This window comes from Herbiconiux dendrobii (assembly GCF_052048175.1).
In the GTDB taxonomy this organism is placed as follows: Bacteria; Actinomycetota; Actinomycetes; order Actinomycetales; family Microbacteriaceae; genus Herbiconiux.
This window is the reverse complement of the sequence record NZ_JBLZQV010000009.1, coordinates 1-110,858: the sequence shown is the minus strand read 5'-3', so window position 1 is coordinate 110,858 and position 110,858 is coordinate 1. Positions and strand designations below refer to the sequence as shown.

At 71.4% G+C, this 110,858-nt stretch carries 101 protein-coding genes and 2 pseudogenes; 60 read left to right on the top strand and 43 right to left on the bottom strand.

The annotated features are described in order from the left end of the window. Window positions 1-238 precede the first annotated feature (238 nt). Together ACN4JJ_RS19850 and ACN4JJ_RS19845 are read right to left on the bottom strand one after the other, a co-directional pair. A complete protein-coding gene (locus tag ACN4JJ_RS19850; protein WP_440711630.1) occupies window positions 239-478 on the bottom strand; it encodes a hypothetical protein in 240 nt (79 codons plus the stop codon). A 113-nt stretch (window positions 479-591) separates the two neighbouring features. Beyond that, window positions 592-1,122: a YchJ family protein gene (locus tag ACN4JJ_RS19845; RefSeq protein ID WP_440711629.1), complete on the bottom strand. Its 531-nt coding sequence runs from the start codon at window positions 1,120-1,122 to the stop codon at window positions 592-594. A gap of 78 nt (window positions 1,123-1,200) precedes the next feature. Between ACN4JJ_RS19845 and ACN4JJ_RS19840 the strand changes: the two genes are divergently transcribed. Further along, window positions 1,201-2,097 (top strand): alpha/beta fold hydrolase, encoded by an 897-nt coding sequence (locus ACN4JJ_RS19840; protein WP_440711628.1) that lies wholly within the window; start codon window positions 1,201-1,203, stop codon window positions 2,095-2,097. Window positions 2,098-2,266: 169 nt separating this feature from the next. Here ACN4JJ_RS19840 and ACN4JJ_RS19835 read toward each other — a convergent pair whose 3' ends face one another. Next, window positions 2,267-2,992, bottom strand: coding sequence for a GntR family transcriptional regulator (locus ACN4JJ_RS19835; RefSeq protein ID WP_440711627.1), 726 nt, complete (start codon window positions 2,990-2,992; stop codon window positions 2,267-2,269). Between the two features lie 123 nt (window positions 2,993-3,115). Here ACN4JJ_RS19835 and ACN4JJ_RS19830 point away from each other — a divergent pair, with 123 nt between their 5' ends. Next, window positions 3,116-4,396 carry an MFS transporter gene (locus ACN4JJ_RS19830; protein ID WP_440711632.1) on the top strand — a complete coding sequence of 427 codons (1,281 nt, stop codon included), beginning with the start codon at window positions 3,116-3,118 and terminating at the stop codon, window positions 4,394-4,396. Here the strand turns inward: ACN4JJ_RS19830 and ACN4JJ_RS19825 are convergent. Next, window positions 4,359-5,003: a TMEM175 family protein gene (locus ACN4JJ_RS19825; RefSeq protein WP_440711626.1), complete on the bottom strand. Its 645-nt coding sequence runs from the start codon at window positions 5,001-5,003 to the stop codon at window positions 4,359-4,361. The two genes, ACN4JJ_RS19830 and ACN4JJ_RS19825, sit on opposite strands and share 38 nt — an antisense overlap. A gap of 142 nt (window positions 5,004-5,145) precedes the next feature. Here ACN4JJ_RS19825 and ACN4JJ_RS19820 point away from each other — a divergent pair, with 142 nt between their 5' ends. Continuing rightward, window positions 5,146-6,699, top strand: a complete 1,554-nt coding sequence (locus ACN4JJ_RS19820; RefSeq protein WP_440711625.1) for an MFS transporter — start codon at window positions 5,146-5,148, stop codon at window positions 6,697-6,699. A 39-nt stretch (window positions 6,700-6,738) separates the two neighbouring features. Here ACN4JJ_RS19820 and ACN4JJ_RS19815 read toward each other — a convergent pair whose 3' ends face one another. Next, window positions 6,739-7,695: an aldose 1-epimerase family protein gene (locus tag ACN4JJ_RS19815; RefSeq protein WP_440711624.1), complete on the bottom strand. Its 957-nt coding sequence runs from the start codon at window positions 7,693-7,695 to the stop codon at window positions 6,739-6,741. Window positions 7,696-7,868: 173 nt separating this feature from the next. Between ACN4JJ_RS19815 and ACN4JJ_RS19810 the strand changes: the two genes are divergently transcribed. The 4 genes from ACN4JJ_RS19810 (at window position 7,869) to ACN4JJ_RS19795 (ending at window position 11,460) form a co-directional block, all read left to right on the top strand. After that, window positions 7,869-8,270, top strand: a complete 402-nt coding sequence (locus ACN4JJ_RS19810) for a DUF4190 domain-containing protein (RefSeq protein WP_440711623.1) — start codon at window positions 7,869-7,871, stop codon at window positions 8,268-8,270. A gap of 153 nt (window positions 8,271-8,423) precedes the next feature. Further along, window positions 8,424-9,362: a cysteine synthase A gene (gene cysK / locus ACN4JJ_RS19805; protein ID WP_440711622.1), complete on the top strand. Its 939-nt coding sequence runs from the start codon at window positions 8,424-8,426 to the stop codon at window positions 9,360-9,362. A 54-nt stretch (window positions 9,363-9,416) separates the two neighbouring features. Beyond that, complete coding sequence (gene epsC, locus ACN4JJ_RS19800; RefSeq protein WP_440711621.1) at window positions 9,417-10,079, top strand: serine O-acetyltransferase EpsC; 663 nt, start codon at window positions 9,417-9,419, stop codon at window positions 10,077-10,079. 55 nt (window positions 10,080-10,134) lie between these two features. Further along, the gene (locus ACN4JJ_RS19795; protein WP_440711620.1) at window positions 10,135-11,460 is read left to right on the top strand and encodes an MFS transporter; all 1,326 of its coding nucleotides are present in this window, start codon (window positions 10,135-10,137) and stop codon (window positions 11,458-11,460) included. A gap of 8 nt (window positions 11,461-11,468) precedes the next feature. On the opposite strand, the gene ACN4JJ_RS19790 is transcribed toward ACN4JJ_RS19795, so the two are convergent. Then, window positions 11,469-11,672 carry a hypothetical protein gene (locus ACN4JJ_RS19790; RefSeq protein ID WP_440711619.1) on the bottom strand — a complete coding sequence of 68 codons (204 nt, stop codon included), beginning with the start codon at window positions 11,670-11,672 and terminating at the stop codon, window positions 11,469-11,471. A gap of 147 nt (window positions 11,673-11,819) precedes the next feature. Here ACN4JJ_RS19790 and ACN4JJ_RS19785 point away from each other — a divergent pair, with 147 nt between their 5' ends. The 8 genes and pseudogenes from ACN4JJ_RS19785 (at window position 11,820) to ACN4JJ_RS19750 (ending at window position 20,272) form a co-directional block, all read left to right on the top strand. Then, on the top strand, window positions 11,820-13,388 hold the full coding sequence (locus ACN4JJ_RS19785; protein ID WP_440711618.1) for an FAD-dependent oxidoreductase: 1,569 nt from the start codon (window positions 11,820-11,822) through the stop codon (window positions 13,386-13,388). Window positions 13,389-13,443: 55 nt separating this feature from the next. Next, window positions 13,444-13,986 (top strand): annotated as a pseudogene (locus ACN4JJ_RS19780) (carboxylesterase family protein); the annotation flags it as partial. 28 nt (window positions 13,987-14,014) lie between these two features. Then, window positions 14,015-15,247 carry a carboxylesterase/lipase family protein gene (locus ACN4JJ_RS19775; protein WP_440711617.1) on the top strand — a complete coding sequence of 411 codons (1,233 nt, stop codon included), beginning with the start codon at window positions 14,015-14,017 and terminating at the stop codon, window positions 15,245-15,247. Between the two features lie 150 nt (window positions 15,248-15,397). Next, the gene (locus tag ACN4JJ_RS19770; protein WP_440711616.1) at window positions 15,398-16,333 is read left to right on the top strand and encodes an aminotransferase class IV; all 936 of its coding nucleotides are present in this window, start codon (window positions 15,398-15,400) and stop codon (window positions 16,331-16,333) included. A gap of 52 nt (window positions 16,334-16,385) precedes the next feature. Continuing rightward, complete coding sequence (locus tag ACN4JJ_RS19765; RefSeq protein ID WP_440711615.1) at window positions 16,386-17,108, top strand: trimeric intracellular cation channel family protein; 723 nt, start codon at window positions 16,386-16,388, stop codon at window positions 17,106-17,108. 214 nt (window positions 17,109-17,322) lie between these two features. Further along, window positions 17,323-17,829 carry an FMN-binding protein gene (locus tag ACN4JJ_RS19760; protein ID WP_440711614.1) on the top strand — a complete coding sequence of 169 codons (507 nt, stop codon included), beginning with the start codon at window positions 17,323-17,325 and terminating at the stop codon, window positions 17,827-17,829. Between the two features lie 8 nt (window positions 17,830-17,837). Continuing rightward, window positions 17,838-18,755 carry an FAD:protein FMN transferase gene (locus tag ACN4JJ_RS19755; protein ID WP_440711613.1) on the top strand — a complete coding sequence of 306 codons (918 nt, stop codon included), beginning with the start codon at window positions 17,838-17,840 and terminating at the stop codon, window positions 18,753-18,755. Beyond that, the gene (locus tag ACN4JJ_RS19750; RefSeq protein ID WP_440711612.1) at window positions 18,752-20,272 is read left to right on the top strand and encodes an FAD-dependent oxidoreductase; all 1,521 of its coding nucleotides are present in this window, start codon (window positions 18,752-18,754) and stop codon (window positions 20,270-20,272) included. The genes ACN4JJ_RS19755 and ACN4JJ_RS19750 overlap by 4 nt, the downstream gene beginning before the upstream one ends. 4 nt (window positions 20,273-20,276) lie before the next feature. On the opposite strand, the gene ACN4JJ_RS19745 is transcribed toward ACN4JJ_RS19750, so the two are convergent. From ACN4JJ_RS19745 to ACN4JJ_RS19735, 3 genes are all read right to left on the bottom strand, one after another. Next, complete coding sequence (locus ACN4JJ_RS19745) at window positions 20,277-21,668, bottom strand: cryptochrome/photolyase family protein (protein ID WP_440711611.1); 1,392 nt, start codon at window positions 21,666-21,668, stop codon at window positions 20,277-20,279. 78 nt (window positions 21,669-21,746) lie between these two features. Next, window positions 21,747-22,187, bottom strand: a complete 441-nt coding sequence (locus ACN4JJ_RS19740; RefSeq protein ID WP_440711610.1) for a MarR family winged helix-turn-helix transcriptional regulator — start codon at window positions 22,185-22,187, stop codon at window positions 21,747-21,749. Between the two features lie 99 nt (window positions 22,188-22,286). Then, a complete protein-coding gene (locus ACN4JJ_RS19735) occupies window positions 22,287-23,951 on the bottom strand; it encodes an amidohydrolase (RefSeq protein WP_440711609.1) in 1,665 nt (554 codons plus the stop codon). A gap of 65 nt (window positions 23,952-24,016) precedes the next feature. Between ACN4JJ_RS19735 and ACN4JJ_RS19730 the strand changes: the two genes are divergently transcribed. From ACN4JJ_RS19730 to ACN4JJ_RS19710, 5 genes are all read left to right on the top strand, one after another. Beyond that, the gene (locus tag ACN4JJ_RS19730; RefSeq protein ID WP_440711608.1) at window positions 24,017-25,618 is read left to right on the top strand and encodes a cell wall-binding repeat-containing protein; all 1,602 of its coding nucleotides are present in this window, start codon (window positions 24,017-24,019) and stop codon (window positions 25,616-25,618) included. 290 nt (window positions 25,619-25,908) lie between these two features. Beyond that, window positions 25,909-26,868, top strand: coding sequence for an arsenic resistance protein (locus ACN4JJ_RS19725; RefSeq protein ID WP_440711607.1), 960 nt, complete (start codon window positions 25,909-25,911; stop codon window positions 26,866-26,868). Between the two features lie 90 nt (window positions 26,869-26,958). Next, on the top strand, window positions 26,959-27,744 hold the full coding sequence (locus tag ACN4JJ_RS19720; protein WP_440711606.1) for a DeoR/GlpR family DNA-binding transcription regulator: 786 nt from the start codon (window positions 26,959-26,961) through the stop codon (window positions 27,742-27,744). Next, window positions 27,741-28,751: a 1-phosphofructokinase family hexose kinase gene (locus tag ACN4JJ_RS19715; RefSeq protein WP_440711605.1), complete on the top strand. Its 1,011-nt coding sequence runs from the start codon at window positions 27,741-27,743 to the stop codon at window positions 28,749-28,751. The genes ACN4JJ_RS19720 and ACN4JJ_RS19715 overlap by 4 nt, the downstream gene beginning before the upstream one ends. 17 nt (window positions 28,752-28,768) lie before the next feature. Then, complete coding sequence (locus ACN4JJ_RS19710; RefSeq protein ID WP_440711604.1) at window positions 28,769-30,976, top strand: PTS fructose transporter subunit IIABC; 2,208 nt, start codon at window positions 28,769-28,771, stop codon at window positions 30,974-30,976. Window positions 30,977-31,400: 424 nt separating this feature from the next. On the opposite strand, the gene ACN4JJ_RS19705 is transcribed toward ACN4JJ_RS19710, so the two are convergent. After that, the gene (locus ACN4JJ_RS19705) at window positions 31,401-32,099 is read right to left on the bottom strand and encodes a winged helix-turn-helix domain-containing protein (protein WP_440711603.1); all 699 of its coding nucleotides are present in this window, start codon (window positions 32,097-32,099) and stop codon (window positions 31,401-31,403) included. Window positions 32,100-32,464: 365 nt separating this feature from the next. Between ACN4JJ_RS19705 and ACN4JJ_RS19700 the strand changes: the two genes are divergently transcribed. Next, complete coding sequence (locus ACN4JJ_RS19700) at window positions 32,465-33,937, top strand: MFS transporter (RefSeq protein WP_440711602.1); 1,473 nt, start codon at window positions 32,465-32,467, stop codon at window positions 33,935-33,937. 488 nt (window positions 33,938-34,425) lie between these two features. On the opposite strand, the gene upp is transcribed toward ACN4JJ_RS19700, so the two are convergent. Beyond that, window positions 34,426-35,058, bottom strand: a complete 633-nt coding sequence (gene upp, locus ACN4JJ_RS19695; RefSeq protein WP_440711601.1) for a uracil phosphoribosyltransferase — start codon at window positions 35,056-35,058, stop codon at window positions 34,426-34,428. A 260-nt stretch (window positions 35,059-35,318) separates the two neighbouring features. Here upp and tadA point away from each other — a divergent pair, with 260 nt between their 5' ends. Then, on the top strand, window positions 35,319-35,840 hold the full coding sequence (tadA, locus tag ACN4JJ_RS19690; RefSeq protein ID WP_440711600.1) for a tRNA adenosine(34) deaminase TadA: 522 nt from the start codon (window positions 35,319-35,321) through the stop codon (window positions 35,838-35,840). Between the two features lie 131 nt (window positions 35,841-35,971). On the opposite strand, the pseudogene ACN4JJ_RS19685 reads toward tadA, so the two are convergent. Next, a pseudogene (locus tag ACN4JJ_RS19685) lies at window positions 35,972-36,487 on the bottom strand (glutamine amidotransferase-related protein); the annotation flags it as partial. Between the two features lie 62 nt (window positions 36,488-36,549). After that, window positions 36,550-37,512: a cation diffusion facilitator family transporter gene (locus ACN4JJ_RS19680; protein ID WP_440711599.1), complete on the bottom strand. Its 963-nt coding sequence runs from the start codon at window positions 37,510-37,512 to the stop codon at window positions 36,550-36,552. A gap of 87 nt (window positions 37,513-37,599) precedes the next feature. Here ACN4JJ_RS19680 and proC point away from each other — a divergent pair, with 87 nt between their 5' ends. Next, window positions 37,600-38,484, top strand: coding sequence for a pyrroline-5-carboxylate reductase (gene proC, locus ACN4JJ_RS19675; RefSeq protein ID WP_440711598.1), 885 nt, complete (start codon window positions 37,600-37,602; stop codon window positions 38,482-38,484). 124 nt (window positions 38,485-38,608) lie between these two features. Here proC and ACN4JJ_RS19670 read toward each other — a convergent pair whose 3' ends face one another. After that, the gene (locus tag ACN4JJ_RS19670; RefSeq protein ID WP_440711597.1) at window positions 38,609-39,280 is read right to left on the bottom strand and encodes a potassium channel family protein; all 672 of its coding nucleotides are present in this window, start codon (window positions 39,278-39,280) and stop codon (window positions 38,609-38,611) included. Further along, entirely contained in the window at window positions 39,273-40,757 is a 1,485-nt protein-coding gene (locus tag ACN4JJ_RS19665; RefSeq protein WP_440711596.1) for a TrkH family potassium uptake protein, read from the bottom strand. The genes ACN4JJ_RS19670 and ACN4JJ_RS19665 overlap by 8 nt, the downstream gene beginning before the upstream one ends. A gap of 158 nt (window positions 40,758-40,915) precedes the next feature. Here ACN4JJ_RS19665 and ACN4JJ_RS19660 point away from each other — a divergent pair, with 158 nt between their 5' ends. The 7 genes from ACN4JJ_RS19660 (at window position 40,916) to ACN4JJ_RS19630 (ending at window position 43,336) form a co-directional block, all read left to right on the top strand. After that, entirely contained in the window at window positions 40,916-41,377 is a 462-nt protein-coding gene (locus ACN4JJ_RS19660; protein WP_291050288.1) for an ArsR/SmtB family transcription factor, read from the top strand. Between the two features lie 36 nt (window positions 41,378-41,413). After that, window positions 41,414-41,608: a helix-turn-helix domain-containing protein gene (locus ACN4JJ_RS19655; RefSeq protein WP_291050286.1), complete on the top strand. Its 195-nt coding sequence runs from the start codon at window positions 41,414-41,416 to the stop codon at window positions 41,606-41,608. Between the two features lie 82 nt (window positions 41,609-41,690). Next, on the top strand, window positions 41,691-41,789 hold the full coding sequence (locus ACN4JJ_RS19650; RefSeq protein ID WP_003792170.1) for a 30S ribosomal protein bS22: 99 nt from the start codon (window positions 41,691-41,693) through the stop codon (window positions 41,787-41,789). Window positions 41,790-41,872: 83 nt separating this feature from the next. After that, window positions 41,873-42,214, top strand: coding sequence for a hypothetical protein (locus ACN4JJ_RS19645; protein WP_440711595.1), 342 nt, complete (start codon window positions 41,873-41,875; stop codon window positions 42,212-42,214). Between the two features lie 9 nt (window positions 42,215-42,223). Beyond that, window positions 42,224-42,484 carry a glutaredoxin family protein gene (locus tag ACN4JJ_RS19640; protein ID WP_440711594.1) on the top strand — a complete coding sequence of 87 codons (261 nt, stop codon included), beginning with the start codon at window positions 42,224-42,226 and terminating at the stop codon, window positions 42,482-42,484. Further along, entirely contained in the window at window positions 42,481-42,780 is a 300-nt protein-coding gene (locus ACN4JJ_RS19635; RefSeq protein ID WP_440711593.1) for a Dabb family protein, read from the top strand. The genes ACN4JJ_RS19640 and ACN4JJ_RS19635 overlap by 4 nt, the downstream gene beginning before the upstream one ends. A gap of 7 nt (window positions 42,781-42,787) precedes the next feature. Next, entirely contained in the window at window positions 42,788-43,336 is a 549-nt protein-coding gene (locus ACN4JJ_RS19630) for a GNAT family N-acetyltransferase (protein ID WP_440711592.1), read from the top strand. A gap of 57 nt (window positions 43,337-43,393) precedes the next feature. Here ACN4JJ_RS19630 and aspS read toward each other — a convergent pair whose 3' ends face one another. The 3 genes from aspS to ACN4JJ_RS19615 are packed head-to-tail and all read right to left on the bottom strand — an operon-like array spanning window position 43,394 to window position 46,479. Next, window positions 43,394-44,710 carry an aspartate--tRNA(Asn) ligase gene (gene aspS, locus ACN4JJ_RS19625; RefSeq protein ID WP_440711591.1) on the bottom strand — a complete coding sequence of 439 codons (1,317 nt, stop codon included), beginning with the start codon at window positions 44,708-44,710 and terminating at the stop codon, window positions 43,394-43,396. 22 nt (window positions 44,711-44,732) lie between these two features. Then, on the bottom strand, window positions 44,733-45,128 hold the full coding sequence (locus tag ACN4JJ_RS19620) for a cupin domain-containing protein (protein WP_440711590.1): 396 nt from the start codon (window positions 45,126-45,128) through the stop codon (window positions 44,733-44,735). Between the two features lie 43 nt (window positions 45,129-45,171). Continuing rightward, window positions 45,172-46,479, bottom strand: a complete 1,308-nt coding sequence (locus ACN4JJ_RS19615) for an aspartate aminotransferase family protein (RefSeq protein WP_440711589.1) — start codon at window positions 46,477-46,479, stop codon at window positions 45,172-45,174. 142 nt (window positions 46,480-46,621) lie between these two features. Between ACN4JJ_RS19615 and ACN4JJ_RS19610 the strand changes: the two genes are divergently transcribed. Continuing rightward, complete coding sequence (locus ACN4JJ_RS19610) at window positions 46,622-48,139, top strand: PucR family transcriptional regulator (protein WP_440711588.1); 1,518 nt, start codon at window positions 46,622-46,624, stop codon at window positions 48,137-48,139. A 41-nt stretch (window positions 48,140-48,180) separates the two neighbouring features. Here the strand turns inward: ACN4JJ_RS19610 and ACN4JJ_RS19605 are convergent, their stop codons facing one another. Further along, window positions 48,181-49,692 carry a CoA-acylating methylmalonate-semialdehyde dehydrogenase gene (locus ACN4JJ_RS19605; RefSeq protein WP_440711587.1) on the bottom strand — a complete coding sequence of 504 codons (1,512 nt, stop codon included), beginning with the start codon at window positions 49,690-49,692 and terminating at the stop codon, window positions 48,181-48,183. Window positions 49,693-50,101: 409 nt separating this feature from the next. Between ACN4JJ_RS19605 and ACN4JJ_RS19600 the strand changes: the two genes are divergently transcribed. Genes ACN4JJ_RS19600 through ccsB form a run of 5 tightly spaced genes read left to right on the top strand, consistent with a single transcriptional unit; the run spans window position 50,102 to window position 55,004 of the window. Beyond that, window positions 50,102-50,746 carry a histidine phosphatase family protein gene (locus ACN4JJ_RS19600; RefSeq protein WP_440711586.1) on the top strand — a complete coding sequence of 215 codons (645 nt, stop codon included), beginning with the start codon at window positions 50,102-50,104 and terminating at the stop codon, window positions 50,744-50,746. Continuing rightward, entirely contained in the window at window positions 50,743-51,375 is a 633-nt protein-coding gene (locus tag ACN4JJ_RS19595) for a TlpA family protein disulfide reductase (RefSeq protein ID WP_440711585.1), read from the top strand. Before ACN4JJ_RS19600 ends, ACN4JJ_RS19595 begins: the two co-directional genes overlap by 4 nt. A gap of 4 nt (window positions 51,376-51,379) precedes the next feature. Then, window positions 51,380-52,144, top strand: coding sequence for a cytochrome c biogenesis CcdA family protein (locus ACN4JJ_RS19590; protein WP_440711584.1), 765 nt, complete (start codon window positions 51,380-51,382; stop codon window positions 52,142-52,144). After that, complete coding sequence (gene resB, locus ACN4JJ_RS19585) at window positions 52,128-53,930, top strand: cytochrome c biogenesis protein ResB (protein ID WP_440711583.1); 1,803 nt, start codon at window positions 52,128-52,130, stop codon at window positions 53,928-53,930. Before ACN4JJ_RS19590 ends, resB begins: the two co-directional genes overlap by 17 nt. 9 nt (window positions 53,931-53,939) lie before the next feature. Further along, entirely contained in the window at window positions 53,940-55,004 is a 1,065-nt protein-coding gene (gene ccsB, locus ACN4JJ_RS19580) for a c-type cytochrome biogenesis protein CcsB (protein ID WP_440711582.1), read from the top strand. Between the two features lie 24 nt (window positions 55,005-55,028). Here the strand turns inward: ccsB and ACN4JJ_RS19575 are convergent, their stop codons facing one another. Then, on the bottom strand, window positions 55,029-56,030 hold the full coding sequence (locus ACN4JJ_RS19575) for an o-succinylbenzoate synthase (RefSeq protein WP_440711581.1): 1,002 nt from the start codon (window positions 56,028-56,030) through the stop codon (window positions 55,029-55,031). Between the two features lie 120 nt (window positions 56,031-56,150). On the opposite strand from ACN4JJ_RS19575, the gene ACN4JJ_RS19570 reads away from it, so the two are divergent. From ACN4JJ_RS19570 to ACN4JJ_RS19560, 3 genes are read left to right on the top strand one after another with little or no spacing between them, the layout of a single operon-like run. After that, entirely contained in the window at window positions 56,151-57,068 is a 918-nt protein-coding gene (locus ACN4JJ_RS19570; RefSeq protein WP_440711580.1) for a 1,4-dihydroxy-2-naphthoyl-CoA synthase, read from the top strand. 43 nt (window positions 57,069-57,111) lie between these two features. Beyond that, window positions 57,112-58,305 (top strand): AMP-binding protein, encoded by a 1,194-nt coding sequence (locus tag ACN4JJ_RS19565; protein WP_440711579.1) that lies wholly within the window; start codon window positions 57,112-57,114, stop codon window positions 58,303-58,305. Between the two features lie 43 nt (window positions 58,306-58,348). Next, window positions 58,349-59,323 carry a 1,4-dihydroxy-2-naphthoate polyprenyltransferase gene (locus tag ACN4JJ_RS19560; protein ID WP_440711578.1) on the top strand — a complete coding sequence of 325 codons (975 nt, stop codon included), beginning with the start codon at window positions 58,349-58,351 and terminating at the stop codon, window positions 59,321-59,323. Between the two features lie 34 nt (window positions 59,324-59,357). On the opposite strand, the gene ACN4JJ_RS19555 is transcribed toward ACN4JJ_RS19560, so the two are convergent. Beyond that, a complete protein-coding gene (locus ACN4JJ_RS19555) occupies window positions 59,358-59,678 on the bottom strand; it encodes a DUF4229 domain-containing protein (protein ID WP_440711577.1) in 321 nt (106 codons plus the stop codon). A gap of 171 nt (window positions 59,679-59,849) precedes the next feature. Here ACN4JJ_RS19555 and ACN4JJ_RS19550 point away from each other — a divergent pair, with 171 nt between their 5' ends. The 3 genes from ACN4JJ_RS19550 (at window position 59,850) to recQ (ending at window position 64,156) form a co-directional block, all read left to right on the top strand. After that, a complete protein-coding gene (locus ACN4JJ_RS19550; protein WP_440711576.1) occupies window positions 59,850-60,197 on the top strand; it encodes a PLDc N-terminal domain-containing protein in 348 nt (115 codons plus the stop codon). Further along, entirely contained in the window at window positions 60,194-61,939 is a 1,746-nt protein-coding gene (menD, locus tag ACN4JJ_RS19545; protein WP_440711575.1) for a 2-succinyl-5-enolpyruvyl-6-hydroxy-3-cyclohexene-1-carboxylic-acid synthase, read from the top strand. The genes ACN4JJ_RS19550 and menD overlap by 4 nt, the downstream gene beginning before the upstream one ends. 126 nt (window positions 61,940-62,065) lie before the next feature. Continuing rightward, window positions 62,066-64,156, top strand: coding sequence for a DNA helicase RecQ (gene recQ / locus ACN4JJ_RS19540; RefSeq protein ID WP_440711574.1), 2,091 nt, complete (start codon window positions 62,066-62,068; stop codon window positions 64,154-64,156). Window positions 64,157-64,235: 79 nt separating this feature from the next. On the opposite strand, the gene ACN4JJ_RS19535 is transcribed toward recQ, so the two are convergent. Then, a complete protein-coding gene (locus ACN4JJ_RS19535; RefSeq protein WP_440711573.1) occupies window positions 64,236-64,997 on the bottom strand; it encodes a DUF305 domain-containing protein in 762 nt (253 codons plus the stop codon). Beyond that, complete coding sequence (locus tag ACN4JJ_RS19530) at window positions 64,994-65,704, bottom strand: thioredoxin-like domain-containing protein (RefSeq protein WP_440711572.1); 711 nt, start codon at window positions 65,702-65,704, stop codon at window positions 64,994-64,996. The genes ACN4JJ_RS19535 and ACN4JJ_RS19530 overlap by 4 nt, the downstream gene beginning before the upstream one ends. A gap of 124 nt (window positions 65,705-65,828) precedes the next feature. On the opposite strand from ACN4JJ_RS19530, the gene ACN4JJ_RS19525 reads away from it, so the two are divergent. Next, complete coding sequence (locus tag ACN4JJ_RS19525) at window positions 65,829-66,539, top strand: lysophospholipid acyltransferase family protein (RefSeq protein WP_440711571.1); 711 nt, start codon at window positions 65,829-65,831, stop codon at window positions 66,537-66,539. Between the two features lie 137 nt (window positions 66,540-66,676). Here ACN4JJ_RS19525 and ACN4JJ_RS19520 read toward each other — a convergent pair whose 3' ends face one another. Continuing rightward, window positions 66,677-67,186 carry a winged helix-turn-helix transcriptional regulator gene (locus ACN4JJ_RS19520; RefSeq protein ID WP_440711570.1) on the bottom strand — a complete coding sequence of 170 codons (510 nt, stop codon included), beginning with the start codon at window positions 67,184-67,186 and terminating at the stop codon, window positions 66,677-66,679. Between the two features lie 64 nt (window positions 67,187-67,250). Here ACN4JJ_RS19520 and ACN4JJ_RS19515 point away from each other — a divergent pair, with 64 nt between their 5' ends. Both ACN4JJ_RS19515 and ACN4JJ_RS19510 read left to right on the top strand, forming a co-directional pair. Then, entirely contained in the window at window positions 67,251-68,570 is a 1,320-nt protein-coding gene (locus ACN4JJ_RS19515) for an MFS transporter (protein ID WP_440711569.1), read from the top strand. A gap of 393 nt (window positions 68,571-68,963) precedes the next feature. After that, window positions 68,964-71,162: an acyl-CoA dehydrogenase family protein gene (locus ACN4JJ_RS19510; protein WP_440711568.1), complete on the top strand. Its 2,199-nt coding sequence runs from the start codon at window positions 68,964-68,966 to the stop codon at window positions 71,160-71,162. Between the two features lie 40 nt (window positions 71,163-71,202). On the opposite strand, the gene ACN4JJ_RS19505 is transcribed toward ACN4JJ_RS19510, so the two are convergent. Then, a complete protein-coding gene (locus ACN4JJ_RS19505; protein WP_440711631.1) occupies window positions 71,203-72,441 on the bottom strand; it encodes an NAD(P)-binding domain-containing protein in 1,239 nt (412 codons plus the stop codon). A 199-nt stretch (window positions 72,442-72,640) separates the two neighbouring features. On the opposite strand from ACN4JJ_RS19505, the gene ACN4JJ_RS19500 reads away from it, so the two are divergent. From ACN4JJ_RS19500 to ACN4JJ_RS19470, 7 genes are all read left to right on the top strand, one after another. After that, entirely contained in the window at window positions 72,641-73,612 is a 972-nt protein-coding gene (locus ACN4JJ_RS19500; protein WP_440711567.1) for an ABC transporter ATP-binding protein, read from the top strand. Next, entirely contained in the window at window positions 73,609-74,424 is an 816-nt protein-coding gene (locus tag ACN4JJ_RS19495) for an ABC transporter permease (RefSeq protein ID WP_440711566.1), read from the top strand. Before ACN4JJ_RS19500 ends, ACN4JJ_RS19495 begins: the two co-directional genes overlap by 4 nt. Further along, entirely contained in the window at window positions 74,367-75,773 is a 1,407-nt protein-coding gene (locus ACN4JJ_RS19490; RefSeq protein ID WP_440711565.1) for a sensor histidine kinase, read from the top strand. Before ACN4JJ_RS19495 ends, ACN4JJ_RS19490 begins: the two co-directional genes overlap by 58 nt. Then, window positions 75,770-76,504 (top strand): response regulator, encoded by a 735-nt coding sequence (locus tag ACN4JJ_RS19485; protein WP_440711564.1) that lies wholly within the window; start codon window positions 75,770-75,772, stop codon window positions 76,502-76,504. The genes ACN4JJ_RS19490 and ACN4JJ_RS19485 overlap by 4 nt, the downstream gene beginning before the upstream one ends. A 22-nt stretch (window positions 76,505-76,526) precedes the next feature. Next, window positions 76,527-77,492, top strand: a complete 966-nt coding sequence (gene pip / locus ACN4JJ_RS19480) for a prolyl aminopeptidase (protein WP_440711563.1) — start codon at window positions 76,527-76,529, stop codon at window positions 77,490-77,492. Then, entirely contained in the window at window positions 77,489-78,415 is a 927-nt protein-coding gene (locus tag ACN4JJ_RS19475; protein ID WP_440711562.1) for an endo alpha-1,4 polygalactosaminidase, read from the top strand. Before pip ends, ACN4JJ_RS19475 begins: the two co-directional genes overlap by 4 nt. 168 nt (window positions 78,416-78,583) lie before the next feature. Further along, the gene (locus tag ACN4JJ_RS19470) at window positions 78,584-79,258 is read left to right on the top strand and encodes an HAD family hydrolase (protein ID WP_440711561.1); all 675 of its coding nucleotides are present in this window, start codon (window positions 78,584-78,586) and stop codon (window positions 79,256-79,258) included. Here ACN4JJ_RS19470 and ACN4JJ_RS19465 read toward each other — a convergent pair. Continuing rightward, on the bottom strand, window positions 79,243-80,160 hold the full coding sequence (locus ACN4JJ_RS19465; RefSeq protein WP_440711560.1) for a DUF2510 domain-containing protein: 918 nt from the start codon (window positions 80,158-80,160) through the stop codon (window positions 79,243-79,245). The two genes, ACN4JJ_RS19470 and ACN4JJ_RS19465, sit on opposite strands and share 16 nt — an antisense overlap. Before the next feature lie 80 nt (window positions 80,161-80,240). On the opposite strand from ACN4JJ_RS19465, the gene ACN4JJ_RS19460 reads away from it, so the two are divergent. Genes ACN4JJ_RS19460 through mtnB form a run of 4 tightly spaced genes read left to right on the top strand, consistent with a single transcriptional unit; the run spans window position 80,241 to window position 83,978 of the window. Beyond that, window positions 80,241-81,308 carry a translation initiation factor eIF-2B alpha/beta/delta subunit family protein gene (locus tag ACN4JJ_RS19460; protein ID WP_440711559.1) on the top strand — a complete coding sequence of 356 codons (1,068 nt, stop codon included), beginning with the start codon at window positions 80,241-80,243 and terminating at the stop codon, window positions 81,306-81,308. After that, window positions 81,305-82,462, top strand: a complete 1,158-nt coding sequence (locus ACN4JJ_RS19455; RefSeq protein WP_440711558.1) for a phosphotransferase — start codon at window positions 81,305-81,307, stop codon at window positions 82,460-82,462. The genes ACN4JJ_RS19460 and ACN4JJ_RS19455 overlap by 4 nt, the downstream gene beginning before the upstream one ends. Before the next feature lie 29 nt (window positions 82,463-82,491). After that, window positions 82,492-83,277 carry an acireductone synthase gene (gene mtnC / locus ACN4JJ_RS19450; protein ID WP_440711557.1) on the top strand — a complete coding sequence of 262 codons (786 nt, stop codon included), beginning with the start codon at window positions 82,492-82,494 and terminating at the stop codon, window positions 83,275-83,277. After that, window positions 83,277-83,978, top strand: a complete 702-nt coding sequence (mtnB, locus tag ACN4JJ_RS19445; RefSeq protein ID WP_440711556.1) for a methylthioribulose 1-phosphate dehydratase — start codon at window positions 83,277-83,279, stop codon at window positions 83,976-83,978. The genes mtnC and mtnB overlap by 1 nt, the downstream gene beginning before the upstream one ends. A gap of 37 nt (window positions 83,979-84,015) precedes the next feature. Here mtnB and ACN4JJ_RS19440 read toward each other — a convergent pair whose 3' ends face one another. From ACN4JJ_RS19440 to ACN4JJ_RS19415, 6 genes are read right to left on the bottom strand one after another with little or no spacing between them, the layout of a single operon-like run. Continuing rightward, complete coding sequence (locus tag ACN4JJ_RS19440; protein ID WP_440711555.1) at window positions 84,016-86,070, bottom strand: glycosyl hydrolase 2 galactose-binding domain-containing protein; 2,055 nt, start codon at window positions 86,068-86,070, stop codon at window positions 84,016-84,018. Then, window positions 86,063-87,139: a glycoside hydrolase family 130 protein gene (locus ACN4JJ_RS19435; protein WP_440711554.1), complete on the bottom strand. Its 1,077-nt coding sequence runs from the start codon at window positions 87,137-87,139 to the stop codon at window positions 86,063-86,065. The genes ACN4JJ_RS19440 and ACN4JJ_RS19435 overlap by 8 nt, the downstream gene beginning before the upstream one ends. 6 nt (window positions 87,140-87,145) lie before the next feature. Continuing rightward, window positions 87,146-88,042 carry a carbohydrate ABC transporter permease gene (locus ACN4JJ_RS19430; protein WP_440711553.1) on the bottom strand — a complete coding sequence of 299 codons (897 nt, stop codon included), beginning with the start codon at window positions 88,040-88,042 and terminating at the stop codon, window positions 87,146-87,148. After that, window positions 88,039-89,022, bottom strand: a complete 984-nt coding sequence (locus tag ACN4JJ_RS19425; protein WP_440711552.1) for a carbohydrate ABC transporter permease — start codon at window positions 89,020-89,022, stop codon at window positions 88,039-88,041. Before ACN4JJ_RS19425 ends, ACN4JJ_RS19430 begins: the two co-directional genes overlap by 4 nt. A 5-nt stretch (window positions 89,023-89,027) precedes the next feature. Further along, window positions 89,028-90,326 carry an extracellular solute-binding protein gene (locus tag ACN4JJ_RS19420; RefSeq protein WP_440711551.1) on the bottom strand — a complete coding sequence of 433 codons (1,299 nt, stop codon included), beginning with the start codon at window positions 90,324-90,326 and terminating at the stop codon, window positions 89,028-89,030. 9 nt (window positions 90,327-90,335) lie between these two features. Beyond that, the gene (locus tag ACN4JJ_RS19415) at window positions 90,336-91,406 is read right to left on the bottom strand and encodes a LacI family DNA-binding transcriptional regulator (RefSeq protein ID WP_440711550.1); all 1,071 of its coding nucleotides are present in this window, start codon (window positions 91,404-91,406) and stop codon (window positions 90,336-90,338) included. Window positions 91,407-91,629: 223 nt separating this feature from the next. Between ACN4JJ_RS19415 and ACN4JJ_RS19410 the strand changes: the two genes are divergently transcribed. Both ACN4JJ_RS19410 and ACN4JJ_RS19405 read left to right on the top strand, forming a co-directional pair. Continuing rightward, window positions 91,630-95,346, top strand: a complete 3,717-nt coding sequence (locus ACN4JJ_RS19410) for a hypothetical protein (protein ID WP_440711549.1) — start codon at window positions 91,630-91,632, stop codon at window positions 95,344-95,346. Next, window positions 95,343-97,322 carry a hypothetical protein gene (locus tag ACN4JJ_RS19405; protein ID WP_440711548.1) on the top strand — a complete coding sequence of 660 codons (1,980 nt, stop codon included), beginning with the start codon at window positions 95,343-95,345 and terminating at the stop codon, window positions 97,320-97,322. Before ACN4JJ_RS19410 ends, ACN4JJ_RS19405 begins: the two co-directional genes overlap by 4 nt. Window positions 97,323-97,343: 21 nt before the next feature. Here ACN4JJ_RS19405 and mtnK read toward each other — a convergent pair whose 3' ends face one another. From mtnK to ACN4JJ_RS19385, 4 genes are read right to left on the bottom strand one after another with little or no spacing between them, the layout of a single operon-like run. Continuing rightward, complete coding sequence (gene mtnK / locus ACN4JJ_RS19400) at window positions 97,344-98,594, bottom strand: S-methyl-5-thioribose kinase (RefSeq protein WP_440711547.1); 1,251 nt, start codon at window positions 98,592-98,594, stop codon at window positions 97,344-97,346. A gap of 36 nt (window positions 98,595-98,630) precedes the next feature. Continuing rightward, window positions 98,631-99,683, bottom strand: a complete 1,053-nt coding sequence (locus tag ACN4JJ_RS19395) for an ABC transporter permease (protein ID WP_291057377.1) — start codon at window positions 99,681-99,683, stop codon at window positions 98,631-98,633. Then, complete coding sequence (locus ACN4JJ_RS19390) at window positions 99,680-101,296, bottom strand: sugar ABC transporter ATP-binding protein (protein ID WP_440711546.1); 1,617 nt, start codon at window positions 101,294-101,296, stop codon at window positions 99,680-99,682. Before ACN4JJ_RS19390 ends, ACN4JJ_RS19395 begins: the two co-directional genes overlap by 4 nt. Continuing rightward, complete coding sequence (locus ACN4JJ_RS19385; RefSeq protein ID WP_440711545.1) at window positions 101,293-102,390, bottom strand: substrate-binding domain-containing protein; 1,098 nt, start codon at window positions 102,388-102,390, stop codon at window positions 101,293-101,295. Before ACN4JJ_RS19385 ends, ACN4JJ_RS19390 begins: the two co-directional genes overlap by 4 nt. A 153-nt stretch (window positions 102,391-102,543) precedes the next feature. On the opposite strand from ACN4JJ_RS19385, the gene ACN4JJ_RS19380 reads away from it, so the two are divergent. Continuing rightward, window positions 102,544-103,119, top strand: coding sequence for a 1,2-dihydroxy-3-keto-5-methylthiopentene dioxygenase (locus tag ACN4JJ_RS19380; protein WP_440711544.1), 576 nt, complete (start codon window positions 102,544-102,546; stop codon window positions 103,117-103,119). Between the two features lie 10 nt (window positions 103,120-103,129). On the opposite strand, the gene ACN4JJ_RS19375 is transcribed toward ACN4JJ_RS19380, so the two are convergent. The 3 genes from ACN4JJ_RS19375 to ACN4JJ_RS19365 are packed head-to-tail and all read right to left on the bottom strand — an operon-like array spanning window position 103,130 to window position 105,820. Then, entirely contained in the window at window positions 103,130-103,678 is a 549-nt protein-coding gene (locus ACN4JJ_RS19375) for a flavin reductase family protein (RefSeq protein WP_440711543.1), read from the bottom strand. Between the two features lies 1 nt (window position 103,679). After that, window positions 103,680-104,936, bottom strand: coding sequence for a styrene monooxygenase/indole monooxygenase family protein (locus ACN4JJ_RS19370; RefSeq protein ID WP_440711542.1), 1,257 nt, complete (start codon window positions 104,934-104,936; stop codon window positions 103,680-103,682). 26 nt (window positions 104,937-104,962) lie between these two features. After that, complete coding sequence (locus tag ACN4JJ_RS19365; protein ID WP_440711541.1) at window positions 104,963-105,820, bottom strand: SDR family oxidoreductase; 858 nt, start codon at window positions 105,818-105,820, stop codon at window positions 104,963-104,965. A gap of 150 nt (window positions 105,821-105,970) precedes the next feature. Here ACN4JJ_RS19365 and ACN4JJ_RS19360 point away from each other — a divergent pair, with 150 nt between their 5' ends. Further along, window positions 105,971-106,978: an AraC family transcriptional regulator gene (locus ACN4JJ_RS19360; protein ID WP_440711540.1), complete on the top strand. Its 1,008-nt coding sequence runs from the start codon at window positions 105,971-105,973 to the stop codon at window positions 106,976-106,978. 126 nt (window positions 106,979-107,104) lie between these two features. Here the strand turns inward: ACN4JJ_RS19360 and ACN4JJ_RS19355 are convergent, their stop codons facing one another. The 4 genes from ACN4JJ_RS19355 to ACN4JJ_RS19340 all read right to left on the bottom strand — a co-directional run. After that, entirely contained in the window at window positions 107,105-108,229 is a 1,125-nt protein-coding gene (locus ACN4JJ_RS19355) for a VIT1/CCC1 transporter family protein (RefSeq protein ID WP_440711539.1), read from the bottom strand. A 289-nt stretch (window positions 108,230-108,518) separates the two neighbouring features. Then, complete coding sequence (locus ACN4JJ_RS19350; RefSeq protein WP_440711538.1) at window positions 108,519-109,748, bottom strand: acyl-CoA dehydrogenase family protein; 1,230 nt, start codon at window positions 109,746-109,748, stop codon at window positions 108,519-108,521. Next, entirely contained in the window at window positions 109,745-110,422 is a 678-nt protein-coding gene (locus ACN4JJ_RS19345; RefSeq protein WP_440711537.1) for a histidine phosphatase family protein, read from the bottom strand. The genes ACN4JJ_RS19350 and ACN4JJ_RS19345 overlap by 4 nt, the downstream gene beginning before the upstream one ends. A gap of 181 nt (window positions 110,423-110,603) precedes the next feature. Further along, on the bottom strand, window positions 110,604-110,858 hold a 255-nt coding region (locus ACN4JJ_RS19340; protein ID WP_440711536.1), incomplete at its 5' end, for a superoxide dismutase.

The window sequence follows — 110,858 nt, the reverse complement described above, 5'->3', positions numbered from 1 at the left end:
AAGGCCAGGGGTTCGAATCCCTTAGGGCGCACAATATAAATCCCCCGCCACTCCATCGAGTGGCGGGGGATTTTTCGTTAACAGCTGTGTGCTCGAGAGCCCGGCGATCGGGTGTCGGCCCGGTGGCCAGGCCTCGGTGCGGTCACCAAGCTTCGGCGCGCTGGTGGACGTCGGCGCGCTGGTCAGGCTCGGGCGTGCTGGTCAGGCTCGGGCGCGCTGGTCAGGCTTGGGCGTGCTGTCAGGCGTCAGGCTGCTCGAGCTCATCGGGGCTGTCGGCTTCCGGCTGCTCGAGTTCGTCGGCGCCGTCGGCGTCGTCCGTTTCGGTAGCTACACGGGCATCGGAACCGTCCGCCGTCACGTCGCCGTCGGCGTCGGGGTGCGGGTTGTCGGGATGCTCGTCGGCACCGGTCCGCAGATCCCCGTCGTCGGGGTACTCGTACTCGTCGCGGTTGGGGTCCATGTCGCGGGGATGGGTCATGCGCGCCTCCGATCGTCGTGCGTCGTCGCTCCGACTCCCATCGTGCGCCCGATCGGCGCATCCGCAACCCCCGCGGCCCCGCATCCGCAACGCGCGTCCCGGGGAGCATCGCCTCAGATGGCGTCGAGGTAGTACCAGCGCCCGCCCTCGCGCACGAAGCGGCTGCGCTCGTGCTGCTGCCCGGCGGCCGGCGCGGGCTGCGCGGGGCCCACGCCATCCGCATCCGCTCCCGCTTGAGCCGGACTCGCAGCGGCAGCCGGGCGCGGCTTGTAGTGCGCGACGAACTCCACCTCCCCCTCGGTGTCGAGCACGCCGCCGCCCGAGCGGGCGACGATGTCGAGGCGGTACCAGCGGATGCCGTCGTCCAGCACGAAGTCGGCGGCGTCGGGCCGGGTCTGCGGATGCCACGTGGCGAGCAGGTAGGCCGGGTCGCCCACCGCGAAGGCCGAGTAACGCGAGCGCATCAGGCGTTCGGCCGTGGGGGCGTCGGCCTCGCCGCGGTGGTACGGGGCGCAGCACTCGGCGTAGGTCTCGCCGCTCAGGCAGGGGCAGCGCACCGGTGCGGCTGCGGCGGTTCCGGTAGAAGAGCGGGTGGCGCCGGCGGTCGGCGTGATGGTGGGTCCGGCCGCGTCGGGTGTGCTCATCCGACCATTATCGGTCGCCGCGGTCTCCGGCGACTCACGGCACGGGGCGGGCGCGCGGCGGCCGTCTAGGCTCGTGGCGTGAGTGAGGTCGAGTCCGGGGGCGTGCGGATCGCGTACGAGAGGTTCGGCGACGCCGCCGATCCGGCCGTGCTGCTCGTGCACGGCTTCGCCTCGAACCGCAGTGCGAACTGGATGCGTGCGCGCTGGGCGGGGCCGCTCACGGAGGCCGGCTTCTCGGGCGTGGCCCTCGACCTGCGCGGCCACGGCGAGAGCGCGCGGCCGCGCACGCTGGCCGCCTACACGCCGAGCCGCTTCCGCGACGACCTCGTCGCCGTGCTCGACGACGCCTCGATCGCGAGCGCGCACGTCATCGGCTACTCGCTCGGCGCGCGCCTCGCCTGGGATCTCGCACTGCGGCATCCGGAGCGCGTGCGCTCGCTCGTGCTGGGCGGCGCACCCGTGACGGGTTCGTTCGCCGGCTTCGACTTCGACCGGGCCCGCGCGCTGCTGACGACGCCGCAGGCCGAGTCGGCGCCCGAGCCGACTCCGGATGCGCGCCCGGTGACGGCCCAGGAGCGTGCCGCCGCGCCTGGCATAGCGCACCGGGCTCCGGATGCGCGCCCGCTGCCGAGTGGGGAGCGTGCTCCCGCCCCCCGAGCCCCGGATGCCACGGCGCGCTATGTGCGGATGGCGGCGGGCGTGCCGGGCAACGACCCGCACGCGCTGCTGCGCGTGGCCGCGGCGCAGCAGCGGCACGGGTTCCGGCCGCTCGCGCGCATCCCGTCGCAGCCGCTGCTCTTCGCGGCCGGCACCGACGACGAGCTCGCCGTGCCCATCGAGCAGCTCGCCTCCCGCATCGGGCATGCCTCCTTCGTGCCCCTGCCCGGCCGCGACCACATCACCGCGGTCACCTCCCGCGTCTTCAAAGACGAGGCCGTGGCCTTCCTCCGCGCCGTGGAGTCCTCCACCCGCTGACTCCGCACCCGCTGACTCCGCACCCGCTGACCCCGGACCCGCTGACCCTCATCCTTCCGACCCGCGCGCCGCAGCCCGGAGCATCCGTTCGGTCGCAAAAAAGTGCCTTCAGGGTCGAAGGAACGCACAAAATCGCGACCAAACGGGTCACGAAGAGGGGCGAGGATGCTCAGCTCGCGCGGGTGGGGCTCGTGGGGCGGGTGGGAGCGCCGTCGACGATCGTGAGGCCGTGACCGCGCAGGCGGCGGCGCTCGGCGGTGAGGAAGTGCACGAGGCGCTCGTTCGTGTCGCGGATGTGCGCCGCCACGAGGGCGGCGGCGCGGTCGGCATCGCGCGACCGGAGGGCGTCGACGATCGCCTGGTGCTCGTCGCGCGCCTGCGCCCGCGACGCGGCCGTGCGCACCTCGAGCCAGCGGGTGCGGGCCAGCCGGGTCATCGCCCCGCGCACCGCATCCGCCAGCAGCGGGTTGCCGGAGAGCATCGCCAGCTCCACGTGGAAGTCGCTGCCGGCACGCAGTCCCTCGTCTTCGTCGGCGGCCGGTCCACCCGCCGTCAGCAGCTCGGCCACGGCGTCGAGATCGGCATCCGCGGCCCGCTCCACGGCCAGCCGCACGGCCATCGACTCCACCGCCTCGCGCAGCTCGGCCAGCGACCGGATCTCGGCCACGTCGATCGGCGCCACCACCCACCCACGACCTGCGTGCCCCTCGCGCAGCACCAGCCCCTCGTTCTCGAGCCGCATCAGAGCGGCCCGCACCGGCGTGCGCGATCCCGCGAACGCGGCCTCCAGCCCGCGCTCGGTGAGGCGCTCGCCGGGCGCGAGCTCGAGGGTCAGGATGGCGGCCCTCATCCGTTCGAAGAGTCCGGATGCCTGTGACGGCACGGCGCTCGGCATCGCGACTCCCTCGGTTCGATTTGGGATACCAAATTGGTGTACCGTCATCGTACCGGAAGGAGGCGGCCCATGACCACCTCGACAACGCAGGCCCGCCGCGGCCCGAAGCCGCCGCGCGAGCCCATGCCGCACGCCGCCCGCGCCTGGACGGCGCTCGGCCTCGGCCTCGGCGCCCAGATCTCGGGCACGGTGTTCGTGAGCGCCCCCGCCTTCCTCATCCCCCTGCTGCACACGGAGCGCGGCCTGAGCCTCGCCGAGGCCGGCCTGCTGGCCTCCACGCCCACCATCGGCATGGTGCTGACCCTCATCGCCTGGGGCGCGCTCGCCGACCGCATCGGCGAGCGCTGGGTGATCGCCGGCGGGCTCGCGCTGACCGCCGCGGCCGCCCTCGCGGCCGTCCAGGCGCAGGGGTACGTGGCGCTGGGGCTGTTCTTCCTGCTCGGCGGCGCGGCCTCGGCCAGCACGAACGCGGCCAGCGGCCGGGTGGTGGTGGGCTGGTTCCCGAAAGACCGCCGGGGCCTTGCGATGGGCATCCGTCAGATGGCGCAGCCGCTCGGGGTGACGATCGCCGCGCTGTGCGTTCCGCAGCTCGCCTCCGGCGTCGGGGTCGGCGCCGCCCTGGCCGTGCCGGCCGGGCTCACGGCGGTGTTCGCGGTGGCCTGCGCGATCGGCATCCGCAACCCGCCGCGTGCTCCGCGGGCGTCGCGGGCGGCCACACCCGACGCGGCCCGTGCCGCCAATCCCTATCGGGCGAGCGGATTCCTCTGGCGCATCCACGCCGTCTCGGTGTTGCTGGTGGTGCCGCAGTTCACCCTGTCGACCTTCGGTCTGGTCTGGCTGATCGCCGAGATCGGCATGGACCCGCTGATCGCCGGCGTGCTGGTGGGTGTCGCCCAGTTCGTCGGGGCGATCGGCCGCATCGGCGTGGGCGTGCTGAGCGACCGCGTCGGCAGCCGGGTGCGCCCGCTCGCCTGGGTGGCGGTGGCGGCCGCCGCGGTGATGCTGCTGCTCGCCGGGCTCGATGCCGTTCTGCGGGCGACCGGCGCGGTTCCGGATGCGACGACGGGAGTGGTTCCGGATGCCGCGGCGCCGGCATCCGCAGGCCCCGCCCTCGCCGCCCTGATCGCCGCCGGCGTGCTGTTCGTGATCGCCACGAGCGTGGTGGTGGCCGACAACGGGCTCGCCTTCACCTCGGTGGCCGAGGTGGCCGGATCGGCGTGGGCCGGCCGCGCGCTCGGCGCCCAGAACACGGCTCAGTTCGTGGCGGCCTCGGCGGTGGGCCCGGTGGTCGGGGCGCTGATCGGGGTACTCGGCTTTCCGCTGGCCTTCGCGGCGGTGGCGCTGTGCCCGGTGGTGGCGGTTCCGCTCATTCCGCGGGCGTCGGCCGAGCACGATCGGCTCTGAGCGTGCGCCGCTTCTGCACCCGGTTGAGCACGGCCTGCACCGGGCCGGTGAGCAGGAGCAGCAGCAGCGGCATCAGACCCAGGTCGGGCAGCGCCAACGCCACGAGCAGCACGATGAGCATCATCACCGAGGTCGCGAGGCTGGGCAGCACGGTGAGCGTGCCGCGCACTTCCGGCGCCTGCAGCTCCGGGCTGCGCACGATCACCCACTGCTGGGCGGCGCTCGAGACGCTCGTGGCCAGCATCGTGCCGACATACAGCAGGGTGGTGGCGGAGTTGGCCGATCCGGTCGTCGCGATCAGCTCGGTGGGGAAGGGGAGGAAGACGATGGTGAGCAGCCAGAACAGGTTCACCCAGATCAGGGTCATGTTGTAGCTGACGATGCGCTCGTAGATGCGGTGGTGGGCCAGCCAGAACCGGCCGATCACCACGAAGCTGATCACGAACACCAGCAGCTTCTGGCCGTCTTTCGCGAACAGCTCCGAGAGGGTCATCCCGTCGAGCTCGGTGGCCGTGTCGACCAGCGGCAGGATCAGCAGCGTGATCGCGATCGCCACCACCGCGTCGCTGAAGTTGACCAGCCGATCGAATCCCCGCTCCGTGCGCATGCATTCATTATCGGGCCGATCGGAATAACCGCTCCGCTCGCCCGGTTGACACCCCGAGTAAAGTAGTTCACCAGGGGCAATTATTTTGCTGCCCCGCCGGGCCGCAGCGTCGCCTCCCGCATCGCTCCCCGAAGGGAATCCCGTGACCAGATTCGACGACCGCACCGACACCGGCGCCATCGCCGCACCCGGTGCGCCCGGCACGCCCGGCGACACCGGCGGATCCTGGCTGACGGATGCCGAGCGCGCCCGCCTGCAGCAGCCCGTGAATTCGCGGGCCGTCGTGTTCGCCCTCGCCTTCACCGGCCTCGTGGCCGCGTTCATGATGACCCTGCTCACCCCGCTGGTGCCCTCGCTGCCCGGCATCCTGGGCGTCACCCCCGAAGACTCGCAGTGGGCCGTGACGGTCACCCTGCTCGCCGCCTCGGTGGCGACGCCGATCACCGGGCGCCTCGGCGACCTCTACGGCAAGCGCCGCATCATGCTGATCGTCCTCGGGCTCGTGGTGCTCGGCTCGCTCGTCGCCCTGTTCGCGAACTCGCTGCTGCTCCTGATCGTGGGCCGGGCCCTGCAGGGCGTCGGCATCGGCGTGATCCCGCTGGGCATCAGCATCCTGCGCGACGTGCTGCACCGCGACCGTCTCGGCGGCGCGATCGCCCTGGTGAGCGCGACGCTCGGCGTCGGCGGTGCCGTGGGCCTGCCGCTGGCGGCCGTGATCTCGCAGTACCTCGACTGGCACTTCCTCTTCATCGTGTCGGGCCTGCTGGCCGTGGTCGCCCTGGTGCTGGTGTGGCGGCTGATCCCGGTGAGCACGCTGCGTAGCGAGGGCCGCTTCGACTTCCTCGGAGCGGCCGGTCTCGCGGTGGGGCTCACGGGCATCCTGCTGGCCGTCTCGAAGGGCGGAACCTGGGGCTGGGGCAGCCCGGTCACCCTCGGCGTGCTCGCCGCCGGCGTGGTGGTGCTGGTGCTGTGGGGCGTGTTCGAGCTGCGCACCGAGAGCCCGCTGGTCGACCTCCGGGTCGCCGCCCGGCGCACCGTCCTGCTCACGAACCTCGCCTCGGTGATGGTGGGCTTCGCGTTCTTCGCCAGCACCGTGGCGCTGCCGCAGTTGCTCGAGGCGCCCGTGGGAACCGGTGTCGGCCTCGGCCAGACCATGCTGGTCGCCAGTCTCTGCCTGATGCCCAGCGGCCTGGTGATGTGGGCGATGTCCCCGGTGGCCGCGCGCCTCATCCGGGCCAGAGGGGCTCGCGTGAGCCTGCTGCTCGGCCTCGCGATCATCGCCGTGGCGTACGTGGGTGGCCTGTTCTTCATGACCGAGATCTGGCACATGATCCTGGTGGCCACCGTGGTGGGCCTGGGCGTCGGATTCGCCTACTCCTCGATGCCGACGCTCATCATGGCGGCGGTGCCGGCCACCGAGACGGCCTCCTCCAACGGCCTCAACTCGGTGATGCGCTCGCTCGGATCGACCGTGGCCAGCGCCGTGCTCGGCGTGGTGCTCTCGGCCAGCCTGGTCACCTCGAACGGGGTCACCACCCCGAGCGCGGGCGGGTTCCAGATCACGTTCATCATCTCGGCTGCCGCCGCGGTGCTCGGCGCGCTGCTGACCGTGTTCATCCCGCGGCACCACCGGGCGTACCAGCGCGCGAGCCTCCCCGACGCCGACGACCTCGCGGCGGAGCGCCCGGCGGCCTGACGCCGGGCCGGCGGCCCTGCGGCCCTGCGGTACCGTCCTCTAGGCGGTCAGGGCCGCGATGCTCCAGGATGCCGTCGCCGAAACGCCCGGCTCGATCACCAGCAGGTCGGTGCCCGAGTTGAAGGCGTCCGGCGGGCAGGTCATCGGCTCGACCGCGAGTCCGCGGCGGTGCGCCTCGGCATCGAGCGGGGCGTCGGCGGTGCAGACCTGGATCCACGGGCACGACTGGCCGAAGCGCATGGCGACCCCGGATCCGTCGGCCGCGGTGAGCGTGACCGTGGCGACGCCCCCTCCGTCGCGCGCGATTCCGGTGAAGGCGTGATCGATCGCGGTCGTGCCGATCGCGCGGGCTTCGCGGAAGTCGAACGCCCCCGCCCGGCCGGCCGCCGCATCCGCGACGGCCTCGACCGACACGAGCTCCCGCGGGATCAGCCGATCCGGGGTCACCGTCAGAACCTCGGATGCGGGCAGCTCGAATACCCAGTCGTCGACGCGACCGGGGCCGCCCACGAGGTACGGATGCGGCCCGGTGCCGAAGGGGGCCGCGTCGTCGCCGGCGTTCGTGGCGGTGACGCTCTGGTGCAGTCCCTCGTCGTCGAGCCGGTAGGAGACCTCGAGGTCGAGGCGGTGCGGGTAGCCCGCCTGCGCCTGCACGGTGGCGGTGAGGGTCACCGCGTCGACGGTGCGCTCGGCGACGGTGAACGCGAGCCAGAGGGCGAGCCCGTGCAGGGCGTGCCCGCGAGCCGGTTCGCTGAGGGGCAGCTGCTGCTCGACGCCGGCGAAGCGGTAGCGGCCGTCGGTCACCCGGTTGGGCCAGGGGGCGAGGGTGGCGCCGCTGTAGGCGGGGCGCAGCTCGTTCACGCCGTAGGGCAGCACCAGATCGCGGCCCTCGAACTGCAGCACGCGCAGGCTGGCGCCCAGGCCCGCGATGGAGGCGCGGTACGACCCGTGCTCGAGGTCGATGCGGGTGCCGGAGAGCGGGCGGACAGCAGACACAGGGGGCTCCTAGCGGGTGGTCGGACCAGGCGAAGGGACCAGGCTACCGTGCCGACGTGTCTGCCCACCCGCCGCACAAACCCGAGCCGCCGCGGCTTCATCGCGGTACCCTTCGAAGCACCTTGGAGTATCCAGAGCGGATCGACAGACCCATAGCGAAAGGGAACAGCACCATGACCGACGAGAACCAGCCTCCCGTCCCTCCCCAGCAGCCCGTTCCGCCGGCCCCGGCCGCCCCGCAGTACCAGGCCGCCCCGCCGGTCAGCCCCGGTGGCTACAACGCCGCCCCGGCCTCGCAGCCGGGCAAGACCCTCGGCATCGTGGGCCTGATCCTCGCCATCATCGCGCCGCTGATCGGCCTCATCATCAGCATCGTGGCCAAGGTGCAGTCCAAGAAGGCGGGGGTGCCCAACGGCATCGCGACCGCCGGCATCATCGTGGGCGCGCTGCTGACGGTGGTCGGCATCATCATCACGATCGTCGCCGTCGCGGGCGTGCTCGCCCTGGCCGGTCAGTGCGCCGACCTGGGCCCGGGCATCCACGAGGTGAACGGCGTCACCTACACCTGCAGCTGATCCCCGGCGAGCAGCATCGACGCGGCGCCCGCGGAACCCCGAACAGAGGGTTCCCCGGGCGCTTCGTCATTTTCGGCGGGGCACCGGATGCGAGAACTAGAGTTGTGGGCGACGCTCCACGATCCCGTCCGCTCGCAGAAAGCAGCACCCACCATGCCCGCTCGCATCTACAACGACGTCACCGAACTCGTCGGGCGCACCCCGCTCGTGCGCATCAACCGCCTCGCCGAGGGCGTCGACGCCACCGTGCTCGGCAAGCTCGAGTTCTACAACCCCGCCAACAGCGTGAAAGACCGCATCGGCGTGGCCATCATCGACGCGGCCGAGAAGTCGGGCGCGCTGAAGCCCGGCGGAACCGTGGTCGAGGGCACCAGCGGCAACACCGGCATCGCGCTCGCCATGGTGGGCGCCGCCCGCGGCTACAAGGTCATCCTCACAATGCCCGAGACCGCCTCGGCCGAGCGCCGCGTCGTCATGCGCGCCTACGGCGCCGAGCTCGTGCTCACCCCCGGGCCCGAGGGCATCAAGGGCGCTCTCGCGAAGGCGCAGGAGATCGTCGACTCCACCCCGAACGCGATCCTGGCCCGCCAGTTCGAGAACGAGGCGAACCCGGCCGTCCACCGCGCCACCACGGCCGAGGAGATCTGGGCCGACACCGACGGCGCGGTCGACATCTTCGTGGCCGGCATCGGCACCGGCGGCACCATCACCGGTGTCGGCCAGGTGCTGAAGGAGCGGAAGCCGGGCGTGCAGATCGTCGGCGTCGAGCCGCTGGACTCGCCGCTGCTCACCCAGGGTGTGGCCGGGCCGCACAAGATCCAGGGCATCGGCGCCAACATCGTGCCGCCCATCCTCGACCGCGAGGTCTACGACGAGATCATCGACGTGACCCTCGACGACTCGCTCGATGTGGCGCGGGCACTGGCCAGCGAGGAGGGCATCATGGCGGGCATCTCGTCGGGCGCCATCATGTGGGCCGCCCTCGAGGTCGCCAAGCGCCCCGAGAACGCCGGCAAGACCGTGGTCGCCGTGGTCTGCGACCTGGGCGAGCGCTACATCTCCACGCCCCTCTGGGCCGGCCTCGCCGACTGAGCGGGCCGGTGCAGCATTCCCCGAGCCGTCAGTTCGTCCCGCTCAGAACGCGGAATGGCGGCACGAAGTGACGGGTCGACGGATGCGCGTAGCGCGAACGGTTCGCGCGTGAGCGTGCTCGCGCGGGTCGGGGCGCGCCTTCGGGAAGATGTGGCGGCCGCGCGGTCGCACGACCCGGCGGCGCGCAGTGCGCTCGAGGTGGTGCTCGGCTACCCCGGCGTGCACGCCGTGTGGGCGTACCGCGTGGCGCACCGGTGGTGGCGGAGCCCCGGGCTGCGGCTGCCGGCGCGACTGCTCTCGCAGTGGGCGCGATTTCTGACGGGCGTCGAGATCCACCCGGGGGCCCGGATCGGCCGCCGCCTCTTCATCGACCACGGGATGGGTGTGGTGATCGGTGAGACCGCCGTGATCGGCGACGACGTGATGCTCTACCACGGGGTCACCCTCGGCGGCCGCAGCACCAAACGCGAGAAGCGGCATCCTACGCTCGGCGACCGCGTCGTCGTGGGGGCGGGGGCCACCGTCCTCGGCCCGGTGCGGATCGGCGCCGACTCCAGCGTCGGTGCCGGCGCGGTGGTCGTGAAGGACGCCGCACCCGGCTCGGTGCTGGTCGGCATCCCGGCCCGCGACGTCTCCGCCGCCGCTCCCGGTGCCTCGGCCCCCGAGGCCTCCCTCACCGACCCCGCCTTCTACCTCGACCCCGCCATCTATATCTGAGCCCGGTCTCCCACCTCGACTGCCCGCTGTCGGGGGTCATGTGTACGCTGTTCACATGTCGGAGAGCGGGGTGACGGTGAGCGGGGCGTCGGCGGGCGCGCCCGCGCACTGGCGGCGGAACGTGGGGCTGTTCCTCGGCGGGCAGACGGTGTCGCTGTTCGGGTCGATGATCGTGCAGTACGCGGTGATGTGGTACGTCACCTTCGAGACCCGGTCGGGTCTCATGGTGGCGCTCTACGCCGTGGCCGCGTTCCTGCCGCAGGGGATCGTGTCGATCTTCGGCGGGGTGCTCGCCGACCGCATGAACCGGCGCGTGCTCGTGATGCTCTCCGACGGCACGATCGCCGCCGTCACGCTCGTGCTCGCCCTGCTGATGCTGAACGGCGTCACCGATCTGTGGATCATCCTGCTCGCCGTGGGCGTGCGCTCGGTCGGCGCGGGGTTCCAGACGCCGGCGGTGCAGGCGATGATCCCTCAGATCGCTCCGCCCGAGCAGCTGATGCGGGTGAACGGCATCTTCCAGAGCATCCAGTCGGCCATGGCGCTGCTCGCGCCCGCTGCGGCCGGGGTGGTGTTCGGCGCCTTCGGCATCGTGCCGGTGTTCTTCATCGACGTGGTGACGGCCGGCATCGGCATCCTGATGCTCGCCTTCGTCGCCGTGCCGACGCTCGCCCGCGTCGCGGAGAAGGCCACCAGCTATCGGCAAGACCTCGTGGAGGGCATGCGCTACATCGCCCGCCAGCAGGTGGTGCGCTGGCTGCTGCTCGTGTTCGCCATCCTGTTCCTGCTCACCGTGGCGCCTTCGTTCATCACACCGCTCATGGTGGCGCGCACCTTCGGGCCCGAGGTGTGGATGGTCACGGTGCTCGAGATCGCGTTCAGTGTGGGCATGCTGCTCGGCGGTGTGCTGGTGTCGACCGTGCTCGCCAAGCGCAGCCGCATCGGCCTCATCCTGGTGGCGAGCTTCGGTTTCGCGGTGTTCACCATCGGTCTCGGGCTCAGCACGAACCTGGTCGTGTTCTACGCCTTCATGTTCGCGTTCGGGATGCTCGTGCCGCTGTTCTCGGCGCCGTTCATGACGCTCGTGCAAGAGACGGTGCAGCCGGAGATGCAGGGGCGCGTGTTCAGCTACGTCAGCATCGTGATGGCGCTGGCCACGCCGGTGGGGATGCTCGTGTTCGGCCCGCTCGCCGACGTGGTGACGGTGCAGACCCTTCTCGTACTGGCCGGCATCGCGACCATCCTCGTGATCGTGGTGGCGGTGCTGCTGCCCTCCGGCCGTGCCGCGATCCGGGCGGCGCAGGAGGCACAGCGAGCCCAGGGCACCCAGGGCTCCGGCGGCGAGCCGGAGACACCGGGCGCCGCCCCTGTGGTTCCCTGAGCGGCCGCCTACTCCTCGTAGCCGAGGTTGTCGTGCAGCACCTCTTCGTCGTCGTCGAAGACGGGATCGACCTTCTCGTCGACGCCTTCCTCGTCTTCGAGCGCGTCGATGTCCTCGGCGCCCTCGGGGTCGACGGACTCGAGGTCGTCGGCCGTCCGGGCGAAGTCGTCCGCCTCGCCGGGCTCGTCGATCCGGTCGCTCAGCTCGCTCATGCTCGCCCTCTTTCTCGTTCGTGATGGGCCCATCCCGCATCAGGATGCCCGCCTCCTAACCGTAGGCACGATCCGGGGTGGATGGCGACCCGCAGGGCATCGAGGCGATCCCTGCCGCTCCGGCGTATCCGGGTGTCTACTGGGCCCATGTCCTCCCGCAGTTCCACCGGCCCGCTCCGCCCCACCGGCTCGCTCTGGCTCGACGGGCGCCCGTCCTTCATCACCCAGCCCTTCCTCGCCGATCGGCTCTACGACGTGGTGGTGGTCGGCGCCGGCATCACGGGCCTCAGCACCGCGCTGATGCTCGCCGAGACCGGCCACAAGGTCGTCGTGCTCGAGGCCCGCGGCATCGGTGCGCTCGCCAGCGGCAACACCACCGGCAAGATCTCCCTGCTGCAGGGCTCGCGGCTGTCGAGCATCCGTTCGCACCATTCCCGTCGGCTGCTGCGCGCCTACGTCGACTCGAATCGCGACGGGCAGGAGTGGCTGCTCGCGTTCTGCGAGCGCGCGGGCGTGCCGGTGCAGCGGCACACGGCTTACAGCTACGCGCAGCATCCGGATGCCGCTGCCGCCGTGGAAGAGGAGTACCGGGCCGCCCGCGACGCCGGGCTGCCGGTGACGCTCGTCGACGGGGACCAGGTCGACGTGCCGTTCCCGTTCGCGTTCGGGGTGGCGCTGGCCGAGCAGGCGCAGTTCGATCCGATGGACGCCCTGGATGCACTGGCCCGCGCCTTCCTCTCCGCCGGCGGGGTCATCCACACCGGGGCGCGGGTGACCGGGGTGAAGGCCTCGGACCCCGCTCGGGTGCGCACCGCCCTCGGAGAGGTTCGCGGGCACGCCGTCGTGCTCGCCACCGCCACGCCCATCCTCGACCGCGGGCTCACCTTCGCGAAGACCCATGCGATGCGGTCGTACGCGCTGTCGTTCGAGGTCCCGGATGCGACGCCGCTGCACGGCGGGATGTTCCTCTCCGTGGGCGACGGCGAGCACTCGCGATCGGTGCGCACCGCCCCGCGCGGCGACTCCGAGCTGCTCGTGGTGGGCGGCAACGGCCACGAGGTCGGCCGCGCGGGGGAGCGCTCGGAGCATCAGCGCGTGCGCGAGCTCGAGGAGTGGACGGATGCCCTGTACCCCGGGGCCACGCTCACCCACAGCTGGTCGGCTCAGGACTACGAGTCGCACAACCTCATCCCCTTCGTGGGTGCGATGCCGCGCGGGCGGGGGCGCGTCTACCTCGCCACCGGATTCGCCAAGTGGGGGCTCACCAACGGTGTGGCCGCGGCCATCCGGCTCACCTCGGAGATCTCGGGGGAGTCGCGGGCGGAGCGCCGCCGTTGGCACCAGGTGATCGGTACGCGCGTGACGATCCCGGCCGACATCGGCCGCGGGGCGCTCGCGGGAGCCGCCGTGGGGCGTGAAGCCGTCACGGGCTGGGCCGCCGCCGAGCGCACCGACGTGCCCGTGCCACGCCCCGCGGAGGGCTGCGGCGTCGTCGCCAACCGCGCCGGGGCGCCGGTCGGCATCTCGACGGTCGACGGGGAGACCCGAGCGGTCTCGGCGGTCTGCCCGCACCTCGGCGGGGTGCTGCGGTGGAACGACGACGCCCTGAGCTGGGACTGCCCTCTGCACGCCTCCCGCTTCGCCGCCGACGGCACCCGTCTCGAGGGCCCCGCGGTCACCGACCTCCCCACCCTCCCACGCACCTCGCGCGGCTGACCGTGCGGGGCGCGTGCTGGGCGAAGGTGCAGGATGCGCGAGTAGCATTTCGGGCATGACGACGGGTGGCGGGGCGGGATCCCTCATCCGCCAGACCAGCGCGGGGGCCGTGCGCGGTGCCCGCGAGGGCGCGGTGGTGAGCTGGAAGGGCGTGCCGTTCGCGGCGCCCCCGGTCGGGGAGCGGCGCTTCCGGCGCCCGGCTCGGGTCGAGCCGTGGCACGAGCTGCGCGACGCGACGCACTTCGGCCCGATGGCCCCGCAGCGCGTGCTGAAGTCGATGGAGGTCGTGCCCGGCGTCTCGATCGCCGAGGACTGCCTCACCCTCAACATCTGGGCACCGCGCGACACGACCCCGGGCCGCGGCAAGCCCGTGCTGGTCTGGATCCACGGCGGCGGCTACTTCCAGGGCTCCACCGCGCAGCGCTACTACGACGGCCGCCACCTGGCCGCGAACGGCGACGTGGTGGTCGTGACCGTGAACTACCGGCTCGGCGTGCTCGGCTTCGTCGACTTCTCGAGCCTCGCCGACGACGGCACCGCCACCGGAGCCGGCTTCAGCCACGGCTTCGACTCCAACCTCGGCCTCCGCGACCAGATCTTCGCCCTGCAGNAACTACCGGCTCGGCGTGCTCGGCTTCGTCGACTTCTCGAGCCTCGCCGACGACGGCACCGCCACCGGAGCCGGCTTCAGCCACGGCTTCGACTCCAACCTCGGCCTCCGCGACCAGATCTTCGCCCTGCAGTGGGTGCGCGAGAACATCGCGGCGTTCGGCGGCGACCCCGACGACGTGACGCTGTTCGGCGAGTCGGCGGGAGGAGCATCCGTCGTCGCCCTGATGGCCTCGCCGCTGCCCGAGGGGCTGTTCCACCGGGCGATCGCACAGAGCGCCCCGGTCACCTCCGTCTACGGGCGCCAGCGCGCGAAGGCCGTGGCCGAGCGCTTCCTCGAGATCGTGGGCATCGCCCCCGGCGAATCGCGCCGCCTGCGCGAGCTCGACGCCTTCGACCTGGTGGCCGCCGGTGCCGAGCTCGTGCACGAGGTCTCGGGCAAGGTGCCCGGAACCCTCGCCATGGCGCCGATGCAGGGCGACGACGTGCTGCCCGAGTACCCGCTGACGGTGTTCCGCGAGGGGCGGGCGCCGCGCATCCCGCTGATCATCGGCACCAACCACGACGAGTCGTCGTTCTTCAAGCTGATGCGCTCGCCGCTCTTGCCCATCACGGGCGAGAAGGTCGAGCAGATGTTCGCCGAGATCGCGGCCGACCGCCCCGAGTTCGAAGGGGCCGGCGCCCGCATCACCGGCGCCTACCCGGCCTATCCGCGCCGCCGCACGCCCGCCGAGGTGTCGCGCGACGCCGGCTTCCGGATGCCCTCCATCTGGCTCGCCGAGGCGCACAGCCGCTTCGCCCCCACCTGGATGTACCGCTTCGACCACGCCACCCCGCTGCTGCGCGTCTCGGGCATCGGCGCCACCCACGCGGCCGAGCTCGCCTACGTGTTCGGCTCGTTCGCACCCCGCGGCAAGGACATCGTGTTCGGTCTCGGGGGTCGTACCGAGGCGCTCCGGGTGTCGGAGCGCATGCAGGCGCGCTGGCTGGCCTTCGCGCGGTCGGGCGATCCGGATGCCACGCTGACGGCGGATGCGGCCGGCGTGCCCGATGCGGATGTCGTCCCGGATGCGGCGGGTCTGGATGCGGCGGGCACCCCGGCCTCGCCCCTTGCCGACGCCCCGTCCTGGCCCCGCTACGACGAGTCGAGCCGCAGCACCCTCATCATCGACCGCGACGACCGCATCGAGCACGACCCCGACGCCGACATCCGCGAGGCCTGGGGCCCCGAGATCCTCGCCTTCCGCTGAGGGCGCCGGCCGGGGTACGTCAGCGGATGCAGATATTTCGGTGACCGACCCTGAATAGGCCGCCACTCCCCGGAATCTCTGCATCCGCTGACCGCAATCGACGCGCGGCGCATGGCAGCCGGCGGCGCGGGAGCTTGGGATGATGGAGAGATGGACGCGCTGACCTACCTGTTCGACTACCCGACGCACGAGGCCGGGAGCCCGGCCGTCGGGATCTCGCCGACATCGGGGGCGGCGTCTGGCGGTGCAGCGCTGCGCTCGGTGCCCGTGGCCGACCCGGTCGTGTCGGCGCTGGACAGCTCGGCCGAGCGCGGCGACGGCGTGTTCGAGACCTTCGGCGTGATCGGCGGCCGTGCCCAGGCCCTGCGCCCGCACCTGGACCGGCTCGCCGGATCCCTCGCCCAGCTCGACATCGCGCCCGCCGACCTCGGCGCCCTCGCGCGGATCGTCACCGAGGTCGCCGCCCAGGCGCCGCACGACGGCGAGCACTTCCTGAAGCTCGTGGTCACGCGCGGCCGGGCGGCGGATGCGGGGCAGCCGCGATCCTGGATCGTGCTGTCGCCGAGCGCCGACGCCGAGGCGCTCCGCCGCGACGGGATGCGGCTCGCCACCCTCGATCGCGGCTTCTCGAGCACGGCGGCCCAGGATGCCCCGTGGCTGCTGCTCGGCGCCAAGACGCTGTCGTACGCCACCAACCTCGCCGCCGGTCGCGAGGCGCGACGGCGCGGGGCCGACGACGCGCTCTTCGTCACCAGCGACGGCTACGCGCTCGAGGGCACCACCTCGAACCTGATCGTGCGTCGGGGCGACACCCTCGTCACTCCGGATCCCGCGATCGGCATCCTGCACGGCACCACTCAGCGCGCCGTCTTCGACTTCGCGACCGGGGCGGGGGCGGGCACCCGCCGCTTCGAGACGCTCTACCGGCCGCTCACCCTCGACGAGGTGCGCGCCTCCGACGGCGCCTGGTTCGTCTCCAGCGTGCGCCTCGCGGTGGGCATCACGCACCTCGACGCGCATCCGCTGCCCTACGACCCCGCCCTCACCGCCGAGATCAACGCCTACCTCCTCTCCCGTCGCGACTGAACCCGCCGGCCGCGTGAGCGTGGCCCGCGGCCGCCGTGATAAGACTTGGTGCATGGTCGCCGAACAGTTCGTCACGCCGTTCTGGCTCGACCTCGCGGCGACCGGTCTCGGCAGCGTGCAGGGCGCCATGTTCGCGGCCCAGTTCAAGGATCGCCGGCTCGACCTGCTCGGCGTGGGCCTGATCGGCGTCGTCACCGGGCTGGGCGGCGGCATCCTGCGCGACGTGCTGCTGAACCAGGTGCCCGCCGCGCTGGAGACCAACTGGTTCATCCCGATCGCCATCGTCGCGGCCCTGCTCGGCATGCTGCTCGAGCGCCTGCTGAGCCGTCTGAACGTCACCATCACCGTGCTCGACGCCGTGAGCCTCGGCCTGTTCTGCGCCATCGGCGCGAGCAAGGCGCTCTCCCTCGGGCTCCCGGTGGTGCCGGCGGTGATGATCGGCATCGTCGCGGCCGTCGGCGGCGGCATGCTGCGCGACATCCTGCTCGGGATGCCGATCGGTGTGATGCACGTCGGCTCGCTCTACGCGGTGGCGGCCGGCGCCGGCGCGGTGTTCCTGGTGAGTGCGACGGCGGGCGGATCGACCATCACGGTCGCCGGCATCGGCTGCGTGATCGTCACCACGCTGATCCGGCTGCTCGCCGTGCGGTTCGGCTGGAGCCTGCCCGAGCAGCGCACCATCAGCACCCTGCGGCGACTGCGCCGGCAGCGCTCCTCGGGCCGCCCGGGCGGCCGCTCGGCGCACCACGAGAATCCGGATCGCGAATCGGATTGAACGTTTCGGCGCCCCGGCCCGTTGACCCCAGATGAGGCCACCGGGCCGCCGCGAGGCGCCTCGGCAAGGTCATAGGAAGCACACCGGCCGGTCATAGAGACCTGCCAGCGTCGATCAATACGGTGTCGATCGATACGACATCGATCACGGTGTTCGTATCAGTCGCCCCACCGCACACGATGCCCGCGGGACCACCACAACGACAGGGAAGATCATGATCACTCGCCAGAAGAAGCTCGCCCTCGCCACGATGACCGGTCTGTCGATCACGGTCGCGCTCGCCGGCTGCGCCAGCGACTCCGACGCGGCCACCACCGGCAGCACCGAGACCACGACCCCCAGCACGGCCGCCGGCACCCCGTCGGCGAGCAGCAGCGCCACCGCGACCGACGGCAGCGCGAGCGGCACCGACGACACCGCCGCCAGCACCTACACCGACGGCACCTACGACGCCACCGGCACCTACACCTCGCCCAACGGCAAGGAGGAGATCGACGTCTCCCTCACCCTCGAGGGCGACATCATCACGGCCGTCACCGTCACCCCCGAGGCCACCAACCCCAACTCGGTCAACTACCAGAACCAGTTCGCCGACGGCATCGCCGAGGTCGTCGTGGGCAAGGACATCGACGAGATCGAGGTCTCCCGGGTGGCCGGCTCGAGCCTCACCAGCGGTGGTTTCAACGAGGCCGTCGAGACGATCAAGTCCGAAGCGGCCTGAGGCCGGCCGTGACCGCGACGACGGTTCCGGATGCTCCGGTGCGCACCCCGCACCGCTTCGACTTCGAGGCGATCGGCACGCACTGGCAGATCGAGACCCCGGATGCGCTCGACCCGGCGATCCGCGACCGCGCGCTCGAGCGGATCGCCGCCTTCGACGCCGTCTACTCCCGCTTCCGCGCCGACTCCCTGGTGAGCCGGGTCGCCGAGCAGCCCGGGCGGCACACCTTCCCGGCCGACTCGCTCGCGCTCTTCGATCTCTACGACCGCCTGGTCGAGGCCACCGGCGGAGCGCTCGACCCGCTCGTCGGCCGCGAGCTCGAGCTGCTCGGCTACGACGCCTCGTACAGCCTGCAGCCGGTCGCTCCCGACGATCGCCGGGCGACGGATGCGCTCCCGCGGCCCTCCTGGCCGGCCGACGTGCGCCGTGACGGCCTCGAGATCGTCACCGAGCGTCCGCTCGTGATCGACGTCGGTGCCGCGGGCAAGGGCTACCTCGTCGACCTCGTCACGGGTGTGCTGCGCGAGCACGGCCTGAGTGAGTTCGTGGTGGACGCCAGTGGCGACCTCGCGCACCGGGGCGACGTTCCGATCCGCGTCGGCCTCGAGCATCCGCTGCGCCCCGGCCAGGCGATCGGGGTGGCGGAGTTCGCGAACGCCTCGCTCTGCGCCTCGGCGAGCAACCGCCGCGCCTGGGGTGACGGGCTGCACCACATCCTCGACCATCGCACGGGCAACCCCGCCCGCGAGGTGATCGCCACCTGGGTGGTGGCCGCCGACACGGCCCTCGCCGACGGGCTGGCCACCGCTCTGTTCTTCACCGGTGCGCACCGGCTCGCGAACACATTCCACTTCAGCTATGTACGCATGTACGCCGACGGCCGGGCCGAGCGCTCGCGCGACTTCCCCGGGGAGCTGTTCTCATGAAAGCACGATTGGACACCCTGATCGGCCGCATCACGATGTACAACCTGATGGTGATCGTGCTCGGCGTGATCGCCCTGGTGGCGATCGTCGCCGGCGCGGTCGGCCAGCTCTTCTACACGCCGCTGCAGCTGGTGCTGAGCCTCGCCGTCGCGCTCGTGGCCACGCTGGTCTCCAGCTGGGTGCTCGCGCTCGCCTTCCGCACGAGGGCGCACCTGCAGTCGGCCGCCATCACGGGGCTGCTGATCTTCTTCGTGTTCATCCCCACGGGAGACGCGGGGGGTCTTCTGCTGCTCGCGGTCGCGGGCATCGTGGCCTCGGCGTCGAAGTTCCTGCTGGCCGTCCGGGGGCGTCATCTGTTCAACCCGGTCGCCGTCGCGGCCGTGGTGATGTCGGTGACCGCGCTCTATCCCTCGGGCTGGTGGGTCGCCTCGCCGGTGCTGCTGCCCTTCGTGGCGGTCGGCGCGTTCCTCGTGCTCTACCGCACGCGCAAGCTGGCGCTCGGCCTCACCTTCGTGCTGCTCGCCACGGCCATCTCCACCGTGCGGATGATGACGATCGGCACCGGCTTCGGCGACGCCCTGTGGCTGGCCGTCGGCTCGTTCCCGATCGTCTTCCTCGCCGGCTTCATGTTGAGCGAGCCGCTCACGCTGCCGCCGCGGCGCTGGCAGCAGCTCGGGGTGGCCGCGCTCGTGGCCGTGCTGTTCTCCATCCCGTTCCAGATCGGGCCGGTGTACTCCTCGCCCGAGATCGCCCTCGTGGTGGGCAATGCCGTGGCCTTCGCCTTCGGGCAGCGGCGCAGCATCCGTCTGCGCTATCACGGGGTGCGCGATCTCACGCCCACGGCGGCGTCGTTCGACTTCGAGCCGCTCGCGCCGCTGCGCTTCCGGGCCGGCCAGTACCTCGAGCTGACGCTGCCGCACAAGGGCACCGACTCGCGCGGGAGCCGCCGCGTGTTCAGCATCGCCTCCTCGCCGGAGGAGGGCGCGCAGGCCGAGCGGGTGAGCGTGGGCATCAAGCTCTCGCAGCCCTCGAGCTCGTTCAAGACGGCGCTGGCCGGCCTCGAGCCCGGATCCGTGGTGCGCGCCACGGGCATCTCGGGCGACTTCCTGCTGCCGGCGGATGCCTCGGTGCCCCTCGTGCTGGCGGCGGGCGGCATCGGGGTCACGCCCTTCGTCTCGCAGCTGGCCGACCGCGCGCGCGGCGGCTCCCGCCCCGCCGACGTGGTGCTGGTCTACTCGGTCTCGGCCGCCGACGAGCTGGCGTACCAGTCCGAGCTTCTGGCCGCGGGCATCCGTGTCGTCGTCTCGGCCCCCACCGAACCGGCCGGCCTGCCGCCGGAGTGGGTGTATCTCGGCCCCGGCCGCCTGAGCTCGGATGCCCTGAAGGCCGCGATCCCCGATGTCGCCACCCGCCGCGCCTACGTCTCAGGCCCTCCCGGCTTCGTCGACCACGTCTCGGCCGAGTTCCGTCACGCCGGCGCCCGCCGCATCCACCGTGACGCCTTCGCGGGGTACTGACGAACTAGCGGATGGTGGCGTAGGCGTCGAGGGCCGCCTTGCGGGACTCCTTGAGGTCGACGAGGGGCTCAGGATAGGCCGAAGCATCATCCACCTCGGGCACCCAGTGCGCGATGTACTGGCGCTGCGGGTCGAACTTCGTGGCCTGCAACTCGGGGTTGAACACCCGGAAGTACGGCGCCGCATCCGGCCCCGACCCGGCCACCCACTGCCAGTTCAGCGCGTTCGACGCGGGGTCGGCATCCACCAGCGTGTCCCAGAACCAGGCCTCGCCCACCCGCCAGTCGACCCGCAGGTTCTTCACCAGGAACGAGGCCACCACCATCCGCACCCGGTTGTGCATCACGCCGGTGTGCCACAGCTCGCGCATGCCGGCATCCACGAGCGGGATGCCGGTACAACCCTGCTGCCAGGCCTCGAGCGTCGCCGGCGAGGGCTTCTCCCACGGAAAACGATCGAACTCGGACCGCATGTTCTCGGTGGTGATCGAGGGCAGGTGGTAGAGCAGGTGGTACGCGAACTCCCGCCACACCAGCTGGCGGAGGTACGCGGATGCTCCTTGCGCGTCCTGCGGCGCTCGCGAGCGGTGCCGCTCCACCGCGTGCCACACCTCGAAGGGGCTGATCTCGCCGAACCGCAGGTGCGGGGAGAGTCCGGAGGTGGCGTCTTCGGCCGGGAAGTCCTGCTCCTCGACATAGGCGCCGACGCCGGAGCGCAGGAACGAGTTCAGTCGATCGTGGGCGCCCTCCGAGCCGGGCTGCCACCGTTCGCGCAGGCCGGCGGCCCAGTCGGGGCGGGTGGGCAGCAGATCCCAGTCGGCGAGCTCGTCCGAGGCGACCTGCCGATGGTGCAGCCCGGCGGCGGCGGTCGGCGCCGGCACCGGATGCCGCGGCGTCGGCCGCGACGTCACCGCCCGCCAGAACGGCGTGAAGACCTTGTACCAGCCGCCCTGCCCGGTGAGGATCGTCCAGGGTTCGACCAGCACCGAGCCGTGGAAGCTCTCCACCTCGAGGCCGGCCTCGCGCAGCGACGACTTCAGCCCGGTGTCGACGGCACGCTCGGCCTCGCCGTAGCGCCGGTTCCACAGGGCGGCGGTGGCGTCGACCTCGGCGACGACCGCCGGCAGCACCTCGGCCGCCTTGCCGCGCCGCAGCGTGAGGTCGAGACCGACGGCCCGCAGCTCCGCGTCGAGGGCCTCGAGCGAGCCGTGCAGCCACCAGCGCGACGCGCCGCCGAGCGGCCGGATGCCCTCGGACTCGTCGTCGAGCACGTACAGGCAGACGATCGGATCGCCGCGCCGGACGGCGTCGTGCAGTGCGGGGTTGTCGCGGATCCGCAGATCGTCGCGGAACCAGACGAGGGTCGTGCCTGCGGGGGTCGTGCCGGAGTCGTTCACCCTCTCATCCAACTCGGGAGGCGTCGCATCCGCACCCCGCTGACGAGCATCCGTCACCCAGGCCACCCGGCCGAGCGGTCATCTGCCGGCGACTCCCGTGCGGAGCTTGTCGCAGAGCCGCGCCAGCTCGTTCAGTTCGGCGGGGGAGAGGTGCCCGGTCATGTGATCGGAGATGGACTCGGCGTGCAGCACGGCCGCCTTGCGGTAGGTCTGCACGCCCTGGTCGGTGAGGTGCACGAGGGTGCCGCGCCCGTCGGTGGGGTCGTCGCACTTCGCGAGGATGCCACGGGCCACCAGGCGGTCGACCAGGCGGCTGATGCTGGGCTGGGTGAGCAGCACCTTCTCGCCGAGATCGCGGATGCGCAGGGTCTTGTTCGGCTGGATGAAGAGGTTGAACATCACGTCGTACTCGTTCAGCGACACGATGTCGGTGGGGAACTCGGCGGTGAGCTGGCGCATCACCGTCACCTGCGCGCGGAAGAGCGATTCCCAGGCCGCCACGGGTGAGACCTCGGCCATGCCACCTCCAGGCGGTCGTCGGTTGAAACGTGAGCATCATTCTGACACGGGCGGGTGCCGGATGCGCTCTCAGGGAGCGTCGACCTGGTGCGCGTCGGCTCAGCGCGCGTCGACCTGCCGCTGGTAGACCCGCTCGCCCGCCAGCCAGGTCTGCTCGACCGTCAACGAGGGCAGCGCATCCGGGGTCACGGAGTACGGGTCGGCCGAGAGCACCACCAGATCGGCGAACTTGCCCACCTCCAGGCTCCCTACCTCGTGTTCGGAGAACAGCTGCCAGGCGGCATCCAGCGTCTGGGCGCGGATGGCCTCGTCGAGCGTGATGCCGTCGGCGCCCTCGATGTGCTGGCCGGCGCGCGTGGTGCGGGTCATCGCCACGCTCATGTTGCGCAGCGGTTCGGCGGGGGTGACGGTGCCGTCGTTGTGCAGCGAGATCCTCAGGCCCGCGTCGAGGGCCGCGCGCGCGTTCGCCCACGGGCCGCCGTGCTCCGGCCCGAACAGCTCGTCGACGAGCACCTCGCCCCAGTAGTACACGTGGTCGATCAGCAGGCTCGCGGTGACGCCCAGCCCGGCCGCGCGCTCGAACTGGGCGGGGGTCATGGCGCCGACGTGCTCCATCCGCAGCCGGTGGTCGGCGCGCGGATGCCGCTCGAGCAGGGCCTCCCAGGCGTCGAGCACGCGGTCGACCGCGAGATCGCCGTGCACGTGGCAGGCGAGCTGCCAGCCCTCGGGGAAGTACTGCTCCACCACGGTGTCGAGCTGGTCGCGACTGTAGTTCGCGGAGCCGTGCGACCCGGGCTCGACCCCGATCGAGCGCGTGCCCGCGGTGTCGAGGTAGGGGAAGGAGATCAGGATGTTGCCGACCCACGGCGATCCGTCGGCCCAGGTCTTCACCCCCACCTGCCGCACCAGCTCGTCGCCGCTGCCCGGCTCCACCGAGGCCTTCTTCCCGGGCGCGGACATCTCGTAGAGCCGCAGTCGCGCACTCAGGCCGCCGGCCACGCGCGCGGCGTCGAGGGCGGGCTGCTTGGCGTGATCCCAGCTCATGTCGCTGACGGTCGTGATGCCCACCGCGTTCAGCGTGCCGAGGTAGCCCGCCAGCAGCGTCGGCAGTTCGTGGGCCGCCGCGCCGAGCGTCGATCCCAGCAGGGCGAACACCGTGCCCACCTCGAAGCCCTTGCCGGTGAGCTCGCCGTCGGCGTCCTTCTCCCAGTGCGAGCCCACCGGATCGGGCGTGTGCTCGTCGATCCCCGCCTTCCGGGCCGCCTCCGTGTTGAAGTACACGACGTGCCCGGAGTTGTGCAGGATGACCAGCGGCGTGCTGCCGCCGATCTCGTCCAGCTGCCGGATGCCCGGGTCGCTCAGCCCGGTCTGCAGCAGGCCGTCCCACCCGTTGAAGTAGGCGCCCTCCGGGTGCGTCGCGATCCCCTCGCGGATGGCGTGCATCACCTCGTCGGCGGTCGCGAGCGTGACGGGCCTGATGTCGACCATGAAATGGCTGAGCACCACGGCGGTGTCGCTGGGATGCCCGTGCGCCTCCACGAACCCGGGCAGCAGCGCCCGCGCCCCCAGCTCCACGACCTCGAGCTCGTCGCCGGACGCCGTCACGGCGGCCCGAACCTCCTCCACCGTCCCCACGGCGGCGATCCGCCCCTCGCGCACCAGTAGCGCCTCGGCCCTCGGCCGCGCGGCATCCACCGTGATCACGTCCCCCACGAACAGCGTCTCTGTGCCCATGGTCACTGTGCCCACGGTCTCAATGCTCATGCGGCAACCGTAGCGGCGAGAGGCTAACTTACGCCCGGGAACCAAAAGTGAGTATAATTCGTCATATGACACATTCGCATACCATTGGCTCCTTCGCAAAGCGTAACCGGCGCGCTGTGCTGGTGCTTGCCATGGCCGCTATGACGCTGACGACGACGGTGGGCGCGCAGGCAGCCAATGCCGCAGGTTCTGCGATTGCCATCGATGACTCCCTCGCCACAGATTTTGGTAATCCGTTAGAAATCTCGACGAGCAGCCTGGCCGCAAACGATCAGAATGTGGGAGGTCTATATGTGTCGATCACGACGAGACCGGCCCACGGGCGACTGTCCATCAGCACGGCCCCCGGTCCCATGAGGTACACGTACAGTCCTCAGGACCCGACTTTTCGCGGGGGCGTGGACTCGTTCGAGTACTGCCTGGCCGCGCTCCCAGGTGACGTCTGTCTGTCGAATGCTGCGACCGTGACGATTGCGGTGGCTCCAGCGATAGCGCAAGACGATTACTACGCGACCCCAGAGGGTATCCCACTGGAGGTCATGGCACCCGGTGTGCTGGCGAACGATTCCAGTCACTCCCTCCTGTTTTGGGCAGGTACCTCCAATCCTGCTCACGGTGTGGTTACGCCTGGAAATGCGGGTGAATTCACCTACACGCCCGACACGACCTTCGTCGGGTCAGACGCGTTCACCTATTGCCTGACGATCTTCCCGGACATCGCATGCGCGTCCGATCCGGCGACGGTTCGGATTCGGGTGGGTGGGCCGAGTGCGTCGCGGATTGGTGGGGCGGATCGGTTCGAGGTTGCTGCGGGGGTGGCTGAGCAGACGCATCCGGCGGGGGCTTCGACGGTGTTCATCGCGTCGGGTGGGAACTATCCGGATGCGCTGAGCGCGGCTCCGGCCGCGAATCACGCGGGCGGCGCACTTCTGCTCACGACGGCGGATGCGATACCGGCCCCGACGCAGGCGGCTCTGACGCGGTTGGCGCCGAGCAAGGTGGTGATCGTGGGCGGGCCGAACACGATCTCCGAGGGGGTCGCTGCGGGGTTGAAAGCCTTGGTGCCGGGTGCGACGGTGTCGAGGATCGGTGGGGCGGATCGCTTCGCGGTGAGCCGCGCGGTCGCCACGACGGTGTTCGGTACCGCTGCTCAGGCGATCGTCGCCACCGGTGCGAACTATCCCGACGCCCTCTCGTCGGGTGGGGCCGCGGCCGTCGTCGACGAGCCGGTGGTGCTGGTGAACGGCGGACTGGGGGCGGCGGATGCGGAGACGCTGAGTGTTTTCGGCAGGCTCGGCACCACCACCCTCGTCATCTCCGGTGGGCCGAATTCGGTATCGACGGGTGTGGAGGCGTCGTTGCGCACGGTCGCTACGGTCACGCGGGTGGGTGGCGCCGATCGTTTCGAGGCGTCGGTGAACATCAACAAGGCATCGTTCGGCACGGCCACGACGGCCTACCTGGCGACCGGGCTCAATTACCCCGACGCTCTGGTCGGCGGCGTCATCTCAGGCAAGAACCGGAGCCCACTCTACGTCGTGCAGACCAACTGTGTGCCTCAGGCGACGCTCGACGACATCGCCCGGATCGGGGCGACAAAGGTCGTGCTGCTCGGCGGCCCCAACTCGCTGAGCGACCGGGTATTCAATCTCGTGCCCTGCGCCTAGCAGGCGAGATTCTCGGCGCCAATAGGTCAGCATCAGCGGGGCGGGTGCGCCCGGGTTAAATGATTGAGGGCCCGTCGTAGAGGCTAACGACGGGCCCTCTCCCTTGCACCAAGAGTGTCCTGCAATCACATTCCGTCTCCGTTGCCACAGCAAACAACTTCGACTCCTTGAATATATAACGGTCCGGTAACGGTGCGCTAGTTACCAAAACGTTATTTTCCTGGGAATCCGCTGTGTGCCTCATTCGGGGGGTGCGCGGGGCGGGTGCCGGATGTCTCTAACCTGAGGGGATGGGGCGGGCAGGCGTATGGAGGGAGCGGCATCAGGTGCCGCTGTATCTCGCGGCGATCGCGCTCGGCGGCCTGCTCGGCGTGCTCGCTCCGGATGCCGCCCCCGGGCTCGGGGCGGTCGTCACCCCGGCGCTGATGCTCCTGCTGGCCGCCACGTTCCTCGCGGTTCCGCTGATCGAGGTGCTGCGATCGTTCCGCGACCTGCGGTTCCTCGGCACGGTCGTCGTCGTCAACTTCGTGGTGGCGCCGCTGGTGGCGTTCGGGCTGACCCGCTTCGTGGCCGACGATGACGGGCTGCTGCTGGGAGCGCTGCTGGTGCTGCTCGCGCCCTGCATCGACTACGTGATCGTGTTCACCGGGCTGGCCGGCGGGGCGAAGGCTCGGCTGCTCGCCGCGACACCCCTGCTGATGCTGCTGCAGATCGTGCTGCTCCCCCTCTTCCTCCTGCTGTTCGGCGGCGGATCCCGGATGCTCGACCTGTTCGATCCCGCGCCATTCCTCAAGGCCTTCCTCCTGCTCATCGTCGTGCCGCTGGCCGCCGCCGCCCTGGTGCAGGCGATCGCCCGGCGGCATCCGCTCGGCCGCGCGATCGAGAACGGTGCGTTCGCCGCGATGGTGCCGCTGATGATGCTGACGCTGGCCGTGGTGGTCGGCTCGCAGCTCGCCGCCGTGGGCTCCGAGGCGGCGACGCTCCTCCGGCTCGTCCCCCTCTACGGGGCCTTCCTGGTGGTGATGACGGCGGTCGGGATCGGCGCCGGCCGCCTGGCGGGACTGGATGCTCCCGGCACCCGGGCCGTCACCCTCTCGGGCGTCACGCGCAACTCCCTCGTCGTGCTCCCGCTCGCCCTGGCGCTGCCCGAGTCGCTCGCGATCGTGCCGCTCGCGGTCGTGACACAGACGCTCGTCGAACTGCTCGGGCTGGTGATCCTCGTCCGCGTCCTTCCGCGGATCTGCGTTTGACGCTTGCATTCGAAGACAAACGGATCTAATCTCACACGAACGCAGAAATGCGCAGATTCAGAGCCGAGTCCTCGGGAAGGCCGAACCGACATGTACGCCGTCGAACGTCACGAACAGATCAGCGACCTCCTCGCCTCCAGCGGCCGGGTCACCGTCGCCGACCTGGCGGTGTCGCTCGGAGTCACCCCCGAGACGGTGCGCCGCGATCTCGACCTCCTCGAGAAGGAGGGCGTGCTGCGCCGCGTCCACGGCGGAGCGGTCGCGAGCACCAAGACGAGCATCGCCGAGCCGAGCGTCGCCGATCGAACGGATCGGGCGCGCGAGGCGAAGCTCGCCATCGCCGACGCCGCGCTCGCGCTGCTCGGCGAGGGCTTCAGCGGTTCCGTCCTGCTCGACGGCGGCACCACCACCGGTGCGCTCGCCGAGCGCCTGGCCGGCTGGACCTCGGCCGACGGCCGTCAGCTGATCGTCATCACGAACTCCGTGCCGATCGCCGCCCTGCTGCACCTCAACCCCGCGATCGACCTGCACCTGCTCGGCGGCAGCGTCCGCGGCGTCACGAGCGCGGCCGTCGGCGCCGCCGCCATCGACCAGCTCGCCCATCTGCGGCCCGACATCGCGTTCCTCGGCGCCAACGGCGTCAGCGCCTCGTTCGGCCTCAGCACCCCGGAGGAGCGCGAGGCCTCGGTGAAAGCGGCGATGATCCGCAGCGCCCGGCGCACGGTCGCCCTGGTCGACTCGAGCAAGCTCGGCGACGAGGCGCTCTACCGCTTCGCCGAGCTGCGGGACCTCGACACCCTCATCTCCGACGCCGACCCGGCCGGAACCCTCTCCGCCGCGCTCGACGCCGACGGGGTCGAGGTGATCGTCGCGTGATCGTCACCGTCACGGTCAACCCCTCCTTCGACCGCACCATCGACCTCACCGCCCCGCTGCAGCGCGGCCAGGTGCAGCGCGCGGCCCGCTCCACCCAGGAGCCGGGCGGCAAGGGCGTCAACGTCTCGCGAGCACTCCACGCGGCCGGATGCCCGACCCTCGCCCTGCTGCCCGGTGCGCCGGACGATCCGCTGGTGCTCGCCCTCGGTGCGGCCCGCATCCCGGCGGAGAGCGTGCCCGTCGCGGCGCCGATCCGCTCGAACACCACCGTCACCGAGCCCGACGGCACCACCACCAAGCTGAACGAGCCCGGGGCGCCGGTCGACGAGACGACGACGGATGCGCTGGTCGCGCTCGCCGTGCAGCGCTCGGCCGACGCCTCCTGGCTCGTGCTCGCCGGGTCGCTGCCGCCCGGCGCCCCCGACGACCTCTACGCGCGGATCGCCGCCGCCGTGCAGGCGGAGGCCGCTCGCACGGGCCGCGAGGCGCCGGCGATCGCCGTCGACAGCTCGGGCGCGCCCCTGGCCGCCGCCGTGGCATCCGGGGCTCGGATCGCCCTGATCAAGCCGAACGGCGAAGAGCTGCTCGAGCTCGCCGCCGCGGCCGGCATCGCGGTGCCCGCTCTCGCCCCCGCGGCCTTCGAGGCCGACGACGACGCCGTGATCGCGGTCGCCGAAGAACTGCTCGACCTCGCCCCGGCGCTCGGATCGCTGCTGGTCACCCTCGGCTCGCGCGGCGCCCTGCTCGTCAGCCGCGACGAGGTGCTCGCCGCCCGCGCTCCCGTCATCGTGGCGCGCAGCACGGTCGGTGCGGGCGACTGCGCGCTCGCCGGCTACCTGCTCGCCGCCGAGCGCGGCGACGACGCGGCCGGCCGTCTCGCCCAGGCCGTCGCCCACGGCGCGGCCGCCGCTTCCCTGCCAGGCTCCCGGGTTCCGTCCCTCGAGCTCACCCACCCCGACGAGATCCTCGTCAGCCAGCGCCCGCGCATCGCCGCCGGGCGGAGATAACGAAGGAGTCCCCTCCCATGTCCCTCATCACCACGGAACTGGTCGTGCTCGACCAGGATCTCGGCGCCGAGAAGTCGGGCGTCATCCGCCGCCTGGCCGAACTCGTCACCGCCACCGGCCGCGCCACCGACGCCGAGGCGCTCTACGCCGACGCCTGGGACCGCGAGAGCAAGACCGACACCGGCATCCCCGGCGGCCTCGCCATCCCGCACTGCCGCTCGGCGGCCGTGCTCGAGCCGACGCTCGCGATGGCGCGCCCGCGCCCCGCGGTCGACTTCGGTGCCGGCGACGGCCCGGCCGACCTGATCTTCTTCATCGCCGCTCCCGACGGCGCCGACCAGGAGCACCTCGTGCTGCTCTCCACGCTCGCCCGCTCGCTGATCAAGCCCGAGTTCGTGGCGGCGTTGCGCGAAGCGCCGACGGCGGAGGCCATCGTGGCGCTCGTCGACGGGGCGCTGGCGGGAGGGGCGCCGGCGAAGGCGGCCGCTCCGGCGGCGGCGGCCGACGCTGCTCCGGTTGCCGCTGCGGCGACGGATGCTCCGGCGGCGCCGATCGCACCGACTGCGGCGTCCGCCGCTCAGGCCGCCCCTTCGGCCCCGGCTCCGTCGCCCGCCGAGAAGCCGATCCTCGTGGCCGTCACCGCGTGCCCCACCGGCATCGCGCACACCTACATGGCGGCCGACTCCCTCGTCGCCGCGGCGGCCCGAGCGGGCGCCGAGCTGCACGTCGAGACGCAGGGATCCTCGGGTGCCGACCCGCTGGATCCGTCGCTCATCGACCGGGCCGTCGCCGTGCTGTTCGCGGTCGACGTCGACGTGCGCGACAAGGGCCGCTTCGCCGGCAAGCCCGTCATCCAGTCGCCCGTGAAGCGCGGCATCGACGAGCCCGACGCCATGATCGCCGAGGCGCTGGCCGCGGCGAACGACCCCTCCGCCCGCCGGGTTGCGGGGGAGAGCGGATCGGGCGACGCCGCGGGCGCGAACCGCTCCGGCAACGGAGCCCCGAACGAGCACATCGGCGCCAAGCTCAAGCGCTACCTGCTCACGGGCGTCAGCTACATGATCCCGTTCGTGGCGGGCGGTGGCCTGCTGATCGCGCTCGGCTTCCTGCTGGCCGGCTACCAGATCAACTCCAGCGCCACCGACATCGTGCTCGGCAACTCGCTCTGGAACCTGCCGGAAGGCGGCCTCGCCACCTACCTCGGCGCGGTCTCGTTCGTGATCGGCGCGGCCTCGATGGGCTTCCTGGTGCCCGCTCTCGCCGGCTACATCGCCTATGCGATCGCCGACCGGCCGGGCATCGCGGTCGGCTTCACGGCCGGTGCCGTGGCGCTCGTGATGAACGCCGGGTTCCTCGGTGGCCTCGTCGGCGGTCTGCTCGCCGGTTTCATCGCCTGGGCGATCGGCCGCCTGCGCGTGCCGCGCGTCATCCGGGGCCTGATGCCGGTCGTGATCATCCCGCTGTTCGGCTCGATCTTCGCCTCCGGACTCATGCTGCTCGTGCTGGGCGGCCCGATCGCCCTGCTGATGACGGGGCTGAACGACTGGCTGTCGTCGCTCACGGGCGCCTCGGCGATCCTGCTGGGCGTCATCCTCGGCACCATGATGGCGGTGGATCTCGGTGGCCCGATCAACAAGGTGGCCTACGCCTTCGCCGTGGCCGGCCTCGCCGCCGGTACCGTGGAGAACCAGGCGCCGTGGCAGATCATGGCGGCCGTCATGGCCGCAGGCATGGTGCCGCCGCTCGCTCTGGCGCTCGCGACCGTGATCGACCGCCGCCTCTTCAGTGCGGCGGAGCGCGAGAACGGCAAGGCGGCCTGGTTCCTCGGTGCGGCCTTCATCTCGGAGGGCGCGATCCCGTTCGCGGCGGCCGACCCGCTCCGTGTGATCCCGGCCGGCATCGTCGGAAGCGCCCTCACCGGCGCGATCGTCATGGGTACCGGCGTCACCTCGCAGGCGCCCCACGGCGGCATCTTCGTCTTCTTCGCGATCGGCAACATCGGCATGTTCCTCCTGGCGATCGCCGCCGGCATGATCGTCTCGGCCGTGCTCGTCGTGCTGCTCAAGCGCTTCGTCCGCCGCCGCCCGATCGCCGCCGACGCCGACGCGGCGGTCGCGCCCGCGGCCCAGGTCGGTGCTCCGGATGCGGGGCTCACCACCCCGGCTCCCACCACCCCCGGCGCGGCGCAGCCGGCCCCCGCCCGAACCCCGGTCCCCACCCGCTAGCAGTCCCCCCAAGCGAATCTCCCCAGCTCAGGACTCCGGTCCCTGACCTGGGGAGTTCTGCCTTAACACGGCGCAGCAGCCCCCCCCGAAGCAGCAACGTGCAACGAGCCGCTACCGCAGAAAAGCGGCGGCGTGTACGTCGCTTTTCTGCGAGAGAGCGCAAAACCCGAGCGAGCCCCTAACCTCACCGCAAGGTGCGCCGCAGAGGCGGCGGCGCACCCGGAGCCCTAGGGGCTCCGGCAACCAACACAGAGGCGGCGGCGCACCCGGAGCCCTAGGGGCTCCGGCAACCAACACAGAGGCGGCGGCGCACCCGGAGCCCTAGGGGCTCCGGCAACCAACACAGAGGCGGCGGCGCACCCGGAGCCCTAGGGGCTCCGGCAACCAGCACGTTTAGACCGTCATGCCGGTGCGGCCCCGGCTCTCAGAACAGATCAGGCGACGGAGTGCTCGTGTGCCGAACACTGACGTCGGCATGGCGGTCAAACCGGTACCCCACCCCCCGCACCGTGCGCACGATGTCTTCGTAGTCGCCGAGCTTGGAGCGCAGGCGGCGCACGTGCACGTCGATGGTGCGTTCGTTGGGGGCTTCCTCGTCACCGGCGCTCCAGAGCGAGGAGATCAGTTCGGCGCGTTCGATCGTGCGGCCTTCGCGCAGCACGAGGTACTGCAGCAGCTCGAACTCCTTGTAGGTGAGGTTCGCGGCGGTGTTGTCCAGGAGCACCCGCTTGCGCGAGAGGTCGACGACGACGCCGTCACGGGCGCGGTCGGCGGCATCCGGAACCTCCTGGCGCTGGCGGGCCAGAGCCGAGGGGTCCTGCAGTGCGAGACGCACCACGTCGACGTCACGACCACCGGCGCCGCGGGGCGCGAGTGCCACGGCGGCGTAGGTGTCGGAGGAGGGCGCGATCTGCTGCGCCAGGGCCTTCAGGGCCTCGACGATGCGGCCGAGGTCGGTGCCGTCGGCAGCGGCCTTGTCTTCGTCGATGCCGACGTAGAGCACGAAGCCGCGGGCTTCGGTTCCTTCGGGCACGGCGCGGATGCGCGGGGCTTCGGTGACGTCGTCGACGCGCTTGAGCGGCGAGACGGTGGTGGGGCGGGTTTCGAGGTGGGCGATCGACATGAGAGTTGTCCTTGCGGCAGTGGCCCGGCTAGGGCGGACCCGAGAAGTATCAGGCTGCGGACTGCGATGAGAGTCCGGGGCGGCATCGTCTGCGATGCGGGAGGGCCGTCACTCTGCGATCAGCGGGATGAAGCTGAGAGAGTGGAAGGCGCTCGGCGAGATGGTCTCGTTAGCGACACATTCGACAACACATGACGACACTGCCGGTCATCATCATGCCGGCATCCCCGAGGGCCTCACAGGAGGTCAGGGCGTGCACGTTGTCAGTCATGTACGGAATTCAACCGGAAGTGCGGTGCCACTGTCAAGTGCATCGGAGCGATCGGGCCGTGGTCGGATAGTTAGCACCGGTATAGATTTCGAAGATGACCTCTCCTTCTCCCGCCTCGACCGTGGGCGGAGGATCCCGCTGGCAGGCCTACTGGGTCGCCGTGGGTGTGGCCGCCCTGACCATCCTCGATCTGTCCAAGGTCAACGTGGGGCTCCCGTCGATCGAGAAGTCGCTCGGTGCCGACTCGACCTCGCTGCAGATCATCGTGGCCGGGTACGCGCTGGCCTTCGGTCTGGCGCTCGTGCCCTCCGGCCGGCTCGGCGACCTCTACTCGCGCAAGACCATGTTCGTCATCGGGCTCAGTGCGTTCACGCTGTCCAGCGCCCTGTGTGCGCTGGCGCCGAGCATCGAGATCCTGCTGATCGCGCGGATCATCCAGGGCGTCGCCGCGGGCATCCAGATGCCGCAGGTGCTCGGGCTCGTGCAGCAGCTGTTCCAGGGCGAGGAGCGCGGCAGGGCCTTCGGGATCTTCGGTGCGACGATCGGCGTCGCCACGGCGTTCGGCCCCACGCTGGGCGGCCTGCTGATCGCGATCGGTGGCGAGACCGACGGCTGGCGTCTGCTGTTCTGGATGAACGTCCCGCTCGGCCTCGTGGCGCTCGGTTTCGCCCTCCGGCTGCTGCCGCGCACGCAGGTGCACCAGCCCGGGGCGCGCAACCTCGACCTGGTGGGCATCGTGCTGCTCGGGGCATCCGTCTTCAGCTTCATGCTGCCGTTCGTGCTCACCACCGGCGGGCCGGACGACAGCCCGTGGCGCTGGCTGTGGCTGGCCGGATGCGCCGTCGCCGTCGTGCTCTTCATCTGGTGGGAGCGGCGCTACGAGGCGGCGGGCAAGTCGCCCGCCATCCGGTTCGCGCTGTTCCGGATCAGCTCGTACCGCAACGGGCTGCTGCTTGCGGCCACCTGGTTCGCGGCGGGGCCGGCGATCTTCCTGCTGACGACGCTGTACCTGCAGCAGGGGCTCGGCTTCGCGCCGGTGTTCGCGGGGATGGTGAGCATCTCGTTCGCGCTCACCTCGGCGGTGAGCGCCCTGATCGGCGGGCGCCTGGTGGCGCGGTACGGGCGCTCGCTGGTGGTGCTGGGCGTCGTGGTGGCCATCGTCGGCTTCGTGCTGGTGCTGCTGGCGGCGGTGCTGCCGCCGGCCGACTGGTCGATCTGGCTGATGGCCGCGGCGATGGCGGTCGCGGGGGCCGGGGGCGGGCTCGTGATCTCGCCGAACCAGACGCTCACGCTGGCCGAGATCCCCGTCACCGAGGGCGGAACCGCCGGCTCGATGGCCCAGGTCGGTCAACGGGTGGGCACGGCGGTCGGTGTCGCGGCGGCGTCGGCGCTGTTCTTCTCCACGATCTACCGCGAGAGCGCGGGCCCCGCCACCGACCTGCAGTTCTACCACGACGCCTACCGCAACGGCATGTTCGTGGCCCTGGGCCTGCTCGTGGTGGCCCTCGTCATCGGCCTGTTCGACCTCCGAGCCCGAGCCCGCCCCACCCCCGACGCGGCGGCCTGAGCCGCCGCTCCCACCGGCGAAGCGGCCTGAGCCGCTGAGCCGCTGGTCCGCCGACCCGCGTGTCCGCCGGTCCGCGATGAAACCCGCGCATACCGGAAAAGGCGGCGGCGTGTACGTCGCCTTTTCCGGAGAGAGCGCCCACAAGCCTCGCGCCGCGCTACCTCACCGCAAGGTGCGCCGCAGAGGCGGCGGCGCACCGGTCTGAGCGGAGCTCAGACCGCAGCAGGCCAGGCGGCGGCGCACCGGTCTGAGCGGAGCTCAGACCGCAGCAGGCCAGGCGGCGGCGCACCGGTCTGAGCGGAGCTCAGACCGCAGCAGGCCAGGCGGCGGCGCACCGGTCTGAGCGGAGCTCAGACCGCAGCAGGCCAGGCGGCGGCGCACCGGTCTGAGCGGAGCTCAGACCGCAGCAGGCCAGGCGGCGGCGCACCCGTCTGAGCGGAGCTCAGACCGGTGCAGACCAGCCGGCGGCGCACCCGTCTGAGCGGAGCTCACACCGTACCGTAGAGCCGGTCCCCGGCGTCGCCGAGGCCCGGGACGATGTAGCCCTTCTCGTTGAGGCGCTCGTCGAGGGCGCCGAGGACGAGGGTGACGTCGCGGCCTTCCGTGGCCTTCTCGAGAGCGGCCACGCCCTCGGGGGCGGCGAGGAGACAGACGGCCGTGACATCCTGAGCCCCGCGCGCGAAGAGGAAGTCGATCGCGGCGCCGAGCGAACCTCCGGTGGCCAGCATCGGGTCGAGCACGAAGCACTGGCGGTCGGAGAGGTCGTCGGGAAGGCGCTCGGCGTAGGTGGTGGGCTCGAGGGTCTCCTCGTTGCGCACCATGCCGAGGAAGCCGACCTCGGCGCTCGGGATGAGCTTCACCATGCCCTCGAGCATCCCGAGTCCGGCACGCAGGATGGGTACGACCAGCGGGCGCGGGTCGCTGATGGCCACCCCGGTGGTCTCGGCCACGGGGGTCTGGATGGTGACGGGCTGCACGCGCACGGTGCGGGTGGCCTCGTAGGCGAGCAGCGTGACCAGCTCTTCGGTCAGCGACCGGAAGGTCGGCGACGGGGTCGCGCGGTCACGCAGGATCGTGAGCTTGTGGGTGATGAGCGGGTGGTCGGCAACGTGAACGCGCATGCCGCCAATCTACTGGACTCCGCCGAGCGCCACAGGTGCGGTCATCGGGGCGGCCGTGCCGGGCCGACTGGACGGGAGCGGTCGGGGGCGCGACGATAGAGGCTGCTGCCGGGCGATCCCGGCGACGTGGTGGAGACGAGGGATGCAGCGTGGCCGACCCGATTCCGGATGACCGGTCCGCGCCCGGTGCGTCCGCCCCGCCGGCCCGGTCGGCACAGCCGGCTCTGCCGACACCGCCGGCCCCGTCTACCCCGCCGGCCATGCCTGCGCTCCCCGGACCCGCCCGGCTCGCCGAGTGGATGGGACTGGCGATGGAGGAGGCCCGGGCGGCCCTGGAGAGCGACGACGTGCCGGTGGGGGCGGTGGTGGTGGATCGCGACGGCACCGTCATCGGGGTGGGCCGCAACGAGCGGGAGCTGCGCGAGGATCCGACGGCGCACGCCGAGGTGGTGGCGATCCGCCAGGCGGCCTGGAAGCTCGGCGACCGGCACCTCACCGGAGCGACCCTGATCGTGACCCTGGAGCCGTGCGTGATGTGCGCCGGCGCCATCCTGGCCGCCCGGATCCCGCGCGTGGTCTACGGCGCCTGGGACGACAAGGCGGGAGCGGCGGGCTCGGTCTACGACGTGCTGCGCGACCGGCGCCTGAATCACCGGGTGGAGGTCGTCGCCGGAGTGGAGGCGGAGGCCTGCGGCGAGCTGCTGACGACGTTCTTCCGCGATCGGCCGTCGAGGGAGGGGCCGTCGAGCGAGGGGCGGTCGAGGGAGAGCCCGTCGAGGTAGGCACCGAGCATCCGGGCGGAGGCCGCCTGCATGCCGGCGCCGAAGCGCTCCCGGTCGAGGCGGAGGGCTTCGGCGTCGTAACCCGCACGCTCGACGTACGCGGCGTCGGCGACGAGCCACTCCTCGTGCATCGCATCCGTGAGCTCGGGGTGGAACTGCACCGCCAGAAGCCAGTCGCCGGCCCCGTAGGCCTCGTTGGCGTAGGCGGCCGAGGAGGCGAGACGGGTGACTCCCTCCGGCAGCTCGAAGGTGTCGCCGTGCCACTCCGCGACCGGCACGTCGAGGATGTGACGGACGGGGGAGTCGAGCCCCGCATCCGTCGGCCGCACGTCGCGGTAGCCGACCTCGACGCTGCCGCCCTGGCGCACCTCGGAGCCGAGTGCGGCCGCGATCAGCTGCGCGCCGAAGCACACGCCGAGCGTGGGCCGCTCGCTCGCCAGACGGGCGCGCACGAACGCGAGCTCGGTGCCGATGAACGGATGCTCGTCCGCCTCGTAGACGCCCCGCGCCGATCCGAGCACCACGAGCAGCTCGGCGTCGGCGACCGCCGCGAGATCGGCGGCGAAGGTCTGCGACCAGGCGTCGACGAACACGATCCGGTAGCCGCGCTCGCGCAGCACCGGCTCGAAGTTGCCGAGCGCCACCATCGGCTCGTGCCGCACGACGACGGCCGTGGGCATCGACTCCGCACTCATCGCCCGCGGTCTTCTCAGTCGGCGCTCTTGATGACGATCGCGGAGGTGTTGAGCTCCACGTCGACCGGCGCCACGTACACGTCGGGCTCGAGGTAGATGACACGCGCCAGCGGAACCGCGGCCCGGATGTTCGCCTCCGTCTCGTCGATCGTCGCGGCGACGTCGCGCAGCTCCGAGTCGGGCGACAGCGCGATCTTCGCGCCGACCAGCAGCTCGTCGGGCCCGAGGTAGAGCGTCTTGATGTGGATCAGGCGGTCGACCTTGGGGGTGCCCTCGATCGCCGCGACGATCGCCGCGGCATCCGCGTCGTTGGCGCCCTCGCCCACCAGCAGGCTCTTCGTCTCGATGCCCAGGATCACGGCGACCACCACGAGCAGGGCGCCGATGAACAGGGTTCCGATGCCGTCCCAGATGCCGTCTCCCGTGACCACCGACAGGCTCACGCCCACCAGCGCGAAGGCGAGACCCGTGAGGGCGGCCGTGTCTTCCAGCAGCACCACGGGGAGCTCGGGCGCCTTGGCGCGGCGCACGAACTGCACCCAGCTCTGCTTGCCGCGGGTGTGGTTGGACTCCTTGATGGCGGTGCGCAGCGAGAAGCTCTCGAGTGCGATGGCGATCAGCAGCACGCCGATCGGGATGAACGGCAGCTCGATCGCGTGCGGGTGCGTGATCTTCTCGATGCCCTCGTAGATGGCGAACACGCCACCGACCGAGAACAGGATGATCGACACCACGAAGGCGTACACGTAGCGCTCGCGGCCGTAGCCGAACGGATGCTCCTTATCGGCCTTCTTCTTCGCCTTGCGACCGCCGAGCAGCAACAGCAACTGATTGCCGGAGTCGGCGAGCGAGTGCACGCCCTCGGCCAGCATCGAGGACGAGCCGGAGAGGAAGAACGCCACGAACTTGGCCACCGCGATACCCACGTTCGCCAGCAATGCCGCGATGATGGCCCTGGTGCCGCCCGATGTGCTCACGTGTCTCGTCTCCTCCGGCAGGCGCATGCGCTCGATCGACCTCCGGTCGACGCTGCGGGCTGCTCGGCCCAATCCTAGGATGGACCGATGAGCACCGCTGAGAGCAGAACAGACGAGAGCGCGACCGACGGCCCCGACACCGTCACCCTCCCCACGATCGCACTGCTGGGTGCGGGTTCGATGGGTCGCGCCATCCTGAGCGGTCTGCTGTCTCCGTCGGTCGAGGTGGTGGGCGGCATCCGGGTGACCAATCGCCAGGCGGCGAAGGCGGCCGAGTTCGACGACGTGGCCGGTGTCACGGCGTTCGCGACCGAAGGCAATCCGCAGGCCAACCGGCGCGCGGTCGACGGCGCGGCCATCGTGCTGGTGGCCGTGAAGCCCGCCATGGTGCCCGACCTGCTCGACGAGATCGCCGACGCGCTCGCGCCGGGCGCCGTCGTGGTGAGCGTGGCGGCCGGCGTCACGGTGGCCACCTTCGAGGCGCACCTGCCGCCGAGCGCCTCGGTGCTGCGCTCGATGCCGAACACCCCCGCGATCGTGGGGCGCGCCGTGACGGGCCTCTCGGCGGGCAGCCGCTCGAGCGCGGCCGATCTGGCGCTCGTGCGCGCGCTGTTCGAGACGGTGGGGACGGTGGTCGAGGTTCCGGAATCACAGCTCGATGCTCTCAGCACCATCTCCGGATCGGGCCCCGCCTACGTGTATCTGTTGATAGAAGCGATGACAGCCGCAGCTGTGGAAAAAGGATTCACCGAGGAGCAGGCGGCCGAGCTCGTGAACGGCACGTTCGCGGGCGCATCCGAACTCCTCGTGGCCAGCGGAAAGACCCCCACCGACCTGCGCATCCAGGTGACCAGCCCCAAGGGCACCACCGAGCGCGCGATCGCCGTGCTGCAGGAGGCCGACCTCCCCGCCCTCTTCACCCGCGCCACGGATGCGGCCCTGGCCCGCGCGAAGGAACTCGCCGCCGGCTGAACCCCTGCAGCCTGCAGCCCGCAGCCACTTGGCAGAAGTCGCCACTTCGGGCCGCCACTTGCCACAAGTGATGGCAAGTGGCCGCGAAAAGCGGCGACTTCTGCCAAGTGGCGGTGGCTAGGCCTCAGTTGCCCAGGGCCGCGAAGGCCTCGATGTCCGAGCTCTTGCCCGAGACGATGATGAGGTCGTGGTTCGAGACCACGGTCGACTCCGTGGCGTAGGTGAACGGCTTGCCGGGGCTCTTCACGCCCACCACGGTGATGTGGTACTTCGTGCGCACCCCCGACTCGGTGAGGTTGAGCCCCCGGATCGGCTTCGGCGGATACATCTTCACCAGCGCGAAGTCGTCGTCGAACTCGATGAAGTCGAGCATCCGCCCCGACACCAGGTGCGCCACCCGCTCGCCGGCCTCGGCCTCGGGGTAGATGACATGGTTGGCGCCGATCCGCTCGAGGATCTTGCCGTGCGAGCGCGAGATCGCCTTCGCCCAGATCTGCGGCACCTTGAGGTCGACCAGGTTCGCCGTGATCAGCACCGAGGCCTCGATCGACGAACCCACCGCCACCACGGCGATCTGGAACTCGGAGGCCCCGATCTGGCGCAGAGCCTCGACGTTCTTCGCATCGGCCTGCACCGTGTGCGTCACCCGCTCCGACCACTTCTGCACGAGCCGCTCGTCCTCGTCGATCGCCAGCACCTCGCGGCCGAGCCGGTCGAGCTCGCCGGCGGTGGCGGCGCCGAACCGGCCGAGGCCGATGACGAGCACGGGGGCGTCGTGTCTGATCCGGTCAACCAACGATGGGCCTCTCTTCCGGGCGTTTGTAGAGCTGCTGCCGCTGGCTCGCGGCCAGCGCGGCGGCCAAGGTCACAGTACCAACGCGGCCCATGAACATCGTGGCGGCCATGATGTAGACCCCCGCATCCGGCAGCGATGCGGTGAGACCGGTGGTCAGGCCCGAGGTTGCGAACGCCGAGATCACGTCGAACAGCACGAAGTCCAGCGGCGCCTTGGAGATCTGCAGGATCAGGATGCTCGACACGGCCACCGTCGTCGCCCCCCAGAGCACGACCGAGACCCCCAGGCGCAGCACGTCGCCCGGGATGCGCCGGCCGAACGACTCCATGTCCTGCACACCGCGCGCCTCGGCGAAGGCCGCCAGGAAGAGCACGGCGAGCGTGGTCACCTTGATGCCACCGGCGGTCGACGCCGATCCGCCGCCGATGAACATCAGCATGTCGGTCACCAGCAGGCTCGAGCCGTTGAGGTCGGGGAGGTTGATGGTGGAGAATCCGCCCGACCGCGTCATCACCGAGAGGAAGAAGCTCTGGAAGACGGTGTCGCCGGCGTTCAGGCCGCCGAAGGTCTTCGGGTTGTCGAACTCGAGCACGATGTACAGCGCCGCGCCCGCCACGATCAGGATCGCGCTGGTGACGAGCGTCAGCTTCACGTGCACCGACCAGCGCACGCGGTGCTCGCGGCGGTAGTCCCTCGACTTGTGCCGCACCCGCCAGGCGCCGAGGGTGCGCGAGAGCGTGTAGATCACCGGAAAGCCGATGCTGCCGAGGAACACCCCCACCATCAGGATGCCGAGGAAGAAGTAGTCGTTCTCGAACGCGGCGAGCCCCTCGGCGTTCGGCGCGAACCCCGTGTTCGTGAACGCCATGGCCGAGTAATAGAAGCTGTTCCACACGGCCTCGCCGACCGGGATGCCGTCCAGCAGCATCCGGGGGAAGAGCAGGCCGGCGATCACCACCTCGATCACGAAGGCGCTGATCGCCACGGTGGCGAGCAGGTTGCCGATCTCGCCGAGCCGCACCGCCTGGCCTTCCGCCACCGGGCCGTGGTGCATCCGGAGCGGGTTGGTGTCGCTGGCCGCGATCAGCCGGGCGCGCAGCCCGAGCTTGCGGGAGACCGCGAGGCCCAGGATGCTCGCCAGGGTCAGCACGCCGAGAGCGCCGATCTGCACGCCGATGAAGATCAGGATGTGCCCGAACACCGACCAGTGCGTGGCCATGTCGACGGTGGCGAGGCCGGTGACGCAGATCACCGAGACGGCGGTGAAGAGCGAGTCGGCCAGGCCGGTGGTCTTGCCGGTGGCGCTGGAGATCGGCAGCGAGAACAGCACCGTGAACAGCACGATGAGGCCGGCGAAGATGAGGATCGCGAAGCGCGAGGGCGAGTTCTCGGAGAACTCGCGGAAGCCGCTGCGGGCCCGGCCCACCCAGGTGCGGCCGCGGTTCAGAGGGTTGCGGCTGGTGACGGTGCCCCCCATGCCCATCCTGCTGATCCTCGCCTCGGGCCGTCGGTGCCGCACTCCGGGCATCGCTGAACGGTGCCATGCTACCCGGACGGGCGCGCATCCGGATTCCCCGGATGACGCCGCACCCGCGAGGTGGCGCGGATCCGGGGCGGCACCACTACCCTGGACGCATGGCCGACATCTTCTCCGTGATCGCTGACCCCACCCGGCGCCAGTTGCTGTCGCTGCTGCTCGAACGGTACGTCTCGGCCGACCCGGTGAGCGCATCCGGGGCCGCGGAGGGCGAGTTCAGCGTGTCGGAGCTCGTGTCACAGCTGGAACTGAGCCAGCCCACCGTCTCCAAGCACCTCAAGGTGCTGCGCGACGCCGGCCTCGTGGTGGTGCGCGAAGAGGGGCAGCACCGCTTCTACCGCATCGACGTGTCGCCGCTGGAGGAGGTGGAGGACTGGATCATCCCGTTCCTCTCGGCCGATTTCGACACCGCCGAAGAAGACGAGCTGTGGGAGAACGCCTCCGACGCCGTGAAGTCGGCCGCGGCCGCCTTCGGCCAGAACGTGGGTCGCCGTGCGGCGGCCACCACGCACGCGGTGAAGTCGGTCACCGACGACCTCGTCTCCAAGTTGCGGCGGTAAGTACCCAAGCTGCGGCGCTGACGCTATAGTTTCGCCATGGCTGCAGAACTGGACGACGTGCGCTTCCTGACGGTCGCCGAAGTCGCCGAGATGATGCGGGTCTCGAAGATGACGGTCTACCGTCTGGTGCACTCCGGCGAGCTGCCGGCGATCCGCTTCGGCCGGTCGTTCCGGGTGCCCGAGTCGGCCGTCGCCTCGGCGGTCAGCAACCACATCGCCGATTCGGCCTAGCGGTAGCTGGTACACTTCTCCGAGGCTCTTTTGCCCCTGACCGCCGATCTACGCGGTCATCCCCAATACGTGTGAGGTCTCAGTGGGTTCCGTAATCAAGAAGCGTCGCAAGCGCATGGCGAAGAAGAAGCACCGCAAGCTGCTTCGCAAGACCCGCCACCAGCGTCGCAACAAGAAGTAGACGAGTCCTCTCGTCTCGCTTCTGCGAGCAGGGCGCCAGGCTTCGGCTTGGCGCTTTTTGCTGTGCGGGCGTGTGATGGAGTCATGACGCCCGTGCCGCCCGCCGCTGTGCCTCCCGCCGCCGTGCCCGAGTACTGCGCCACCCTCGTGGTGCGCGATGCCGTCACCAAGCTCGAGGCGCTGGCCGTGATCGCCCTGGCGGTCGACCGGCCGGTCTCGGATGCGCACACCGTGCACCCCTTCATCGAACTCGAGGGCGGCGCGCGTGCCGAGATCGAGATCCCGAAGTTCGGCGAGCCGCCGCCGCTGGCCATCGACGTGTACTCGACGCTGAGCCAGGATCACGCGGCGATGAGCGCGCTGGCGCTGCTCGGTGTGCTGGAGACGGCCACCGCGTGGACCGTGAAGCCCGACTTCGTTCTCTAGGCTGGGTTCGTGGCATCCGTCTCCCTCACCCTCATCGGCAAACCAGGCTGTCATCTCTGCGACGACGCCCGGGAGGTCGTGCGCGGGGTGCTCGCCGAGCTGCCGGAGGTGGAGGTCTCGGTGAGCGAACTGTCGATCCTCGACGATCCGGCGTTGCTCGACGAGTACGCCGAGGAGATCCCCGTGCTGAAGATCGACGGGCGCGTGCACACCATCTGGCGGGTCGAACCGGCCCGGCTCCGAACCGCCCTGTTGGAGGCCTCCGCATGATCCGTCACGTCGTCGCATGGAAGGTCGCGGCCGAAGACGCCGAGCAGAAGGCGGCCGACGTGGCCACCATCGTGGGGCTGCTCTCGGCACTGCCCGCCGTGATCCCGTCGATCTCGACACTCACGGTCGGTGGCAACATGGCCTACTTCGACTCGAACTGGGACGTCGTGCTGGTGGCCGACTACGAGACCCTCGCCGATCTCGACGCGTACCAGACGCATCCGGCGCACCTGGCCGCGGGGCCGCAGATCAAGGCCCTCGTGTCGGCTCGGGCGTCGGTCGACTTCGAGCTCTGAGGCGCGCGTGCTGACCGACCGGTTGGTGCTGCGCCGCTGGCGGGCGGCGGATCGGGAGCCGTTCGCGGCGATGAACGCCGACCCGGCGGTGATGGAGTTCTTTCCGGCGCCGCTGTCACGCGCGCAGAGCGATGCGCTGGCGGAGCGCGCCGACGGCTCCTTCGAGGCGTTCGGCTACGGCCTGTGGGCGCTCGAGCTGCGCGAGACGGTCGAGTTCGTGGGGTTCACGGGGCTGGCGCCGATGTCCGAGGGCGTTCCGGGAGCCGGGGGAGTCGAGGTGGGCTGGCGCTTGGCGCAGCCGTTCTGGGGCCGCGGACTGGCGACGGAGGCGGCGCAGGCCGCCCTGCGGTTCGGCTTCGAGGAGGCCGGGCTGACCGAGGTGAATTCGATCACCGCGGTGGTGAACGTGCGCTCGCGGGCCGTGATGGAACGGCTCGGGATGCGCGAGGCCGGCCGCTTCGAGCATCCGCGGGTGCCGGTAGGTTCTCCGCTTCGGCCCCACGTGCGGTACACGATCGGGATTGACGGGGAGTTCGGTTCACAAATGCAGAAATAACGAAGAGCGACCCCGTATAGGGCGTCGCTCTTCGTTATTTCTGCAGATTCGAACCGACTACGGGGTGAGGCGGGTCGGGCCGCGGAAGAGGTAGACGACCTCGCGCAGGTTCGTCTGGTGCAGCATCAGCATCAGCACGCGGGAGAGGCCCATGCCGAAGCCGCCGTGCGGCGGCACGCCGTAGCGGAAGAAGTCGAGGTAGAAGCCGAGCTCCTCGGGGTCGAGCCCCTTCTCCTTGGCCTGCTCGATCAGCACCTCGACGCGGTGCTCGCGCTGGGCGCCGGTGGAGATCTCGACACCGTTGTAGACGAGGTCGTAGCTGTTGGTGATCGACCCGTCGGCGGCGTTCCGCATGTGGTAGAACGGCCGGATGCTCGAGGCGTAGTCGGTGAGGAACACGAAGTCGTGCCCGTAGGTCTCCTTGACGTAGGCCGCGATCTGGCGCTCGCCCTCCGGGTCCATGTCGTCGTCCTCGCGGGGCACGACGTAGCCGCGGTCGGCGACGATCTGCTTCGCCTCGGCGAGCGGTATGCGCGGGAACGGCTGCGTGGGCACCTCGATGTCGACGTCGAAGAGCGCCTTGATCTCCTCGCCGTGCTTCTCCTTCACCGCGCGGAGACCGGCGACCATGAGGTCTTCGTGCAGCTGCATGACGTCTTCGTGCGAGTCGATCCAGGAGATCTCGGCGTCGACCGAGGTGAACTCGGTGGCGTGACGCGAGGTGAAGGAGGGGTCGGCGCGGAACGCGGGGCCCACCTCGAACACCTTGCCGAAGCCGGCCGGCTGCGCCATCTGCTTGAAGAACTGCGGGCTCTGCGAGAGGTACGCCTTGGTCTCGAAGTACTCCACCTCGAACAGCTCGGCGCGCGACTCGCTCGCCGAGGCCATCAGCTTCGGGGTGTGGATCTCGATGAAGTCGTGCTCGACCCAGTAGGTGCGCCAGGCGTGCTCCAGCGTGGTCTGCACGCGGAAGACGAGGTTCTGCTCGGGGCGGCGCAGGTCGAGGAAGCGCCAGTCCATGCGCTTGTCGATGCCGGAGTCGGCCGCGATCGGCGTCTCGGGGATGGCGGCGGTGACGACCTCGAGGGTGGCGAGCTTCACCTCGATGCCGCCGAGCTTCACCCGCTCGTCGTGCTTGAGCTCACCGGTGACGGTGATGAACGAGCCCTGCGCGAGGCCGGAGATGGTCTCGGCCACGGCCTCGGTCTCCTCGGTGCGCGGGTTCACCAGCTGCACGGCGCCGGACTCGTCGCGGAGCACGACGAACTGCACCTTCTTCTGATCGCGCACCGTGTCGACCCATCCGGACACGGTGACGGGGCCGTCTTCGAGGGCGGCGAGGTTCTTGACGAGGGTACGGGAGCTGGTGGTCACGATCGGCAAGTCTACCCGCCGGTCAGGCGCCGGCCGGAGCGTGGGCCCCGAGCAGGTACACCTTGCGCAGCGTCTCGGTGACGGTCCAAGTCGTGTGGAGTCCCTCGCCGAGCCGGCCGATGGTGCCGGGCCCCAGGGTGAGCGTGTGCGGCCCGTCGGCGTCGGTGTACTCCACCGTCGCGCGCCCGGAGAGCACCACGAACACCTCGTCGGTCTCCACGTCGGTGGAGACGCCCGGCGTGATCTCCCACAGGCCGAACTCGACCTCGCCCACTCTGCCGAGTTCGGCCACGGCCGTGCTCGGGCTGCCGGAGACGACCTGCTCATCGGCGAGGGGCTCGTGGGGGAGCGGGACGGTCAGTGCCGTGGGCTGCAGGATCGCGGCTGAGGCGCCGGGTGCGCCGGATGCGTCGGTCATGAGGCGATGCTAGTCACGACGTACGACAGGGCGGCGTGCGACATCACAGACCCGTGTCCACCGAGCCGAGGGCCGCGTCGATGATCGCGAGCCCACGCTCGGCCTCCTCGGCCGAGATCACCGCCGGCGGCACCACGTGGATGCGGTTCTCGGCGAGGAACGGCAGCAGCCCGCGCGCCATCAGGTCGCTCTTCAGCCGGCCCATCGCGGCGGCGGTGAGCGGCGTCCGCGCCGAGCGGTCGGAGACGAGCTCGATCGCCCAGAACACGCCGGTTCCGCGCACCTCGCCCACCACCTCGTGAGCGGCGGCGAAGCGCTCGAGCGCGGGCCCGATCGTCGTGCGCCCGACCTCGCGGGCGTTCTCCACCACGCCCTCCTCGGCCATCGCGGTCAGGGCGCCGACGATGCTGGCGGCGGCCAGCGGATGCCCGGAGTACGTCAGTCCGCCCGGGAACACCCGCTCGTCGAAGTGGTGCGCGATCGGGCTGGAGATGAGCACGCCGCCGACCGGCACGTACCCCGAGTTCACGCCCTTCGCGAAGGTGATCAGGTCCGGAACCACGTCGAAGGCGTCGAACGCGAACCACTCGCCGGTGCGCGCGAAGCCCGCCATCACCTCGTCGAGGATGAGCAGGATGCCGTAGCGGTCCGCGATGGCGCGCACGCCGGCCAGGTAGCCGGGCGGTGGTACCAGCACGCCGGCGGTGCCGGGGACGGTCTCGATCAGGAAGGCCGCGATGGTGTCGGCGCCCTCGGACTGCACCACGCGCTCGAGGTGCTGCAGCGCGCGCTCGGTCTCCTGCTCGGGCGTCGTCGCCCAGAAGTCCGAGCGGTAGAGGTAGGGCCCGAAGGCGTGCACGTGGCCGCGGGCGTACTCGTTGGGCATCCGCCGCCAGTCGCCGGTCGCGACGACCGCGGCCCCGGTGTTGCCGTGGTACGAGCGGTAGTGCGAGACGATCTTGTCGCGCCCCGTGTAGAGGCGTGCCATCCGCATGGCGTTCTCGTTGGCATCCGCTCCGCCGTTGGTGAAGAAGACCTTCTCGAAGCCCTCGGGGGCGCGGTCGAGGATGAGCTGTGCCGCGCGGGCACGCGTCTCGTTGGCGTGAGCCGGGGCGACGGTGGCGAGCAGGGCGGCCTGCTCCTGGATGGCGGCGACGACCTTCGGATGCTGGTGCCCGATGTTCACGTTCACCAGCTGCGAGGAGAAGTCGAGGTACTCGCGGCCGTCGGCGTCCCAGACGGTGCAGCCGAGTCCTCCCGCGATGGGCAGCGGGGCGAGGGCGCCCTGCGCCGACCAGGAGTGGAACACGGTGGAGGTGTCGAGCGCGCGGATGGAGTCGTTGGTGGCCATGCCTTCAGTGTGAGCGCGACGCAATGATCGCCGTGATGCCAGAACGTCGAAGGCTAAGCTGGGAACTGGACGATTTGAAGCGGGCCGACGGTGCTGCGCGAATCGAACGGATGGCGGGCCCCCGCCCCGCGAAGGAGGACGGATGCCCGCGACGCTGCGCAGCATCCTGGCCCGCCGCGAGTTCCGGATGGAGCTGGTGGCCGGTGGCACCCTGCTCGACCCGGTGCTGGATCAGCCGCTCACCTGGGCGCACAGCTCCGACCTCGACGACCCGACGCCCTGGCTGGAGGCCGGACAGCTGCTGCTGACGGACGGCGCGCAGTTCGAACGCACGCCCGGCGAAGCCTTCGCCGCCGCCTATGTCGGCCGCCTGCGCGACCGGGGCGTGCTCGCGCTGGGCTTCGCCCGCGGGATCTGGCACGACGACATCCCGCCGGCGCTCCTGCGGGCCTGTGACGAAGCCGGGCTGCCGCTGTTCGCGGTGGCGACGGCGACGCCGTTCATCGGCATCATCCGCTTCGTGGCCGACGTGATCGCCGAGGAGCGGCGTGAGCGCCTGGAGTGGTCGCTGGAGGCCCAGCGGGCGATCGCGCGGGCGGCACTGCGCGTCGACGGTCTCGGCGCCATCCTGCTCGAACTCGCCGAACGGCTGGAGAGCTGGGTGGCGCTCTACGACTCGGCGGGCACGGCGGTGCGGGTCCCCGGGCTGGCGCCGGTGCCGGCCGAGCTGCAGCCGGTGGTGGAGGAGGCCGTGGCGCAAGCGCTCGGGCGCGGGTCGCGGGCGGGACTGCGCATCATCGACGAGGGCGGCGGCATCTCGCTGCAGACCCTCGGGCAGCGCGGGCACCTGCGCGGCGTTCTGGCCGTGGGCGCGTCGACGCCGCTGGATCCGGCCGGCAGCGACCTCGTGGCCAGCGTGATCGGCCTGGCCAGCATCGCGCTCGAACAGCGGAGGACATTGGATGCGGCGCGGCGGCGACTGCGCACGGGCCTGTTCGAGCTGCTGCAGTCCGGGGTCGTCGACGTGGCCGACCGCACGGCGGAGAGCCTGTGGGGGCCGCTGCCGCCCGAACCCGTGCGGGTGGCGCTCGTGGTGGGAGAGACGCCCGGGCAATCGCTGTTCGACGAGCTCGAGCTGCTCGCCGACCGCAACGCGGGGCGGATGTTCTTCGCCGAGCACGGCGACGAGACGCTCGTGATCACCCGCTACGACGAGCGCGACGAGGCGCATCCGCTGCTCCGTCGGCACGGACTGGGCGCCGGGTCATCCGGGCCCGTCGGCTGGAGCGAGCTGCCGCGGGCGCTCGCCGAAGCGCGGCACGCGGCCGCCGCCACGACCCGCGAGCGGCCCTTCGTCGACTTCGAGAACCTGGCCGAGCAGGGGTTGCACGGGCTGCTCGCGGCCTCGGGCGGCGCCGAGGTGGCGCGGCGCGTGCTGAGGCCGCTGCTCGAGCTGCCTTCGGGCGAACGGGAGACGCTACTGGCCACCCTGCGGGTGTGGCTGGCGCAGAACGGGGCCTGGGATCCGGCCGCACGCGAACTCGGCGTGCACCGCCACACCGTGCGTAACCGGGTGGATGCGGCCGGCGCCCTGCTGGGCGTCGACCTCGAGCGCTTCGCGGCCCGCGCCGAGCTCTGGGCGGCCCTGCAGCTCGTCTGAACTGCAGAGCCGCCATCCGCAGCCCGTGTCGGGGTGGGGACTCAGTTCTGGGGGAAGCCCAGGTTGATGCCGCCGTGCGAGGGGTCGAGCCAGCGCGAGGTGATGGCCTTCTGCTGGGTGAAGAAGCGCACGCCCTCGGCGCCGTGCGCCTTGGTGTCGCCGAACAGCGAGGCTTTCCAGCCGCCGAACGAGAACGTCGCGGCCGGCACGGGGATGGGCACGTTGATGCCGATCATGCCCACCTGGATCTCGTTCTGGAAGCGGCGGGCCGCTCCGCCGTCGTTGGTGAAGATGGCGGTGCCGTTGCCGAAGGCGCCCGAGTTGATCAGGGCGACGCCCTCGTCGTAGGAGGAGACGCGCACGATCGAGAGCACCGGACCGAAGATCTCCTCGGTGTAGACGCGGCTGGTCGTCGGCACCTTGTCGATCAGCGTCGGGCCGAACCAGAAGCCGTTCGGGTCGCCGTCGGGCTGCACGTCGCGGCCGTCGACCACCACGGTGGCGCCGTCCTGCTCGGCGATCTGCACGTAGGAGGCGACCTTGTCGCGGTGCGCCTCGGTGACCAGCGGGCCCATGTCGCAGCCGCGGCGGCCGTCGCCGATGCGGAGCCCGGCCATCCGAGAGCGGATCTTCTCGATCAGCGGATCGGCCACGGGCTCGACCGCCACCACGACCGAGACGGCCATGCAGCGTTCGCCGGCGGATCCGAAGCCCGCGTTGATGGCCGAGTCGGCCACCAGGTCGAGGTCGGCGTCGGGCAGCACGAGCATGTGGTTCTTGGCCCCGCCGAGGGCCTGCACGCGCTTGCCGTGCTTGGTGCCGGTCTCGTAGACGTACTGGGCGATGGGGGTGGAGCCGACGAAGGAGATGGATGCGACATCCGGGCTGGTCAGCAGGCCGTCGACGGCCTCCTTGTCGCCGTTCAGCACGGTGAAGACGCCGTCGGGCAGACCGGCCTCCTTCCACAGCTGCGCGAGCCAGATGGCGGCCGACGGGTCTTTCTCGCTGGGCTTCAGGATGACGGTGTTGCCGGCCGCGATGGCGATCGGGAAGAACCACATCGGCACCATGGCCGGGAAGTTGAAGGGGCTGATGATGCCCACCACGCCGAGCGGCTGCTTGGTGGAGTACACGTCGATGCCGGTCGAGACCTGCTCGGAGTACTCGCCCTTGAGGTGGTGCGCGAGGCCGGTGGCGAACTCCACGACCTCCTGGCCACGGGCGATCTCGCCCAGGGCGTCGGAGAGCTCCTTGCCGTGCTCGGCCGTGATGATGGCGGCGAGCTCGCCCTTGCGCGAGTTCAGCAGCTCGCGGAACGCGAACAGCACCGACTGGCGCTTGGTGAGCGAGAGGTCGCGCCAGGCCGGGAACGCGGCCTTGGCCGAGGCGATCGCCGCCGCGATCTCGTCCTGATCGGCCAGGGCGACCTGCTTGGTCACCACGCCGAGTGCGGGGTCGTAGACGGGAGCCGTGCGGCCGGAGGTCGAGGGGTGCTCGGCGCCGTCGATCCAGTGCGGGACGACGGGGACGGGGAAGTCGATCGGTGCGGACATGGAATACCTCGGCGTCTCGTTCTCGAAAGGGGGTCGAGTGCGAGCGTAAGCCGGGCATCCGGGCGCAGGCCGGGCCGGACTGTCGATCGAGCGGGCGTCAGCTGGACGAATGGTCGAAGCGGGACGGGCCGGTCGATCGACCCCGGGATCAGCGGAAGCTGGGAACGGCGCGGTAGCCGTCGACGCGGAGCGTCTTGACGGTGGCGACGATTCCGGCGACGGAGATGAGAGCGAATGCGGTGAGGGTGATGAGGGTCATGATTTAGCCTTTCTGAGATCAATTATTCGCGCGACAACCGTTGAGCACAATCGCATAGTTCTACATATCTCGTGTAGTAGAACTTCATGATGGTAAGGAGCATCCGGCTCTCGGCGGATACACGGCAACACCGCTCGTAGACTGGATGCCGTGCCCGCCAGCCAGATCCATCTCGTCCGCCACGGCGAAGTCTTCAATCCCGATCACGTGCTGTACGGGCGCATCCCGGGGTTCGGCCTCTCCGAGCTCGGCCGGCGGATGGCGCAGGCGGCCGCCGACGACCTGATCGCGCGCGATCGGCCGATCGCCCGGCTGTACACCTCTCCCCTGCAGCGGGCCCGCGAATCCGGTGAGCCGATCGCTCTCGGGCTCGGCCTCGATCCGCTCATCGAAGAGCGCATCATCGAGCCCACCAACGCCTTCGAGGGGCGCCGGATGTCGGGCCCCGGCGGCGCGCTGCGCGATCCGCGGATGTGGCGCTTCTTCTACAACCCCTGGCGGCCCTCCTGGGGCGAGTCGTTCACGAGCCTCTCCACCCGGATGCTCGCGGCGATGACGGATGCGCACGCCTCGGTCGAGTCGGGCGACGTCGTGATGGTCAGCCATCAGTCGCCGATCTGGATCGCGCACCGCACCATCGTGGGGGAGTCGCTGCCGCACGACCCGCGCAAGCGCCGCTGCGCGCTGTCGAGCATCACGAGCTTCGAACGCCGGGGAGACCGCTTCGCGGAGGTCGGGTACTCCGATCCGGCAGCGCCGCTGGCCGCCACGGCAACCGATGTGGGGGCGGTGTGAAGCTGCGACTCGCGCTCGCCGCCGTGGTGGCCGTGGGCGCACTGGCGCTGGCCGGCTGCACCAACGACCCGCTCGCGCAGCAGTACCTCGACGGCAGCGGCAAGGGCTACATCTCCGGCGACGGCACCGTCACCGAGGTGAACGAGGCCGACCGCGGCGAGCCGGTCGAGTTCACCGGCACCGACGAGCAGGGTGAGACCGTCAGCTCCAGCGACTACGCCGGCCAGGTACTGGTGCTGAACTTCTGGTACGCTGGCTGCGCGCCGTGCCGCGCCGAGGCCCCCGACCTCGAGAAGCTGAACCAGCAGTTCGACGGTTCGGGCGCATCCTTCCTCGGTGTGAACGTGCGCGACCAGGCCGACACCGCAGCCGCCTTCTCGAAGACCTTCGGCATCAGTTATCCCTCGATCGTCGACACCGACGGCGCCATGCAGTTCGCGTTCTCGGGCACGGTGGCGCCCAATGCGGTGCCGACCACTCTGGTGCTCGACACCGAGGGGCGCGTCGCGGCGCGCATCCTGGGCCGGGTGAGCGACCCGTCGATCTTGGAGACGCTCATCAAGTCGAGCCTCGGCGACACCTCGACGCCGGCGGCCACGCCGAAGCCCGCCGCCGTCGGGGCGGACTGAGCCCGTGGGCAATCCCTTCGCCGAGATCGTGCTCAGCGGGCAGTTGCTGCTCGCCATCCCGATCGCCCTGCTGGCCGGGCTCGTGTCGTTCGCCTCGCCGTGCGTGCTTCCGCTCGTTCCGGGCTACCTCGCCTACGTGGGCGGCATCTCGGATGCCGGTGCGCGCGCCGAGGGCGGGTCCCGCAAGGCGGGCCGGCGACGGATGTTCCTCGGCATCGCCCTGTTCATCCTCGGGTTCTCGGTGATCTTCCTGGCCTACTCGGCGGCGTTCGGCGCCCTCGGCACCTGGCTCGTCGTCTGGCAGGACGCCATCACGCGCATCATGGGCGTGGTCGTCATCGTGCTGGGGCTCGTGTTCATCGGCCAGTTCAGCTTTCTGCAGCGCACCTTCAAGCCCTCGTGGCGGCCGGCGACGGGACTCGCCGGTGCTCCGATCCTGGGCATCGTGTTCGGCCTGGGCTGGACGCCGTGCATCGGCCCGACGCTCGGCGCGATCCAGGCACTCAGCCTCACCAGCGGCTCGGCCTGGAGCGGCGTGCTGCTCGGCCTGTTCTACTGCATCGGCCTCGGCGTGCCGTTCCTGCTGGTGGCCCTCGGGCTCGACTGGGTGACCGGATCGGTGTCGTTCCTGAAGCGCCACATCCGCACCATCAACATCATCGGTGGCGCCCTTCTGGTCGCGATCGGCGTGCTCATGGTGAGCGGGCTCTGGACGATCTGGATCTACCAGCTGCAGGCGGTGATCAACGGCTTTGTCTCGCCCATCTGATCACTACGACTCCGCGGAGCCCGGCGCCGGCAAGCGCGGCGGTTTCGACGGCCGCGCCGCATCCGGTTCCGGCTCGTCCGGGTCATCCGGCTCCGATGACATCACGCAGCCCAAGCTGGGGTTCGTGGGCTGGTTGCGGTTCTTCTGGCGGCAGCTGACGAGCATGCGCACGGCGCTGTTCCTGCTGCTGCTGCTCGCGCTCGCGGCGGTGCCCGGATCGCTCGTGCCGCAGCGCGCGGCCGACCCGAACGGTGTCACGCAGTACTTCGTCGACAACCCCGACCTCGCGCCGGTGCTCGACAAGGTGCAGGCCTTCGACGTGTACACCTCGGTGTGGTTCTCGTCGATCTACCTGTTGCTGTTCGTCTCGCTGATCGGCTGCGTGGTGCCGCGCACCAAGCACCACTTCGACGCGTTGCGGGCGAAGCCGCCGCGCACCCCTGCGCGGCTGTCGCGGCTCGCGGGGTTCACGACGCGCGACATCGTGGGTACCGCGGAGGCGGCATCCGGATCGGGCGCCTCGTCGGTGGCTTCCCCCGTCTCGGCCGCCTCGGTGGTCGACTCGGCCCGCGTGCTGCTGAAGCGCCAGCGCTACCGCACCGTCGTGTTCACGGGTGTCGACAAGAAGACCGGGCTGGAGACCGCCTCGGTCTCGGCCGAGCGCGGCTACCTGCGCGAGACCGGCAACCTGGTGTTCCACGGCGCGCTGGTCGGCATCCTGCTCACCGTCGGGATCGGCGGCGGTTTCGGGTACAGCGGCCAGCGCGTGGTGGTGGAGGGGCAGACCTTCGTGAACACGCTGCTCGCCTACGACTCGTTCAATCCCGGCCGGTTCTTCAGCGACGACCAGCTCTCGCCGTACTCCATCACCCTAGACTCGTTCTCCGCGACCTATGAGACCGAGTCGCTGAAGGCCTTCGGGCAGCCGCTGGACTACACGGCGGCGGTCACCACCACGCAGGCCGATGGAACCGCGTCGGCCGAAGACATCAAGGTGAACAGCCCGCTGAAGATCGGCGGCACGGACGTGTACCTGCTGGGCAACGGCTACGCGCCCACCATCACGGTGCGCGACACCGAGGGGAACGTGGTGTTCACCGACTCGGTGCCCTTCCTGCCCCAGGATGCCAACCTCACCTCGCTCGGCGTGGTGAAGGTGCCGGACGGACTGGCCGACCAGCTCGGCATGATCGGATTCTTCTACCCCACGCAGTCGCAGTCCGCCTCGGGGGCGTACTTCTCCACCTTCCCCGACCTCGAGTATCCGGTGCTCACGCTCAACGTCTACGACGGCGACCTGGGCCTGGACGGCGGCGTGCCCGCATCCGTCTACTCGCTGGACACCGACAAGATGAACCAGCTCACCGGCGGCGCCACGGGGGTCGACTCGATCGAGCTCAAGCCGGGCGAGACCGCGTCGCTGCCGAACGGTCTCGGCACGGTGTCCCTGGACGGCGTGAAGCGCTTCGCGTCGTTCGACGTGCACCACGACGCCACCCAGACCTGGATGCTGCTGTTCGCGATCCTGGTGCTGGGCGGCCTGCTGACCTCGCTGTTCATCCCGCGCCGGCGGGTGTGGGTGAAGGCCACGACGGGTTCCGACGGGAGCGTGCACCTCGAATACGCCGGTCTCGCGCGCGGTGACGATCCGCGATTGGTCGAGGCCGTCTCGGCACTCGCCGACCGCCACGCGGGGGCGTACGAACCGTTCTCCACAACCCCCGGTGACGGCGGGGTTTCTCCCCAGGTTCCCTCCTCCTCTCCGTCATCCGATCCGAAGGCTTAGGCTCTAGCTGTGACGCAAACCCTCGACGAGATCTCGATCATCCTCATCTACTCGGCCATGGCCGTGTACGCGCTCGCGTTCATCGCGTTCGCGCTCGATCTCGCGCGCCGTTCGTCCACCGTCAAGAAGGCCGTCGAGGCCGATGCGAAGGTGCCGGCGGTGGTGGGGGCGTCTTCCGCTGCCTCGGCCTCCGATTCCCCCGCGGGCTCGGCGGGGTCCGCTTCGACCGGGCTCCCGGCCTATCCGCCCGCCGCCTCGAAGGCCGACGACGACGCGGCCCTGGTGTCGCTCGCGGGTGTCGACGCCGCGGGCAAGCGCTCGATCGCGCTGCGGCTGGGCGTCTCGTTCACCATCATGGCGTTCGTCATCCAGCTCGGCGGCGTCATCCTGCGCGGCATCGCGGCCTCCCGGGTGCCGTGGGCCAACATGTACGAGTTCTCCATCACGGGAACGCTGCTGATCGTGGCGGTGTTCCTGGTGGTGCTGATCCGGCAAGACATGCGGTTCCTCGGCACCTTCGTCACGGGGCTCGTGCTCATCCTGCTCGGCATCTCCACCCTCCAGTACTACGTGGCGGTCGCGCCGCTTCCGCCGGCCCTGCAGTCGGCCTGGCTCGTCATCCACGTGCTCGTGGCCATCCTCGGCACGGCGTTCTTCGCGCTCGGCGGCGCGCTGTCGGTGCTGCAGCTGCTGCAGACGAAGGGCGACTCGGTGTCGCGGCTCGCCTCGGCGCTGCGTCTGCGATTCCTCAAGACGCTGCCGGATGCCGAATCGCTCGAGCGTCAGGCCTACCGGGTCAACATCGTCGGCTTCGTGTTCTGGACGTTCACGCTCATCGCCGGCGCCATCTGGGCCGAGCGCGCCTGGGGCCGCTACTGGGGCTGGGACACCAAAGAGGTCTGGACCTTCATCATCTGGGTCATCTACGCCGGCTACATCCACGCGCGCGCCACCCGCGGCTGGCGCGGCTCGCGGTCGGCCTGGCTCGCGATCGTCGGCTTCGCCGCCGTGCTGTTCAACTTCGGCATCGTGAACGTCTTCTTCAAGGGCCTGCACGCCTACTCGGGCCTGTAGGCGGCACCTGCGCGGTACCGCGGGTCAGCTGCCCGGCGCCAGGAGCGCGTAGCAGCGGGCGATGCGCTCGCGCCACCAGTGCTCGCGTTCGGCAGGGGCACGGTAGCGGGCCAGGAGTGCGGGGTCGGCCTCGGGGCGGGTGACCGGGATGCGGCCCCCGCGCGGCACGAGGCTCTCGCGCACGATGTCGCCCTCGAAGAGGTCGACGGTCGCCAGCCCGCAGTCGTAGTCGAGCTCGGGGAGCGCGGCCGCGAGGTGCGCGCCCATCGCGATGCCCACCGAGCTCTCCAGAGCCGAGGACACGACCGCGGGCAGCCCGGCCTCCCGCACGATCTCCAGGGCCCGGGCGACGCCCCCGAGCGGCTGCGCCTTCACGATCACGAGATCGGCGGCTCCGGCGCGGGCCACGGCGAGCGGATCCTCCGCCTTGCGCACGCTCTCGTCCGCCGCGATCGGGATGTCGAGATAGGCGATCCGCTCGCGCAGCTCGGCGAGTTCGGGCACGCTCGCACAGGGCTGCTCGACGTACTCGAGGTCGAACTCGGCGAGCCGGTGCACGGCGTGCTCGGCCTCGTCGACGTTCCAGCCGCCGTTGGCGTCGATCCGGACGCGCCCTTCCGGCCCGACCGCCGCCCGGGCGGCGCGCACGCGATCCACGTCGTCGTCGAGCACCTGGCCGCGCTCGGCCACCTTCACCTTCACGGTGCGGCAGCCGTCGTAGTGCGCGAGCACCCGCTCGACCTCGGCCGCGGGCACGGCGGGCAGGGTCGCGTTGACCATGACCTCGGAGCGCAGCGGCGCCGGTGTCGCGCTCCAGCCGAACTCCACGGCGGCCCGCAGCCAGCTCGCCGCCTCCTCGTCGCCGTACTCGGGAAACGGCGAGAACTCCGTCCACCCCTCCGGTCCCTCGAACACGGCGAGCTCCCGCACGCTCTGCCCCCGGAACCGCGTGTGCAGCGGAATCGCCACCACCCGCACCCGCTCGAGCAGTTCGGCCAGGTCGGGAACGTTCGGCTCTGAAGTCACTGTGGCAGTCTCCCACCAGTTGCCCCGAGCCGGTTCTGCACAGGCGGTCGACCTCGGAGATCCGTCCACAGCTTCGGCCTCGCCGCAGGCGGGTGCAAGCCGGAGCGTAGGCTTTCGGGTATGAGCGAACGCACCACCGTCAGCGACATCTTCGACCCCGAGCAGTGGGTCGTGGCACCCGGCTCCGAGGGGTTCACCGACATCACGTACCACCTCGACATCGAGGGGCGCGTGGCGCGGATCGCGTTCGACCGGCCCGAGGTGCGCAATGCGTTCCGGCCCAAGACGGTCGACGAGCTCTACGCAGCGCTCGACGACGCCCGGCAGAACCCGCGGGTGGGCGTGGTGCTCATCACCGGCAACGGGCCGAGCCCGCGCGACGGCGGCTGGGCCTTCTGCAGCGGGGGCGACCAGCGCATCCGGGGCCGTGACGGCTACAAGTACTCCGAAGAGGAGACGGCGGCGGGCATCGACACCGCGCGCTCGGGGCGGCTGCACATCCTCGAGGTGCAACGGCTCATCCGCTTCATGCCCAAGGTCGTCATCGCGGTGGTCCCCGGCTGGGCGGCCGGGGGCGGGCACTCGCTTCACGTGGTCTGCGACCTCACCATCGCCAGCGAAGAGCACGGCAGGTTCAAGCAGACGGATGCCGACGTCGGCTCGTTCGACGCCGGCTACGGCAGTGCGTACTTCGCCCGGCAGATCGGGCAGAAGTTCGCCCGCGAGGTCTTCTTCCTGGCCGAGGAGTACAGCGCCCGCCGGGCCTATGAGATGGGCGCCGTCAACGCCGTCGTGCCTCACGCCGAGCTCGAGACGGAGGCGCTGCGCTGGGCGCGCGTCATTCTGGGCAAGTCGCCGACGGCGATCCGGATGCTGAAGTACGCCTTCAACGCGGTCGACGACGGGCTGGTGGGCCAGCAGGTCTTCGCCGGCGAGGCCACCCGTCTGGCCTACGCGAGCGACGAGGCGGTCGAGGGGCGCGACTCCTTCCTGGAGAAGCGGGATCCGGACTGGTCCGCCTTCCCGTACCACTTCTGATGCATCCTCTCGAGAATCCCATTCCTCCGGTCGCGGGCGCCTGATGCACCCGCTCGAGGTCGTCGACGGCGGAGACCCGCGGGCGGTGGAGGTGGCTCTGCGCCGCGCACTGGCCCACGAGGGTTCCGCCGTGCTGCCGCGCGACCCGCAGGCCGACGACCTGTTCGGCGCCGAGCTACCCCGCGAGGTGCCGACCGCGGTGTCGCTGGTGATCGAGACCTCGGGATCATCCGGCGCGGCGAAGCGCGTGGCCCTCAGCGCCGACGCGCTGCTGGCCTCGGCGGCGGCCTCCGAGGGTGTGCTCGGGGGGCCCGGTCAGTGGCTGCTCGCGCTGCCGACGCACTACATCGCGGGGGTGCAAGTGCTCGTGCGCTCGATCGCGGCCGGCACCGAGCCCGTCATCCAGCCGCTGGGGCACTTCACGCCCGAGCTGTTCGCCGCACTGGCGGGGCGGCTCGAGGCTCCGCTGCGCTTCAGCTCGCTCGTGCCGGCCCAGCTCGCCCGGCTGGTCGAGGCGGGGGAGCAGGATGCCGGCATCCGCCGGGCCGTCGCCCGTTTCGACACGCTCCTGGTCGGAGGGCAGGCCTTGCCCGACCCTCTGCACGAGCGAGCCACGGCTCTCGGCTACACCGTGGTGCGCACCTATGGTGCCAGCGAGACGGCCGGGGGCTGCGTCTACGACGGGCGACCGATCGGGCGAACGGTCGCCCGGATCGTCGACGGCGAGATCGAGCTCTCCGGCCCGAGTCTCGCCGAAGGATATCTCGACGACGACGAGCTCAGCCGACGATCGTTCCGCACCGAGGACGGCGTGCGCTGGTACCGCACCGCGGATGCCGGCACGGTGATCGACGGGGTGCTGCGCGTCACCGGTCGCGTCGACAACGTGATCATCTCGGGCGGCGTGAAGGTGCCGCTGGATCGCGTGGAACGGATCGTCCAGGGCGTGCCGGGCTACGAGGAGGCCGTGGTCGTGGGCCGCGACGACGAGCGCTGGGGGCAGGTCGCGGTGGTCGTCGTGGAGCGCTCGGGACGGGCATCCGTGGGCCGCTTCGAGGCGCCGCTGGCCGACGTCCACGCCGAGGAACTGCGCCACCTCCGCACCATCGTGGCCGAGGCCGCGGGGCGGCCGGCGGCACCGGCCGGCATCCTGCGGGTGGCCGAGCTCCCGCGGCTGTCGTCGGGCAAACCCGATCGGCGGGCCATCGCCGACTCGTTCACGGTTTCCCCCTGGTGACTCCAAGCTCCCGCCGTCGAGAAGCTGACTAGAATCAGCCCCGATGTCAGCTACGAAATCGAAGAAGCGCCGCTCCGGTCACCCCGCCCGTGCGCACGACCGCGGCCGTGGTGCCGCGTCCGGCCGCCCGGTGCGTCCCGCCGGCCCGAAGACGGCTGCGGGGGCGTGGATCGCGGGGGCTCGCCTGCGCACCCTGCCGCTGTCGATCGCCCCCGTGGCCCTCGGCACCGGCGCCGCCATGGTGATGACCGACATCTCCAAGGTGCTGATGGTGCTGTGCTTCTTGGTGGCGATCTTCCTGCAGATCGCGGTGAACTACTCCAACGACTACTCCGACGGGGTGCGCGGCACCGACGACGTGCGCGTCGGGCCGCCGCGCCTCACCGGATCGGGGCTCGTGCCGGCGAAGCGTGTTCTCGCCGCCGCCATCGTCTTCTTCGCCCTCGCGGGTGCGGCCGGTCTGGCGATCACCATCATCACGGGGCACTACTGGCTGCTGGCGGTCGGTGCGGCGGCGATCGCGGCGGGCTGGTTCTACACCGGCGGCAAGCATCCGTACGGCTACTACGCGCTCGGCGAGCTGTTCGTGTTCGTGTTCTTCGGGCTGGTGGCCACGGTGGGCACCACCTTCATCCTCGCGGACGACGTCAACACCGAGAGCTGGGCCGGCGGCGTGGCCGTGGGAGCCATCGCCTGCGCCGTGCTGATGGCCAACAACATCCGCGACATCGAGCAGGACAAGCTGGTGAAGAAGCGCACCCTCGCGGTGCTGATCGGCCGCACGGCGTCGCGCATCGTCTACGTCTTCTGGCTGCTGGTCGCCTACGCGGTGCTGGCGTTCTTCGCTCTGCTGTACCCGCTCGCCCCGCTGGTGTTCTTCACCCTGCTGGCGGCCGTGCCGGCGACGATCATCATGCTGACCGCCACGAAGCCGCGCGAGTTCGTGACCGCGCTCCAGCTCACGAGCCTGGTGGGCCTGGCGTACGGGATCGGCCTGGGCCTGGCCTTCGCCTACTGAGCTCCGCCTGCTGGCCTCCGCCTGCTGACTTCTCCTACTGGGCGGAGTCGGCGGGGCGGGCCGGGGCGGCTTCGGCCGAATCCACGGCCTGGTCTTCGACGTCCTCGTCCTCCGAGGTCTTCGCGGAGGGCTCGGTTCGCGCCTGACCTCGGTTCAGCCGGGCCTCGTGCAGCGTGCGGGAGGCCTCGTCTCGCGGCTTGCGCAGCGCGATGATCGAGATGCACAGCGCGATGACCGCGGCCACGATCGCGGCGATCCATCCCGGGATCTGGAGCAGCAGCAGCACCACGAGCACCGCGGCGAAGATGCCGACGCGGATGAGGGTGTACACGAGCCACGTTCGTCCAGGTTTCACGGCTCCGAGTCTAAGCCGGGCATCCTGACCGTGCGCTCGAAGCCCCATCCGCCCGCCCCGGCATCCGGCCGTCCGGGGGCCTGCGATCCCGCGCCGAGGACGGGGCGGGCACCCGGTGGGCGTACGGGTGACGCGCAGTCGGCTCACGGATGCCGGGAGTACAGTTACTGCATGGCTCGCGTACTCCTTGCCCTCGTCATCGTGGTGGTGGCGTTCACCGTGTACGCGCTCGTCGACTGTCTCATGCTGCCGAAGTCGCGCGTGAAGGCTCTGCCCCGAGTGGCATGGGTGTTCATCATCCTTCTCTTCACCCCCATCGGCGGCGTCCTGTGGTTGCTGATCGGCCGTGGCCGGCGTGTCACGACCCCGCCGCGGCGGGCGATGGGGCCCGACGACGACCCCGACTTCCTGGGCACCATCCGCCCCGTTCACGATCCCCTCGAAGACGAGCGGATCCGTGAGCTGGAGCGACGTCTCGCCGAGACGGACGACGAGGACAACGGCAGAACCGAACGGTGACCTCGAGTCCGGCCGCCACGAGCGCCACCCGGCTCGTGCGCGCGTTCGCGGCGCTCGGGGTGCAGCACGCGGTGGTGTCTCCCGGCTCGCGCTCGCAGGCGCTCGCCCTGGCGCTCGCCGAGCTCGAGCTCGAGGGGCGCATCGCGCTGCACGTGCGCATCGACGAGCGGGTCGCCGCCTTCACGGCGCTGGGCCTGGCGCGCGAGAGCGGGCGCCCCGCGCTGGTGGTCACGACCTCGGGCACCGCTGCGGCGAACCTGCTGCCCGCCGTCGTGGAGGCGAGCCACTCGGGCATTCCCCTGATCGCTCTGACGGCCGACCGGCCGGAGCGGCTGCGGGGCACCGGGTCGAACCAGACCACGTGGCAACCCGGGTTGTTCGGCCGTTTCGTGCGGCTCGAGCTCGACGTGCCGCCGGCGCTGCCCGGCGAGATCCCGGATGCGCGTGCGCTGGCGGAGCGGGCGTACGGCACGGCGACCGCCGGGAACGCCGCCGGGCCCGTGCACTTGAACCTGCAGTTCGTGGAGCCGTTGTCGGGCGAGGTGGAGCCCGAGGAACCCGCGGGTGGGGGAGGCGCTGCTGCGCCGCCGCCCTCGGCGGCACCTGCGGAATCAGGCGCTGCTGCGCCGCTCCCTTCGACGGTGCACCTGGCGGCCGGGCCCCGCACGGTCGTGATCGCCGGAGCCGACGCGGGCGAGCGCGCCAACGCCTTCGCCCTCGCGGCGGGCTGGCCGTTGATCGCCGAGGTCTCCAGCGGGGCCCGCTTCGGCCCCTGCCTGGTGTCGGGCTACCGCACCCTGCTCGACCACCCCGAGTTCGGCGGACGCATCGAGCGCGCGGTGGTGTTCGGTCATCCGACGCTCAGTCGTCAGGTTCCGGCACTGCTCGGGCGTGACGACGTGGAGGTCGTGGTGGTGCGAGGCGCCGGCGAACCGTTCGTGCCGCATCCGGATGCCGTGGTGGTCGACGAGGCGACGGCCGATCCCGACGACCGCGGCGACCGCGCGGCCCGCGCCTGGACGGGGCAGTGGGTGTTCGCCGGGCGGGAGCTGCTCGATCAGGAGTCGCAGGCCGACGAGGTGGCACCGCCGCTGCTCGGCGGCGCCGACGCCGGCCCCGGCGACGTGGCGGCCGCGCGCGCGTTCGCCAAGGCCGAGCTCGCGGCGCTGCGTGCGCCGGTGACCCGGCGATCGCTCGCGCTGGCGGTGTGGCGTGCGACCTGGCCGCACGACCGGCTGGTGCTCGGGGCGTCGCGGCTCATCCGCGAGCTCGACGCGGCCGCGGGCGGCAAGAAGATCACCGTGCACTCGAACCGCGGGCTCGCGGGCATAGACGGAACCGTGTCGACCGCGCTCGGTGTGGCGTTGGCCAGCCAGACCGGAGGTGTCACGGGTGCCGGGCGCGGCACGGCGGGCACGACCCGCGTGCTGCTCGGCGACCTCACCCTGCTGCACGACGTGGGCGCCCTGCTGCTCGCGCCCGGCGAGACGCGGCCCCGCATCCAGCTGATCGTCGGCAACGACGGCGGCGGCACCATCTTCGACGGGCTCGAGGTGGCGGCCACCGCGGCGCCCGCGCAGTTCGACCGCGTGATGTTCACCCCGCAGCAGGCTGACATCGCGGGGATCGCCGCCGCCTACGGCTGGCCGCACCGGGCGATCGCGACGCGGGGCGACCTCGACTCGGCGCTGGCGTCGCCGCCGGCCGGACCGAGCATCCTCGAAGTGCGCCTGGACCGCTGAGGCCGTGCGCGCCGGGGATGCCCGGGGCGCCCGGGACACCTCCGCACAGGAGGTGACTTTCCTGTGCAGACCGGGGCGGCCTGTGGACAACTCTCCGATGTCGCCCCCGCGAACTAGGCTCGACTCGTGACCCAGACATCAGCATCCGTAGCGCTCGACACCCTCAGCCGGGTGTTCGGCTACGACTCGTTCCGCGGCGACCAGGCCGAGGTGATCGACCACGTCATCGCCGGCGGCGACGCGGTCGTGCTGATGCCCACGGGTGCCGGCAAGTCGCTCTGCTATCAGGTGCCCTCGCTGGTGCGTCCGGGCACCGGGGTGGTCATCTCGCCCCTGATCGCGCTGATGCACGACCAGGTCGAGGCGATGAAGGCGGTCGGCGTGCGCGCCGCGTTCCTCAACTCCACGCAGGATGCCCGGGAGCGCGCCGAGGTCGAGCAGGCCTATCTCGACGGTGAGCTCGATCTGCTGTACGTGGCGCCCGAGCGATTGTCGGCCGAGAGCACGAAGCGCTTCCTCGAGAACGGGAAGATCGCGTTGTTCGCCATCGACGAGGCGCACTGCGTGTCGCAGTGGGGGCACGACTTCCGGCCCGACTACCTGGCGCTGGCCGAGCTGGCCGAGCGCTGGCCGACGGTGCCCCGCATCGCCCTCACGGCCACCGCCACCGAGGCCACCCACAAAGAGATCACGACGCGGCTCTCGATGGGCGAGGCCCGGCACTTCGTGGCCAGCTTCGACCGGCCGAACATCCAGTACCGGATCGATCCGAAGGGCGAGGTGCGCAAGCAGCTGCTCTCGTTCGTGCGCAACGAGCACCAGGGCGAGGCGGGCATCGTCTACGGGCTCTCGCGCAACACGGTCGAGAAGACCGCGCAGTTCCTGGCCGAGAACGGCGTCGACGCGATGCCCTATCACGCGGGGCTGGATGCCCGGGTGCGGGCGCGCACGCAGGCGCGCTTCCTGCGCGACGAGGGTGTGGTGATCGTGGCCACCATCGCGTTCGGCATGGGCATCGACAAGCCCGACGTGCGGTTCGTGGCGCACATCGACCTGCCGAAGTCGGTGGAGGGCTACTACCAGGAGACCGGGCGGGCCGGGCGCGATGGGCTGCCGTCCACGGCGTGGATGGCGTACGGGCTGAACGACGTGGTGCAGCAGCGGCGGATGATCGACGACTCGCCGGGCGACCTCGCCCACCGCCGGCGGCTCTCGGCGCACCTCGACGCGATGCTGGCGCTCTGCGAGACCGTCAGCTGCCGCCGGGTGAACCTGCTCGCCTACTTCGGGCAGAAGAGCGAGCCCTGCGGCAACTGCGACACCTGCATCACGCCGCCGGAGTCGTGGGACGGCACGGTGCCGGCGCAGAAGCTGCTCTCCACGGTGGTGCGGCTGGAGCGCGAGCGAAATCAGCGCTTCGGCGCCGGGCACCTGATCGACATCCTGCGCGGCAAGCGCACCGAGCGGGTCGGCCAGTGGAAGCACGACGAGCTCACCGTCTGGGGCATCGGCACCGACCTCAGCGAGCAGCAGTGGCGCGGGGTCGTGCGGCAGCTGCTGGCGCAGGGCCTGCTGGCCGTGCACGACGACGGGTACGGCACGCTCGTCATCACGCCCGAGAGCGCCGACGTGCTCTCGGGGGCGCGGACGGTGCAGCTGCGGCGGGAGCCCGAACGGGTGGCGTCGTCACGGGGGAGCGGATCGGGGTCGAGCGGATCGGGCGGCTCCCGCAGCGGGTCGGCCGCGAAGGCCGAGCTGTCCAGCGACGACGCCGAGCTGTTCGAGGTGCTGCGCGCGTGGCGCGCGGCGACCGCGCGCGAGCAGGGTGTTCCGGCCTACGTGGTGTTCCACGACGCCACTCTCGCCGCCGTCGCGGCGCAGCGGCCGGCCAGCGTCGAGGCGCTGGCGGGCATAGCCGGCATCGGTGAGCGCAAACGCGAGGCCTACGGTGAGGGCCTGATCGCGGCGGTCTCCTCGGGGGAGTTCATCGCCCCGGCCGGTGCGGCGGCGGCGTCCCCGTCGGCGGGTTCAAGCGGTGCCGCGGGAGGTGGATCGCGGCGATCGAATGCACGCGGTGCGTCGCCCGCGCGTCCCCGCCCGGGCTTCACGCAGGCGGAGGAGCCTCCGTTCGACGACGTCCCGCCCGACGAAGAGCCGCCGCCCTACGACGACATCCCGCCGTACGACGATCACGAGGCCCCGCCGCTGTACCCCTGACGGGCGCTTCCGCCGCTGTACCCCTGACGGGCGCTTCCGCCCCGGACCCCTGACGGGCGCGTCGGTCGCGGTGCGGGAGTCACTCGCGGGCGGCGAGCAGCTCCTGCATGTACTGGATCTCGCCGTTCTGGGCGAAGACGATCGCCTTCGCCAGAGCCAGCACCACGGGGTTGGTGGTGCGGGCGATCACGGCCTCCGCCATCTCGACACCGCCCTGGTGGTGGGCGATCATGAGCTGCAGGAAGAGCTTCTCGGCGTCCACTCCGGTGAGGGTCGAGAGGCGCGCGATGTCGTCGGAGCTCGCCATGCCGGGCATCGGATCGCCGGGAGCCATCTCCGCACCGGTCACAGCATCCGTCATCGTGCCGTCACCGCCGTGGGCGTGGTCGTCGGATCCGTCGAGTGTGGGCTGCAGCATCCACGTCATGGTGGGCTGCGACGAGGCCTGGGGGAGCTGCCAGAGGTTCAGCCAGCCGTACATCTGGCCCGATTGCTGGGCCTGCGAGGTGGCGATGTCGTAGGCGAGCGAGCTCACCTCGGGGTCGTCGCTCTGCTGGCGGATGATCATCGCCATCTGCACGGCCTGGTCGTGGTGCTGCTGCATGTCCCGGGCGAAGCCCGCCTCGACGCTGGTGTCCGACGGCGTCGCGATGCGCGGGGCCGCCAGCCAGCCGGCCGAGAACGCGGCGATGCCGATCACCACGGCGGCCACGACGGCGGCGATGACGACACGGCCCCGCGACACCCGCGAGGGGGCGTTCTGTGCGGCATCCGGATTCGGTGTGGATGCCGCCGGCGCAGCATCCGGACCCTTGGGGAAACCGGTCGCAGAGTCGCTCAAGCGACCTTCCCGGGGGCGTCGAGTCCGCCGGTGCAGGCCGCGCCCGGCTCGGGGGCGTCGTTCGAGCGCCAGAACTTCGTGACGAAGTCGCTGAGACGTTCGTCGTCGACGCCGTCCAGGTACACCTGGTTGCCCCAGGCCGAGGCCACGACCGGAGCGCTGAGGCCCGGGAACGGCGAGAGCACCACGTAGGTGTCGGGCAGCTCCGAGCGCAGCGTCTCGACACCCGCCTCGTCGACGACGGTGGGGTCGTAGGTGACCCACACGGCGCCGTGCTCGAGGGCGTGCACGGCGTTCTCGTTGGGAACGGCCTCGGAGTAGACGCCGCAGTTCAGCCACACGGCGGCGTGGTCGCCACCGGCGGGCGGGGTCATCGCGTAGTCGACCGACGTGGTGACGTGGTTCGAGGTGAGGTCGGGGTAGGTCTGCAGCTCTCCGATGGCGATCGATGCAGGATCGACCTTCGGCTCGGCGCTGGTCACCACGAAGCCGATCACCAGGGCGACCACGGCCACTCCCGCGACGCTGCCGCCGATCCAGGCGAAACGACGGTTGCGCTGCTGGCGCTTCTGCTCCGCCACCATCGCGGCGACCTTCTCGGCGCGGCGGGCATCGCGTTCCTGCTTGACGGTGAGCTTCTTCGCCTGCTCCTTCGCCTTCGGCGGGAGGGACGAGGAGGAATCGGGACGCGAGGGCACGGTGCTCATTTCGATCTGGGAGGAAAGGAGTTGACGCTACAACTATTCCCGAGGATGGCTGGAAAATCCATGTACACGAAGCGACCCGCCGCGCATAGCCGGAAGGGCATGCGATCCGTGTGAGGATCGGGGGATGTTCAAATCGGTTGCGAGGGGCGTCGTGCGGCCCATCGCCCGCGTGCTCTACCGGCCGACGGTGCAGGGTCGCGAGAACGTTCCGCGCACCGGACCCGTCCTGTTCGCCAGCAACCATCTGAGCTTCATCGACAGCGTCGTGATCACGCTGATCGCGCCGCGCGACGTGCGCTTCCTCGCGAAGTCGGAGTACTTCACCGGTGAGGGCGCCAAGGGGCGGCTCTCCAAGACCTTCTTCGAGTCGATCGGCGCCATCGCGGTCGACCGGGCCAGCAATTCGGCGGCCCAGGACTCGCTCGAGCGCGGCCGGGAGGTGCTCGAGGAGGGCGGCGCCTTCGCGATCTACCCCGAGGGCACCCGCTCGCGCGACGGCCGTCTGTACCGAGGCCGCACCGGGGTCGCCTGGCTCGCGCTCACCACCGGCAGCCCGATCGTGCCGGTGGCGCTCACCGGCACCGAGGAGCTGTTGCCCGTGGATGCCAAGGTGCCGCGCGTTCGGCCCGTCACCATCCGCTTCGGGGAGCCGATCAAGCCCGCCGCGTACGGGGAGGCGTCGTCGGCGCGCGCCCGGCGCAAGCTCACCGACGACGTGATGGCCGCGATCGGCGCGATGTCGGGGCAGGAGCTCGCCGGCGCCTACAACGAACCACCCGCGGCGAACGTGGTGGAGCGGGTGCGCCGCGCCCTGCACCGCAACGACCCGACCTGAGTCGCCTGCCCCGCCCCTCCCGACGCTCCGCGGGAGAGCGGATGGCGCGCTTGGGTCGCAAAAAGGCGTCTAAAACGGGCGCGTTGGACGTATTTTTGCGACCGAACGAGGTGGGTGTGCGGGGTCCGCGGGTACTGCTACCAGCGCTCGCGGGCGGCGGGGCCGGGGTGGAAGGTGACCTGGTTCTCGGCCACGGGGCGGCCATTCGGGTCGACGAACTGCAGGGAGAGGGCGGATCCGTCGGCGGCGTCGACCACCACGGAGGCCTGGCCGCCGGAGTAGGGGGCGTACTCGTCGCCCCACTGCGCCAAGGCGCCGAGCACGAGTGAGAGGCCGCGGCCCTTGTCGGTGAGGTGGTAGCTGGAGCGCTCGCGGGATCCGGCTTCGCGGTAGGCGTGCTTCTCGAGCACACCGGCGTCGACGAGCTTGCCGAGGCGCTGGGTGAGGATGTCGCTCGGGGCGCCGAGCGCGGTGCGGAACTCGGTGAAGCGGGTGCGCCCGCGGAAGGCCTCGCGCACGATCAGCAACGACCACTTCTCGCCGATCACGTCGAGCGAGCGCGCGATCTGGCAGCGGAGCTCCGTCTCGGCGGACGCGCCGGCGGCGGCTTCAGCGCCGTGCGGGTCATCCGGGACTGTCTCGCTCATGTGCTCAGATTACGCTTCTCGGCACTGGATTGGAAATTCCAACCGAGGGGCGTACAGTCGGCCCATGACGAATTCGTGGCGCTTCGCCCGCCGGGGCACCTTCTGGTCGGCCGCGGCCGTTCTCGCGCTCTGCCTGTGGTCGAGCGGGGCGCCGAGCGTGCTCTACCCCGTCTATGCCGCCGAGTGGGATCTGCCCGCCGTGATCACCACCTCGGTGTTCGCGGCCTACCCGCTGGCGCTGCTCGTGGTGCTGCTAGCGTTCGGCGGGCTGTCGGATGCGATCGGCCGCCGCCGTGCGATGCTGCTCGGCATCGGCCTCATCGCCGTCGCCGCGGCCGTGTTCGCCCTCGCGCCGAACGTGGGCTGGCTGTTCGCCGGGCGGGTGCTGCAGGGGATCGGCACCGGATTCGCTCTGGGCGCCGCCAGCGCGGCCCTGGTCGAGAACAATCCGGGCTCCAACCCGCGCACCCCGAGCATCCTCACGACCGTGTCGACGGCCACCGGACTCACCCTGGCGCTGGTGGTGAGCGGCGTGCTCGCGCAGTTCCTGCCGCTGCCACTGGTGCTCTCGTTCGCGGTGCTGTTCGTGCTGTCGGCGGTGGGGTTCGTGGCGGTGTGGCGCACGCCCGACGACCGCGCGGTGCGGCCGGCGGCTCCGGATGCGGCGGAGGCGGTCTCCGGGCGGGTTCCGGATCGGGCGTCCGGGGTGTCCGGGGTCGCCGGGCCGGGCGGGGACGCCCCGCACGGGCGGCTGTACGTGCCCCGCGGCATCCGGCTGGCCTTCGCCGCGGCTTCGGCCTCGGTGGCCACCGCCTACAGCGTGGGGGCGATCTTCCTCTCGCTCGGCGCGCAGATGGCGCGCGAGCTCACCGGCACCTCCGACTTCGTGGTGATCGGCGGACTGCTCGGCATCTCGTCGATCGCGATCGGGGTGACCGCGCTCTTCCTCGGCCGGCTGCCCTCGCACCTCGCCGTCCTGATCGGCGCCGGACTCTCGCTGGTCAGCCTCGCCGTGATGGCGCTCGCGGCCGCGGCCGGGTCGATCGTGCTCTTCCTGGTGTGGTGCCTGGTCGGCGGGATCGCCTACTCCTTCGCCTTCACGGGCGGCCTCGGGCTGGTCAACCGCACGGCGCCCGCCCGGCACCGCGGAGCCACGCTGTCGCTGCTGTACCTGTTCTCGTATCTGTTCCAGGCGCTGACCGCGGTGGGGGCCGGAGCGCTGGCGACCGCCATCGGGCTCGGACCCGCCGTCGACCTGGCCGCCCCTCTCGTGGGCGTGCTGGCCCTGCTCGCCGGCGTGCTGGCGGGGGCGGATCTCGTGGCCGCCCGGCGCGGTCGGTCGCGGGCGGCGGTGGCGGCCGTGGAGGTGCCGGTCGCGGGGTGAGGTCGGTCGCGGGGTGACGCCGGCCGCGGGGTCCGCGGGGTGCACGGGGCCGGGCGGCCGTGCGGGAACGGTGTCGGGGCGGGGGAGCGCCGGGCGGAGCATCCGGTGGTCTTTGTCTGGCTCGTCAGGTGAATCGGGCGCCGGACTGTGGGATGTCCACAGTCGGCCGTCGGTGGGTTTGGCCGCTCTTTGTAGGCGCGTGACGGGGGATTCCCGGGTGTCGGCGGCGGCTCGTACCGTGGAGGAGTCCGGTTCGCCGCAGCACGCGGCGGCGCAGGACGGCACCACCACGGAGCCACCACGGCACCACCACGGAGCCACCACGGCACCACGACGGGGCCACCACGGCACCACGACGGAGCCACCACGACGGCACGACGATGAGGACTGCAGATGACGCACACGGTCGACACGACTCCCCGCGACGAAGGCCGCGCCCCCGACACCCGCCCGCAGGGCGAGAGCGACGAGCTCGAGACGCAGGCCGCCGAGCCCGACGCGATCGACAGCGCGCTCGACGCCCCGGTGCGCGGCGGCACCCGCAGCGACGTGGTGGTGGCCCGCACCGACGTGGAGTGGCTCGGCCGCTACCTGCTCGGCACCTGGGCGGCGGTGCGCCTGGACGCCCGCGAGCTCACCGCGCGGCCCGAGCTGCAGCGCATCGAGGGCCTGGGCGTGGACGAGCACCGCGCTCGCGTATTCGAGCAGCTGAAGCTGCTGGTGGAGCACGGCCAGGTGCACCGTGCGTTCCCCAAGTCGGTCGGCGGTGAAGACGACCACGGCGGCAACATCGCCGGTTTCGAGGAGCTGGTGACGGCCGATCCGAGCCTGCAGATCAAGTCGGGCGTGCAGTGGGGGCTGTTCGGCGCCGCCGTGCTGCACCTCGGCACCGCCTATCACCACGAGACCTTCCTGCCCGGCATCATGAGCCTCGAGGTGCCCGGTGCCTTCGCCATGACCGAGACGGGGCACGGCTCGGATGTCGCGGCCATCGGCACCACGGCCACCTACGACGAGGCCACCCAGGAGTTCGTCATCCACACCCCGTTCCGCGGGGCCTGGAAGGACTACCTCGGCAACGCGGCCGTGCACGGCACCGCCGCCGTGCTGTTCGCGCAGCTGATCACGAAGGGCGTCGACCACGGCGTGCACGCGTTCTACGTGCCGCTGCGCGACCCCGCCACGAAGGAGTTCCTGCCCGGCATCGGCGGGGAGGACGACGGGCTGAAGGGCGGGCTCAACGGCATCGACAACGGCCGGCTGCACTTCGACCAGGTGCGCATCCCGCGCGCCAACCTGCTGAACCGCTACGGCGACGTGGCCGAAGACGGCACCTACTCGAGCCCCATCCAGAGCCCCGGCCGCCGCTTCTTCACCATGCTCGGCACCCTCGTGCAGGGCCGCGTGTCGCTCGACGGCGCCTCGGTCGCCGCGGCGAAGATCGCGCTCACCATCGCGATCACCTACGGCAACGAGCGCCGCCAGTTCACGGCCGGCAGTGACACCGACGAAGAGGTGCTGCTCGACTACCAGCTGCACCAGAAGCGGCTCATCCCCAAGCTCGCGACGACGTACGCGGCGAGCTTCGCGCACGAACAGCTGCTCACCAAGTTCGACCAGGTGTTCTCGGGCGCGGCCGACACCGACGAAGACCGCCAAGACCTCGAGACCCTCGCGGCGGCGCTCAAGCCGCTCAGCACCTGGCACGCGCTCGGGACGCTGCAGGAGGCCCGCGAGGCCTGCGGCGGCGCCGGCTTCCTGGCCGAGAACCGCCTGGTGGACCTGCGCGCCGACCTCGACGTCTACGCCACCTTCGAGGGCGACAACCACGTGCTGCTGCAGCTCGTGGCCAAGCGCCTGCTCTCCGACTACAGCCGGCGCTTCGCCAAGGCCGACTTCGGCGTGCTCGCCCGCTATGTGGTGGAGCAGGCCGCCGACAAGACGGTGAACGGATCGGGCCTGCGCTCGCTCGCGCAGACCGTGGCCGACTTCGGCTCGACCGCGCGCTCCGTGGGGCAGTTGCGCGAGGCATCCGCTCAGCGCCAGCTGCTCACCGATCGGGTGGAGACGATGGTGGCCGAGGTCGCCGGTGCGCTGCGCCCGGCCTCGAAGCTCTCGAAGAAGGCCGCCGCCGACCTGTTCAACGCTCACCAGTCGCAGATCATCGAAGCGGCCCGCGCGCACGCCGAGCTGCTGCAGTGGGAGGCCTTCACCGAGGCCGTCGACGGGGCGACCGGTTCGGCCTCCGGCATGGACGACGGCACCCGCGTGGTGCTCACCTGGCTCCGCGACCTGTTCGGGCTGGGCCTGGTGGAGAAGCACCTGGCCTGGTACCTGATGAACGGGCGCTTGTCGCCCAAGCGCGCCCAGGCGGTCGGCCGCTACACCGAGCGGCTCTCCACCCGGCTGCGCCCGCACGCGCACGACCTGGTGGCGGCCTTCGGCTACGGCCCCGAGCACCTGCGGGCGTCCATCGCCACCGGTGCCGAGAAGGCCCGCCAGACCGAGGCCCGCGACTACTACCGCGCTCAGCGCGCTTCCGGCACGGCTCCGGTTCCCGAGAAGAAGCCCAAGCCCGCCACGTCCCGCTGACGCACGCTGCGCGCATCCGCCGACCCGTCAGTTCGTCCCGTTATGCGGGCCCCATAGCGGGACGAAGTGACGGGTCGACGGGGGTGGAGGTGGGGGCGGGGCCCAGGGCGCGGAGGATCGCGGCGACCGCCGTGCGGCCGGCGCGGTTGGCGCCGACCGTGGACTGCGAGGGGCCGAAGCCGATGAGGTGCACGCGCGGCTCGGCCCGGGCCTGTGTGCCGCGCAGCGTGATGCCGCCGAGCTCGTTGCGCAGGTGCAGCAGGTCGAGGTGCGCCAGAGAGGCGCGGAAGCCGGTGGCCCACAGGATGACGTCGACCGAGGTGAAGCTGCCGTCGGCCTCACGCACCCCGTGCGGCTCGATCGCCGCGAACATCGGCCGCCGCTCCAGCACGCCGCGGTCGCGGGCGGCGAGGGCGTACGGCGTCCAGCCGAGTCCCGTGTAGGAGACCACGCTGCCGGTGGGGCGGCCGGCCTCGACGTCGGCGGTCACCTTCTCGATGGTCGCCCGGCCGGTCTCCTGGTCGAACTCGCCGTGCGAGAAAACCGGCTCGCGGCGGGTGTACCAGGCGGTGGAGGCGACCCGGGAGATCTCCTCGAGCTGCTGCAGCGCCGAGATGCCGCCGCCCACCACCGCGACCCGGTGCCCCGCGAACTCGTCGAGGCTCACATAGTCGCGGGTGTGCAGCTGGCGGCCGAGGAACCGGTCGCGGCCGGGCACGTCGGGCAGCACGGGGTTGTCCCAGGTGCCGGTGGCGTTGATCACGAAGCGGGTGCGCCAGGTCGTGGTTCCGGATGCGGCGCCCGCGTCGGTTCCGGACACGGTGCGCGACTCGGGGCCGGATGCCGCATCCGACTCGGGGACGGCGTCGCGGCGGGAAGCCGTGCGCACGAGCAGCTCGCCCTCCGGAGCGTCGTCGGCCCGCTCCACCGCGAGCACCCGCACGGGGCGCAGGATCGGGAAGCCGAAGCGCTCCTCGTAGGCCGCGAAGTACCGCGGGACCGCGGCGCGGCTGGGCTCGTCGGCGTCTAGCGGCGGTTTCGGGAAGCCGGGCAGGTCGAAGATGCCGTTGACTGTCGCCATGTGCAGCGACTCCCAACGGTGCTGCCAGGCCCCGCCGGGTGCCTCGGCCGCATCGAGCACGACGAACGTGCGCGGAGCATCCGGAGTCGCGATCGCACTGGCGAATCCGTGCCGCTGCAGGTGGAACGCGGCCGACAACCCGGCCTGGCCGGCGCCGATCACCACGACGGTCGCCGCGCGCATCCGCTCGTCGTGCATCCCGTCGTCGTGCATCCCGTCGTCCACGTCGGATGCAACGCCCGGCGACACCGAATGTTCCCGGCCGAGGTGGTACCAGGGGACTACACCGGTGCGGCGGAGATCAGCCCCCGGGCGGATGAGCTCCGGCCGTGGCATCCGTAGCGTGAAAGAGGTGGCGCGAGGGGCGCCCACCACGACACACGAGGAGCTGCTGAGAATGATCGAAGCGACCGCACTGACCAAGCGCTACGGCGACAAGAAGGCCGTCGACGGGGTGAGCTTCACCGTGCGTCCGGGCCAGGTGACCGGATTCCTCGGCCCGAACGGCGCCGGCAAGAGCACGACGATGCGGATGATCATGGGGCTGGACCGCCCCACGTCGGGCCGCGTCACCGTGAACGGGATGCCCTACGCCGAGCACCGCTCGCCGCTGCACGAGGTCGGCGCCCTGCTCGAGGCGAAGGCGGTGCACACCGGCCGCAGCGCGCGGAACCACCTGCGCGCGATCGCCGCGACCCACGGCATCCCGCGCCGTCGCGTCGACGAGGTGATCGACCTCACCGGGCTGCACGCCGTCGCCGGCAAGCGCGTGGGCGGCTTCTCGCTCGGCATGGGGCAGCGGCTCGGTATCGCCGCCGCCCTGCTCGGCGACCCGGCCACCCTCATCCTCGACGAGCCGGTGAACGGGCTCGACCCCGAGGGCGTGCTCTGGGTGCGCGGCTTCGTTCGGTCGCTCGCCGCCGAGGGCCGCACCGTGCTGCTCTCCAGCCACCTGATGAGCGAGATGGCGCTGACCGCCGACCACATCATCGTGATCGGCAAGGGGCGGGTGATCGCGGATGCTCCGGTGAGCGACATCGTCGGCTCGACCCAGACCTACATCCGGGTGCGCAGTCCCCGGATCGGCGAGCTCGCCCGCCGGCTCGGCCAGCCCGACGTGGTGGTGACCGACGTGGCCGCCGACACCGTCGAGGTGCGCGGCCTCGCCCCCGAGGTGATCGGCGACGCGGCGCTCGCCGCGGGCGTGCCGCTGTACGAACTGAGCGTCGTGAGCGGATCGCTCGAAGACGCCTACATGAACCTCACCCGCGACGAGGTCGAGTACCGCACGGCCGTACCGGCCGGCGCATCGAACCCGTCCGCCACCGACCCGTCCACCACGACCACGAACCAGGAGGTGGCCCGATGACCGCCGCCGTCACCGCCCCGGCGCACGCCCGGGCCTCGCACCAGCCGCTGCCGGAGGCGCGCCTGCGTTTCACCGGCGTGCTCGCCAGCGAATGGATCAAGCTCACCACGCTGCGCTCCACCGTCTGGGCCTACGCCGTGCTCATCCTGTTGCAGATCGGCATGGGAGTCGTCCTGGCGCTGAACATCAATACCGGTTCTCCCGAGACCGACGCCTCCACCGCGGTGTTCGCCGCCTCGATCGGCGTCATGCTCAACCAGCTCGTGATCTCGGTGCTCGGCGTGCTGGTGATCAGCGGCGAGTACAGCACCGGGCAGATCCGCTCCAGCCTCACCGCCGTGCCGAAGCGGCTGCCGGTGCTCTGGGCCAAGGCGATCGTGTTCTCGGTGACGAGCTTCGTGATCTCGCTGGTGGGCATCCTCGCCGCCTACTTCGTGACCTCGCCCATCCTGAGCGGCGCCGGCGTGACCTCCTCGCTGGCCGATCCGGACGTCTGGGCGCACCTCGTGGGCGCCGCCGGCTACCTGGCGCTGATCGGGCTGTTCGCCTTCTTCGTGGGGGCGCTGCTGCGCAACACCCCGGGCGGCATCGCCGCGGTGCTGGGCCTGCTGCTGGTGGTGCCGACGGTGCTCTCGTTCATCGCGGCCGACTGGGTGACCGTGCTCTCGCAGTGGCTGCCCGGCAGCGCCGGCCAGACGCTGTTCTTCGGCGGCGGCGTGTTCGAGCCGTGGCAGGCGGTGCTCGTTATGCTCGGGTGGATCGCCGTGGTCGCCATCCCGGCGGCGGTGCTGCTGAGACGGAGGGACGCCTGACCTCGACACCCGGACCCGCCCAGGGCCCAGGAACCACCCTCGCGTCCTCGGCGCCGACGGCTCAGCCCGCCGGCGCCGAGGACCTCCGGCTGCCCAAGCCGCCGGGGTTCATCCGGGCCTGGCTCTCGCGGCATCCCTGGTTGCTGGACGGGTTCATCGCGGGCGGCTACGGCCTGCCGACGCTCGCGTTCGCCCTGCTCAGCTTCGTCACCGCCTTCTTCGGGTTCTCGCCGTTCGGCGAGGACACCATCCGGAACACCCCGGTCTTCGCGGTGCTCCTGCTGTACGTCACCGCCGCGGTGGTGGTGGCGCTGCTGTTCCGGCGGCACGTGCCGGTGATCACCGCGGCGATCTGCACCGCCGCCCTGCTGCTGCCCACCACCCCCACCCAGCAGCTCGACGCCATCCCGATGATGTTCGCGCTCTACGCGCTCGCCGTGTACCGCTCCTCGCGCTCGGCCTGGCTCTGGACCGGGATCGCCTCTGCCACCGGCGGTGTCGCGACCTTCCTCTACGACCCCGCGGCCGTGGTCTCCAACATCGCGTTCACGGTGCTGTTCGTGCTGCTGATGCTGATCGCCACGCTGGTGGGGATCACCTTCGGCAACCGGCGCCGCTACATCCAGGCCCTGCTGGATCGCGCCGAACAGCTGGCGCGCGAGCGCGACCAGCGGGCGAAGCTCGCCACCGCCGACGAGCGTGCCCGCATCACCCGCGAGATGCACGACATCGTCGCCCACAGTCTGACCGTGATCGTGTCGCTCTCGGATGGCGCGGCCGCCAGCGTGGAGCGCTCGCCCGCCGCCGCCGCGGAGGCCATGCGGCAGACCGGCGCGACGGCCCGGCGCGCGCTCACCGACATGCGCCGCTCGCTCGGCCTGCTCGACCCCGCCGCCCCGCTCGCCCCGCAGCCGGGACTCGCCGAGCTGCCCGAGCTGATCGCCTCGTACCGGGCGGCGGGCCTCACCGTGCGGTACACGGCAGCGGGAACGCCTCCGGCCGATCCGCTCGTGCAGCTCACCGTCTACCGGGTGCTGCAGGAGGCGTTCACCAACGCCCTGCGCTACGCCGTGCAGGCCACGGCGGTGGATGCTGTGGTGGTCTACGCGGCGACGGGGATCGAGATCACGGTGACGGATGACGGGCTCGACCCGGGGCGGGGAGCCGCCTCGACCGGCTCGGGTCAAGGACTGATCGGCATGCGCGAGCGGGTCGCTGCATACGGCGGCACCGTGGCCGCAGGCCCGGTCGGCGCGCGGGGCTGGCGGGTCGCGGCGACGCTGGGGCCGTCGGCGATCGCCCGCGAGCCGGGAGGACCTGCGGCGGATGAAGGAGGACGTGAGGGATGAGTGACGCGACAGTCGGCAGCGGGGGCATCCGGTTGCTGCTGGTGGACGATCAGCAGCTGATCAGGATGGGGATGCGGCTCGTGCTCGAGTCGCACGAGGGCCTCGTGGTCGTGGGTGAGGCCGGTGACGGGTACGAGGCCATCGCCGCCGTCGAACGACTGCAGCCCGACGTGGTGCTGATGGACGTGCGGATGCCGGGGCTCGACGGGATCGAGGCGACCCGCGCGATCGTGGCGGCGAACCCGGCCAGCCGCATCCTGATCCTGACGACCTTCGATCTGGACGAGTACGCCTTCGCCGGGCTGAACGCCGGCGCGAGCGGGTTCCTGCTGAAGGACGCGCAACCGGCCGAGCTCGTGGCGGCCGTGCGGGCCGTGGCCTCGGGCGACGCCGCGGTGTCGCCGCGCGTGACGCGCAAACTGCTCGAGCTGTTCGGGCCGCAGCTGCCGGCCGGTGCGGCGGCGGGAGAGGGCGTCGCCGGGGACGGCGGCCCGGGCGCTCCGGCCGCATCCGTTCCCTCGGCCGAGTCGAGCAGGCTCTCCACGCTCACCGAGCGCGAGCACGAGGTGCTCGTGGCGATGGCGGAGGGGCTGACGAACACCGAGATCGCGGGCCGGCTGTTCCTCTCCGAGTCCACGGTGAAGACGCACGTGGGCCGCGTGCTGATGAAGCTCGAGCTGCGCGACCGCGTGCAGGCGGTGATCTTCGCCTACTCGGCGGGTCTCGTGTGAGGCGGACGCCTAGGCTCGGAGCATGCGCACTTTCTACCCCGAGATCGAACCCTTCGAGAGCGGGATGCTCGACGTGGGCGACGGGCAGTCGCTCTACTGGGAGCAGAGCGGCAACCCGGCGGGCAAGCCGGTCGTGTTCCTGCACGGCGGGCCGGGCGGCGGCACCAGCCCGCAGCACCGGCGGCTGTTCGACCCGGCCGTGTACCGCATCGTGCTGTTCGACCAGCGCGGCTGCGGCAAGAGCCTGCCGCACGCCAGCACCCCCGGCGTCGACCTCTCCGCGAACACCACCTGGCACCTCGTGGCCGACATCGAGCGGCTGCGTGAGGCGCTCGGCATCGACCGCTGGCAGGTGCTCGGCGGATCCTGGGGCAGCACGCTCGCGCTCGCCTACGCCGAGACGCATCCCGAGCGGGTGACCGAGCTGATCGTGCGCGGTGTCTTCATGCTGCGGAAGAGCGAGCTCGACTGGTTCTACGAGGGCGGCGCGGCCGCCATCCTGCCCGACCGCTGGACGGGCTTCGTCGCGCCGGTGCCCGAGGCCGAGCGCGGCTCGTTCATCCAGGCCTACCACCGGCTGCTGCACGATCCCGATCCCGCCGTGCACCTCCCGGCGGGCGTGGCGTGGTCGACCTGGGAGGCCTCGGCGCTCACCCTGCTGCCGCGCGAAGACCTCGTCGCCAGCTTCGGCCGGCCCGAGTACGCCCTCGCCTTCGCCCGCATCGAGAACCACTACTTCGTGAACCGGGGCTGGCTCGAGCCCGAGCAGCTGCTGCGCGACGCGCACCGGCTGCGCGACATCCCGGGCGTGATCGTGCACGGCCGCTACGACCTGTGCACCCCGGTGTACAACGCCTTCGATCTGCACGAGGCCTGGCCCGAGGCGGCGCTTCAGGTGATCCCGGATGCCGGGCACGCCTTCGACGAGCCCGGGATCCTCGACGCACTGGTGACCGCGACCGATCGCTTCGCGGCGGAGGGGCGATGAGGCGGATGGCCGGCGCGGGCAAGAGGCGCGCCGCTGCCATGGCCGCCGCGGCGACGGTGGTGCTGGTGGGCGTTACCGGCCTGGCCGGCTGCGCCACGGGGAACGGCGGTGTGGGCGGCCGGACGGGCGAGTTCGAGTCGGCCGCGCCGGATCAGGGCCCCCGCACACCGAACGGTGGTGGTTCGGACGGAGCGAACGGCACCGCCGTGCAGCTCCTTCCCGAGAACGCGGTGGTCGACTACCAGCTCGGCGGCGGCTACCCGCCCTCCGAGGGTGTCACCGTGGTAGCGCGCGACAGCACCGACGAGCCCGCCGGCGGCCTCTACTCGATCTGCTACCTGAACGGGTTCCAGACCCAACCCGGCGCCGACTGGCCGGATGAGCTCGTGCTGCACGACGCATCCGGAGCCGAGGTGTTCGACCCCGGATGGCCCGACGAGCGCCTGCTCGACATCTCGACGGCCGGCAAGCGCGAGGCCATCGCCGAGCAGCTGCAGCCCGCGATCGCCGGTTGCCGCGCCGACGGCTTCCAGGCGGTGGAGTTCGACAACCTCGACTCGTACACCCGCTCCGACGAGGCCCTCGGGCTCGACGACGCGGTCGCGATGGCCACGCTGCTGGTGGCGTCCGCCCACGCCGAGGGCCTCGCCGCGGGGCAGAAGAACACGGCGGAGCTCGAGGATCGCGGCCGCACCGGGATCGGCTTCGACTTCGCCGTGGCGGAGGAGTGCCGGCGCTTCGACGAGTGCGCGAGCTACACGGAGGTGTACGGGTCGCAGGTGATCGACATCGAGTACACCGACGACCTCGGCGGCTCGCTCGCCGAGGTGTGCGCCGATCCGCAGCTGCCTCCGGCGAGCGTCGTGCGGGACCGCGACCTGCTGCCGGCGGGCGCGAAAGGACACGTCGAAGAACACTGCTGAGCAGTCGGCGCGGAATCCGGATGCCCGTCCGGGGGCAGCTCTTCACCCGCCGTTCATGTGCCCGTCGGCGAGCGGTCGCGGTGTGCGCCCTGCGCAGCCCTCAGGATGAACGGAACCGGGCGCGGATCGGATCGAGCCGGGTTCAGGGTGATCGAGGGTGGGTTCCAGGTGCGGACGGACGGGGCGCTGCGCGGCACGATGGTGCTGTTCGACTGGAACGGCAGCGTGGTGGCCGACGCGGATCGTGCCCGCGCCGCGCTCAACGCCGTGCTGGCGCAGCGTTCGCTGCCCGTGCTCGGCGAGGCCGAGTTCTCGCTGCGGTTCCGCCTGCCGCTGTCGGAGCTGTTCTCCCGGCTCGGCGTGGCCACGGAGGATCTCGCGGCGGCGGAGCAGGAGTGGACCGAGGGGATGGCGCATCCGCACGCCCGCCTGCGCGAGGGCGCCATGACCTGCCTGACGACCCTCTCGGCGGCCGGTGCCTGGCTCGGTGTGCTGTCGGCCGCCTCGGCTGCGGCGGTGCGGTTCGATCAGCGCGCGCTCTCGGTGCCGACGGTGTGGAACGCGATCGACGCCTCGGTCACCGACAAGTACGCGGCCCTGATGCGGCACCGCCCCACCCGCGCTCTCGCCTTCTACGTGGCCGACACCGCCGACGACCTGCGCTGCGCCTCGGCGGCGGGCTACATCCCCGTCGGCCTCGCCGACGAGGAGTCCGGCGGTGCGGACGCCGACGCTTTGCGCGCCGCCGGGGCCGCGCACGTGCTGCTCACGCTCGCCGAGCTCCCCCGGATCGTGGAGTCGGAGACCGCTTTGGTGGGGTCGCCGGCTCAGGTGCCGGTGTAGCCGAGCGAGGGGTCGAGCGTGCCCATCATCTGGAAGGTGACGTTCATCACCCAGACGAACACGGCGATGCCGATGATGAACGAGAGGGCGAACAGGCCGATCGCGACCCACATCGGGGCGATGCCGCGACCGCTGCGCCGGCGCACCTGCAGCGAGCGGCCGATGGGGTAGACCGGGGCCGGGATGAACGCGAAGGCCCAGTGGAACGCGGGCACGATGCCGCGGCGGATCAGCCAGCGGCGGTCGAAGAAGGCCAGCACCACCCCGGCGGCGTAGATCAGCAGGCTCACGATGTTCGTGACGGCCTCGGTGAGCTGGAGCTGCAGGGACGTGCCGTAGCCGCTCATGCCGCTGTACCCGCTGTAGCCGTCCAGGGTCGCGCTGCGCAGCGCGCTCTCGACGCCCGAGAGCGCGAACGGCAGCAGGAGCAGGGAGATGGCGGGCAGGAGGGTGAGCACCCAGATGAAGGGGCCGTAGACCGGGGCGTCGGCGGGGATCGGCGCCGCGGCGTGGGTGGCCTGCGGGGCGAAGGGGGCCGGGGGCGTGTAGCCGGGCTGCGCCTGCTGGCCGGGCTGCGCCCGCTGGCCGGGCTGCGCCTGCTGGCCGGGCTGCGCCCGCTGGCCGGGCTGCGCCTGCTGGCCGGGCTGCGCCCGCTGGCCGGGCTGCGCCTGCTGGCCGGGCTGCGCCCGCTGGCCGGGCTGCGCCTGCTGGCCGGGCTGCGCCTGCTGGCCGTACTGCGCCTGCTGGCCGTACTGCGGCGCGGCGGGTGCGGCGGGCGCGTGCGCCTGGGTGTGCTCGGTCCAGCGCACACCGTCCCACCAGCGCAGGCCCGCGGCCCCGCTCGGGTCGGGGTACCAGCCGGCGGCGACGGCGGAGGGGGAATTCGGATCGGCGTTGCTCACAGGAGGCCCTTCGTGCGTGACACCGCCACTATACGGGTCGGGAGCCGGTATTCTCGTGGGGGGAAATCGACGGGATGAGCATGACCACCAGCAAGGGCACACCACCCGTACTCGACGACTCCGTGCGGGTCGAAGACGGGGTCGTGCGCATCCTCGACCGGAGGGCCTTCCCCGAGCGCGTCGAGTGGGTGACGGCGAGCGACGCCGAAGAGGTGGCCGCCGCCATCGCCACCATGGTCACGCAGAGTTCGGGGCCGCTGTTCGCGGCGTACGCGGGACTGGAGATCACCGCCCTGCAGGTCGCGGGGCTCGATCTCGCCGCCGCCCACGACCGGATGCGGATCGCCGGCCACGCCCTCGAGACCGCCCGGCCCACCAACAACCACCCGCGCGAGGCCGTGCACGGCGTGCTGGGCGCGATCGCCCCGGCGGTCGACACGGCCGAGCTGGTCGCGCTGGCGATCGAGGCGGCTCGCGCCGGCGCCCTCTCCTACCGTGCCCGCAGCCACCGCCTCGGCGCCGAGACCGTCGCGCTGCTGCCCGACGGCGCGCGCATCCTCACCCACTGCTGGATGGACACCTACCTGATCGAGCTCGTGCGCGCCGCCCGGCTGGCCGGCAAGCGCTTCGACTGGGTGGCCACCGAGACCCGCCCTTACCTGCAGGGCGCGCGCCTCACCGCGCACACCCTGGCCGAGCTCGGCGAGCACGTCACGCTCATCACCGACGGCATGGGCGCCGCGGCCCTCGCCCCGGGTTCGCGCATCGGCCCGATCGATGCGCTGGTCACCGCCGCCGACCGGGTCTCGCTCGACGGCAGCGTGGTGAACAAGGTCGGCACGCTCGGCCTCGCGGTGGCGGCCTCGGCCTTCGAGGTGCCGTTCTACGCCCTGGTGCAGGCCCCGGATGCCGAGGCGCCGACGGCGGCCGACATCGTGGTGGAGGAGCGCGATCCGGGCGAGGTGCTGCACACCCTCGGCCGGCGCACCGCCTCGTCGCTGCTGACGGACGCCTGGTACCCGGCCTTCGACGTCACGCCCTCCCGCTTCGTGACGAAGATCGTGACCGACCGCGGCGCCTTCGACCCCGCGCGCGTCGGCGACGACTATGCGGCAGCGCGAATGCTCGAAGCGGAGGCCGCCCGATGACCGAGTCGTACGAGCTGCTGGTGACCTCGGCCGACGTGGTCGACTACCTCGCCGGGCAGGGACTGCTCGCCGGGCTCGCCGAGCGCGCCGAAGAGGTGCGGGTGGTCGAGGTGACCGCCGGCAACATGAACCGGGTGTTCGTGGCATCCGGACCCTTGGGCAGTCTCGCGGTGAAGCAGGCGCCCCCGTGGGTGCAGGTGGTGGGGCCGGAGTGGCCCGTCGACCCCGGGCGGATCGCCTCGGAGGCGCGCACCTACGAGCAGCTGGCGGCGCGCGTACCGGATTCCATCCCCGAGATCCTGCTGTTCGACCCCGAGCGGTACGTGCTGGTGATGGAAGACCTCTCCGGGCTCGACGTGCTGCGCGACGCCCTCGTGCGCCAGGTCGCCACGCCGGCGGATGCCGCGGAGATCGATTTCAAGACGCTCGGCGCCGTGGTGGGGCGCTTCGTCGGGGAACTCGGATCGGCGACCTCGCAGCGCACGCTGGGGGCGGAGGCGCACGCCGAACTGGTCGAGCTCGCCGCCAACCCCGAGCTGTGCCGGATGACGCTCGACGTGGTGCTCGACGAGCCCTACCGCGAGCACGAGCACAACCACTGGCATCCGGCCCTCGAATCGCGGGTGCGGGCTCTGTACGCCGACGCCGAGGTGAAGGCGGCGGTCGACGCGATCCGCGAGAGCTTCCTCACCCGCACCGAGGGGCTGATCCACGGCGACCTGCACACCGGCTCGGTGATGGTGGGCCGGCGCGACGGGCAGCAGCTCGTGAAGGTCTTCGATCCGGAGTTCAGCTTCGTGGGGCCGATCGGGATGGACCTCGGGCTGTTCTGGGCGAACCTCGAGCTCGCGGCGATCGCCGCCGATGCGGTGGGCGACCACGAGCTGGCCCGGGCCCGCGAGAGTGCGATCCTGGCCAGCCTGGACGCCTTCGCGGCCGCCTGGGGAGACGACGGGAGTCTGCCCGAGATCGTCGCCGACGCCTGGCGCTTCGCCGGCGTCGAGCAGATGCGCCGTGCTGCCGGATTCTCGCACGCAGCCGACATCGAGTCGCTGCCCGGCCGCGCGCTCGGCCCCGCATCCGTCCGCCTGTTCGACACCGCGCGCCACCACATCCTCACCGGTACGGCCGTGGCCGTCGCCCCGGCCCTCTGACCTCGATCCCGATCCGCTAGGAGCCATCCGTGACCGACACCGTTCCCACCCCCGCCCCCACGCCCGATCCGCTGATCGTCGACGCGCGCTACCTCGTGGTCGACCTCGAGGGCACCACGAGCGCGGCCGGCTTCATCCTGGGCGACCTCTACGACTACGCCCGCCCGCGCCTGGCCTCCTGGCTCGACGAGCACGCCGGCGACCCGGTGATCGCCGAGGCCCGCCAGCAGGTCGTCCACGACGCCTCGCTGCCGACGGATGCCTCGACCGAGCAGGTCGTGGCCGTGATGCACGAGTGGATGGAACGCGACGTCAAGGCCACACCGCTCAAGACCGTGCAGGGCCAGATCTGGGCCGAGGGCTTCGCGCGCGACGAGATCTCGTCGCACTTCTTCGACGACGTCATCCCGAAGCTGCGCGCCTGGCACGCCCAGGGCGTGGGGCTCGCCGTGTTCTCGTCGGGCTCGGTGGCCTCGCAGGTGCCGTGGTTCCGGCACTCGCCCGACGGCGACCTCACCTCGCTCATCACCGACTACTTCGACACGATCAAAGCGGGCCCGAAGAAGGAGTCCGCCTCGTACGACCGGATCGCCGCGGCGCTCGGCTTACCCGCGGCCGAGATCGTGTTCTTCACCGACAACCCCGGCGAGGTGTCGGCGGCGATCGAGGCCGGCTGGCAGGTCGTCGCGTTCTCCCGCGAGGGCGAGCCCTTCTTCGAGGCCGACTTCGGGGAGGCCGCGGTCGTGAACTCCTTCGACGACGTGGAGGTCGTCGCCCCCGCCGGTGCCCCCGGCGCACCGGGCACGGAGGCCTGATGAGCGTCGGATCCGGCCCCTGGGCGCCGAACGTGTTCTCGCCCCTGGGCCTGGCCGCCGAGACGGTGACGGATGCGGGTGCCGCGCTGGCCGCCGAGTCCGCCCGTTTCGCGGCGAAGGGCTGGATGCCCGGAACCGCGGGCAACCTGTCGATCACCCTGGACCGCGATCCATTGCGCCTGGCCGTCACGGCATCCGGACTCGACAAGGGCGAGCTCACCGCGAGCGACATCGTGCTCGTCGACGGTGAGGGGGAGTGGGCTGCGGATGACGCGTCCGGCGCACTCACGGAATCCCTCGGTCTGGCGCGCAAGCCCTCCGCCGAGGCCGGACTGCACGCCCGCATCGCCGCGGTGACCGGCGCCGGAGCCGGCATCCACGTGCACGCACTGGCCGCGGTGCGCGCCGGCCGCACCTGGCCCGAGGGCGTGGAGCTGCACGACCTCGAGATGCTGAAGGGCATCGGCCACAGCGCCCACGGCGAGCGGGTCGTCATCCCGGTCGTGCAGAACCACCAAGACATGCGGGTGCTCGGCGACGACTTCGAGCGCGTGTACCAGCGGGCCACCGCCGAGGTCGCCGAGGTGCCGGCGCTCATCGTGGCCGACCACGGCATCTACGCCTGGGGCCCCACCCTGCGCCAGGCCCGCTGGCACCTCGAGCTCACCGAGGCCCTCCTGCAGATCGCGCTGTCGCGCTGACGCGCGCCCCCTGCTCTCCCGGGTCGCGAGGAGGGGGTCAGGGGGCTTCGGGGGAGTCGCGGTCGGAGGTGCAGGCGGGGTGGGCGGCGAAGACCTCGCCCAGGGCCCGGGCCGCGGGCTTCGGGCGGCCCCACCAGTCGAGGAGGGCGAGGCTGACGGCGCAGGGGAAGGAGTCGTGGCCGAGCCAGACGACGAAGCCGGCGCAGCGGGGGAAGCGGGCGAGGGTGGCGCGCGCGGCACGGGAGAGCAGGTCGGCCTGGCGGGCGGCGCTCTCGGCGACCCATTGCTCGATCGGCTGGGCGGCATCCGCGGCGTCGAAGCGGGTCAGCCACCAGCCCGAGGAGTGCGTCCAGCGCTGCCGCAGGGCCGCACGGTCGGGGGCGTCGAGCAGCCCGAAGTGCGCGAGCAGGTCGAGCGGGCTGGCGCCGGCCACGCCCACCTCGGAGCGCATCACCGAATCGTCGCCGTCCCAATAGGCCTGCCACTCGGCGTCGGTGCCGGTGAACTCCCACGGGCCGTGCACGTCGTGGTGCAGACCCAGCCCGAATTCGCGGGCGTCCGCTTCGAAGCGGGGGCCGGTGGGCGAGGTGGCCACGTAGCGGCGACCCGGGTCGGCGGCTGCCAGGGCCCGTCCGGCGGCGGCGAGGGCCGGATGCGCCAGGCTCAGCGGCGGGCCGGGCACGGCCGGGGCGGGCACCCGCGTGAGCTCGTTGCCGCCACCCCACAGCACGAGCGAGGGGTGGTGACCGAGCCGGAGCGCATAGGAGCGCGCGATGTTTGCGAGCTCGGCGGCATAGGCATCGTCGGCGGGCGGCTCGTTGTCGAGCCCCGAGGAGCTGAGCGGCAGTTCCTGCCACACCAGCAGCCCGAGCTCGTCGCACAGGTCGTAGAACGCCGGCCGCTCGGCGGCGGCCCCGCCCCACACCCGCACGAGCGTGAAGCCGAGGTCGCGGTAGCTCGTGAGACGGGTACGGTACTCCTCATCGTCGAGGTCGGCGTAGTCGGGCCGGATCGGCACCCAGTTCACCCCCGCGAGGAACACCTCGGCCCCGTTCACGACGCAGCGCCAGGCATCCGCCCCCTCGGGAGCGCCCTCGGTGGGTAGCCAGCGCAGGTCACGGAAGCCGAGCCGCCGCTCCACGCGATCCAGCTCGGCGCCCTCGGGCGTGCGCAGGGTGACCGTCACCGGGTAGAGCGCCTGTTCGCCGCGCGGCCGCACGTGCCAGAGGGCGGGATCGTCGACGGCGAGCGTGACCGTGCCGGCGGCATCGGCAGGATCGTCAGCATCGACATCCGCGTCCGCATCGGCCTCCCCGATCCTGATCGAGCGACGGATGCCGGCGACCTCGACCTCAAGGCTCGCGTCCCGGGCCCCGGGAGCGTCGAGCGGGCATCCGGAGATGTCGACCGTCACGAGCCCGCGGCGGGTGGCCGCATCGTAGGAAGAACGCACGACGAGCCCCTCGAGCGACGCGCCCGCCGGCCCGAACTCGAGCACGGGCGCCTCGGTGATGGCCGTCTGCACGATGCGCGGCGTCCAGTCCCAGCCGTAGTAGAAGCGGGGCTTCCAGTCGCGGATGCGGGAGGTCCAGCCGTTCTGGCCGAGGCCGTCCGGCACGGTCGTGAACATGACGGTGAGGGTCTGCCCGCCCGCGCGGACCGCGTCGGTGAGGTCGAACTCGTGCGGCGTGAACGATCCGCGGAACCCGCCCACGACCGTCTCGTCGACCAGCACGGTTCCGGCGTAGTCGAGGCCGGGGCCGCGCAGCAGGATCCGGTCTTCAGGATGCGCCTCGAGCCACGCGGCGGCCTCGGGCGGCAGCGGCCGGCTGAACGACCAGTGCCGGTTCTCGATCCACTCGCTGAGGCGCGACTGCTCGCCGCGAGCCGGGTCCTCGGCGATACCCGCGGCCACCAGCGCGCCGCGAACGGACCCCGGTACCGCTGCGGCCACGGGCCCGACATCCGGATTCTGCACCTTCGCACGCTCGGGTGTGAGCGCGAGCTCCCAGTCGTTCTGCCGCCAGCCGCGCAGGGTCCACTCCCCGTCGAGGGCGAGCCGCTGCCGCCGCGAGGCGCCCCTCTCACTCATCGTCGCCCGCCACAGCGCGGTAGAAGTACAGTTCGCGGCTGCCCTCGGCGGCATCCCACCCCTGGGCGAAGCAGACCCCGCCGTCGAAGCCGGCCAGTCCGCCCCACGCCAGCGACCCGCCGCGGTGCAGCTCGCGCTGGGCGAACGGCGCGTCGACGCTGTAGAGCGCCTGGCCCGCGGCGAGCTCGCCGTCGGCGTCCTGGTAGAAGAAGTCGAGCACCAGGTCGCCCGAGTCGTCGTGCCCGGTGACGGCGCAGGCCACCTCGAAGAGGGTGCCGCCGTACTCGCTCAGGTCGAGGTAGTCCTGCTGCTCGAAGCGCCAGGTCACGAGGTCGTCCGAATGCCCGACGTAGCGCACGCCGTTGCAGCCCTCGGAGAGGTACATCAGGTACTCACCGCCGATCCGCACCGCCTCGCCCCGGGTGTTGCGCGGGATGACGGCGCCCTTCACCCAGAGCCGGGAGATCTCGTACGGCACCACGACGCCGCGCTTCTCCCAGTGCACGAGGTCGTCGGAGACGGCCACCATGATGTCGCAGCCGATGTTCTCGAGCGGATGCCCGAACGAGGGGTACCGCTCGGCCTCCTCGGTGCCCTCGAAGTCCCAGATGCCGTTGTAGAAGAGCACGTAGCGGCCGTCGTCGGCCTTGTAGATCTTCGGGTCCTCCACGCTCAGCACCTCGTTGTCGAGGGTGGGGTAGAGGATCGGGTTCGCCGGGTCGTCGACCCAGCCGGTCTCCTTCGTGAAGTGCGCGAGGCCGATGCGGCTGCACATCGACTCCTTGCGCGGCGAGGCCCGGTAGAACAGGTGCAGCGTGTCGTCCTCCACCAGCAGCGAGGGGTTGAAGATGAAGCCGTCTTCCCAGCCGATGCCCGTGGGGTCGTTCCAGGTGGCCGGCTGGGTGAACGTCAGCGCGTCGTCACGGCGGAAGGGCCCGATGGCCCAGTCCGGACGCTCGGGATACGAGGCCGAGAACTGGTCGGTGGTGATGTACGAGATCAGCGGGTGGTCGAACTGCGTCGCCGACTCGTAGGCGGCGCGGAGCCGCTCGGGGGTGATCGGATGCATGGTTCCTTATCCTTTGACGGCGGATCCGACGTCGGTGGAGACGAAGTACCGCTGGAAGACGATGAAGAGGATGACGACGGGCGCGGCCAGCACCACGGCACCCGCGAGCACGGAGCCGTAGGGGTTGGCGGTGGACGCGGCCACGTTGGTGACGTAGTTCGCCAGCGACACGGCCAGCGGCTGCATCGAGGCGTCCTTCGTGATGAGGAAGGGCCAGAGGAACTCGTTCCAGGGCCCGATGAAGGTCAGCAGCAGCGCCGTCACGACGGCCGGCCGCACGAGCGGCAGCGCCACCCGCCAGAGCAGCGTGAACTCGCCGGCCCCGTCGATCCGTGCCGCCTCGAACAGCTCGCGCGGCAGCTGCAGGAAGTACTGGCGGAAGATGATCACCGCCGTCGAGTTGATGGCGAAGGGCAGGATCATCCCGAGGTAGTTGTCGGAGAGCCCGTAGCTGCGCGCGATCAGCACGTAGAGCGGGATCATCAGCAGCTGGAACGGCACCACCTGCACCAGCAGCACCAGGGCGAAGGTCGCCCCCCGCCCGCGCCAGCTCAGGATGGCGAGGGCGTAGCCGGCGAGCACGCCGAACACCACGGTGCACAGCACCACTCCGCCGGTGAAGATGCCCGAGTTGATCAGCCCTTGGAACAGGTCGATGCGGCTGTTGATGGCCTCGTAGTTGCCGGTGGTGAGGTTCGACGGGTCGGGGAACGCGCCCGCCACGGAGGTGTCGGGGGAGTTCTGCAGCGATCCGATGACCATGTAGTAGAAGGGGAACAGGAACAGCAGCGCCCCGGCACCGAGCACGATGCCCCTGAGCACGGCCTGCCCGCGGCCCAGCCGGGTCGATCCGGGGCGGTCGGAGCGGCGGATGGCACGCTTCGAGGGTGCGGTGTCGGTCATTCTTCTCTCCCTCCCGCGAAGCGCCGTTGCAGCAGCGCGACGATGAGCACGGCGATGGTGAGCAGGATGCCGAGCGCCGCGGCGAACCCCGGGTGCCCCTGCTGGATGCCGCGCTGGTACATGATGAGCACGGGCGACGCGGATGCCCCGTTCGGCCCGCCCCCGCCCGTGAGCAGGTAGGGCTCGGTGAAGAGGTTGGCGCCGATGATGGTGGAGAGCATCAGCACGAGCACCGTCGCCTGGCGCACACCCGGCACGGTCACCGAGAAGAAGCTCCGGATGACGCCGGCGCCGTCGGTGGACGCGGACTCGTAGAGCTCCTTCGGCACGTTCTGCAGGGCCGCCAGGTACAGCAGGATGTAGAAGCCCAGTTGCTTCCAGGTGACGAACAGGGCGATGGTGGGCATCGCGAGCGCCGGGTTCACCAGCCACGACGGGGTGGGAGCCAGCGGCCCCAGGATGTTGTTCACCAGGCCGTCGCCGCCGAACAGGAACAGCCACACGCCCACGAGCGCGACGCTCGCCGTGACGTAGGGCACGTAGTAGCTCACCCGCAGGAAGGTGCGCAGGTGCACGACCTTGTTCAGGGCGCTGGCGAGCACGATCGACAGCACCACCGTGAGCGGCACGTTGATCACCAGGAAGACCAGCACGTTGCCGAGCGACTGCAGCACGGCGGGGTCGGTCACCACCGCCACGTAGTTGTCGAAGCCCACGAAGGGCTTGTCGACCTCGACACCCGGCGCCGAGAAGAAGTAGTCGAAGAACGACATGTAGACCGCGAAGGCCAGCGGGTACGCGAACACGATGATCGCGAACACGATGTAGGGGGCGCCGAACAGCCAGCCGACGGGCTGCGCGCCGAGCAGGCGCGACAGCGGCGAGCGGCGGCCGCGGGAGCCTGGGGAGCCGGAGGGGCCGGGCCCCCGCCGGGAGGACCGCGCGCTGCGATCCTCCCGGCGGGTCGTGGTGCCGGACATCGGGATCAGCCCTGGGTGGCCAGCGAGTCGATCTTCTTCGCCGCCTCGTCGAGAGCGCTCTTCACGTCGCCGTCGCCGCTGACCACGGCCTTGGTGTACGCGTCGCGCAGCGCCTGCATCATGGCGACCGCCTCCGGGTCGCTCGGGTCCTCCACCGTCCGGTTGGCCTGGTCGCCGAACACCTCGTAGTCGGGGTTGGCCGTGAAGTAGTCGGAGTAGGTGGTGGCGAGGTCGGTGCGGATGGGCATCTGGCCGGTGAGCTCGAGCAGCTGTCCGTCCTGCTCCTCGCCGGTGGCGAACTTCAGCACGTCCCAGGCCGTGCCCTGGTTCTCGCACGAGCTGTACATGCCCACCGACTTGGCGTCGGAGAAGGTGTACGTCTCATCGGCCGGCGTGCCGTTCTCGGTGGGAACCGGCACGGCACCCCAGTTGGCGATCTTGTCGCCGTAGTACGCGATGGCCCAGGGGCCCACGATCGCCACGGCCGCCTTGCCGTCGGCGAAGGCGTCGCCCTCGTACTTCTCCTTGCCGGCCAGGTCGTCGCTGTAGACGCTCGCCCAGAAGTCGGCGACCGCGTAGCCGTCGTCGTCGGCGAAGGTGGCCTTGCCGTCCTCGACGATCTGCTGGCCACCGGTCTGCGCGGCGAACAGCGGGATGAAGTCGAAGTTGGGCTGGAAGAACTCGCTGGTGGGCGAGGGGTTGATGGCGAAGTCGGCGGCTCCGCTGGAGACGATGGCCTTGGCCGAGGTGAGGAAGTCGTCGTAGGTCGACAGCTTCGGGTTCTCGGGGTCGAGACCGGCGGCGCTGAAGAGGTCCTTGTTGTAGAAGATCATCACCGGGTTCGACTTCCACGGCAGCTGGTAGAAGTCGCCGTCGGAGGAGCGGTACTGCTCGGCGATGTCGCCGCTGCGCGCCTGGATGTAGGAGTCGCCGTCCTCGAAGCTCGACAGGTCGACCAGGCCGCCCTGCTTCTGGAACTGGCCGGTGGCGGCCGGCAGGTTGTTGAACACGAGGCACGGCGTGGTGCCCGCCGTGATCGCGGCGGTGATCACCTCTTCGCTGCTCTTGCCGGCGGGGATCTCCTGCGCCGAGATCTGCTCATCCGGGTGGTCGGCGTTCCAGGCCTCCACCATGCCCTTGCCCCACGACACCTCGGCGGCGTTGTTGGAGTACCAGATGGTGATCGGGCCGCGGGCGGTGGCGGCGTCGGAGGCGCTGCCACCGCCTCCGCCGCTGCAGGCGGCCAGGGACAGCGCCGCCACGGTGGTGGCGGCCAGCACGGCGATGCGAGTGCGTCTTTGCACGGGTTACTCCTATCTCGTCGACGGCGTGGCCGTCTGCTGTGGGGTGTCGACGGCGGCGCCGTCGGGTGTGGGGGGTGGTGCGATGGAACCGCGCGGGATGAACTCCGCGGCGGGGAGCGTGACATCTTCGGATGCCCCGGACTCGATCAGCGCCAGCAACGACTGGGCTGCGGTACGGCCCCACTCGGCGGGGTCGTTGCCGACCGTCGCCAGCGGCGGGAAGAGGTAGCGCGACATCTCCGAGCCGTCCATGCCGGTGATGGAGAGCTGCTCGGGCAGCCGGTAGCCCAGCTGCTGCGCCACGGCCATGCCGGCGATCGCCATCGGGTCGTTCGCGAACACGATGGCGGTGGGGGCCTCGTCCCGAGCGAGCAGGCCCCGGGTGGCCTGCGCACCGGCGTCGGGGGAGAAGTCGGCGCTCACGACGATCGGGTCGCCCCCGGATGCCCGCACCGCCTCGGCGAACTGGTCGCGACGGCGGGTGCCGTGCAGCATCCGGTCGTCGCCGGCCACGTGGGCGATGCGCACGTGGCCCAGCTCGCGAAGACGCGCGACGACGGCGGTGATGCCCTGGCCGTAGTCGCGGTCGATCACCGGGAACCCGCTCGGAACATCCGGCCGCCCCAGGGTGACGGCGGGGATGCCGAGCTCGGTCAGCAGGGCGACGCGCGGGTCGTGGTGGCGCAGGTCGGTGAGGAAGACGCCGTCGACCCGGCTCTCGGCGGCCAGCTTGCGGTAGGTCTCGAGCTCGCGCTCCTCGTCGGGCACCACGCTCAGCAGCATCACCCGGCCGCGGTCGGAGAGCACCGCCTCGACGCCCGAGATGAAGGCGGGGAAGAACGGGTCGGAGCCGAGGATGGCCGGGTCGCGCAGAACCACGAGCCCCAGGGCGTAGGCCGTCTGGGTGGTGAGCGAGCGGGCGTTGGGGTTCGGCCGCCAGCCGAGCTCCGACGCGGCGGCGAGGATGCGGTCGCGGGTGCTGGCCGAGACGCCGGGCCGGCCGTTGAACACGAACGACACCAGACCCTTCGACACGCCGGCCTCGTGGGCGACGTCGCTGATCGTCGGCCTCTTGCTCACGCGGACTCCTCGTCGAGATGGTGGCTTCCCGGCGGCCGAAGTGGGTGTTCGAACCTCGACTGAACCGGTTTAGCACTGTGCACGCTATACCGGTTTAGGAAAGCTCGTCAACCCCTGGGTGCGACCTTCTGCGCAGCTCTTGACACGATCGCGAATCGTCGCCGATCATGATCCGCGACGGTCGGACAACGATGTCTCCGGCCCCCTGCGACGAGGAGTTCCCATGATCCCCTTCCGAACCAGCGTGCGCGCGGCCGGCGGAATGCCCCGGCGGCGGCGCTCGTGGAGCGCTCTCTCCGCCGGCCTGGCGGCGGTGCTCGCCGGGGCCGCGGTGGTGGCCATCCCCGCGGGCGGACCGGCCGCCGCGCTCCCGCGTGCCGTGGCCTACGAGCTGCCGAACGCCGACTTCGGCGGGCCGCTGCAGACCGGCTGGACGGTGCAGGGCGAGGCCCGTCAGGAGCGCACCCTGGAGCTCGCCCCGGGCGGAGTCGCCTACCAGGGGATCCCGGTCGCGGCGGCCGGCGCGGTCGACGGCGTCGCGCCGGGCGACCTGGTGCGGGCCGAGGTCGACGTCACCCTGCACGGCGACGTCACCGCCGACAGCACCGTGCTGGTGCGGGTGACCGACGGCAGCGCCATCCTCGCGGAGTGGAGCGACCTCACCGGGCTCGCCCGCGGGCAGCGCGAGACGGTCGGCAGCCGGCCCGTGGGCGCGGGACGCGTCGGCGCGGCAGCCGGCACGGTCTACGTCGAGCTGCACAACGACACGGGCGGCACGATCGAGTTCCACCAGGTGCGGCTGTGGGCCGACAGCGGCTCGGGCGAGCGCCCGGTCGCCCTGCCCAACGCCGGGTTCGCCGACGAGCTCGACGGTTCGTCGAACTGGTCGAGCTCGGGGGCGCGGATCGCCTCCGGCGCGGTGCTCGAGCCCGGAGCCGTGGTGTCGCGTGCCGTGCCGGTGGGCGCCGATCCGGTGCTTCCGCAGCGCGGCGACGCCCTCGGCCTCGCCGTCGACGCTTTCGTCGATCCGCGTGGCGCGGCGCAGGCCGGGCCCGTGGCCACCGTGGGCGCCGGAGGAGCCGGCATCCTCACCGCCTCGGCCCCGGCCGGGCAGGAGAGTGCGCTCTGGCAGGAGCTCACGGCGACCCCCGTCGCCTCCGCGAACACCACCGTGCCGGCATCCGCCACCGAGGTCGACCTCGAACTGCGGAACAGCACCGGCTACCCGTTGCGGCTGCGCGATGTGCGGCTCTCCGGCCAGCGCGAGCAGGGCGACGACGACCTCGACGGCAACGGCGTCGTCGACGCGGCGGACGCCGCCTGGTTCGAGCAGCAGATCGCGGCGGGAACCACCGATCCGGCCCTCGACTACGACGGCGACGGGCAGGTCACCACGAAGGACGTCTCGTACTACGTTCGCTTCGTGCTGGGCGACACCTCCGAGGTGTACGCCAACCTCAGCCACCTCGACTTCTTGAGCGAGCACGTCGAGCTCGACGGCAAGGCGGCGATGATCGTGCACCTCTACGCCGAGCCCCTCGACCGCGACGACCTCGCCGCGGGCTACGAGTGGGTCGGCGACCCGCAGGAGGGCGTCTCGGCGCTCGACGACGTGGCGCGCGCCGTGATCGTCTACGCCGAGCACTACGCCACCTACGGCGACGCCCACAGCTACGACCAGATGAAGCGCGGCCTCGAGTTCGCGATGTGGATGCAGGCACCCAACGGCGACTTCGACAACTTCGTGGCGCGCGACGCCGACGGGAACCTGTTCAAGAAGGACAGCGCCTCCTCGCAGACCGCCTTCAGCTACTGGGCGGCCCGGGCCTACGAGGCCATGGCCACCGCTCTGCCGTTGATCACGGATGCCGACGCCGAGCTGGCCGGGCGCCTCCAGACGCGGCTCCAGCTGTGCCTGGACCGCGTCGGCGAACTCGTCTCGGCCGAGTACGGCCAGCACCAGCCCGACGGATCGCCCGCCTGGCTGCTGTTCGACGACAGCTGGCTCTCGGCCACGGCCGTCGCGGCGCTCGTGAAGCACGCCGGCCTGCTGCAGGGTCCGGAACGCGACGCGGCGGTGACCCTGGTGAGCGAACTCGCCGAGGGCATCGCGTACTACCAGGCCGGTGACTTCGACCAGTACCCGCTGGGCGCGATCAAGCACAGCAACGGGAACTGGTACGAATGGGGCAGCATCCAGACCAAGGCGCTCGCCCTGGCCGGCTCGCTGACCGGGCACGGCGAGTGGATCGCCGCGGCGGAGCTCTCCGCCGACAGCTTCCTCTCCGACCTGCTGATCTCGGGCCGCTCGATGGAGATCGCCCCGAACAAGAGCGGCCTGCCGCAGATCAACTACGGCACCGCCAGCTACGTCGAGAACTACCTGGCGCTGTACTCGGTGACCGGGGAGACGAAGTACGCCGACATGGCGGGCGTCGCCGCCACCTGGTGGATGGGGCAGAACCCGATCGGCGTGCCGATGTTCGACCAGAGCCTGGGTCTGGCCTTCGACGGCATCACGATCGACGGGCTGAACAGCAACAGCGGCGCCGAGTCGGTCGACGAGGCCCTGCGCGCCATCCTGCGCGTGCAGCGGGTGCCCGAGGCGCTCGCCGTGATGACCGCCACGAAGGTGGAGGAGCGCACGGCGACGACGGTCGAGATCGAGGATCTGGTGGCGGAGGGCCGCCCGGCCGACGCGCAGCTCGACCTGCCCGACGGTGGTCTGAACGATCCGGCCCGCGCCGTGGTGACGCAGGCGCCGGCATCCGGCACCGACGAGGCCGCCATCTATCAGGACTCGCTCGCCGTCGACTCGCCCCAGACGGTCTACCCGGGCTGGGAGGGGCAGAACGCCCTCTTCGTCTCCGGTGACGGGTACAACAACGTGCGGGTGTTCGACGGGGGCTCGATCCAGACCCGCATCGGCGTGGGCGGCGACGGCCAGCCGCAGTCGGGCGACGCGCTGATGCTCGACTTCGCGGCCCTGCTGCAGTTCGGGGTCGACCTCGACGCCGAGGTGCTCTCGGTCGACGCCTCCGGTGCCGAGACGCCGCTGGCCGACGACAGCGGCTTCGGCTACAACCCGCGCACCTGGTACTCGGGCGCCGGGTCGGTGCGCACCACGCTGCTGCAGACGGTTCCGGATGACGCCACCGCGGTGATCGTGCGGTTCTCGAACCACTCCACGAACCCGAAGCCCTACGAGGGGTACGCCACCGTGACGCTCGCCTCGCTGTACCGCCTCGGCGTGCCCGAGGTGCGGTACGGGTCATCCGCCTTCTCGAACCGGGCCTACGCGCACCTCGAGGCGGGCAGCTCCGCGAGTCACGGCCTGGACGTGCCGACGGCGGGGGCGCACCTGCTGTTCCTGAGCGCCGTCGACAGCGCGGCCGCAGCGCGGCCGTCGGTGTCGCTCTCCTCGCCCGGCCTCTTCGACACCGCGGCACCGCTCGCCGGCGCCGACGGAGCGATCACGATCCGCACCCTGGGCCGCGCCGACCTGACGGCGGGCACGATCCCGCTGCAGATCGCGACGACCCCGGATGCGGCCGCCGATCTCGACGCCCTCATCCTGTACCCCGTCGAGACCTACGCGATCTACCGCTTGCTCGACGGCCGCGAGGTCATGGTGCTGCGGGACGCCGACGCCCGGGCGCTCTACGCGGGCACGCCCGAGGAGGTGCGGGGTCGCAACGGCGCCCCGGTGGAGCCCGGCGGTCCCGGCACCGGCCCCGTCGACCCGGGGGCGGGCAGCCCCGGTGCCGGCGACGCCGACCCGGCCGCGGCCGGGTCGCCGCAGCTCGCCGCGACCGGGGCGGCCCCCGGGTCGCTCCTGAGCCTCGCCCTGCTCGCGCTCGTGCTCGGCCTCGCCGCTGCCGGCGTGCGGCTGCGCCTGCACCGGCGTGCGCAGCCGACGGGCCGGGGAGGGCAGCGGTGAAGCGCCGCACCTTCCTCGGCGCCGCCGCCGGCGCGGCGGCGCTCGCGTCGCTCGGCCGGGTCGCCCTCGGTCCGGCCGAGACGGCGCGGGCCGCGACCCGCACCGTCGACTTCGCGGCCTTCCCCGTGCGGTTCGAGCACCTCGACTGGCAGCTGCAGGCGGTGCACTCGCAGAGCGGATCGACCGTCACCGGCTTCACCTACGCATCCGGAACCGGGGCGGGCCGGCGCACCGACCAGCACGGCGTCAGCTGGCCGACCCCGGCCTACTACGACGCCGTGCTCGGCTTGGGCGGGTTCGCGGCGGTGAACTCGTGGCCGATGAAGGCCATGACGCTCTACGCGCAGCAGAAACCGGGCGGCTGGCGCGGCAACGGCTGGAACCCCTACCAAGACCTCGCGGAGGGGGCGACCTGCGTCGACGACTCGGCGCGCACCGCGATCGCGCTCGCCACCGACTACCTGCTGAACGGCACGGAGGGCTCCTACCTGCGGGCGCGAGACGTGCTCACCTTCTGCTGCTACCTGCTTACGATGGAGGGGAAGGTCTACAACTTCGCCTGGCTGGATGCCCCGATGATGTTCGCCTGGGACCCGATGCAGGCGCAGAACAAGCACTACATGTACCGCTCGGAGTTCGTGCGCCGGAGCCAGTACCCGCCGCTCGGGGCGGGCGGATCGAAGGCGGCCTGGGGCCAGTTCGAGTCGGACCCCGCCCACATCATCCCGAGCGGTGCCGGGTACGCGCGCGCCGATCCGTTCGTGCCGCATCCGCCGTTCTCGATCGCCATGGACGACCTGCTGTCGACGGCGGGGGCCGACGTCGCCCCGGTCTACGACGGGCCGCTCTACAGCACCGCCACCGGGCCGGCGACCGGGTCGCTCCTCGCGATCCGGAAGGACTGGACCACCAGCACGCACGAGCTCGGCGCGGACGACGCCCGGCTGCTCTGGGCACTGGCGCTCGGGCTGCAGATGATGCAGAAGCGCAAGGCGCTCGGCGGCGGCGCGCTCACCGTCGACGAGGCGCGGTTCGGTGCGTTCCTCGAGAACCACCTGAACCGCCTGCTGAGGAACTGCACCCAGTACGACCTCGGGACCCTGGACAACCGCCTCGCCGGCATGTTCACCATCGGCTACGTCGAGACCTACCGCGCCCTGCAGACCGGCGGCCCCTGGGGTGCGTGGACCCCGCTGCTCCCGCAGAGCGGCGCGACGGCCGGAGGATCGTCGAGTGCGCTCGACGACCCCGTCGCGGCCTCGGTGGTCTACGCGAAGATCGACGAGGGCATCAATCGGGTGACCTCGAAGCAGTTCCGCAGCACGGACTGGCGGGACGGCATCTTCATCGACGACCCGGTGGTCGGGGACTGGCAGGCCTGGGGCCAGCACCAGATCTACGCGCTCGCGAAGGCCTACCGGCTGAAGCGCGACATCGGCCAGTCCGCCGCCGCGCTCGACGGGCTGCTGGACATCGTCACCTACTCCGCCGACACCTTCTACGGGCAGCAGGCTTACCACTACGCGGATACCGGCGGCAACAACGTGCGCACCCGGGAGCGCATCACGGGCATCTCCGGATGGGCCGCCTCGTTCCACACGAACGGTGCGCAGTCGGTCTACCAGGAGACCCCGATCATCGGCGGTCTGCTCGAGCTCGCGGGCGCCTGGGAGCAGTCCACCCGCAGCGACCGATCCACCCGGGCGGCCGCCTACCGCCGCCACGCGAAGACCGTCGCCACCTGGTTCCTCGGCAACAACTCCGCCCTCACGCCGATCTACACCGGCAGCGCGGGCACCGCTGCCTTCGAGGGCCGGGGCGCGGTGCTCGACTCGATCGCCCCCGTGGCCGGTGTCTCCACGGCCGGCGGGGACGCGGGTGGCGAGTCCACCGCCGAGGGCCTCTGGGCCCTGATCCTCATCCAGAAGGCCATCGCCGACCACGCCCTCGGCACCACCTTCACCTTCGACGTGTGACCCTCCACCCGCGCGAGACCGCTAGCGCGATCCAGCCGCGCGAAGCACAGCGAGGGACTCCGACGCCAGGGCGTCCACGTCCGCGATACCCCGGCGCGTGAGCGCCAGGGCGCGGCCGGCACGGAGGACACCGCGGGCGGCGGCCTCGCGCTGGGCGGGCGGGAGGGTCTCGATGTCGGCGGCCTTGGCGAAGCCGACGATGCGGCGGATCGCCTTGGCTGCGGCGAAGATCGCGGCGTCGTCGCGGATGCCGGCGAGCCAGGCGTCGAGCACCTCGTCGCCCCACACGCGCGGGTCGATGCGCGACGGCCACAGGGACCGGTATTCGGCCTCGAAGGACGACCACAGGGCGCCGGGCAGGGTGAGGATCAGCTCCGCCCGCGAACTCTCGCCGAGCGCCTCGGCGCGCGCCGCCGCGATGATGAAATTGGCCCAGAGCGCCCCGAGGTCGAAGCCGGTGGGGCCCACGAAGCCGAACTCGCTGTCGAAGGCTCGCACCGAGGCCTCCGTGGGCGCATCCGCACCGTCCACCGCGTCTGCCGACCCGCGCGCCGCCCGCACGAACACCGACCCGGTGTGCAGGTCGCCGTGGATGAGCGACTGCGCGGTCGTCATGAACCGCAGCTTCGCCAGCCCCATCTCGCGCACGAGGGCGTGGTCGGCGCGCAACGCCGCCACGTCCGGCTCGTTCGCCGGCAGCACCGCGTTGTGCGGATGCGCGATGTACGGCTCGGTGAACACGAGGTCTTCGGTGATCTGCTGCAGCTCGGGGTTCACCGCGCGTGCGATCAGGCGCTTGTGCTCGAGCGGGTCGAGGCCGAGCGGGGAGGTCGCGAACGCCGTGCGCGCCACGTACTGACCCAGCGCGGAGGCGGCGTACGCGTGCACCCGCCCGGCGTTCAGCTCGTTGCGCCACACCCGATGGTCGGAGAGGTTCTCGATGGCGAGCACGTAGTGCTCCGGGTCGAAGTCGTAGAGCGCCGGCACGTGCGCCGCATCCGCCGCCTCGTGCGCCGCGAGCACCACGGCCTCGCGCGCCGAACGCTCACGGGTCATCGGCCAGGAGGGGTCGGTGCGCACGTGCGGCAGCGACTGCTTGAGAACGACGGATGCCCCGGCCGCGTCCTCGAGGATGAACACCAGGTTGAGGTTGCCGTCACCCACCTCACGCACGGAGGCCAGCGCGGAGGCGTCGATCCGCGCGGCGAGGGCGGGCCGCGAGGCGAGGTAGGCGGCGACGGTGTCGGAGCGGAGCTGGCTGAAGTCGGTCATGAGCGGCGGGTCCCGGACGGTGCGAAAACGGAGGGTCTACGAAGCGGAGGTGGTCGACCCGGCGGTCACCACGGTGCGCCGCCGCGAGAACGTGAAGCTGAACAGCAGGGCGATCAGCAGCACGATCCCCTTGCCGAAGTCCTGCGCGTAGTACGGCAGCCCGAGCATCGTGAACCCGGTCACCATCACGGCGATCAGCACGGCGCCGAGCGCGGTGCCCCAGGCGTTGGGGCGCCCGATCCCGAGCACCGAGACACCCACGAGCGCCACGGCCACGGCATCCAGCAGCAGGGAGTTGCCGGCCGAGACGTCACCCTGCCCGATACGGGCGGCCAGCAGCAGACCGGCGATCGACGCCAGCAGCCCACAGCCCATGTAGGCGGCGGTGCGGTACCACTGCACCCGGATGCCGGAGAGCCGGGCGGCCTCGGAGTTGGTGCCCACGGCGAACAGCGCACGACCCCACCGGGTGCGCTCGAGCAGGAACCAGAGCAGCACGGTGATCACCAGGAAGATGATCACGGGCACCGGAACCGGCCCGATCGAGCCGCGGTCCAGCCACAGGAAGTCGGCGGTGAACTTGCCCGGCGCCGTGGTGCCGTTCGAGAGCGTCATCTGCGACGAGATCGACTTGCCGTCGACGATGATCAGCTTGAGGCCCACGATCACGAACATCGTGGTCAGGGTCGCCAGCAGGTCGGGGATGCGCGCCACGACGATCAAGAACGCGTTCAGCGCCCCGATCAGCAGCCCGCAGATCAGCACCACCGTCACGGCCACCCCGCCGACCTGGTTGGCGATCACCATCGTCCAGGCCGCGATCGACACCGCGAAGCCGGCCGAGGCGCCCACCGAGAGGTCGATGCCGCCGACCGTCATGGCCAGCATCACGCCGAGCCCGGCGATCGCCGTAGGCGCGATGAACTTCAGCATGCCGAAGATGTTGTCGACGGTGCGGAAGTTCGGCTCGGTGATGAGGAAGAACAGGATCAGCGCCAGGGTGACGGCGACGAAGCCCCACTTCACCACGAAGGCGGAGGCGCGTTCTCCGGCGGAGCTCTTCGGGGCGAGCACGCTCGGGCTGGTCATGCGGGGTCCTTTCGGGGGACGGAGGCTGTGGCATCGGAGCCGGGCGCGGGGTGGGCACCGGGTCCGGACGGGTGGGACTGGCCGAGGAACGCGCCGATCACGGTCGAGCGGTCGACCTCGTCGGCGTAGCGGTCGAGCTCGACCGAGCCGCCCACCAGCACGACGATCCGGTCGGCCACCTCGAAGATCTCGTCGACGTCGCTGGAGAGCACCACGGCGGCGGCCCCGTCGGCGGCGAGGGCGGCGAGGCGGGCGCCGATCTCGCGGCGCGCGGCGATGTCCACACCGCGGAACGGCTCGTCGAGGATGGCGAGCTTCGGATCGGCCGAGAGCCAGCGGCCCACGACGACCTTCTGCTGGTTGCCGCCGGAGAGGTCGTCGATCGAGGCATCCGGCCCGCTCGCCACCACGGAGAGGGTCTGGATGACCGTCTCGGCCCGCGAGCGCTCGGTGCGCCGGCGCACCAGCCCGAACACGCTGGACTCGGAAAGGAACGGGAGCGTGATGTTGCGCAGCACCGACCAGCCCGGCAGGATGCCCTGCTTCTGGCGGTCTTCGGGTACCAGTACGACGCCCGCGGTGATCGCGTCCCGCGGCCGCTTCGGCGCGTAGGGCGCGCCCTGCAGGGTGAGGGAGCCGGCCAGCGGCGTCGCGAGGCCGCCGAGCAGCTCGGCGATCTCGGTCTTGCCCGCACCGATCAGGCCCAGGATGCCGAGCACCTCGCCGGCCTTGACGGTGAGGTCGACGGGCGCCGATTCCGGGAAGAGACGGATGCCGTCCAGCGTCGCCACGACGGCCGAACCCCGATGGGTCTCGCCCCGGTCGTGGTCGAGGTCGGTGGCCCGGCCGAGCATGTCGTGCAGGATCTCGTTCCACTCGAACGGGCGCACCGCGTTGCTCTGCACGATGCCGTCGCGCAGCACCACCACGCGGTCGGCCAGCGCCTCGATCTCGCCGAATCGGTGCGAGACGTAGACGATGGAGAGGCCCTGGGCGCGCAGCGACCGCAGCACCTCGAACAGCCGCTCGGCCTCGGCGGCGGTGAGTGCCGAGGTGGGCTCGTCGAGGATGAGCAGCTGAGGCGTGCTGCGCAGCGCCCGCGCGAGCACGAGCAGCTGGGCATCCGAGATCGCGAGGCGGTCGGCGTCCTGATCGAGCACGCTGTCGGGCCAGTCGAGGCCGAGCGTCGCGAGCGCGGCCCGGGCATCGGCGAGGGCCGCCCGTCGATTGCGCAGCGGATGCCTCGACGCGTGCGCCAGGTCGTCGAGCGTGAGGTTCTCGGCCACCGAGAGGCCCGGCACGATGCCGTCGGCCACCTTCTGGTGCACGGCCGAGATGCCGAGCTGGCGGGCCTGAACGGGGGAGCCGAGCGAGGCGACCGAGCCGCCCACCAGGATCTCGCCGCTGTAGCGCGAGTTGGCGCCGGAGAGCGCCTTGATCAGCGTGGACTTGCCGGCCCCGTTCGCGCCGAGCAAGGCGGTGATCTCGCCGGCCCGGAAATCGAGCGAGACGTCGGTGAGCACCACGTTCGATCCGTAGGCCACGGAGACGCCGACGAGGGACACGACGCGCACGTCGTGCCCCTCGATCGGAGCGGTTGAGGCAGAGGTCATTCGGAGACCGCGGGCAGCCAATCCGCCACGACGGTGTCGTCGAGCTTCAGGGTGGGCTCCGCGGCGCGCAGCTCGGTCACGTTGGTGATGGAGTTGTCGGCGAGGAACTGCTGCGTGATCGTCTTGGCCGGGAACTGCACGTCGGTCTCGTCGAGCTGACCGGCGAGGCTGAGGGCGAGCGATCGCACCACACCGGCGCCGACGGCGGCGGGGTCGGTGGCCGAGGTGGCGACCCAGGGGCTGCCGTCGGCGGTGATGACCTCGATGTCGGCGTTGGAGATGTCGATTCCGTACACCTTCACCTTGTCCTGGAGATTGTTCTGGATGACGGCCTGAACCGTGCCCTTGGTGATCTCATCGTACGGCGCGAAGATCGCCTGCACATCCGGGTTCTGCTTGAGCGCGGCGTCCACCAGCGGGATGTTGTCGGTGGCGGTGGACTCGCTGACCTTGCCGGTGGAGAACACGACGTCGAGCTTGTGGTCGGTGACGTACTTGTTCCAGACGACCGCGCGGCGGTCGAGCGCGGCGAAGCCCTCGGCCGAGACGTAGCCGACCTTGGCGCCGTCTCCGACGTCGTCGATCAGCTGGTCGAGCACGCCGGAGGCCATCGACTCGTCCGACTGGCTGGTGGTGATGACGCCGGTGGAGTCGGTGAGCGCCAGGTCGTAGACGACCACCGGGATGCCCGCGGCGACGGCCTCGGTGATCAGCGGCTGAAGGGTGTCGGTCTGGCCGTGGTCGACGATGATCGCGTCGGGCTTGGAGGCGATGGCCTGCTCGAGGTCGCTGGCCTGCTTCGCGTTGTCGTTGCGCGCATCCGTGACCTGCAGGTCGATGTTGGCGAACTCCGCCTGAGCCTGGGCGCCGGCGCCCCAGGCCTCGAAGTAGTCGCCGGCGCCACTCTGGCGCACCAGGGCGACCGTCACCGGGTCGCCGTCGAAGGGCGCGGGCAGGGGAGCGGAGGCCGTGGCCGCGGTGGTGGACTCGGCGGCCGACTCGGTGCTGCCGCTGGACTGCGAGCAGCCGGTCAGCGCCAGGGCGCCGGCGGCGACGAGGGCGGTGAAGACCGCGACTTTGCGGGTGATGGCCATGAGGGCTCCTTACAGGACGGGTTGAAGCAAGGGGGCTGTGGGTGTGTCTCGATTCAACCCCGACCGCGAGTCGTGTGACGAATTGTGTGTCCCTCTGTTACTTTCCGGCGCCCTTTGAGGTAGGGAGGCGACCCGGAGGAATAGCATTGAGGCATGACGCTGCTCACCGTGTGGAACGACACCGACCCCACAACGCCCGAACTGCAGACCCGCGATTTCGACACCATCCACGAGGTGCTCGCCGGCCTGAACGCCCGCTTCAGCCGCTGGGAGCTCAAGGAGCTCTCCGCCGAGCCCACGCAAGACGAGGTGCTCGAGGCCTACCGCACCGAGATCGACGGCGTGAACTCCGATCACGGCTACACGCTGGTCGACGTCGTCTCGATCACCCCCGCCGACACCGACGAGTACCGCGCCCAGGCCGAGGCGGCCCGCAGCAAGTTCCTCGACGAGCACCAGCACGACGACGACGAAGACCGCTTCTTCGCCCGCGGCTCCGGGGTCTTCTACCTGCACGCCAACGGCAAGGTGCACGCCGTGTTCTGCGAGGCGGGCGACCTGCTCTCCGTGCCGAAGGACACCACGCACTGGTTCGACATGGGCACCAACCCCGACTACGTCTCGGTGCGCTTCTTCCACGACGACGACGGCTGGGTGGGTCACTTCACCGGCTCCGACGTGGCCGCGAAGTTCGCCACCTACGACCAGCTGGCCTCCGTCTCGGCCTAGGCCCCCGTCGTCAGGCGAGCACCGAGCGGTGCCTCGCCGTGTCGTGGTACGTGCCGGCGTGGAAGACCAGCGGGGCGTCGGGGGTGTACCCGTAGCGTTCGACCTCGCCCACGTAGATGAGGTGGTCGCCGGCGTCGTGCCGGGCGACGGTGCGGCATTCGAAGGTGGCGAGCGCGCCCTCCAGGAGGGGCACGCCGGCCAGGCCCTCGCGCACCGCGACCCCGGCGAACTTGTCGGTGGAGGGGGTGGCGAACTGCCGGGAGAGCGCGTGCTGGGCGCTCGCCAGCACGTTGATGGCGAAGTGCGTCGAGCGTTCGAAGCTCGCCGCACTCGGCACCTGCTTGCCGGGGCACCAGAGCACGAGCGGCGGATCCATCGACACCGAGGCGAACGAGTTCGCGGTCATCCCCGCCCGGGCGCCCTCGGTCGTGCGGGTCGTGATGACGGCCACCCCGGTGGCGAACTGGCCGAGCGCGGTGCGGAAGTCGCGCAGGTCGAAGCGGGGCGCAGCCAGCTCGGGCGCATCCGTCCCGGGCCTCTCCATCTCGGGCGCAGCCATCTCAGGCGCGCTCCGCGGCGAGGGCGCCGTCGCCCATGACCTCGGCGAGGTAGCTCTCCGCCCCGGCGGGATCCAGGAACCACTCGCCGAAGTCGGCCGGGTCGTCGAAGCCGTTCGCGAACCGCGAGGCGATGGCGGGCTGGGCGGATGCGGCGCCCAGCAGCTGCAGCACGTGCGGGGGCGGGGGCATCAGCATGGCGTTGGTCCAGGCGACGACGGGCCCGGCGATGTCCCAGTAGGTCTCGAAGGCATCCGTCTTCCAGGCGTCGTCGAAGGGCAAGTCGCCGCGTTCCAGGATGGAGCCGAGGTAGCTCTGCGCCGACCGCGAGGCGTTGTTCGAGCCCTGCCCGGTGATGGGGTCGTTCAGCACCACCACGTCGGCGAGCCCGAGCACGGTGCGTCCGGAGGGCAGGGTCGCGATCGGCTTCCGCACCGTGGGGGCGAACCGCCCCTGCAGCACGCCCAGGTCGTCGGTGAGGGTCGCGCCCTCGGCCCGCTCCGCCTCCCAGGGGAGGAAGGTGCGCAGGATGTCCTTGGAGACCTCGAGGTGCTCCTCGGGGGTGAGGCCGCCGCCGAACCGGTCCATCGGGCCGCCCGGGACGCCCTCGAACACCATGATGTGGCAGGGGCCGGTGAGGGTCAGCGCCGGGAAGACGAAGTACTCGCCGACGCCGGGGATGAGGTTGAAGGCCACCTTGGAGAAGTCCGCGTCGGGCGTGAGGCCGTGCACGTAGGTCAGCGCCAGAGCCCGCTGCGGGGCGTCGAACGGCGAGCGCTCGGGATCGCGCTCGAACAGCCGCGCGATGTCGCCCTTGCCCGCGGCGACGAGCACGAGGTCGTCTTCGGCGGTGTAGCGCTCGAGGTCGTCGACGCCGGCGTCTTCGTAGACCATCCGGCCGCCGCGGGCGACGACGAGCTCGATCAGCTGCGGGAACTTCACCCGCTGGTCGACCGACTGCGCGGGCCGGTCGAGCTGCGCGGCCCAGCCGATGGCCTTCTCCCCCGGCAGTTCGGGATGCGGGACGGCGAACCCGATCCCGTCGACGGAGGGGGCGTCATCCCACAGCGCCGCCCCGACCTCCCGCTCGTACCCCACCGGGGTGTCGAACATGCACTGGCTGGAGGCGACCCGGCCCGCGGCGATCTCCTCGGGCGTGCGGTTGGAGACGATCCTGACCCGGTAGCCGTGGTCGAGGAGGCCGAGCGCGAGCTGGAGGCCGGACTGACCGGCTCCGACGATGGTGATGCGACGGGACATGGGAGGCGCCTTTCGGTCGGTGGCCGTCATTCGGCGGCGAGGAGGGGGATGGTGGGGCTCTGCTGTTCGGGGCCGAGGGCGGAGTAGCCGCCGTCGACGGCCCAGTCGGCGCCGGTGACGCCGCCGGCCTGGTCGGAGGCGAGGAACGCCACCACGCGGCCCACCTCGTCCGGGCGTCCGACCCGGCCGAGGATGTGGAAGGGGGCCGCGACGCGGTCGGTCTTCGCGAGGTCGCCGCCGGAGAGGTCGTCCATGATCGTCGACCACGTCCAGCCCGGGCTGACCGAGTTCACCCGGATGCCCTCGGCCTGCAGGTCCAGCGCCATGGAGCGGGTCACCTGCACCATCGCCGCCTTGCTGGCCGGATACACCCAGCGGCCGGTCTGGGCGACCTTCGACGAGATCGAGGTGAAGTTCACCACGCTGCCGTGGCCCGTGGCGGCCAGGTGCGGGCGGGCGAGCTCGACCATCCGCACCGCGCTCACCAGGTTGACGTCCAGCCCCCGGTGCCAGTCGGCGCGCGAGGTCGCGGCGCCGTCGTCGACGTAGCTGGCGGCGAGGTTCACGACCGAGTCGAGGCGGCCGTGCGTGGCGACCACCTCGTCGATCAGGGCGCTGATCTGCGCGTCGTCGGTGATGTCGGTGAGGCGGGTGTCGACCGCCGCCGTGCCGATCTTCGCCGGCAGCGCCGCGAGGCCGGCCTCGTCGATGTCGGCCACCACCACCGTCGCGCCCTCGGCCGCCAGTTCGCGCACGACGCCCTCGCCGATCAGGGTCGCCCCGCCGGTCACGATCATCACGCGATCCTGAAGAATTCCCACCTGGGCCTCCGCATTCGTCCGGTGCCGCAGCCCGATGCCGGCCGCGGTGTAGACGACAGTCAAGCCATCCGCATCCGCCCCGGCTATCCACTGAGCGCGGCCTCTGTCCGTCTGACGCGAGAAGAGCCGTTCGTCAGCGATTTGTAACGTCGCCGAAACGTGGCAGGGCGATTGCGCCTTCACAGTGCAGGGTGCTCCGACGGAGAATGAGCCATGGCACTCTCTCCGGTCGTCTCGGTCCCGCGGGCCCGGGACCTGCTCACGAGCCGCCCGCCCGTGCAGGCGCAGTCGGTCGGCGAGGCGAACTCGGTGATCGCCGATCTGTTCTGCGCCCATGAGCTGACGCCGCTGGACCACGGGGTGCGGATGACGCTCCGCTCGGCGCACGCGAGCACCGTCGGCCTCGACCTGCTGGACTACTCCGGTGGGGTGCGGATCGCCCCCCAGGGGCTCGGCAGCTTCCACCTGGTGCAGATCCCGCTGCGCGGACGGGCCCGGATGCTCGCCCGCGGCCACGAGGTGCAGTCCTCGCCGCGGCGTGCCACCGTTCCGCCGCTGGACAGCGACTTCACGATGGAGTGGGACGAGGGCACGCCGCACCTCATCGTCTACATCGACCGGGAGGAGATGGAGCGCGTGGCCGCCGAGCTGTGGAACGTCGACGACGCCGGTGGGCTCGACCTCGCGTCGGCCGTGGCGCTCGACACGCACGAGGGGCAGGCCTTCCTGGCGTCGGTGCTCGCGATGCACGACCTGCTCGGCGACGGGCACGCCGGAGCGGGTGCGCTCCCGTTCCGCCTGGTCTCCGACCTGATGATCGCCCGGTTCCTGCTGGCGGTCGACAACTCGATCGCGCGGTCGCTCGGTACCTGGTCGCCGCCGCAGGAGCCCGGCCACGCGGATGCCCTCCTCCGGCGTTTCCTGGCGCTCGCGGAGGCCGCCCCCACCGAAGACCTCTCGGTACTGAGCTGTGCCCGAGCGCTCGGCGTCTCCGTGCGCACGCTGCAGGACCACGTGCGCTCGGCCTCGGGGCGCACCCCGAGCGACATCCTGCGCGACATCCGGTTCCGGCGGGCGCACGAGCTGCTGCTCGGGGCCGACGGCGCACGCACGACCGTCACGGCGATCGCGGAGCAGTGCGGGTTCGGGCACCTCGGGCGCTTCGCCGCCGACTACCGCTCGCGCTACGGCGAGTCGCCGGCCGCGACCCTGCACCGCTAGGCCGCTCCTGCGCCCACTGCGCCCACTGCGCCTGCGCTCAACGATCTTGCGCTTGCCGCCGCCGCGCCCACCGGTCTTGCGCTCACCACTCTGTCCTCACCGCCCCGCGCTCACCGGGGGAGCGGGTCAGCCCAGGGTGGCCCCGAACAGCAGGCCCAGCACATAGGTGACCGCGGCGGCGCCGAACCCGATCGCGAGCTGGCGCAGGGCCCGTCGCAGCGGCGGACCGCCCGAGAGCAGGCCGACCACGGCCCCCGTGCCGAGCAGGGCGAGCCCCACGAGGGCGGAGGCGAGGATGACCGCGGGCAGGCCGGTCATGCCGAAGAGGTACGGCAGCACGGGGATGATCGCCCCGGAGGCGAAGAAGCAGAACGACGAGAAGGCGGCCTGCCAGGCCGTGCCGATCTCCTCGTGCTCGTCGGCGTCTCCCGCCGCCGCACCGCCCTCGATCTCGGGGGCGGTGATTCCGGCATCCCCGGCGCGCACGATGCGCAGGGCCGAAGTGGTTGTCGAGAGCCCGCGGAACACGTCGTAGGCCTTGGCGTCGGCATCCGCCTCGCTCATGCCGCGTGCACGGTAGACGAGGGCGAGCTCGTTGGCGTCGACGTCCAGTCGCGGCACGGCCGTGTGAGCGTCCGGATCGGGCGTCGAGGCCGCGAGCAGCTCCCGTTGCGAGCGCACCGACACGAACTCGCCTGCGCCCATCGAGAGCGCCCCGGCCAGCAGACCCGCGATCCCGGTGGCGAGGACCACGGGGGCGGGAACGCCGGTGGCCCCGATGCCGAGCACCAGGGCGAGGTTGGAGACGAGCCCGTCGTTGGCGCCGAAGACCGCCGCGCGGAACGTGCCCGAGAGGCGGCTGCGGCCCCGGGCGGCGAGGCCGCGTACGACCTCGCCGTGGATCCGCTCGTCGGCCGCCATCGCCGGCGTGGCGTCGTCGTCGGTCTCGTACGGGGAGCGCGCTTCCGCCCGCTGCATCAGGGCCAGCACGAAGACCGAGCCGAAACGTCGGGCGAGCACGCCGAGCATCCGGGTGCGGATGTCGGCCCGGCGCGGCTTGCCGACGTCGTCGCCGAGCAGTTCGAGCCAGTGCTCCTCGTGCCGGCCCTCGGCCTCGGCCAGGGCTTCGAGGATCTCGCGTTCTGTGCCGGTGCGCCGCTGCGCGAGCTCACGGTACACCTGGGCTTCGGCCCGTTCGTCGGCGAGGTATTGACGCCATCGGCGTAGCTGGAGTGGGGTCCTGGTGGGCATCGAACCAGTCTGGCAGCCGGCCCCCGCCCACCCCGGCTCACCGCCAGGACTCCCAGATTTTCGACCCCCCGAAACCCTCGGTCCCCGAGCGTCCGGCGAACCACACCACCGCAGCGTGCACCCGACGTCTCAGGCCGTACTCGATGACCCCGGGTGAGGGTGTGGTTGAGGGATGCGACCGCAGGCCGCGTCCCTCGACCGCGCGCTCACATGTCGCGGCTCGCCGGGCAGGGACCGGCGTGCCCCGGTGACGTCGAGCGAAGCCCGGCGCCACCGGCGACAAGCACAGTCAGCTGTAGCCGGAGGGGGTGGGGTACTGGCCCGTCAGGGCGTGGTCGCCCACCTCCTGCGCCTTGTAGGCCACGGGGTCGTGCAGGGTGACCGTGCGCGCGTTCCGCCAGTACCGGTCGAAGCCGTAGGCCTCGCCGGTGGCGCGCGCGCCGGTCAGCTCGAAGACCCGCGAGGTCACGTCCAGCGCCGTCTTCGTGCTCACGACCTTCGCGGCTGCGATCTCCACGGCCGCCTCGCCGCGTTCGGCGTCCGTCAGCGCCCAGCCGCGCTCCGCCACCTCGATCAGCAGGTCGGTGGCGCGCCAGGTGAGCGCATCCGCCGCCCGGGTGGCCGCCGTCAGGTCGCCGGTCAGCTCGCGGATGTACGGGTCCTCCACCGCGGTGGCGACCCCGCTGGTCGACCACGGCTTCGTGGACGTGCGCACGTACGCCGCCGCCTCGGCCAGCGCCCCCTCCGCGAGGGCGACGTGCACGTGCTCGAGCGCCACCTGGAAGAACAGGATCGACAGCGAGGCGTACGGGTTGTAGCGCGGCCCCTCCTGCCCGCCGAAACCGAGCACGTGCTCGAGCGGCACGAGCGCTTCGTCGAACGACACCGATCCGGAGGCCGAGAGACGCTGCCCGTTGTTGGCCCAGTCGTCGTGGTGGGTGACCCCCGGCTGCGTGGCGTCGACGACGATCGCGAGGCGCTCGCCGGTGTCGACGCGGGTTCCGGATGCGGTGATCCGCTCCGAGACCTGGGCCCCGGTCGCGAAGAACTTGCGGCCCGACACCCTGAAGCCGCCATCGGCGGCGGGCGTGAGGGCGAGGCCGGCGTCGCGCGGGTTGCCGGCACCGCCCCAGAACCAGTGGTTCGCGGCCAGGCCGCGCTGCAGCTGCTCGATGCGCGCGGTCTCCTCGTTCAGCTGCAGGCGCCAGGAGTTCACGAAGTGGTACGAGAACAGGTGGCCGAGGCCGCCGTCGGCGCGCATGACCGGCCGGAGCGCCTCGAAGACGGTGCGCCACCCGAGACCGCCGCCCCCGAGCTCACGGGGGACGAGCGCCGGCAGGATGCCCGTGGCGCGCAGCTCGGCCACCTCGGCGAACGGGGCCGTGCCCTCGCGGTCACGCTCGGCGGCCACGGCGGTGAAGCCCTCCGCCAGAGCGGCGAGGGCGTCGAGAGCCTCGGCCGGGTCGGTGATCGTGACGGGGACGCCGGCGGAGGCTCCGGATGCTGCGCCCGCGCTCATGCGCCCGACTCCTCCGCCCACGGGCTGCGGTTCCACTGGCGCAGCACCTGGTTGCCGTGCTCGAAGCCGAGCACGCACATCGCCGCCGTGTCGAGCACGAGATACTCGCCCGTGCTGATGGGGGCGCCGATCCAGGTGGCGGCGAGGGTGCGCAGGTAGTGGCCGTGCGCGAAGAGCAGCACGTCCTCGCCCTTGTTCAGGGTGAGGTGGGCGCGGCGGATGATCGCCTGATTGCGCCGCAGCAGGTCGGCGGCCTGCTCACCGCGCCCCTCGGCATCCGGTTCGATGCCGTCACGCCACAGGTTCCACTCCTCGCCGTAGCGCGCCGAGATCTGCTCGCTGGTGAGGCCCTCGTAGGCCCCGTAGTCCCACTCGGCCAGATCGGCGTCGACCTCGGCATCCGGATAGCCGACCATCATCGCCGTCTCGCGGGCCCGGATGCGCGGGCTGGTCAGCACCAGGCCGAAACGGCGGCCGGTCAGTACGCGGGCCACACTGCGGGCCTGGTCCTCTCCCCGGGGAGTGAGGGGGATGTCGGTGCGGCCGGTGTGACGGCCGTCGAGGCTCCACTCGGTCTCGCCGTGGCGGACGAGAACCACCTGGGGGGCTGTTCCGCGCGCGGCGTTCTTGAAGGTCACGGCGGCGTTCGGGTGGCCGTCGGGGAGGTGGGTCATGTGTGTGATTTTATCGGGCCGGGGATGTTCGGGGTCGCGCCGATGGCCGGATGTTCACCCTCCGCCTAGGGGTGAGCGGAGCTCAAGGCGGCGGAGGGCGAACATCCGGCCATCGACGCTTCGCGTGAGGCGGGCGCGAGTGCGGGACCCATCTCCTTGTGAGGAGGGAGAAGGTGAAGCCCTAGAGGGTGAGCAGGCCTTCGGTCTTGGTGGTGGCTGCGGTGAGGCGGGCGGCGACGTTGGACCAGTTGGCGATGTTCCAGACGGCCTTGATGTAGTCGGCTCGCACGTTGAGGTAGTCGAGGTAGTAGGCGTGCTCCCAGACGTCGAGCATGAAGAGGGGGACGACGCCGAAGGGGATGTTGCCCTGCTGGTCGAAGAGCTGGAAGACGGTGAGGTTCTTGCCGATGACGTCGTAGCCGAGCACGGCCCAGCC

What these genes read in the sequence shown, in the direction of transcription:
- ACN4JJ_RS19850 (WP_440711630.1), bottom strand. Translation starts at nt 478, where the DNA reads ATGACCCATCCCCGCGACATGGACCCCAACCGCGACGAGTACGAGTAC.
- ACN4JJ_RS19845 (WP_440711629.1), bottom strand. Translation starts at nt 1,122, where the DNA reads ATGAGCACACCCGACGCGGCCGGACCCACCATCACGCCGACCGCCGGC.
- ACN4JJ_RS19835 (WP_440711627.1), bottom strand. Translation starts at nt 2,992, where the DNA reads ATGCCGAGCGCCGTGCCGTCACAGGCATCCGGACTCTTCGAACGGATG.
- ACN4JJ_RS19830 (WP_440711632.1), top strand. Translation starts at nt 3,116, where the DNA reads ATGCCGCACGCCGCCCGCGCCTGGACGGCGCTCGGCCTCGGCCTCGGC.
- ACN4JJ_RS19825 (WP_440711626.1), bottom strand. Translation starts at nt 5,003, where the DNA reads ATGCGCACGGAGCGGGGATTCGATCGGCTGGTCAACTTCAGCGACGCG.
- ACN4JJ_RS19810 (WP_440711623.1), top strand. Translation starts at nt 7,869, where the DNA reads ATGACCGACGAGAACCAGCCTCCCGTCCCTCCCCAGCAGCCCGTTCCG.
- cysK (WP_440711622.1), top strand. Translation starts at nt 8,424, where the DNA reads ATGCCCGCTCGCATCTACAACGACGTCACCGAACTCGTCGGGCGCACC.
- epsC (WP_440711621.1), top strand. Translation starts at nt 9,417, where the DNA reads ATGGCGGCACGAAGTGACGGGTCGACGGATGCGCGTAGCGCGAACGGT.
- ACN4JJ_RS19795 (WP_440711620.1), top strand. Translation starts at nt 10,135, where the DNA reads ATGTCGGAGAGCGGGGTGACGGTGAGCGGGGCGTCGGCGGGCGCGCCC.
- ACN4JJ_RS19790 (WP_440711619.1), bottom strand. Translation starts at nt 11,672, where the DNA reads ATGAGCGAGCTGAGCGACCGGATCGACGAGCCCGGCGAGGCGGACGAC.
- ACN4JJ_RS19785 (WP_440711618.1), top strand. Translation starts at nt 11,820, where the DNA reads ATGTCCTCCCGCAGTTCCACCGGCCCGCTCCGCCCCACCGGCTCGCTC.
- ACN4JJ_RS19770 (WP_440711616.1), top strand. Translation starts at nt 15,398, where the DNA reads ATGGACGCGCTGACCTACCTGTTCGACTACCCGACGCACGAGGCCGGG.
- ACN4JJ_RS19765 (WP_440711615.1), top strand. Translation starts at nt 16,386, where the DNA reads ATGGTCGCCGAACAGTTCGTCACGCCGTTCTGGCTCGACCTCGCGGCG.
- ACN4JJ_RS19760 (WP_440711614.1), top strand. Translation starts at nt 17,323, where the DNA reads ATGATCACTCGCCAGAAGAAGCTCGCCCTCGCCACGATGACCGGTCTG.
- ACN4JJ_RS19750 (WP_440711612.1), top strand. Translation starts at nt 18,752, where the DNA reads ATGAAAGCACGATTGGACACCCTGATCGGCCGCATCACGATGTACAAC.
- ACN4JJ_RS19740 (WP_440711610.1), bottom strand. Translation starts at nt 22,187, where the DNA reads ATGGCCGAGGTCTCACCCGTGGCGGCCTGGGAATCGCTCTTCCGCGCG.
- ACN4JJ_RS19735 (WP_440711609.1), bottom strand. Translation starts at nt 23,951, where the DNA reads ATGAGCATTGAGACCGTGGGCACAGTGACCATGGGCACAGAGACGCTG.
- ACN4JJ_RS19730 (WP_440711608.1), top strand. Translation starts at nt 24,017, where the DNA reads ATGACACATTCGCATACCATTGGCTCCTTCGCAAAGCGTAACCGGCGC.
- ACN4JJ_RS19725 (WP_440711607.1), top strand. Translation starts at nt 25,909, where the DNA reads ATGGGGCGGGCAGGCGTATGGAGGGAGCGGCATCAGGTGCCGCTGTAT.
- ACN4JJ_RS19720 (WP_440711606.1), top strand. Translation starts at nt 26,959, where the DNA reads ATGTACGCCGTCGAACGTCACGAACAGATCAGCGACCTCCTCGCCTCC.
- ACN4JJ_RS19710 (WP_440711604.1), top strand. Translation starts at nt 28,769, where the DNA reads ATGTCCCTCATCACCACGGAACTGGTCGTGCTCGACCAGGATCTCGGC.
- ACN4JJ_RS19705 (WP_440711603.1), bottom strand. Translation starts at nt 32,099, where the DNA reads ATGTCGATCGCCCACCTCGAAACCCGCCCCACCACCGTCTCGCCGCTC.
- ACN4JJ_RS19700 (WP_440711602.1), top strand. Translation starts at nt 32,465, where the DNA reads ATGACCTCTCCTTCTCCCGCCTCGACCGTGGGCGGAGGATCCCGCTGG.
- upp (WP_440711601.1), bottom strand. Translation starts at nt 35,058, where the DNA reads ATGCGCGTTCACGTTGCCGACCACCCGCTCATCACCCACAAGCTCACG.
- tadA (WP_440711600.1), top strand. Translation starts at nt 35,319, where the DNA reads ATGCCTGCGCTCCCCGGACCCGCCCGGCTCGCCGAGTGGATGGGACTG.
- proC (WP_440711598.1), top strand. Translation starts at nt 37,600, where the DNA reads ATGAGCACCGCTGAGAGCAGAACAGACGAGAGCGCGACCGACGGCCCC.
- ACN4JJ_RS19665 (WP_440711596.1), bottom strand. Translation starts at nt 40,757, where the DNA reads ATGGGGGGCACCGTCACCAGCCGCAACCCTCTGAACCGCGGCCGCACC.
- ACN4JJ_RS19660 (WP_291050288.1), top strand. Translation starts at nt 40,916, where the DNA reads ATGGCCGACATCTTCTCCGTGATCGCTGACCCCACCCGGCGCCAGTTG.
- ACN4JJ_RS19655 (WP_291050286.1), top strand. Translation starts at nt 41,414, where the DNA reads ATGGCTGCAGAACTGGACGACGTGCGCTTCCTGACGGTCGCCGAAGTC.
- ACN4JJ_RS19645 (WP_440711595.1), top strand. Translation starts at nt 41,873, where the DNA reads ATGACGCCCGTGCCGCCCGCCGCTGTGCCTCCCGCCGCCGTGCCCGAG.
- ACN4JJ_RS19635 (WP_440711593.1), top strand. Translation starts at nt 42,481, where the DNA reads ATGATCCGTCACGTCGTCGCATGGAAGGTCGCGGCCGAAGACGCCGAG.
- ACN4JJ_RS19620 (WP_440711590.1), bottom strand. Translation starts at nt 45,128, where the DNA reads ATGACCGACGCATCCGGCGCACCCGGCGCCTCAGCCGCGATCCTGCAG.
- ACN4JJ_RS19615 (WP_440711589.1), bottom strand. Translation starts at nt 46,479, where the DNA reads ATGGCCACCAACGACTCCATCCGCGCGCTCGACACCTCCACCGTGTTC.
- ACN4JJ_RS19610 (WP_440711588.1), top strand. Translation starts at nt 46,622, where the DNA reads ATGCCCGCGACGCTGCGCAGCATCCTGGCCCGCCGCGAGTTCCGGATG.
- ACN4JJ_RS19605 (WP_440711587.1), bottom strand. Translation starts at nt 49,692, where the DNA reads ATGTCCGCACCGATCGACTTCCCCGTCCCCGTCGTCCCGCACTGGATC.
- ACN4JJ_RS19570 (WP_440711580.1), top strand. Translation starts at nt 56,151, where the DNA reads ATGAGCGAACGCACCACCGTCAGCGACATCTTCGACCCCGAGCAGTGG.
- ACN4JJ_RS19565 (WP_440711579.1), top strand. Translation starts at nt 57,112, where the DNA reads ATGCACCCGCTCGAGGTCGTCGACGGCGGAGACCCGCGGGCGGTGGAG.
- ACN4JJ_RS19560 (WP_440711578.1), top strand. Translation starts at nt 58,349, where the DNA reads ATGTCAGCTACGAAATCGAAGAAGCGCCGCTCCGGTCACCCCGCCCGT.
- ACN4JJ_RS19550 (WP_440711576.1), top strand. Translation starts at nt 59,850, where the DNA reads ATGGCTCGCGTACTCCTTGCCCTCGTCATCGTGGTGGTGGCGTTCACC.
- ACN4JJ_RS19530 (WP_440711572.1), bottom strand. Translation starts at nt 65,704, where the DNA reads ATGAGCACCGTGCCCTCGCGTCCCGATTCCTCCTCGTCCCTCCCGCCG.
- ACN4JJ_RS19525 (WP_440711571.1), top strand. Translation starts at nt 65,829, where the DNA reads ATGTTCAAATCGGTTGCGAGGGGCGTCGTGCGGCCCATCGCCCGCGTG.
- ACN4JJ_RS19520 (WP_440711570.1), bottom strand. Translation starts at nt 67,186, where the DNA reads ATGAGCGAGACAGTCCCGGATGACCCGCACGGCGCTGAAGCCGCCGCC.
- ACN4JJ_RS19515 (WP_440711569.1), top strand. Translation starts at nt 67,251, where the DNA reads ATGACGAATTCGTGGCGCTTCGCCCGCCGGGGCACCTTCTGGTCGGCC.
- ACN4JJ_RS19510 (WP_440711568.1), top strand. Translation starts at nt 68,964, where the DNA reads ATGACGCACACGGTCGACACGACTCCCCGCGACGAAGGCCGCGCCCCC.
- ACN4JJ_RS19505 (WP_440711631.1), bottom strand. Translation starts at nt 72,441, where the DNA reads ATGCACGACGAGCGGATGCGCGCGGCGACCGTCGTGGTGATCGGCGCC.
- ACN4JJ_RS19500 (WP_440711567.1), top strand. Translation starts at nt 72,641, where the DNA reads ATGATCGAAGCGACCGCACTGACCAAGCGCTACGGCGACAAGAAGGCC.
- ACN4JJ_RS19495 (WP_440711566.1), top strand. Translation starts at nt 73,609, where the DNA reads ATGACCGCCGCCGTCACCGCCCCGGCGCACGCCCGGGCCTCGCACCAG.
- ACN4JJ_RS19485 (WP_440711564.1), top strand. Translation starts at nt 75,770, where the DNA reads ATGAGTGACGCGACAGTCGGCAGCGGGGGCATCCGGTTGCTGCTGGTG.
- pip (WP_440711563.1), top strand. Translation starts at nt 76,527, where the DNA reads ATGCGCACTTTCTACCCCGAGATCGAACCCTTCGAGAGCGGGATGCTC.
- ACN4JJ_RS19475 (WP_440711562.1), top strand. Translation starts at nt 77,489, where the DNA reads ATGAGGCGGATGGCCGGCGCGGGCAAGAGGCGCGCCGCTGCCATGGCC.
- ACN4JJ_RS19460 (WP_440711559.1), top strand. Translation starts at nt 80,241, where the DNA reads ATGACCACCAGCAAGGGCACACCACCCGTACTCGACGACTCCGTGCGG.
- ACN4JJ_RS19455 (WP_440711558.1), top strand. Translation starts at nt 81,305, where the DNA reads ATGACCGAGTCGTACGAGCTGCTGGTGACCTCGGCCGACGTGGTCGAC.
- mtnB (WP_440711556.1), top strand. Translation starts at nt 83,277, where the DNA reads ATGAGCGTCGGATCCGGCCCCTGGGCGCCGAACGTGTTCTCGCCCCTG.
- ACN4JJ_RS19440 (WP_440711555.1), bottom strand. Translation starts at nt 86,070, where the DNA reads ATGAGTGAGAGGGGCGCCTCGCGGCGGCAGCGGCTCGCCCTCGACGGG.
- ACN4JJ_RS19435 (WP_440711554.1), bottom strand. Translation starts at nt 87,139, where the DNA reads ATGCATCCGATCACCCCCGAGCGGCTCCGCGCCGCCTACGAGTCGGCG.
- ACN4JJ_RS19430 (WP_440711553.1), bottom strand. Translation starts at nt 88,042, where the DNA reads ATGACCGACACCGCACCCTCGAAGCGTGCCATCCGCCGCTCCGACCGC.
- ACN4JJ_RS19425 (WP_440711552.1), bottom strand. Translation starts at nt 89,022, where the DNA reads ATGTCCGGCACCACGACCCGCCGGGAGGATCGCAGCGCGCGGTCCTCC.
- ACN4JJ_RS19410 (WP_440711549.1), top strand. Translation starts at nt 91,630, where the DNA reads ATGATCCCCTTCCGAACCAGCGTGCGCGCGGCCGGCGGAATGCCCCGG.
- mtnK (WP_440711547.1), bottom strand. Translation starts at nt 98,594, where the DNA reads ATGACCGACTTCAGCCAGCTCCGCTCCGACACCGTCGCCGCCTACCTC.
- ACN4JJ_RS19395 (WP_291057377.1), bottom strand. Translation starts at nt 99,683, where the DNA reads ATGACCAGCCCGAGCGTGCTCGCCCCGAAGAGCTCCGCCGGAGAACGC.
- ACN4JJ_RS19390 (WP_440711546.1), bottom strand. Translation starts at nt 101,296, where the DNA reads ATGACCTCTGCCTCAACCGCTCCGATCGAGGGGCACGACGTGCGCGTC.
- ACN4JJ_RS19385 (WP_440711545.1), bottom strand. Translation starts at nt 102,390, where the DNA reads ATGGCCATCACCCGCAAAGTCGCGGTCTTCACCGCCCTCGTCGCCGCC.
- ACN4JJ_RS19380 (WP_440711544.1), top strand. Translation starts at nt 102,544, where the DNA reads ATGACGCTGCTCACCGTGTGGAACGACACCGACCCCACAACGCCCGAA.
- ACN4JJ_RS19375 (WP_440711543.1), bottom strand. Translation starts at nt 103,678, where the DNA reads ATGGCTGCGCCCGAGATGGAGAGGCCCGGGACGGATGCGCCCGAGCTG.
- ACN4JJ_RS19370 (WP_440711542.1), bottom strand. Translation starts at nt 104,936, where the DNA reads ATGTCCCGTCGCATCACCATCGTCGGAGCCGGTCAGTCCGGCCTCCAG.
- ACN4JJ_RS19360 (WP_440711540.1), top strand. Translation starts at nt 105,971, where the DNA reads ATGGCACTCTCTCCGGTCGTCTCGGTCCCGCGGGCCCGGGACCTGCTC.
- ACN4JJ_RS19355 (WP_440711539.1), bottom strand. Translation starts at nt 108,229, where the DNA reads ATGCCCACCAGGACCCCACTCCAGCTACGCCGATGGCGTCAATACCTC.
- ACN4JJ_RS19350 (WP_440711538.1), bottom strand. Translation starts at nt 109,748, where the DNA reads ATGAGCGCGGGCGCAGCATCCGGAGCCTCCGCCGGCGTCCCCGTCACG.
- ACN4JJ_RS19345 (WP_440711537.1), bottom strand. Translation starts at nt 110,422, where the DNA reads ATGACCCACCTCCCCGACGGCCACCCGAACGCCGCCGTGACCTTCAAG.